Origin of the sequence: Herbaspirillum sp. alder98 (assembly GCF_020179755.1) — a bacterium.
GTDB lineage: Bacteria > Pseudomonadota > Gammaproteobacteria > Burkholderiales > Burkholderiaceae_D > Herbaspirillum.
Genome location: NZ_JAIUCY010000001.1, coordinates 460,167 through 572,947, shown reverse-complemented (window position 1 = coordinate 572,947; position 112,781 = coordinate 460,167). Strand labels below are relative to the sequence as shown.

106 protein-coding genes, 2 tRNA genes and 1 pseudogene (2 of these 109 cut by a window edge) are annotated in these 112,781 nt (G+C 62.9%); 60 read left to right on the top strand and 49 right to left on the bottom strand.

The genetic code is table 11. The features are described from left to right. Positions 1-539, bottom strand: partial view of a 1-aminocyclopropane-1-carboxylate deaminase gene (locus LBW87_RS02735; RefSeq protein WP_413927605.1) — the 5' portion only. Its footprint begins 529 nt before the window's first position; only the first 539 of its 1,068 coding nucleotides appear in the window; the start codon lies at positions 537-539; its stop codon lies off the left edge, out of view. A gap of 184 nt (positions 540-723) precedes the next feature. On the opposite strand from LBW87_RS02735, the gene LBW87_RS02730 reads away from it, so the two are divergent. After that, on the top strand, positions 724-1,185 hold the full coding sequence (locus LBW87_RS02730) for an Lrp/AsnC family transcriptional regulator (protein WP_225199886.1): 462 nt from the start codon (positions 724-726) through the stop codon (positions 1,183-1,185). Positions 1,186-1,242: 57 nt separating this feature from the next. Continuing rightward, a complete protein-coding gene (pip, locus tag LBW87_RS02725) occupies positions 1,243-2,202 on the top strand; it encodes a prolyl aminopeptidase (protein WP_225199885.1) in 960 nt (319 codons plus the stop codon). A 164-nt stretch (positions 2,203-2,366) separates the two neighbouring features. Here pip and LBW87_RS02720 read toward each other — a convergent pair whose 3' ends face one another. Further along, the gene (locus LBW87_RS02720) at positions 2,367-2,717 is read right to left on the bottom strand and encodes a MarR family winged helix-turn-helix transcriptional regulator (RefSeq protein WP_413927604.1); all 351 of its coding nucleotides are present in this window, start codon (positions 2,715-2,717) and stop codon (positions 2,367-2,369) included. A 232-nt stretch (positions 2,718-2,949) separates the two neighbouring features. Between LBW87_RS02720 and LBW87_RS02715 the strand changes: the two genes are divergently transcribed. Genes LBW87_RS02715 through LBW87_RS02705 form a run of 3 tightly spaced genes read left to right on the top strand, consistent with a single transcriptional unit; the run spans position 2,950 to position 7,162 of the window. Further along, positions 2,950-4,161: an HlyD family secretion protein gene (locus LBW87_RS02715; RefSeq protein WP_225199883.1), complete on the top strand. Its 1,212-nt coding sequence runs from the start codon at positions 2,950-2,952 to the stop codon at positions 4,159-4,161. Beyond that, the gene (locus LBW87_RS02710; RefSeq protein WP_225199882.1) at positions 4,158-5,711 is read left to right on the top strand and encodes an MDR family MFS transporter; all 1,554 of its coding nucleotides are present in this window, start codon (positions 4,158-4,160) and stop codon (positions 5,709-5,711) included. Before LBW87_RS02715 ends, LBW87_RS02710 begins: the two co-directional genes overlap by 4 nt. An 8-nt stretch (positions 5,712-5,719) precedes the next feature. Further along, positions 5,720-7,162 carry an efflux transporter outer membrane subunit gene (locus tag LBW87_RS02705; protein ID WP_225199881.1) on the top strand — a complete coding sequence of 481 codons (1,443 nt, stop codon included), beginning with the start codon at positions 5,720-5,722 and terminating at the stop codon, positions 7,160-7,162. 4 nt (positions 7,163-7,166) lie between these two features. Here the strand turns inward: LBW87_RS02705 and LBW87_RS02700 are convergent, their stop codons facing one another. Beyond that, positions 7,167-8,078, bottom strand: coding sequence for a LysR family transcriptional regulator (locus LBW87_RS02700; protein ID WP_225199880.1), 912 nt, complete (start codon positions 8,076-8,078; stop codon positions 7,167-7,169). Positions 8,079-8,406: 328 nt separating this feature from the next. Here LBW87_RS02700 and LBW87_RS02695 point away from each other — a divergent pair, with 328 nt between their 5' ends. The 9 genes from LBW87_RS02695 (at position 8,407) to LBW87_RS02655 (ending at position 18,232) form a co-directional block, all read left to right on the top strand. Continuing rightward, positions 8,407-9,945: an ABC transporter substrate-binding protein gene (locus tag LBW87_RS02695; RefSeq protein ID WP_225199879.1), complete on the top strand. Its 1,539-nt coding sequence runs from the start codon at positions 8,407-8,409 to the stop codon at positions 9,943-9,945. Positions 9,946-9,971: 26 nt separating this feature from the next. Further along, positions 9,972-10,889, top strand: coding sequence for an ABC transporter permease (locus tag LBW87_RS02690; protein WP_225199878.1), 918 nt, complete (start codon positions 9,972-9,974; stop codon positions 10,887-10,889). Between the two features lie 33 nt (positions 10,890-10,922). Then, positions 10,923-11,840 (top strand): ABC transporter permease, encoded by a 918-nt coding sequence (locus LBW87_RS02685; RefSeq protein WP_225199877.1) that lies wholly within the window; start codon positions 10,923-10,925, stop codon positions 11,838-11,840. A 16-nt stretch (positions 11,841-11,856) separates the two neighbouring features. Beyond that, positions 11,857-12,867 (top strand): ABC transporter ATP-binding protein, encoded by a 1,011-nt coding sequence (locus LBW87_RS02680; protein WP_225199876.1) that lies wholly within the window; start codon positions 11,857-11,859, stop codon positions 12,865-12,867. Further along, on the top strand, positions 12,864-13,727 hold the full coding sequence (locus LBW87_RS02675; protein WP_225199875.1) for an ATP-binding cassette domain-containing protein: 864 nt from the start codon (positions 12,864-12,866) through the stop codon (positions 13,725-13,727). The genes LBW87_RS02680 and LBW87_RS02675 overlap by 4 nt, the downstream gene beginning before the upstream one ends. A 41-nt stretch (positions 13,728-13,768) precedes the next feature. Next, the gene (locus tag LBW87_RS02670; protein ID WP_225199874.1) at positions 13,769-15,178 is read left to right on the top strand and encodes a M20 family metallopeptidase; all 1,410 of its coding nucleotides are present in this window, start codon (positions 13,769-13,771) and stop codon (positions 15,176-15,178) included. A 21-nt stretch (positions 15,179-15,199) separates the two neighbouring features. Continuing rightward, positions 15,200-16,390: a M20 aminoacylase family protein gene (locus tag LBW87_RS02665; protein ID WP_225199873.1), complete on the top strand. Its 1,191-nt coding sequence runs from the start codon at positions 15,200-15,202 to the stop codon at positions 16,388-16,390. A 369-nt stretch (positions 16,391-16,759) separates the two neighbouring features. Further along, positions 16,760-17,071, top strand: a complete 312-nt coding sequence (locus LBW87_RS02660; protein ID WP_225199872.1) for a hypothetical protein — start codon at positions 16,760-16,762, stop codon at positions 17,069-17,071. 495 nt (positions 17,072-17,566) lie between these two features. Beyond that, positions 17,567-18,232: a DUF2026 family protein gene (locus tag LBW87_RS02655; RefSeq protein WP_225199871.1), complete on the top strand. Its 666-nt coding sequence runs from the start codon at positions 17,567-17,569 to the stop codon at positions 18,230-18,232. 1,044 nt (positions 18,233-19,276) lie between these two features. Here LBW87_RS02655 and LBW87_RS02650 read toward each other — a convergent pair. The 4 genes from LBW87_RS02650 to LBW87_RS02635 are packed head-to-tail and all read right to left on the bottom strand — an operon-like array spanning position 19,277 to position 22,667. Continuing rightward, positions 19,277-20,041: a DUF3299 domain-containing protein gene (locus tag LBW87_RS02650; protein ID WP_225199870.1), complete on the bottom strand. Its 765-nt coding sequence runs from the start codon at positions 20,039-20,041 to the stop codon at positions 19,277-19,279. 7 nt (positions 20,042-20,048) lie between these two features. Then, positions 20,049-21,326 carry an ABC transporter permease gene (locus LBW87_RS02645; RefSeq protein WP_225199869.1) on the bottom strand — a complete coding sequence of 426 codons (1,278 nt, stop codon included), beginning with the start codon at positions 21,324-21,326 and terminating at the stop codon, positions 20,049-20,051. Further along, entirely contained in the window at positions 21,323-22,039 is a 717-nt protein-coding gene (locus LBW87_RS02640) for an ATP-binding cassette domain-containing protein (protein WP_225199868.1), read from the bottom strand. The genes LBW87_RS02645 and LBW87_RS02640 overlap by 4 nt, the downstream gene beginning before the upstream one ends. Before the next feature lie 10 nt (positions 22,040-22,049). Next, positions 22,050-22,667, bottom strand: a complete 618-nt coding sequence (locus tag LBW87_RS02635; protein WP_225199867.1) for a DUF2796 domain-containing protein — start codon at positions 22,665-22,667, stop codon at positions 22,050-22,052. Positions 22,668-22,861: 194 nt separating this feature from the next. Here LBW87_RS02635 and LBW87_RS23835 point away from each other — a divergent pair, with 194 nt between their 5' ends. The 5 genes from LBW87_RS23835 to LBW87_RS02615 all read left to right on the top strand — a co-directional run bounded on the left by LBW87_RS23835 (position 22,862) and on the right by LBW87_RS02615 (position 26,038). Further along, a complete protein-coding gene (locus tag LBW87_RS23835; RefSeq protein WP_265112836.1) occupies positions 22,862-22,996 on the top strand; it encodes a hypothetical protein in 135 nt (44 codons plus the stop codon). After that, the gene (locus LBW87_RS02630) at positions 22,993-23,802 is read left to right on the top strand and encodes a metal ABC transporter ATP-binding protein (protein ID WP_225199866.1); all 810 of its coding nucleotides are present in this window, start codon (positions 22,993-22,995) and stop codon (positions 23,800-23,802) included. Before LBW87_RS23835 ends, LBW87_RS02630 begins: the two co-directional genes overlap by 4 nt. Further along, positions 23,799-24,689 (top strand): metal ABC transporter permease, encoded by an 891-nt coding sequence (locus LBW87_RS02625; protein WP_225199865.1) that lies wholly within the window; start codon positions 23,799-23,801, stop codon positions 24,687-24,689. Before LBW87_RS02630 ends, LBW87_RS02625 begins: the two co-directional genes overlap by 4 nt. Positions 24,690-24,709: 20 nt before the next feature. Further along, a complete protein-coding gene (locus LBW87_RS02620) occupies positions 24,710-25,651 on the top strand; it encodes a metal ABC transporter substrate-binding protein (protein WP_225199864.1) in 942 nt (313 codons plus the stop codon). 69 nt (positions 25,652-25,720) lie between these two features. Next, positions 25,721-26,038: a putative quinol monooxygenase gene (locus tag LBW87_RS02615; protein WP_225199863.1), complete on the top strand. Its 318-nt coding sequence runs from the start codon at positions 25,721-25,723 to the stop codon at positions 26,036-26,038. 37 nt (positions 26,039-26,075) lie between these two features. On the opposite strand, the gene LBW87_RS02610 is transcribed toward LBW87_RS02615, so the two are convergent. After that, positions 26,076-27,014 carry a LysR substrate-binding domain-containing protein gene (locus LBW87_RS02610; protein WP_225199862.1) on the bottom strand — a complete coding sequence of 313 codons (939 nt, stop codon included), beginning with the start codon at positions 27,012-27,014 and terminating at the stop codon, positions 26,076-26,078. Between the two features lie 103 nt (positions 27,015-27,117). Here LBW87_RS02610 and LBW87_RS02605 point away from each other — a divergent pair, with 103 nt between their 5' ends. Next, the gene (locus LBW87_RS02605) at positions 27,118-27,369 is read left to right on the top strand and encodes a hypothetical protein (protein WP_225199861.1); all 252 of its coding nucleotides are present in this window, start codon (positions 27,118-27,120) and stop codon (positions 27,367-27,369) included. A 227-nt stretch (positions 27,370-27,596) separates the two neighbouring features. On the opposite strand, the gene LBW87_RS02600 is transcribed toward LBW87_RS02605, so the two are convergent. After that, the gene (locus tag LBW87_RS02600) at positions 27,597-28,391 is read right to left on the bottom strand and encodes a uracil-DNA glycosylase (RefSeq protein ID WP_225199860.1); all 795 of its coding nucleotides are present in this window, start codon (positions 28,389-28,391) and stop codon (positions 27,597-27,599) included. 96 nt (positions 28,392-28,487) lie between these two features. Further along, the gene (uvrB, locus tag LBW87_RS02595; protein WP_225199859.1) at positions 28,488-30,569 is read right to left on the bottom strand and encodes an excinuclease ABC subunit UvrB; all 2,082 of its coding nucleotides are present in this window, start codon (positions 30,567-30,569) and stop codon (positions 28,488-28,490) included. Between the two features lie 339 nt (positions 30,570-30,908). On the opposite strand from uvrB, the gene LBW87_RS02590 reads away from it, so the two are divergent. The 5 genes from LBW87_RS02590 (at position 30,909) to LBW87_RS02570 (ending at position 33,360) form a co-directional block, all read left to right on the top strand. Next, complete coding sequence (locus tag LBW87_RS02590; RefSeq protein WP_225199858.1) at positions 30,909-32,126, top strand: aromatic amino acid transaminase; 1,218 nt, start codon at positions 30,909-30,911, stop codon at positions 32,124-32,126. Positions 32,127-32,214: 88 nt separating this feature from the next. Then, a tRNA-Asn gene (locus LBW87_RS02585) sits at positions 32,215-32,290 on the top strand. 212 nt (positions 32,291-32,502) lie between these two features. Then, positions 32,503-32,578: transfer RNA gene (locus LBW87_RS02580), tRNA-Asn, on the top strand. Between the two features lie 189 nt (positions 32,579-32,767). Then, a complete protein-coding gene (locus LBW87_RS02575) occupies positions 32,768-33,046 on the top strand; it encodes a type II toxin-antitoxin system ParD family antitoxin (protein ID WP_225199857.1) in 279 nt (92 codons plus the stop codon). Next, entirely contained in the window at positions 33,043-33,360 is a 318-nt protein-coding gene (locus LBW87_RS02570) for a type II toxin-antitoxin system RelE/ParE family toxin (protein ID WP_225199856.1), read from the top strand. Before LBW87_RS02575 ends, LBW87_RS02570 begins: the two co-directional genes overlap by 4 nt. Positions 33,361-33,364: 4 nt before the next feature. On the opposite strand, the gene LBW87_RS02565 is transcribed toward LBW87_RS02570, so the two are convergent. Further along, positions 33,365-33,931, bottom strand: coding sequence for a hypothetical protein (locus LBW87_RS02565; RefSeq protein WP_225199855.1), 567 nt, complete (start codon positions 33,929-33,931; stop codon positions 33,365-33,367). A gap of 456 nt (positions 33,932-34,387) precedes the next feature. Between LBW87_RS02565 and LBW87_RS02560 the strand changes: the two genes are divergently transcribed. The 4 genes from LBW87_RS02560 (at position 34,388) to LBW87_RS02545 (ending at position 40,654) form a co-directional block, all read left to right on the top strand. Further along, positions 34,388-35,728 carry an MFS transporter gene (locus tag LBW87_RS02560; RefSeq protein WP_413927603.1) on the top strand — a complete coding sequence of 447 codons (1,341 nt, stop codon included), beginning with the start codon at positions 34,388-34,390 and terminating at the stop codon, positions 35,726-35,728. A gap of 75 nt (positions 35,729-35,803) precedes the next feature. Then, the gene (garD, locus tag LBW87_RS02555; RefSeq protein WP_225199854.1) at positions 35,804-37,384 is read left to right on the top strand and encodes a galactarate dehydratase; all 1,581 of its coding nucleotides are present in this window, start codon (positions 35,804-35,806) and stop codon (positions 37,382-37,384) included. Between the two features lie 103 nt (positions 37,385-37,487). Next, a complete protein-coding gene (locus LBW87_RS02550) occupies positions 37,488-38,585 on the top strand; it encodes a lactonase family protein (protein ID WP_225199853.1) in 1,098 nt (365 codons plus the stop codon). Between the two features lie 293 nt (positions 38,586-38,878). Beyond that, positions 38,879-40,654 carry a methyl-accepting chemotaxis protein gene (locus LBW87_RS02545; protein ID WP_225199852.1) on the top strand — a complete coding sequence of 592 codons (1,776 nt, stop codon included), beginning with the start codon at positions 38,879-38,881 and terminating at the stop codon, positions 40,652-40,654. 105 nt (positions 40,655-40,759) lie between these two features. Here the strand turns inward: LBW87_RS02545 and LBW87_RS02540 are convergent, their stop codons facing one another. From LBW87_RS02540 to LBW87_RS02530, 3 genes are all read right to left on the bottom strand, one after another. Then, the gene (locus LBW87_RS02540) at positions 40,760-42,196 is read right to left on the bottom strand and encodes an aldehyde dehydrogenase family protein (RefSeq protein WP_225199851.1); all 1,437 of its coding nucleotides are present in this window, start codon (positions 42,194-42,196) and stop codon (positions 40,760-40,762) included. Positions 42,197-42,357: 161 nt separating this feature from the next. Then, on the bottom strand, positions 42,358-43,272 hold the full coding sequence (kdgD, locus tag LBW87_RS02535; RefSeq protein ID WP_225199850.1) for a 5-dehydro-4-deoxyglucarate dehydratase: 915 nt from the start codon (positions 43,270-43,272) through the stop codon (positions 42,358-42,360). 203 nt (positions 43,273-43,475) lie between these two features. Next, entirely contained in the window at positions 43,476-44,246 is a 771-nt protein-coding gene (locus LBW87_RS02530; protein ID WP_225199849.1) for a FadR/GntR family transcriptional regulator, read from the bottom strand. Positions 44,247-44,528: 282 nt separating this feature from the next. Between LBW87_RS02530 and iscR the strand changes: the two genes are divergently transcribed. The 9 genes from iscR to iscX all read left to right on the top strand — a co-directional run bounded on the left by iscR (position 44,529) and on the right by iscX (position 51,056). Then, positions 44,529-45,023, top strand: a complete 495-nt coding sequence (gene iscR, locus LBW87_RS02525; RefSeq protein WP_225199848.1) for a Fe-S cluster assembly transcriptional regulator IscR — start codon at positions 44,529-44,531, stop codon at positions 45,021-45,023. A gap of 16 nt (positions 45,024-45,039) precedes the next feature. Then, on the top strand, positions 45,040-46,293 hold the full coding sequence (locus LBW87_RS02520) for an IscS subfamily cysteine desulfurase (protein ID WP_225199847.1): 1,254 nt from the start codon (positions 45,040-45,042) through the stop codon (positions 46,291-46,293). An 81-nt stretch (positions 46,294-46,374) separates the two neighbouring features. After that, on the top strand, positions 46,375-46,776 hold the full coding sequence (iscU, locus tag LBW87_RS02515; RefSeq protein ID WP_225199846.1) for a Fe-S cluster assembly scaffold IscU: 402 nt from the start codon (positions 46,375-46,377) through the stop codon (positions 46,774-46,776). Between the two features lie 100 nt (positions 46,777-46,876). Further along, on the top strand, positions 46,877-47,200 hold the full coding sequence (gene iscA, locus LBW87_RS02510; RefSeq protein WP_225199845.1) for an iron-sulfur cluster assembly protein IscA: 324 nt from the start codon (positions 46,877-46,879) through the stop codon (positions 47,198-47,200). Positions 47,201-47,377: 177 nt separating this feature from the next. Beyond that, complete coding sequence (gene hscB / locus LBW87_RS02505; protein WP_225199844.1) at positions 47,378-47,893, top strand: Fe-S protein assembly co-chaperone HscB; 516 nt, start codon at positions 47,378-47,380, stop codon at positions 47,891-47,893. An 8-nt stretch (positions 47,894-47,901) separates the two neighbouring features. After that, a complete protein-coding gene (locus tag LBW87_RS02500) occupies positions 47,902-48,525 on the top strand; it encodes a LysE family translocator (protein ID WP_225199843.1) in 624 nt (207 codons plus the stop codon). Between the two features lie 19 nt (positions 48,526-48,544). Beyond that, on the top strand, positions 48,545-50,407 hold the full coding sequence (hscA, locus tag LBW87_RS02495; RefSeq protein ID WP_225199842.1) for a Fe-S protein assembly chaperone HscA: 1,863 nt from the start codon (positions 48,545-48,547) through the stop codon (positions 50,405-50,407). Positions 50,408-50,488: 81 nt separating this feature from the next. Next, positions 50,489-50,827, top strand: coding sequence for an ISC system 2Fe-2S type ferredoxin (fdx, locus tag LBW87_RS02490; protein ID WP_225199841.1), 339 nt, complete (start codon positions 50,489-50,491; stop codon positions 50,825-50,827). A 34-nt stretch (positions 50,828-50,861) separates the two neighbouring features. Next, the gene (gene iscX, locus LBW87_RS02485; RefSeq protein WP_225199840.1) at positions 50,862-51,056 is read left to right on the top strand and encodes a Fe-S cluster assembly protein IscX; all 195 of its coding nucleotides are present in this window, start codon (positions 50,862-50,864) and stop codon (positions 51,054-51,056) included. 118 nt (positions 51,057-51,174) lie between these two features. Here iscX and LBW87_RS02480 read toward each other — a convergent pair whose 3' ends face one another. The 4 genes from LBW87_RS02480 to LBW87_RS02465 all read right to left on the bottom strand — a co-directional run bounded on the left by LBW87_RS02480 (position 51,175) and on the right by LBW87_RS02465 (position 56,119). Then, positions 51,175-51,795, bottom strand: a complete 621-nt coding sequence (locus LBW87_RS02480; RefSeq protein WP_225199839.1) for a hypothetical protein — start codon at positions 51,793-51,795, stop codon at positions 51,175-51,177. Next, positions 51,782-54,316, bottom strand: coding sequence for a fimbria/pilus outer membrane usher protein (locus LBW87_RS02475; protein ID WP_225199838.1), 2,535 nt, complete (start codon positions 54,314-54,316; stop codon positions 51,782-51,784). The genes LBW87_RS02480 and LBW87_RS02475 overlap by 14 nt, the downstream gene beginning before the upstream one ends. 169 nt (positions 54,317-54,485) lie before the next feature. Beyond that, the gene (locus LBW87_RS02470) at positions 54,486-55,262 is read right to left on the bottom strand and encodes a fimbria/pilus chaperone family protein (RefSeq protein ID WP_225199837.1); all 777 of its coding nucleotides are present in this window, start codon (positions 55,260-55,262) and stop codon (positions 54,486-54,488) included. A 170-nt stretch (positions 55,263-55,432) separates the two neighbouring features. After that, positions 55,433-56,119 carry a DUF1120 domain-containing protein gene (locus tag LBW87_RS02465; RefSeq protein WP_225199836.1) on the bottom strand — a complete coding sequence of 229 codons (687 nt, stop codon included), beginning with the start codon at positions 56,117-56,119 and terminating at the stop codon, positions 55,433-55,435. Positions 56,120-56,791: 672 nt separating this feature from the next. On the opposite strand from LBW87_RS02465, the gene LBW87_RS02460 reads away from it, so the two are divergent. Both LBW87_RS02460 and LBW87_RS02455 read left to right on the top strand, forming a co-directional pair. Beyond that, a complete protein-coding gene (locus LBW87_RS02460) occupies positions 56,792-57,484 on the top strand; it encodes a response regulator transcription factor (protein WP_225199835.1) in 693 nt (230 codons plus the stop codon). 66 nt (positions 57,485-57,550) lie between these two features. Continuing rightward, positions 57,551-58,228: a response regulator gene (locus LBW87_RS02455; RefSeq protein WP_225199834.1), complete on the top strand. Its 678-nt coding sequence runs from the start codon at positions 57,551-57,553 to the stop codon at positions 58,226-58,228. A gap of 43 nt (positions 58,229-58,271) precedes the next feature. Here the strand turns inward: LBW87_RS02455 and LBW87_RS02450 are convergent, their stop codons facing one another. Next, positions 58,272-58,733 (bottom strand): rhodanese-like domain-containing protein, encoded by a 462-nt coding sequence (locus LBW87_RS02450; RefSeq protein ID WP_225199833.1) that lies wholly within the window; start codon positions 58,731-58,733, stop codon positions 58,272-58,274. Positions 58,734-59,092: 359 nt separating this feature from the next. Here LBW87_RS02450 and glnA point away from each other — a divergent pair, with 359 nt between their 5' ends. The 3 genes from glnA to ntrC all read left to right on the top strand — a co-directional run bounded on the left by glnA (position 59,093) and on the right by ntrC (position 63,370). After that, positions 59,093-60,508 (top strand): type I glutamate--ammonia ligase, encoded by a 1,416-nt coding sequence (glnA, locus tag LBW87_RS02445; RefSeq protein WP_225199832.1) that lies wholly within the window; start codon positions 59,093-59,095, stop codon positions 60,506-60,508. A gap of 174 nt (positions 60,509-60,682) precedes the next feature. Then, positions 60,683-61,756, top strand: a complete 1,074-nt coding sequence (gene glnL / locus LBW87_RS02440) for a nitrogen regulation protein NR(II) (RefSeq protein WP_225199831.1) — start codon at positions 60,683-60,685, stop codon at positions 61,754-61,756. A 129-nt stretch (positions 61,757-61,885) separates the two neighbouring features. Next, positions 61,886-63,370 carry a nitrogen regulation protein NR(I) gene (ntrC, locus tag LBW87_RS02435; RefSeq protein WP_225199830.1) on the top strand — a complete coding sequence of 495 codons (1,485 nt, stop codon included), beginning with the start codon at positions 61,886-61,888 and terminating at the stop codon, positions 63,368-63,370. A gap of 105 nt (positions 63,371-63,475) precedes the next feature. Here ntrC and LBW87_RS02430 read toward each other — a convergent pair whose 3' ends face one another. Both LBW87_RS02430 and prpR read right to left on the bottom strand, forming a co-directional pair. Continuing rightward, on the bottom strand, positions 63,476-64,756 hold the full coding sequence (locus tag LBW87_RS02430; RefSeq protein WP_225199829.1) for an MFS transporter: 1,281 nt from the start codon (positions 64,754-64,756) through the stop codon (positions 63,476-63,478). A 217-nt stretch (positions 64,757-64,973) separates the two neighbouring features. After that, complete coding sequence (prpR, locus tag LBW87_RS02425; RefSeq protein WP_225200330.1) at positions 64,974-66,602, bottom strand: propionate catabolism operon regulatory protein PrpR; 1,629 nt, start codon at positions 66,600-66,602, stop codon at positions 64,974-64,976. A 239-nt stretch (positions 66,603-66,841) separates the two neighbouring features. On the opposite strand from prpR, the gene prpB reads away from it, so the two are divergent. From prpB to LBW87_RS02395, 6 genes are all read left to right on the top strand, one after another. Then, on the top strand, positions 66,842-67,732 hold the full coding sequence (prpB, locus tag LBW87_RS02420; protein WP_225199828.1) for a methylisocitrate lyase: 891 nt from the start codon (positions 66,842-66,844) through the stop codon (positions 67,730-67,732). A 38-nt stretch (positions 67,733-67,770) separates the two neighbouring features. Then, positions 67,771-68,925, top strand: coding sequence for a 2-methylcitrate synthase (gene prpC, locus LBW87_RS02415; RefSeq protein ID WP_225199827.1), 1,155 nt, complete (start codon positions 67,771-67,773; stop codon positions 68,923-68,925). Between the two features lie 136 nt (positions 68,926-69,061). Then, on the top strand, positions 69,062-69,490 hold the full coding sequence (locus LBW87_RS02410) for a hypothetical protein (RefSeq protein WP_225199826.1): 429 nt from the start codon (positions 69,062-69,064) through the stop codon (positions 69,488-69,490). Between the two features lie 186 nt (positions 69,491-69,676). After that, positions 69,677-71,563, top strand: coding sequence for a propionate--CoA ligase (locus LBW87_RS02405; RefSeq protein ID WP_225199825.1), 1,887 nt, complete (start codon positions 69,677-69,679; stop codon positions 71,561-71,563). A gap of 64 nt (positions 71,564-71,627) precedes the next feature. Next, positions 71,628-72,134 (top strand): arsinothricin resistance N-acetyltransferase ArsN1 family B, encoded by a 507-nt coding sequence (locus tag LBW87_RS02400; RefSeq protein ID WP_225199824.1) that lies wholly within the window; start codon positions 71,628-71,630, stop codon positions 72,132-72,134. Continuing rightward, the gene (locus tag LBW87_RS02395; RefSeq protein WP_225199823.1) at positions 72,131-72,403 is read left to right on the top strand and encodes a hypothetical protein; all 273 of its coding nucleotides are present in this window, start codon (positions 72,131-72,133) and stop codon (positions 72,401-72,403) included. The genes LBW87_RS02400 and LBW87_RS02395 overlap by 4 nt, the downstream gene beginning before the upstream one ends. Before the next feature lies 1 nt (position 72,404). Here LBW87_RS02395 and xth read toward each other — a convergent pair whose 3' ends face one another. Then, complete coding sequence (xth, locus tag LBW87_RS02390; RefSeq protein WP_225199822.1) at positions 72,405-73,172, bottom strand: exodeoxyribonuclease III; 768 nt, start codon at positions 73,170-73,172, stop codon at positions 72,405-72,407. Here xth and LBW87_RS02385 point away from each other — a divergent pair. Beyond that, positions 73,171-73,347, top strand: coding sequence for a hypothetical protein (locus LBW87_RS02385; protein ID WP_225199821.1), 177 nt, complete (start codon positions 73,171-73,173; stop codon positions 73,345-73,347). The genes xth and LBW87_RS02385 overlap by 2 nt on opposite strands. Here LBW87_RS02385 and LBW87_RS02380 read toward each other — a convergent pair. The 4 genes from LBW87_RS02380 to LBW87_RS02365 form a co-directional block, all read right to left on the bottom strand. Continuing rightward, positions 73,340-74,101 (bottom strand): MipA/OmpV family protein, encoded by a 762-nt coding sequence (locus tag LBW87_RS02380; RefSeq protein WP_225199820.1) that lies wholly within the window; start codon positions 74,099-74,101, stop codon positions 73,340-73,342. The genes LBW87_RS02385 and LBW87_RS02380 overlap by 8 nt on opposite strands. Before the next feature lie 185 nt (positions 74,102-74,286). Beyond that, positions 74,287-74,850: an FxDxF family PEP-CTERM protein gene (locus LBW87_RS02375; RefSeq protein ID WP_225199819.1), complete on the bottom strand. Its 564-nt coding sequence runs from the start codon at positions 74,848-74,850 to the stop codon at positions 74,287-74,289. A gap of 448 nt (positions 74,851-75,298) precedes the next feature. Beyond that, positions 75,299-76,399, bottom strand: coding sequence for an alkene reductase (locus LBW87_RS02370; protein WP_225199818.1), 1,101 nt, complete (start codon positions 76,397-76,399; stop codon positions 75,299-75,301). A 261-nt stretch (positions 76,400-76,660) separates the two neighbouring features. Beyond that, complete coding sequence (locus LBW87_RS02365) at positions 76,661-78,178, bottom strand: leucyl aminopeptidase (RefSeq protein ID WP_225199817.1); 1,518 nt, start codon at positions 78,176-78,178, stop codon at positions 76,661-76,663. 139 nt (positions 78,179-78,317) lie between these two features. On the opposite strand from LBW87_RS02365, the gene lptF reads away from it, so the two are divergent. From lptF to LBW87_RS02345, 4 genes are all read left to right on the top strand, one after another. Next, positions 78,318-79,448 carry an LPS export ABC transporter permease LptF gene (gene lptF, locus LBW87_RS02360; RefSeq protein ID WP_225199816.1) on the top strand — a complete coding sequence of 377 codons (1,131 nt, stop codon included), beginning with the start codon at positions 78,318-78,320 and terminating at the stop codon, positions 79,446-79,448. A gap of 1 nt (position 79,449) precedes the next feature. Then, positions 79,450-80,583 carry an LPS export ABC transporter permease LptG gene (gene lptG, locus LBW87_RS02355; protein ID WP_225199815.1) on the top strand — a complete coding sequence of 378 codons (1,134 nt, stop codon included), beginning with the start codon at positions 79,450-79,452 and terminating at the stop codon, positions 80,581-80,583. After that, positions 80,583-80,966: a sirohydrochlorin chelatase gene (locus LBW87_RS02350; RefSeq protein ID WP_225199814.1), complete on the top strand. Its 384-nt coding sequence runs from the start codon at positions 80,583-80,585 to the stop codon at positions 80,964-80,966. Before lptG ends, LBW87_RS02350 begins: the two co-directional genes overlap by 1 nt. 84 nt (positions 80,967-81,050) lie before the next feature. Continuing rightward, positions 81,051-81,611: a TVP38/TMEM64 family protein gene (locus tag LBW87_RS02345; RefSeq protein WP_225199813.1), complete on the top strand. Its 561-nt coding sequence runs from the start codon at positions 81,051-81,053 to the stop codon at positions 81,609-81,611. Here LBW87_RS02345 and LBW87_RS02340 read toward each other — a convergent pair. The 7 genes from LBW87_RS02340 to LBW87_RS02310 are packed head-to-tail and all read right to left on the bottom strand — an operon-like array spanning position 81,608 to position 88,058. Continuing rightward, positions 81,608-81,979, bottom strand: a complete 372-nt coding sequence (locus LBW87_RS02340) for a tRNA-binding protein (RefSeq protein ID WP_225199812.1) — start codon at positions 81,977-81,979, stop codon at positions 81,608-81,610. The two genes, LBW87_RS02345 and LBW87_RS02340, sit on opposite strands and share 4 nt — an antisense overlap. Before the next feature lie 39 nt (positions 81,980-82,018). Next, complete coding sequence (gene cobA / locus LBW87_RS02335; RefSeq protein WP_225199811.1) at positions 82,019-82,780, bottom strand: uroporphyrinogen-III C-methyltransferase; 762 nt, start codon at positions 82,778-82,780, stop codon at positions 82,019-82,021. Positions 82,781-82,803: 23 nt separating this feature from the next. Beyond that, entirely contained in the window at positions 82,804-84,135 is a 1,332-nt protein-coding gene (locus tag LBW87_RS02330; protein WP_225199810.1) for a sulfate adenylyltransferase subunit 1, read from the bottom strand. Continuing rightward, entirely contained in the window at positions 84,135-85,070 is a 936-nt protein-coding gene (cysD, locus tag LBW87_RS02325; protein WP_225199809.1) for a sulfate adenylyltransferase subunit CysD, read from the bottom strand. The genes LBW87_RS02330 and cysD overlap by 1 nt, the downstream gene beginning before the upstream one ends. Positions 85,071-85,090: 20 nt before the next feature. Continuing rightward, positions 85,091-85,825: a phosphoadenylyl-sulfate reductase gene (locus tag LBW87_RS02320; RefSeq protein WP_225199808.1), complete on the bottom strand. Its 735-nt coding sequence runs from the start codon at positions 85,823-85,825 to the stop codon at positions 85,091-85,093. Between the two features lie 15 nt (positions 85,826-85,840). Beyond that, the gene (locus tag LBW87_RS02315) at positions 85,841-86,368 is read right to left on the bottom strand and encodes a DUF934 domain-containing protein (protein ID WP_225199807.1); all 528 of its coding nucleotides are present in this window, start codon (positions 86,366-86,368) and stop codon (positions 85,841-85,843) included. Beyond that, positions 86,361-88,058 carry a nitrite/sulfite reductase gene (locus LBW87_RS02310; protein ID WP_225199806.1) on the bottom strand — a complete coding sequence of 566 codons (1,698 nt, stop codon included), beginning with the start codon at positions 88,056-88,058 and terminating at the stop codon, positions 86,361-86,363. Before LBW87_RS02310 ends, LBW87_RS02315 begins: the two co-directional genes overlap by 8 nt. A gap of 440 nt (positions 88,059-88,498) precedes the next feature. On the opposite strand from LBW87_RS02310, the gene LBW87_RS02305 reads away from it, so the two are divergent. Continuing rightward, on the top strand, positions 88,499-89,440 hold the full coding sequence (locus LBW87_RS02305; RefSeq protein WP_225199805.1) for a CysB family HTH-type transcriptional regulator: 942 nt from the start codon (positions 88,499-88,501) through the stop codon (positions 89,438-89,440). Further along, the gene (locus LBW87_RS02300; protein ID WP_225199804.1) at positions 89,437-90,801 is read left to right on the top strand and encodes a chloride channel protein; all 1,365 of its coding nucleotides are present in this window, start codon (positions 89,437-89,439) and stop codon (positions 90,799-90,801) included. Before LBW87_RS02305 ends, LBW87_RS02300 begins: the two co-directional genes overlap by 4 nt. A gap of 75 nt (positions 90,802-90,876) precedes the next feature. Here LBW87_RS02300 and LBW87_RS02295 read toward each other — a convergent pair whose 3' ends face one another. After that, on the bottom strand, positions 90,877-92,754 hold the full coding sequence (locus tag LBW87_RS02295; protein WP_225199803.1) for a chemotaxis protein CheA: 1,878 nt from the start codon (positions 92,752-92,754) through the stop codon (positions 90,877-90,879). Then, positions 92,754-93,479, bottom strand: coding sequence for a protein phosphatase CheZ (locus LBW87_RS02290; RefSeq protein ID WP_225199802.1), 726 nt, complete (start codon positions 93,477-93,479; stop codon positions 92,754-92,756). Before LBW87_RS02290 ends, LBW87_RS02295 begins: the two co-directional genes overlap by 1 nt. Positions 93,480-94,065: 586 nt before the next feature. Here LBW87_RS02290 and LBW87_RS02285 point away from each other — a divergent pair. From LBW87_RS02285 to LBW87_RS02275, 3 genes are read left to right on the top strand one after another with little or no spacing between them, the layout of a single operon-like run. After that, on the top strand, positions 94,066-95,913 hold the full coding sequence (locus LBW87_RS02285; RefSeq protein ID WP_225199801.1) for a TonB-dependent receptor: 1,848 nt from the start codon (positions 94,066-94,068) through the stop codon (positions 95,911-95,913). Positions 95,914-95,918: 5 nt separating this feature from the next. Continuing rightward, positions 95,919-96,914 carry a FecCD family ABC transporter permease gene (locus LBW87_RS02280; protein WP_225199800.1) on the top strand — a complete coding sequence of 332 codons (996 nt, stop codon included), beginning with the start codon at positions 95,919-95,921 and terminating at the stop codon, positions 96,912-96,914. Beyond that, positions 96,911-97,711: an ABC transporter ATP-binding protein gene (locus LBW87_RS02275; RefSeq protein WP_225199799.1), complete on the top strand. Its 801-nt coding sequence runs from the start codon at positions 96,911-96,913 to the stop codon at positions 97,709-97,711. Before LBW87_RS02280 ends, LBW87_RS02275 begins: the two co-directional genes overlap by 4 nt. Here LBW87_RS02275 and LBW87_RS02270 read toward each other — a convergent pair. Genes LBW87_RS02270 through LBW87_RS02255 form a run of 4 tightly spaced genes read right to left on the bottom strand, consistent with a single transcriptional unit; the run spans position 97,708 to position 100,562 of the window. Then, positions 97,708-98,586 (bottom strand): cobalamin-binding protein, encoded by an 879-nt coding sequence (locus LBW87_RS02270; RefSeq protein ID WP_225199798.1) that lies wholly within the window; start codon positions 98,584-98,586, stop codon positions 97,708-97,710. The genes LBW87_RS02275 and LBW87_RS02270 overlap by 4 nt on opposite strands. Then, positions 98,587-99,426, bottom strand: coding sequence for a pantoate--beta-alanine ligase (gene panC / locus LBW87_RS02265; RefSeq protein WP_225199797.1), 840 nt, complete (start codon positions 99,424-99,426; stop codon positions 98,587-98,589). A gap of 45 nt (positions 99,427-99,471) precedes the next feature. After that, the gene (locus LBW87_RS02260) at positions 99,472-100,347 is read right to left on the bottom strand and encodes a segregation and condensation protein A (protein WP_225199796.1); all 876 of its coding nucleotides are present in this window, start codon (positions 100,345-100,347) and stop codon (positions 99,472-99,474) included. Positions 100,348-100,358: 11 nt separating this feature from the next. Next, positions 100,359-100,562: a DUF3460 family protein gene (locus LBW87_RS02255; protein WP_225199795.1), complete on the bottom strand. Its 204-nt coding sequence runs from the start codon at positions 100,560-100,562 to the stop codon at positions 100,359-100,361. Positions 100,563-100,633: 71 nt separating this feature from the next. On the opposite strand from LBW87_RS02255, the gene LBW87_RS02250 reads away from it, so the two are divergent. Next, positions 100,634-101,161, top strand: coding sequence for a hypothetical protein (locus tag LBW87_RS02250; RefSeq protein ID WP_225199794.1), 528 nt, complete (start codon positions 100,634-100,636; stop codon positions 101,159-101,161). A gap of 33 nt (positions 101,162-101,194) precedes the next feature. On the opposite strand, the gene LBW87_RS02245 is transcribed toward LBW87_RS02250, so the two are convergent. The 10 genes and pseudogenes from LBW87_RS02245 to metG all read right to left on the bottom strand — a co-directional run. Next, positions 101,195-102,904, bottom strand: a complete 1,710-nt coding sequence (locus LBW87_RS02245; RefSeq protein WP_225199793.1) for a Na/Pi cotransporter family protein — start codon at positions 102,902-102,904, stop codon at positions 101,195-101,197. 127 nt (positions 102,905-103,031) lie between these two features. Next, the gene (locus tag LBW87_RS02240) at positions 103,032-103,865 is read right to left on the bottom strand and encodes a carbohydrate ABC transporter permease (RefSeq protein WP_225199792.1); all 834 of its coding nucleotides are present in this window, start codon (positions 103,863-103,865) and stop codon (positions 103,032-103,034) included. Further along, positions 103,862-104,737, bottom strand: coding sequence for a carbohydrate ABC transporter permease (locus tag LBW87_RS02235; RefSeq protein ID WP_225199791.1), 876 nt, complete (start codon positions 104,735-104,737; stop codon positions 103,862-103,864). The genes LBW87_RS02240 and LBW87_RS02235 overlap by 4 nt, the downstream gene beginning before the upstream one ends. 102 nt (positions 104,738-104,839) lie before the next feature. Then, positions 104,840-106,123, bottom strand: a complete 1,284-nt coding sequence (locus LBW87_RS02230) for an ABC transporter substrate-binding protein (RefSeq protein ID WP_225199790.1) — start codon at positions 106,121-106,123, stop codon at positions 104,840-104,842. Between the two features lie 82 nt (positions 106,124-106,205). Beyond that, the gene (locus LBW87_RS24040) at positions 106,206-106,538 is read right to left on the bottom strand and encodes a TOBE domain-containing protein (protein WP_413927614.1); all 333 of its coding nucleotides are present in this window, start codon (positions 106,536-106,538) and stop codon (positions 106,206-106,208) included. A gap of 291 nt (positions 106,539-106,829) precedes the next feature. Next, a pseudogene (locus LBW87_RS24035) lies at positions 106,830-107,162 on the bottom strand (ATP-binding cassette domain-containing protein); the annotation flags it as partial. Positions 107,163-107,282: 120 nt separating this feature from the next. Further along, positions 107,283-108,821 carry a glycerol-3-phosphate dehydrogenase gene (gene glpD / locus LBW87_RS02220; protein ID WP_225199788.1) on the bottom strand — a complete coding sequence of 513 codons (1,539 nt, stop codon included), beginning with the start codon at positions 108,819-108,821 and terminating at the stop codon, positions 107,283-107,285. After that, complete coding sequence (locus LBW87_RS02215) at positions 108,818-109,798, bottom strand: sugar-binding transcriptional regulator (protein ID WP_225199787.1); 981 nt, start codon at positions 109,796-109,798, stop codon at positions 108,818-108,820. The genes glpD and LBW87_RS02215 overlap by 4 nt, the downstream gene beginning before the upstream one ends. A gap of 693 nt (positions 109,799-110,491) precedes the next feature. Further along, positions 110,492-110,971: a GNAT family N-acetyltransferase gene (locus LBW87_RS02210; protein ID WP_225199786.1), complete on the bottom strand. Its 480-nt coding sequence runs from the start codon at positions 110,969-110,971 to the stop codon at positions 110,492-110,494. Positions 110,972-111,007: 36 nt separating this feature from the next. Then, on the bottom strand, positions 111,008-112,781 hold the 3' portion of the coding sequence (gene metG / locus LBW87_RS02205) for a methionine--tRNA ligase (RefSeq protein ID WP_225199785.1). The gene runs 296 nt beyond the window's last position; 1,774 of the gene's 2,070 nt are visible here — the last part of the coding sequence; the start codon falls outside the window, past its right edge; it ends in the stop codon at positions 111,008-111,010.

The window sequence follows — 112,781 nt, the reverse complement described above, 5'->3', positions numbered from 1 at the left end:
GCCACTTCATCGGCGAAGTTGGCGTAGCCCAGGCCGCCGAGTGGATGGTCAGAGGCGCCGGCCGGAATCGGATAGGGCTTGCCGCCGTTCTTGCGCACTTCTTCCAGCGCCTTGGCCCAGGTGTCTTTTTCGGTGGTGGAGTAACCGTAGCCACCCATGATCGGATTGCCGCCCATGATGCGCGTCAGCAGGATGTTGCCGACCTTGTCGTAGACCGGGTCATCCCATTCCAGCCAGGTTTCCTGCACGGTATAGGACTTCATGCCTACCGCGGCTGCCGCGGCGCACACCTGACGGGTGTGGTTGGACTGGATGTTGCCGATCGATACCAGCGTGTCGCAACCCTTGGCCAGCGCGTCGGCCACCAGCCACTCGAGCTTGCGGATCTTGTTGCCGCCGTAGGCCAGGCCGGACGAGACGTCGTCGCGCTTGGCCCAGATTTCCACGTCCAGCATGGCGGACAGGCGTTCCAGTTTGTGAAGAGGGGAAGGGAAGAAGCCCAGCGTCTTGCGCGGGAACAGTTTGTCGAGTGCCAGCATGAAAGTGCTCCGGTTGAGTGTCGTGGAAATGGCGCGATTCAGTTCGAATCGACAGACTCAACTTTACGCAAGCTCTAAATAATGGTGCTTCCGAATTTGTGGCAATATTCGGATTGATAAGGCGTTAGATAAAATAATAGCGATAGATTGTTTCAATAAATTTTAAATAAATGGAATAAAATTTATGACCCTGGACCGACTCGACAAGCGCATCCTGAAGGCCCTGCAGAAGGATGGGCGCATCGCCAATGCGGACCTGGCCAAGAAGGTCGGCGCCAGCACCACCTCGTGCTGGAACCATACCAAGCGGCTGATGGACGAGGGCTATGTGAAAGAGGTGCGCGCCATCCTCGACCCCGAGAAACTGGGCTTGCCGGTGCTGGTGACGGTGGGCGTGGTGCTGGACCGTTCCACGCCAGAGAGCTTTGCCGAATTCGAAAAAGCCGTGCGCGAGATCGCCGCCGTGCAGGAGTGCCTGTTGCTGGCGGGCGAATTCGATTACTGGATCAAGTTGCGGGTCAAGGACCTGCAAGCCTTCAACCGCTTGCACGCCAACGTATTGCTGCGCTTGCCGGGGGTGCGCCAGTTACGCTCGTTCTTTGTGCTGAGCGAGGTCAAGAACAGCATCGAGCTGGTGGTCGAATAAACGTTTTTCGCGGAAGTTTTATACTGTGTCTTTCTTCAACCCTGACTGGATCGCCCGATGAGCTCTGCCGAACTGCGTACTTTCTATCCTCCCATCGAACCGACCGAGCACGGCCTGCTCGACGTGGGTGACGGGCACCAGGTGTATTGGGAGGTATGTGGCAATCCGCAGGGCAAGCCGGTGGTGTTTCTGCATGGCGGCCCCGGCGGCGGTTGCGGCCCGTCGCACCGACGTCTGTTCAATCCCGAGAAATACCGCATCGTGCTGTTCGACCAGCGCGGCTGTGGCCGTTCGCTGCCGCATGCGAACCTGGATGCCAACACCACCTGGGACCTGGTGGCCGACATCGAACGGCTGCGCGTGATGCTGGGCATCGAGCGCTGGCAGGTATTCGGTGGATCGTGGGGCAGCACGCTGGCGCTGGCCTATGCCGAGACGCATCCCGAGCGCGTCACCGAGCTGGTGTTGCGCGGCATCTTCCTGCTGCGCCAGGCCGAGCTTGACTGGTACTACCAGGAAGGTGCTTCGTGGCTGGCGCCTGACCGTTGGGACGAATTCATCGCGCCGATTCCAGAAGCCGAACGCGGTAACCTGATGGCCGCGTATCGCCAGCGCCTGACCGGCAGCGACGAAGAAGCCAAGCTGGAAGCGGCCCGCGCCTGGAGTCGCTGGGAGGGCAGCACCATTACCCTGGTCGCTGACGAGAGCACGATCAATGGTTTCGCCAATGCCCATTTTGCGCTGGCTTTCGCCCGCATCGAGAATCACTATTTCGTCAATCGCGGGTTCATGGAAGAAGGGCAGTTGCTGGCCAACGCCGCCCGCCTGAAGGGCATCCCGGGCGTGATCGTGCAAGGCCGCTACGACATCTGCACGCCGGCCAAGTCGGCGTGGGAGCTGCACAAGGCCTGGCCCGATGCGCAGCTGCACCTGGTCGACAGCGCCGGCCATGCCTATAACGAACCGGGTATTCTGGATCAGCTGATCCGGGCGACCGACGGTTTTGCTGATCGATGATCTTGTAAATTAACCGTCGTCCGGCACGACGGGTTACTTATATTCAATCGCCGTCGTCCCGGCGCAGGCCGGGACCCAGTGTCGTTGGTCATGCCGCATCGACGGTTGCAAGCAAGACGCTGGGTACCGGCTTTCGCCGGTACGACGGCGATCGCCGTCGTCCCTTACTTCTTCCCCCGCCCGCCGGCATCGGCCAATTCCTCTTCCAGCTCCCCCAGCCTGCTGTTGAGTTTGCGCAGCAGCGCCGCCAGTTCGCTGATCTCATCCTGCTCCAGCGCCTCGAACAGCCGATTGCCAAAACGCGTGCGTTCGGGCTCGGATGCTTTCAGCACTTCTTCCCCCAATGCAGTCAACGAAATCTGCTTGACCCGGCGATCGTTGAGATCGGGCTCGCGCAGCACCATGCCGTCGCGTTCCAGCGCATCGACCGCTTCAGTGATGGTGCGCGGCGCGAAGCCGAATGCCTCGGCCAGGTCGGTCGAGCGCACTTTTCCGCCGCGGTCGATGAAGCTCATGATCTTGGTCCGCGCAAAGGATGCCCCTTGCGCCGCCATCAGCTTGTCTAGCGTGCGGTGCGAACGCAGATAAAAATCGCGTAGCGCGTCGGCCGCTTCCGAGTAGTTATTTGTAAAGTCGCTGCACATAGTTTTTCGAGATGCCATATCATATGGTACCTCATTAATCCTTGTTAATCAGTTGTTGTGCTAGCAATGCCGGCCCTCGCCGGGAATTTTAGGATAAAAAAAGATGACAGACGCCAATCAAGACAATCAAGCCGCAACGCCCTCGCCACAACCTCCCGCCGCCAACGGTGACGCCAAGCCCAAGAAGCGCATGAGCCCACGGGCCCGCTTCGTGCTGCGCGCGCTGCTGGTGGTGGCGCTGGTGATCGTGCTGGCCTGGGTACTGTACTACCAGTTCCGCGGCAAATACCTCGAGAGCACCAACGATGCCTTCGTCTATGCCGACAGCGTGACGGTGTCGTCCAAGGTGGCGGGCTATGTCGAGCAGGTCTTGGTGGCCGACAACCAGGCCGTCAAGGTCGGGCAGGCGCTGGTGCGTATCGATGCCCGTGACTACTCGGCCCAGACCGCGCAGTCCAAGGCCCAGATCGATGCCGCATCGGCCAGCGAAGACGCCGCCCGTGCCCAGTTGGCCGAACAGAAGGCCGCCATCGACCAGGCGCGCGCCCAGTTGTCGCAGGCCGATGAAGACGCCCGCTTTGCCAATGCCGAAGTGGAGCGCTACACGCCGTTGGCGGCCAGCGGCGCCGAGACCCGCGAACGCCTGACCAGCCTGCGCAATCAGGCGGCGCAGGCACGCTCGACGGTGTTGGCGCGACGCGCAGCGCTGGATGCGGCGCAATTGCGCATCAACTCGCTGCAGGCCCAGGTGCGCCAGGCGCAGGCGCAAGGCGAGACCGCCCGTGCCCAGTTCGACGCCGCCAGCGTCAACCTCAACTCGACCGAGGTCAAGGCCAGCGTGGATGGCCGTATCGGCGACAAGCAGGTGCGGGTCGGCCAGTTCGTCTCGGCCGGCACCCGCATGATGACCGTGGTGCCGACCGAGTTCTACATCACCGCCAACTACAAGGAAACGCAGATCGGCCTGATGCGCGTCGGCCAGCCCGCCGTGATCAAGATGGATGCGCTGCCGGGCATGGAATTCCAGGGCCACGTCGAAAGCATCTCGCCCGGCACCGGCGCCCAGTTTTCGCTGCTGCCGCCGCAGAACGCCACCGGCAACTTCACCAAGATCGTCCAGCGCGTACCGGTGCGTATTGCCGTCGACGCGTCGGCGCAAGACCGCAAGCTGTTCGTGGCGGGCCTGTCGGTGACGGTGGAAGTCAACACCATCGCCGCCCGTGACGACTTGCGCGCCCAGCGCGAGCGCAACAGCGAAGCCAATGCCAGCGTCGACCAGAAACCGGCGACGCAGGGCGGCCAGGGGGCGCGTTGAGCACCCCGGCCGCAGTCGCGCCGAACGGCCAGAAGGCCGATGCCGCAGCCTGGCTGGCGGTGGCTGCCGGCACGCTGGGCGCCTTGATGGCGACGCTCGATATCTCGATCGTCAATTCGTCGCTGCCGACCATCCAGGGCGAGATCGGCGCATCCGGCACCGAAGGCACCTGGATTGCCACCGCCTATCTGGTGGCCGAGATCGTCATCATCCCGATGTCGGCTTGGCTGGAGCGCCTGCTTGGTTTGCGGGTGCTGCTGCTGGCAGCGGCCAGCCTGTTTACGCTGTTCTCGATCCTGTGCGGCCTGTCGACCACCTTGCCGATGATGATCGTGGGCCGGGTCGGGCAGGGCTTCACCGGTGGCGCCCTGATCCCGACGGCGATGACCATCATCGCCACCCGGCTGCCGCGCTCGCAGCAGCCGGTGGGCAATGCGATGTTCGGCGCCACCGCCATCCTGGGGCCGGTGCTGGGTCCGGTACTGGGCGGCTGGCTGACCGAAAACGTCAGCTGGCACTATGCCTTCTTCATCAACGTGCCGGTCGGCATTGCGCTGATCACGCTGCTGCTGGTGGCGATTCCGTACGAGCGTCCCAAGTTCGAGCAACTGGCCGAAGCCGACTGGATGGGTATCCTCGGCCTGGCCATGGGGCTCGGCGGCCTGACGGTGGTGCTGGAAGAGGGCGAGCGGGAACAGTGGTTTTCATCGCCCGACATCCGCTGGCTGGCGCTGACGTCGGTGATCGGGTTCATCTTCCTGGGGCTGGGGCAGATACGCGCGAAGCACCCCGTGATCCAGCTGCGGCTGTTGCGCGACCGCCAGTTCGGCTCGGTGGTGATGATGGCCATGATCGTGGGTGTGGCGCTGTACGGGACGGCCTATGTGATCCCGCAGTTCCTGTCGGGCATCGCCGGCTACAACTCGCTGCAGTCGGGCGTGATCGTGCTGCTCTCGGGGGTGCCGATGATCCTGATGATGCCCTTCGTGCCGCTGCTGATGCGCCGCATCGACATCCGCCTGGCGGTCGGCACCGGCTTTTTGATGCTGGCCTTTTCGGCCTTCCTCGAAACCGATCTCAGTCCGCTCTCGTACGGCGGCTCGTTCGTCGCCTCGCAGCTGCTGCGCGGGTTGGGCACGGTGCTGGCGATGATCTTCCTGAACCAGGCCGCGATCCGCTCGGTGCCGCCGTCGCAGGCCGGCGACGCTTCCGGTCTCTATAGCGCTGCCCGCAACCTGGGCGGGTCGCTGGCGCTGGCCGGTATCGCCGTGATCCAGGACCAGCGATTGTGGTTGCACAGCCGGCGGCTGGAAGAAAGCCTGTCGGCCAATTCCGAGCTGGTGCAATCGACCATCGCCGCCCAGGGCCACCTGCTGGGCGGACAAGACACCGCCATTCGCCTCCTGGGCAGCACCATCCAGGCCCAGGCGCTCACCATGACTTATGCCGACCTGTTCTGGCTGCTGGGGGTGGTCATCCTCTGCGTCACGCCGCTGGTGCTGTTCCTGCGCCCGCTGCCCAGCAATGCCGAACCGGTCACCGCACACTGACGACTATCATGCCAAATCAAGCCCAACTCATTTTCGTTCCGCGCCTGGTCGCACTGGCGTGCGCGGCGCTGCTGGCCGGCTGCACCCTCGGGCCGGATTACCAGGGACCCCCCGAGGTCATGCCGCAGGCCGCTCACGGCGGCTTCGTGCGCGCCGAGGCCAATGCCGTTGCCGCCGCTCCGGCGGCCCAATGGTGGACGGCGCTCAACGACCCGGTGCTCGATGGCCTGGTGCAACGCGCACTGCAGGCCAATCCCAACCTGGGCGCGGCACGCGCGCGCCTGCAGCAGTCGCGCGCCGCACTCGACCTGGAACAGGCCAATGCCCGCCCCAGCGGCGGCGCCTCGGCGCTGGCGGCGCATGCGCGCCTGCCGCCGCTCAACCTGGGTGGATCCTCATCCGGTTCGGCGACCCGCACCAATCTCTATAACCTGGGCGTCGACGCCACTTGGGAAATCGATCTCTTCGGCGCCCACCAGCGTTCGATACAAGCTGCCGGCGCCAGTGCCGAAGCGGCCCAGGCGACGCTGGCCGATGTCCAGGTCAGCCTGGCCGCCGAAGTGGCCAACGCCTACATCAACCTGCGTGAACGGCAACTGCGGCTGGCGCTGGGCGACGAATCGGTGCAGGCGCAGGAGCGGATGCTGCAGTTGACCGGCCAGCGGGTCGAGCGCGGCACCGCGTCTACCCTCGAACAGTTGCGCATCCAGAACCAGCTGGATGGCACCCGGGCCGACCTGGTGCCGTTGCAGGCAGAAAAGGAAGCCTTCCTGAATCAACTGGCGACTTTGGTCGGCCAGGCGCCGGGCGCGCTCGATGCCGAACTGGCGGGTCCGGCGCCGGTGCCGCTGCCGCCGCCCGAGGTGGCCGTGGGCGACCCGGCGTCGCTGCTGCGGCGACGTCCTGACATCCGCGCCGCCGAGCGCACGCTGGCGGCCGACACCTCCAAGATCGGCCAGGCCGAGGCGGCGAAGTATCCCAGCCTGAAATTGCTGGGCGTGATCGGCCTGGGCGGGACCCATCCCTCCGACCTGACCCGGCTGGACGACTTTGCCGCCATCGGTGCCCCCATGCTGAGCTGGAATTTTCTCGACTTCGGTCGCAACAGCGCCCGCGTGACCCAGGCCGAGCGGGTGCGCGACGAAGCCGAAATGAAATACCGGCAGGCGGTGCTGGAGGCCCTGCGCGATGCCGAGGATTCGCTGTCGCGCTTTCGTTATGGCCGCGTGACGGTGGCGACCCTGGCGCGCAGCAAGGCCTCGGCCGACCAGGCACTGGTGCTGGCGCGCCAGCGCTATGCGGCAGGCACCGGCACCCTGATCGAACTGCTCGACACCACGCGCCAGCAGATCAGCGCCCAGCAGAACCTGCTGCAGGGCGAGGCAGCGTTGACGCGCAGCTTCGTGGGCATCCAGAAGGCGCTGGGCCTGGGGTGGTCGGCAGGGGCGTGAGCGATCACAGGTCCTTGCTCAGTTCTCCCACCAGGTAATCCAGGAAAATCTCCACGCTGCGGGGCAAGGTGCGGCCCGCCAGGGTCTGCACCTCGATGAAACGACCATCCTGCGGGCAGTCGCGGATCGGCCGTATCACCAGCTCGCCGCTGGCGATGCGGTAGCGCACGGTGACCTCGCCGGTGATCGACAGCGCATCGTTGTCGATCAGGTAGTTGTGCAGCGTCTGGATGTAGTTGCTGGTCACCACCGGTTCGATCACCATCTGCTGCCGGCTGCAGGCGATATCGAATAACTGGCGCAGGGTGGTGGTCGGGTCCGGCAATGCCATCGGGTAAGGGCGAATCTGCGACAACGATATCTGCCGGAAGCGCGCCAGTGGATGCTCGGGGCGCATCACCAGCGAGATCGGCCCCGGCTGGCGGTGCACCACCTTGATCTCGGCTTCGGGCAGGCGCGTGAAGGTCAAGCCGATATCGGCGTTGCCTTCGCGCACCTGGCGCGATACCGCCGCCGGCGCGCCGACGAACACCTGGAACACGAAGCCCGGGTATTTCTTCTGGAACGTGTGGATCAGGCGCGGCAGGAAATCGATGGCGAACCCCTCCGAGGCCGACAGTCGCACCCGGCCGCTGCGCAATCCCTTCAAGGCCTGCAGGTCGGCCACCACGCGGTCGGCTTCCAGCGCCATCTTGCGCGCATGGGCGGCCAGCATCTCGCCCCCGGCCGACAGCACCATGCCGCGCGGGCGACGTTCAAACAATACCGTATCGAGTATCTGCTCCAGGCTGCTGATCTGGCGGCTGATGGCTGAGCTGGCCACGTTGAGGCGTTGCGATGCTTCACTGATGGAGCCGCAACGCACCACCTCCAGGAAGTAGCGCAGGGCGGTGTCTTGCAGTTGTTGCGATTTCATCATCGACCTCGATCTGGCGGAACTGAAAAAAGATTTGGCCGGTTTAATTGGTGCGCACCTCACGGCTTTGGTGCGCTTTTCAAAACCGGCGGCAGGTAAATTGCTGCAATCGCGCATCCACCCGCCATCCAGCTATAACGGGCTGTTCGACCCGATCAATTCATTGTGGTGCACAAGAGCAGGCATCTGATTTTGGCAATGCAGGCATAGAAATTTGATAATTGCGGCATCGCGAAAATGTGACCTAGTATGGCCTCGACGTCGTTGTTTTTTCAAACATTTCTTAATCATTCGAGATCAAGGTCACGAATTCAGAAAAGGGGTTGGAATGAGCGCAATGAAGAAGTCGGTATTGGCATGGTCACGCTGTGCCCTGTTGGTGGCAGGCGCGGCGGCATCGTTTTCTGCGATGGCCAACAAGGCCAATGACACCCTGGTGTATGCGTCCGACAGCGAAGTCGAGAACATCAGCCAGTACCACAACAACCTGCGCGAAGGCGTGATCCTGGCCCACCTGATCTGGGACACGCTGGTCTACCGCGATCCCAAGACCAACGAATACAAGCCGCAACTGGCCACCGCCTGGAAGTGGGAGTCGCCCACCGCGCTGGTGCTCGACCTGCGCCAGGGCGTGCTGTTCCAGAACGGCGACAAGTTCAGCGCCGACGACGTCGTGTTCACCTTCAACTACGTGGTGGCGCCTGACTCCAAGGCCGTCACCCGCCAGAACACCGACTGGATCAAGAGCGTCGACAAGCTGGGCGATTACAAGGTGCGCATCAACATGAAGGCGCCTTTCCCGGCCGCGCTCGAATACCTGGCCGGCCCGTTGCCGATCTATCCCGGCGCCTATTTCAAGAAGGTCGGACTGGAAGCCTTTTCCAAGGCGCCCATCGGCACCGGTCCCTACAAGGTCACCAGCGTGACCCCGGGGCAGGGCGTGACCCTGGTCAAGAACGCCGGCTATTTCAAGGAAAGCCCGCAAGGCCAGCCCAGCATCGGCAACATCAAGTTCATGGTGATCCCGGACCCTGAAACCCGCGCCGCGCAGCTCATGACCGGCGCCGTGGACTGGATCTGGCGCGTGCCGCCTGACCAGGCCGATTCGCTCAAGAGCAATCCCAAGCTGGCGGTGCAGAGCGGTGAAACCATGCGGGTCGGTTTCGTCACGCTCGACGCCACCGGTTCATCCTCGGCCAATTCGCCTTTCAAGGACCTGCGGGTGCGCCAGGCGGTCAACTACGCCATCAACCGCAAGGGCATCGCCGAGAACCTGATGCGCGGCGGCAGCCAGCCGGTCTACACCGCCTGTTTCCGCACCCAGTTCGGCTGTGACACCAACGCCGCCATCAAGTACGACTACAGCGTGGCCAAGGCCAAGGAACTGCTGGCCGCGGCCGGCTACGCCAATGGTTTCGACACCGACATCTACGCCTACCGCGAGCGTGAAGTGGCCGAAGCGATCATCGGTGACCTGCACAAGGTCGGCATCCGGGCCCGGCTGCACTACCTGAAGTTCGCCGCCCTGCAGAACGAATACCGCAGCGGCAAGACCCCGATGACCTTCCAGGCCTGGGGCTCGTTCTCGATGAACGATACCTCGGCCTTCGCCGGCGTGTTCTTCAAGGGCAGCGCCGATGACATCACCAAGGACCCGCAATTGCAGCAGCTGGTGCAGGCCGGCGACACCTCGACCGATCCGGCGGTGCGCAAGACCAGCTATAGCAAGGCACTGGAGATGATTTCCAAGCAGGCCTACATGGCGCCGATGTTTTCGTATTCGACGTATTACGCATTCAATGCGCAGTTGAAGTTCCAGGGTTATCCGGACGAACTGCCGCGCTTCTACGAAGCATCCTGGAAATAAGCGTTTCTTGAGAAGGGAAGCCCGTCATGTTCATCTACATACTGCGCCGTCTCGTCATCGCCCTGTGCGTGGCGTTGACGGTGTCCGTGGTCAGCTTTTCGCTGCTGCACATGTCGGGCGACCTGGCCACGGCCATCGCCGGGCCCGAGGCCAGCGCCGCCCAGGTCGAGACGATTCGCGTCCAGTTCGGACTCGACCGGCCGATGACGGTGCAATACGTCGACTGGCTCAGCCGCGCCGTGCAACTCGATTTCGGCAAGTCGTTCTACTTCCAGGGGCCGGTGATGGAGATGATCGCCGAGCGCCTGCCGATCACCTTCAAGCTGGGCGGCAGCGCCTTGCTGCTGGCGATCCTGGTGGCCATTCCGCTGGGGGTGCTGGCGGCCATCTATCGCGATACCTGGCTCGACCGCATCGCCCTGATGATCGCCGTGGTGGGACAGGCCATGCCGAGCTTCTGGTTCGGCCTGACGCTGATCCTGATCTTTGCGGTCACGTTGCACTGGTTGCCGGTGGCCGGCAACGAGAGCTGGCAACATTTCGTGCTGCCGGCCGTGGCGCTGGGGTATTACGCGATGCCGGCCATGATGCGGCTGACCCGCTCGGGCATGCTCGAGGTGCTGGGTTCGGACTACATCCGCACTGCGCGCGCCAAGGGCCTGTCGCGTTCGCGGGTGGTATTCAAGCATGCGCTGCGCAATGCGGTCATTCCGGTGGTGGCGCTGGCTGCCGTGGAACTGGGCTTCATGCTGGGCGGCTCGGTGGTGATCGAGTCGGTCTATTCGATGCAAGGCCTGGGGCAACTGGCCTGGGACGCGATCTCGCGTAACGATTATCCGGTGGTGCAGGCGGTCGTGCTGTTGATTGCCATGTTCTATATCGGCCTGACCTTCCTGGCCGATGTCATCAATGCGCTGCTCGATCCGCGCATCCGTACCCGCTAACCGCGTCCAGCCTTCTCGCTTCAAGGAGCCGCCATGACCACTACTTCTTCCACCCTGCCGGCGACCAGCCTGCTGCAGGGTGCGCTCAAACCGACGCCGGTGTGGCGTCGCAAGCTCAACCGGACCCTGGGCCATCGCGGCCTGGTGCTGGGCGCCGTCGTGCTGGCCTTGATGATCCTGGCCGCCATCCTGGCGCCCTGGCTGGCGCCGCACGACCCGTTCGACCAGAACGTGTCGGCGCGCCTGATCCCGCCGATCTGGCATGCGCAGGGGAGCTGGGAGCACATACTCGGCACCGACAAGCTGGGCCGCGACTATCTGTCGCGCCTGATCTACGGCGCCCGCGTGTCGCTGATGATCGGTTGCGCCGCAGCCCTGATCTCGGGCCTGATCGGCACTACCCTGGGGGTGCTGGCGGGTTACTTCGGCGGTCGCGTCGATGCCGTCATCAGCTACATCATCACGACCCGCCTGGCGATGCCGGTGGTGTTGGTGGCGCTGGCCATGGCGTCGCTGGTGGGCGGCTCGCTGAAGGTGGTGATCATCCTGCTGGGCCTGCTGCTGTGGGACCGCTTTGCGGTGGTCACCCGCTCGGCCACGCAACAGATCCGCGACGCCGAATTCATCGCCGCGGCCAAGGCCATCGGCGCCTCCACGCCTTACATCCTGCTGCGCGAGATCGTGCCCAACATCATGGGCGCGCTGATCGTGGTGGCGACGCTGGAGATGGCGCACGCGATCCTGCTCGAAGCGACCCTGTCGTTCCTGGGCCTGGGGGTGCAGCCGCCGACGCCGTCGTGGGGCCTGATGGTGTCCGAAGGCAAGTCCTACATGTTCTTCAAGCCCTGGGTGATCGTGATCCCGGGCCTGGCGCTGGCGACCCTGGTGCTGGCGATCAATCTGGTGGGCGACGGCATCCGTGATGTCAACGCGCCCGACGGCCGCAACTGACCCGCAGGAGAAGACCATGAGTGTATTGCTCGATGTGAAGAATCTGCGGGTCGACCTGCCGACCGAGAACGGCATGCTGCATGCGGTGCGCGGCATCGACTTCCAGGTGCGGCGGGGCGAGATGCTGTGCCTGGTGGGCGAATCGGGTTGCGGCAAGTCGATGACGTCGCTGGCGTTGATGGGCTTGCTGCCGCGTCGCGCCCAGTGCAGCGCCGACCATATCCGCTTCGACGGGGTCGACCTGATGGGGCTGCAGGAGCGCCAGTTGATGCAACTGCGCGGCAAGCGCATGTCGATGATCTTCCAGGAACCGATGACCTCGCTCAATCCGGCCTACACCCTGGGCAACCAGTTGTGCGAGGCCTTGCTGCAGCAGCCGGGCGTGAGCCGGGCCGAGGCGCGCGAACGCGCCATCTATCTGTTGCATCGCACCGGTATCGCCAATGCCGAAGACCGGCTGCGCCAGTACCCGCACCAACTGTCGGGTGGGCTGCGCCAGCGCGTCATGATCGCCATGTCGCTCATGTGCAGTCCCGACTTGATCATCGCCGACGAGCCGACCACGGCGCTCGACGTGACCATCCAGGCGCAGATCCTGCGCATGATCCGCGAGTTGCAGCGCGAATTCGGCACTGCCGTGATCTTCATCACCCACGACCTGGGCGTGGTCTCGCGCATCGCCGACCGGGTGGCGGTGATGTATGCCGGCCAGGTGGTCGAGACCACGGAGGTGGCGCAGCTGTTCGAGCAGCCGCGCCATCCCTATACGCGCGGCCTGCTCAACTGCATTCCGGTGCGCGGCAAGACGCTGCCCGGCAGTCGCCTGCAAGCCATTCCAGGGGTGGTGCCGAGCCTGGTGGGCACGGTCACCGGATGCACCTTCCGCAACCGCTGTACGCTGGCCGACGCCGGCTGCGAGATCGAGCCGCCCATGACCGAACGCGGCGAGCCGGCGCACCCGCACCTGGCGCGCTGCCACAAGCTCGATGCGGTCGGGCAAACCGAACACATGGAGGTGCTGGCATGAACATGGGCGACATGGGCAGCTTGCTGCCGGACGAGCCGGCGCCAAAGGGCGACATCGCGCTGGAGTTGTGCGCGCTGTCGAAGGTCTATAGCTTGAAGCGCGGCATGTTCAAGCCGCCCGGCGAAATTCGTGCCGTCAATGATGTCTCGCTGCGCCTGTACCGGGGTGAGACGCTGGGCCTGGTCGGCGAATCCGGCTGCGGCAAGAGCACCCTGGCCAAGATGCTGCTGGGCTTGCTGGAGCCGAGCGCGGGCAATGTGCTGATCAATGGCCAGGAAGTCGATCCTACCCAGCGCCGCGAGAACGCGCGGCATATCCAGCCGATCTTCCAGGACCCTTACTCGTCGCTCAACCCGCGCAAGACGGTGGCCCAGATCGTCGGCCTGCCGCTGAAGCTGCATCGCATCGGCAACGCCGCCGAGCAGCAGCGCAAGGTGCGCGAGATCCTCGACCTGGTGGGCATGCCCGAACGCACCTACGGCCAGTATCCGAACCAGCTGTCGGGCGGCCAGCGCCAGCGGGTGGCGATTGCGCGCGCGCTGATCCTGCGCCCCGACATCCTGATCTGCGACGAACCCACCTCGGCGCTGGACGTATCGGTGCAGGCCCAGATCCTGAACCTGCTGCTGGACCTGAAGGCCGAGTTCGGCCTGACCTACCTGTTCATCAGCCACGACCTCGGCGTGGTCGAGCACCTGGTGGACCGGGTAGCGGTGATGAACCGCGGCAGCATCGTCGAGTTGCAAACACGCGAGAAGATCTTCAGCGACGCCCAGCATCCCTACACCCGCATGCTGTTGGCTTCGGCGTTGACGCCGGACCCGGGGCGCGGTATTCCCGAGCTGCTGGTAGAACAGTGAATAGCCCCTTCGAATCGAAACAGACCCAGAGGAGTAGCAACATGAGCAGAGCACAAGCCATCGCCCAGGTAGCAGCATATTTCGACGATGGCCGTTTCATGCAGACCCTGAAGCGCCGCGTGGCGATCCGTTCCGAAAGCCAGGAGCCGGACAGCCGCCCGCATCTCTACACCTACCTGCAGCAAGAGATTACGCCCTATCTGCAAGGCCTGGGATTCAGCACCGAGGTGGTCGAGAATCCGCTGCCCGGCGGCACCCCGTTCCTGATCGCCGAACGCACCGAGCCGCAGGCCGCCTTCACGGTCCTGACCTATGGTCACGGCGACGTGGTGCGCGGGTATGACAAGCAGTGGCGCGAAGGCCTTTTTCCATGGGAAATCGTGGTCGAGGGCGACCGCTGGTACGGACGCGGCATTGCCGACAACAAGGCCCAGCACACCATCAATTTTGCCGCGCTCGAGGAAGTCATGAAGGTGCGCGGCGGGCGGCTCGGCTACAACGTCAAGCTGATCCTTGAAATGGGCGAGGAAACCGGCTCGCCCGGGCTGGACGCTGTCTGCCGCCAGCATGCCGAACGGCTCAAGGCGGACGTCTTCATCGCCTCCGACGGGCCACGCGTGAATGCGCCGACGCCCACCATGTTCCTGGGCTCGCGCGGCGGCTGCAATTTCGATCTCAAGGTCAATTCACGCGAGGGTGGGCATCACTCCGGCAACTGGGGCGGCTTGCTGCGCAACCCGGGCGTGCGCCTGGCCAATGCGATTGCCTGCCTGGTCGATGGCCGTGGCCGCATCCGGGTGCCCAGCCTGTTGCCGGACAGCTTGCCGCAAAGCGTGCGCGATGCATTGGCGGATGTGACCGTGGGCGGCGGCGCCACCGATCCCGAGGTCGACGCCGAGTGGGGCGAGCCGGGGCTGACGCCGGCCGAACGCGTGTTCGGCTGGAACACGCTGGAAGTGCTGGCCTTCAAGACCGGCAATCCCGAGGCGCCGGTCAATGCGATTCCCGGTCACGCCAGCGCGCATTGCCAGATCCGCTTCGTGGTGGGCAGCGACGACCGCAATTTCATCGCCAACATTCGCGCGCATCTGGATGCGCATGGCTATCACGATGTCGAGGTGACGCTGTCCGGCGTGCAGTTTTCGGCCACCCGGCTCGATCCGGATGACGAATGGGTGCGCTGGGGGCTGGCCTCGATGCAGGAGACCAGCGGCAAGAAGCCCACGCTGTTGCCCAACCTGGGCGGCTCGTTGCCCAACGACGTGTTCTCCGAGACGCTGGGCCTGCCCACCCTGTGGGTGCCGCACTCGTATCCGGCCTGCTCACAGCACGCGCCCAATGAGCATATACTGGCCAGCGTCTCGCGCGAGTCGCTGCAGGTGATGGCGGGCCTGTTCTGGGACCTGGCCGAGCAGGGCAGCCAGGTGCTGGCGCGTCGCGCGACCGCCTGAACCGAACCCGGGATCATCACAATGAATAACGCCAATCTGTGCCAGGTCGCCGACCTGGCCGACATCAAGGACGAGATCGTCGAGATCCGCCGCCACATCCACCAGCATCCCGAGTTGTCGTTCGAAGAAGTCGATACCGCCGCGCTGGTGGCGGCGCGCCTGGAACAATGGGGTTTCGCCGTGACGCGCCACATCGGCGGCAACGGCCTGGTGGGCACGCTGCGGGTGGGTAGCAGCGGACGCAGCATCGGCTTGCGGGCCGATATGGACGCCTTGCCGATTCTGGAAGAAACCGGCTTGCCCTACGCCAGCGGCAAGCACGGCACGATGCACGCCTGCGGCCATGACGGGCACACCGCGATGCTGCTGGGCGCGGCGCGCCAGCTGGCGCGCACGCGCAATTTCGACGGCACGCTCAACCTGATCTTCCAGCCGGCGGAAGAGGCCGGCTTCAACAGCGGCGCGCAGAAGATGCTCGAGGATGGCTTGTTCGAGCGTTTTCCCTGCGACGCCATCTTCGGCATCCACAATCACCCGGGGGTAGCGGCCGGCACCTTCATGTTCCGTAGCGGCCCCTTCATGGCCGCCTGCGACACCGTCAAGATTCGCATCGTGGGCCGGGGCAGCCATGCCGCTCGCCCCCATCTGTCGGTCGATCCGGTGGTGACCGCCGCCAGCCTGGTGATGGCGTTGCAGACGGTGGTGTCGCGCAACATCGATCCGATGGAGACCGCCGTCATCACGGTCGGCGCGCTGCATGCCGGCAATGCCTCCAATGTGATTCCCGAATACGCCACGCTCGACATCAGCGTGCGCTCGTTCAAGGAAGACGTCCGGGCTTTGCTGGAAGAACGGATCCGGGCGCTGGTGGCGTCGCACGTCGACAGCTACGGCGCGCGGGCCGAGATCGACTACCTGCGCGGTTATCCGGTGCTGGTCAACTCCAGCGCCGAAACCGAATTCGCCCGCAGTGTGGCCGAAGAACTGGTGGGTCCGGAACATGTGATCGCGCCGTTCGGCCCGATTGCCGGCAGCGAAGACTTCGCCTATTACCTGCAGCAGCGACCGGGATGCTTCCTGCGGGTAGGCAATGGCCAGGGCCAGCCGATGCTGCACAACGCCCACTACGACTTCAATGACGACAACATCCCGGTGGGCGCGGCCTACTGGACGCGACTGGTGGAGCGTTACCTGGCGGCCAGGCCGGGCTGATGGTTTATGCCCTGGGGGTATAAGGGAATGACGTTTGCTTCGTTGTCCGCCAGGGGGCTGTTGGTTATAGTGAATCGTCTCCTCATCACTCCTGGACATGGACGTTGAGTTTCAACCCGCCCGGCATTGCCCGGCGGGTTTTTCTTTTTCCGCGCGGTAAGCGTTTCCTCCCGTTTCTTCCTCTTTTTCTCGACTGTGGCGCGCACGCCATGGTTGTTGTTTCGGTTCAGGAATTCCCCGATGGTAGGGGGCGACTCGAATGCCTAACATGAGCATCAATGAAACGAGGTCTGTAACGCACCGCAGTGGCAGAAGGAGTGCCTGAAGCTGGTGGGACCATTTGGAATATCACACCAGCAGGAGCAAGTCATGAGCTTCATTACCGAATCCGTACCAGGCGAGATCACCCTGATGTTTATCAGCTATCTGCTGTTCTGCACCGTGTTGATGTACCTGTTCGTGAAGACCGATCGCGAGTGGGGTCGCCTTGAAGTGTCGCTCGACGATGTGCCCCTGAAGTCGGATGCGCCTGTCGCCGCCATGCTCTTCGCAGGCGCCGATAACGGGGCGGAACCGGTTTACAGCGATATCGCGTTGCGCCAGTCGCTGCGTCATTGCGCCGCGCACCATCAGTCGAGTTGCTCCTGCTTCCTGCATGGTCAGCGCGACTCGCAGGGCTAAAGGATTGAAAGACAGGACCGTGTCAACGCACCATCACGGTTCTGGAGTGGGAAGGGAAGGTTGTAGGGGGTAGTAGTGGGCCGGGAGCTGGGGAGTGACCGGGGAAGTAGGTAGTAAGCAGTTAGTAATAGGCAGTGAGTAATACGCAGCGAGCAGTACGAACATGACTTCGCGGGAGTAGTGGTGCCTCCGTAGGTGGTGTGGCAGTACCGGCAGTATGTAGTTGCAGTTGGCAGTAGACGTAAGTCAGATGTTTCACAGTTAAGGTAAAGCAGTTGCTGTATGTGTAATGAACTACCGGTAAATGAGATGACCGCAGTTTGTTGGTTAAGCAGGTGCAGTAAATGTAGTAGCTGTAGAAGTAGTTCTTGAGGGTGAAACGGCAAGTCGTGAAGCTGCAAGGTTGGTCCAATGCGCGTCACGTGGCGGGAGTGGGAAGTTGACTCCCGGGAGCAGCCAGCGGCTTGCCGGTTCTTTTCCATGCGAAAATATCGCATGCAAAATCCATCTTCCTCCGCGCACAACACGCGCCCGCTGATTCCACTGGCCGATTATCAGCGCATCTTCCGTGTCATCCATTCCGTCCTGAGCAGTGTCGAGGCCGATATTCCGGCGGCGTCATTCTTCTTTAGCGTTACTGCCGCCCAGATTCTCAAGAAGTTCTACAAACGCAATGCCTTCCCGGTCGCCGGCGCCGCGTTCTACCTGGTCGATCGCGAGCAGGGCGCAGCCTTGTCGTTCGGCGCCATTGCCGATGACGGCCAGCTCAGCAGCAACCATGACGCCTTCCACGCCTGGGTCCAGTGCGATGGTTACGCGATCGACTTCATGGCGCCGGTGTTCCAGGAACTGCTGGGCGATGCCGGCCATGCGATGCCGGTACCGCGTCGCATGTTCCAGAAGAACCTGGCGCGCATGAGCGCCTCGCACACCGACCTGGCGGCGCCGGGCGATTTCTTCCTGGCGGCCGATCTGGCGCTGACGCGCACGATGTTGCAGCAGTTCATGGCCAAGAAGGCGCTGACCAACCTGTCGGAAGTGTGCCTGGACTGGTACCGCAAGCCACCCAAGTCCATGCCCGACGACCTGGCGCTGCAAGGCGCAGAAGGCGAGATCAGCCGCATCCGCCTCAATGGCATGGCGGTGGATGGCGTCTGGTAAGTCGGTGTGAATGGCGGGACGGGCGGGGTGACGGGCGACTGCTGCTGCGATGCCCCCGTAAGGAGGGTGTGCTGGACGAGTGTCCAACACACCGTGCGATCATGCATATCGGTTGCATGTACCGCACCAGAAGCGTCACGATAACGCAGGCATATGACGCCGGCGTGACATCATCGGCCACCGCCAGCTGTCATTGACGCGTCATATGCCAGCGCTAAGATCGCTGCTGTCTCCTCTGTACCTGTTGCAGATATCTGGCCTGTGATGCTTGTCGTCACGGGCCTTTTTTTGTTCTGCGATCGGGCGCCTGCCCATTTGTCGCTCTCGATGATATTTCCCTTCTGGATCAATGACTTGCCCTGCTTGCCAGGGCATTATCCACAAGCTTGCGCACACAAAATGTGGATATCCTGCGCGGGCGGTCGCGCTGCGCTTTGCCGCTGTTTTCTGCCTCGAATTGACGCACATTGCGGCGTTGTCAAAAATGCCTTTCCAATCAAGGACTTGTCCGGGATGTCAGAACGTTCTCCACAGTCTTGCACACAAAATCTGTGCATATCTGTGCGCACGGCGTCATCGTCGCGCCGGTGGATATCCGGGCGACGTGGGCTGCCACCGCTTGCCTCGTATTGAAAATAAGCTTTTGGATCAATGACTTGAGTGACTTCTCAAGCGGTTCTGCACAGGCTTGCCACCAGAAAATGTGGATATCTTTGTGCCGGGAGACGAGCGCCGTGGCAGCGTGAAAGGGTGTTTTTTCGCCATTTGCACGGCTTTGTCGCGCAAATGGAAAAACCATATAAATCAATTGCTTGTGTCGGTTTTCAAAGGCTTTTCCACAGGCTTGCCACCAGAAAATGTGGATATCACCCCCGATCGCAGGCGCCGACGGTGCTGGTCACGGATGCGCCCGGATCGGGTCAAGCCTGCAGCGTTTCGAAAATTCCCTTTTGGCTCAATGACTTGAGTGGGTTACCCAGCGGCTATGCACAGGCTTGCCCCCGGAAATTGTGCATAAGCCGGGGCGCAGCGATGGCCGCCGCTTCAGCCGTTGTCCGGCGCGGTATAGGGTTGCACGCTGACGGCTGTCATGCTGTAGCCGGCGGCGCCCATCGAGGTGTCGGAATGGTCGATCTTGATCACGCCGCTGATCCATACCGCGTCCATGGTGCGCAGGTTCTTGACGGCCTTGCTGCTGCGCACGTGGATGATCTGGTTGGCCGGTGGTGGCGGGACGTGGATGCAGGCGCCGAAGTAGGGCACCAGCAGGAATTCCTTGAGCGCCTCGCCTTCGCGGTCGAGCGACACGATGAAGCCGGGGATGCGGATCGCATTGCCCTCGACGCTCTTGTCGACCGGCGCATCGCGCCAGTACTTCTTGGCCTTCCACAGGGCTGCCGCGGCGCGCGGGTCGTTGTCGTCGAGCTGGTCCAGCTGCAGGCCCTTGAAGGGCGCCATGGCGTCCCAGTCTTTCGGGATCAGGCTTTCCCACGCCACCTCGCGAAAACCGTCGACCATCTTGCCGGACGGCTTGTAGGGTTGGTCCATTACGCTCGGACTCTGCTTGAGATGGTCGCCCACCTGGTATTGCGCCACGCCGCCGACGGTGCTGCCGCTGTCGGCGCGGGCGGTGACGGCCGGCACCGAGCCGACCGGCGCATTGGCGCCCGCTGCCGTTGGTGGCAACGGGGCGGGAGCAGCGGTGGAGGTGGCCGCAGCCGGTTCGTCGGCATGGCCGATCATGCGCACCGCCGTGCCGACCAGCAAGCCGGCGGCGACGATGCCGCCGATCCAGTAGAGAGATTTCATGATGGGTTCAGATTCTTGGAGTAAGGCCGTCGGACAGGCTCAGGCGATAAGCGCGCAGCCCGGGCAGCAGGCTGGCCACGAAACCTGCCGCCACGGTCCCGGCGAGTAATTGTAGTTCGCCTGCGGCCGGCCATGCCGCCTGCAGCAGGATGCCAAAGCGCGCCGCCAGGCTCGGGCCCAGTACCAGCAGCAAGCCGCTCAGCAGCGCCAGTCCGGCCACCACGCCGGCCAGCATCACGCCCAGTCCTTCGATGCACAGCAGGATGAAGACATCCAGCGGGCGCGCGCCCACCGAACGCAGGATCGCCAGTTCGCGCCGGCGCTCGCCCAGGCTGGCCATGATGGCCGCCACCAGGCCGGCCAGGCCGACCACCACCACCATGGCCGAGACCAGCAGCAAGGCGTTCTCGCCGATGCCGACGATCTCCCACAACTGGTCCAGCGCCACGCCCGGCAGCACCGCCATGAGCGGCTCGTTGAAGCCGATGCCGTCGGCGATGTCGCGCTGCACGCGAAACACGGCGGCACGGCTTTTCAGGCCGACCAGCACGGCAGTGATGCTGGTCGGCGTGAGGTCGAACTTCTTGACCAGGCCGGGGGCGATATGCAGGCCCGGCAGCGGCGCCCCGCCTTCCCAGTCGAGATGGATGGCTTGCATGGCATCGAGGCCGATGTGCACCGTGCGGTCGACCGGGGTGCCGGTGCGCGCCAGGATGCCGGTCACCACAAAGGGTTTGTCGGCATGTTCGGCCAGATGGGGACCGCCCATCCCGCCCATGCCGTGCGACAGCACGATATGGTCGCCCAGCCGGTAGTGCAGGCGCTCGGCCACATCAGCGCCCAGCACCGTGTCGAAGACATCGGCGAAGGGGCGTCCTTGCGCCAGTTGCAGCGCGTGGCCGTCGCCGTAGTGGAAGTGGCGGAAGTAATCGCCATTGGTGGCTAGCACCGCAAAGCCGCGATGCGAGTCGCCCAGCGACAGCGGGATGGTCCAGGCCACGGCCGGGTTCTGCGCCAGCGCCCGGGCGCTGTCCCAGCCCATGTTGTTGGTGGCGCCGCCGATACGGAAGATCGAGTACAGCATCAGCTGGATCGGGCTGGTGCGCGCGCCCACCACCAGGTCGGTGCCCGACACCGATTGGGCGAAGCCGGCGCGCAGCTCGTGGCGCACCCGTTCGATGCCGAGCAACATGGTGGTGGACAGGGCGATGGCCAGCAGCATCAGGCCCAGCGTGAAGCGCCGGTTCCAGGCGCTGCGCGCGGCCAGGCGTAGCAGCAGCTTCATGCCAGGTCCTCCGCCGCGCTGGCGCGGTTGATCTGCTCAAGCGCGATGCGGGTGTCGAAGCGCTGCGCCAGCCGCAGGTCGTGGCTGACAAACACCAGCGCCGACGCGCTGTGCCGGCACTGCTGTTGCAGCAGGTCCAGGAAGCCTTGCTGGCGGTCGCTGTCGAGGGCCGAGGTCGGCTCGTCGGCGATGATGATGTCAGGCCGGCCGATCAGGGCGCGGGCGGCCGCCACCCGTTGCTGCTGGCCGATCGACAGTTGCGCGACGTCGCGCATCCAGAGCGCCGGCGCCAGGTCGAGGCTGGCCAGCAGCGCTCGCGCGGCCTGCGGCAGATCATCGGCGTGCTGCAACGCGCGCTCGCGGCGGATGGGCGAGAAGCGGCACGGCAACAGCACGTTGTCGATCACCGAGAGATAGGGCAGCAGGTTGAATTGCTGGAAGATGAAGCCCAGGTGGTCGACCCGGAAACGGTCGCGCCGGCTGGCCGCCAGCGATTGCAGCGGCTGGCCCAGGACGCTCACGCTGCCGCGCTGGGCAATGATGATGCCGCCGATGATGGCCAGCAAGGTGCTCTTGCCGCTGCCGCTGGGGCCGCTGACGAAGACCTGCTGGCCAGCCTCGACGCGTAAGTCATCGAGGACCAGGGCCGGGGCGGCCTGGCGCGGCCAGGTGAAGGACAGGTCGTTGAGCCAGATGGCCGGTGCAGCCGTCATGGAGTCACGCTTATTGGATCGGGATCACGCCGTTGCCCGGCGCCAGCTGAAACGCGCCTTGCTTCTTGGGCGTGGCCAGCTGGACATCGATGCGCTGCAAGCCCGGGAATGCGCCCAGCAACTGGCTGGCGTCGACCACCGTCAGGGCGCCGGGGCTGGCGCACACCAGCGTGAAGTCGCCGTCGAGATCGGCATGGCCGTCACGGGGGGGCGCTTCGCCGGTGGCAGGGGCGTTTTCACCCAGCAATGCGGGCGTGAGCACCGGCGAGGTCAACTGGATCTCGGCGATCTTGCAGCCGGCTGCCGCATCGGTGGCGAACATGCGGGTCACATCGCGCAGCGTGCGCGCCATCAACTCGACGGCCTGCTTGTCGGCCGCGCTGGAGGGAACGTGTTCGAAACCGACCAGATTGGCCAGCGGCGAATCGAGGTGAAAGGTGAGGGTATTGCCTTCGAGCGCCGCGTCGAGACGGGCCACGCCGTGCACATGCGCCGGATGATTGCCGGCACGGGCGTCTTGCGCCTGCGCCGGTGCCTGGTAGGCCGCGCCCAGGGCGGCAGCGAGCAACAGCCCGGTCATGGCCAGCGTGGATGGGCGGAGAGTGAACTTGCTGAGTTTGCGCAACATGGTCGACTTTCGATTGCGAATTGACGGACAAGGTCAGCATTGTGACCCTTTCCGTAGAAAAATTTCTATCCTGTTACATCCTGCAACAGCGTTGCATTATAATTCGGCTTCTCTTAACTTTTGCAACTCGGTTGCGACTATGCCCAGGCCCGGTCGCGCTGCAGATTGTCATCACTTTATCCGGGTTGCCTGTCGTGTCGTGGCTTAATTATCACTGGTTCAAACATGGCGTGCTCGCCAGTCCCTGGTGGCAGCGCGTGCTGCTGGTGTTGCCCGTATGCGCCCTGTTGTGGCTGGGCGTGGCCTGGGCGCTGGGAGGGCAGGCATGAGCGCCGCCATTACCCTCGAGAACCTGACCGTCAGTTATCGCCGCCATCCGGCGCTGCACCACGTCAATGGCGCCTTCGCGCGCGGTTCGCTGACGGCGGTGGTCGGCCCCAATGGCGCCGGCAAGAGCACCTTGCTCAAGAGCATGCTGGGGCTGATCCGCTGCAATGACGGGCGGGTGGTGACCCATGTCGACGAACGGCGCATCGCCTATCTGCCGCAGCAGGCAGAGATCGACCGCAGCTTTCCGCTGTCGGTGCTCGATTGCGTGCTGCTGGGTTATTGGGCGGCGCAAGGTAACTGGGGCCGCATCAGCGAACCGATGATCGAGCGCGCGCGTCGTTCGCTGCAGGCGGTGGGGCTGGACGGCTTTGCCGGGCGCACCGTGTCCAGCCTGTCGGTGGGACAGTTCCAGCGGGTGCTGTTTGCGCGCATCCTGCTGCAGGATGCCGAGGTGATCCTGCTGGACGAACCCTTCAATGCCATCGATGCCCGCACCACCAGCGACCTGCTGCGCATCATCGGCGCCTGGCATGCCGAAGAGCGTACCGTGATCGCGGTGCTGCACGACCACGAGCAAGTGCGCCGGGCGTTTCCGCAGACGCTGCTGCTGGCGCGCAATGTGGTGGCCTGGGGCGACACCGCCGAGGTCCTGTGCGACGACAACCTGCTGCGCGCACGCGCCATGGCCGAAGCCGTCGACGACGGCGCCGGGGTATGCCAGGTCGACGCCGAGCAGGTGCTGGCGCTGACCCGCCGACCAGGCGCGCACGCCCATGGCGATCACCGGCATGGTGGCCTGCAATGATGCTGTGGACCGCGTTTCACCAATTTGCCATCGCCCCGTTCCAGGAATTCTCGTTCATGCGCCGGGCGCTGGTGGCGGCCTTTGCGCTGGCGCTGGGCAGTGCGCCACTGGGCGTGCTGCTGACGCTGCGCCGCATGAGCCTGTTCGGCGAGGCCCTCAGCCACGCCGTGCTGCCCGGGGTGGCGGTGGGCTTCATCTTCTTCGGTTTGTCGTTGCCGGCCTTGAGCGTGGGTGGCTTTGCCGCCGGCGTGCTGGTGGTGGCGCTGGCCGGGTGGATCAGCCGCCATACCGAACTCAAGGAAGACGCCAGCATGGCCGCCATCTACGTGGTGGCGCTGGCGCTGGGCGTGATCCTGATTTCTCGCCACGGCACCCAGCTCGATCTGCTGCATATCCTGTTCGGCAACGTGCTGGGCGTCGATAGCGAAGGCTTGCTGCTGATCGCCGGCGTGGCCAGCGTGAGTGTGCTGGCCATTGCGGCCTTGTATCGCGGCCTGCTGCTGGAAAGCTTCGATCCGGCGTTCATGGCGGTGGGGCGCGGCGCGCGGCGCGGCGGCGCCTGGTACCAGCAGGCCTTCCTGATGCTGGTGGTGCTCAACCTGGTGGCTTCGTTCCAGACGCTGGGCACGTTGATGGCGGTCGGCCTGATGATGTTGCCGGCCGTATCGGCCCGCTTGTGGCACGACACCTTGCCGGCGCAACTGTGCAACAGCGTGCTGCAGGCCGCCGCCGCCGGTTATTTCGGCTTGTTGCTGTCGTATTACGCCTCGGTGCCGTCGGGCCCGGTGATCATCGTCTGTGCCGGCGTGTTCTACGCGCTGTCGCTGCTGTTTGCGCCGCGCGGCTGGTTGCCGCGCCTGCTGCGCCGCCCGCATCTGCAGGGCTGAATTTTCTTCCTGGAGTCCTTATGAACATTCTTCGTCGATTCACGACTGGCCTGCTGGTCAGCCTCCTGGCCGGCGCCGCGCTGCCGGCGCTGGCTGCCGAGCGCATCCCGGTGGTGGCCAGTTTCAGCATCCTGGGCGATATTGTGGCCCGGGTCGGTGGTGATCGCATCGCCGTCACCGCCCTGGTCGGCCCCGACCAGGACGCCCACGTGTTCCAGCCGGCCCCGGCCGATATCAAGGCCGTGGCACGCGCCCGCCTGGTGGTGATCAACGGCCTCGGTTTCGAAGGCTGGACCGAGCGCCTGACCCAATCGGCCGGTTATCGCGGCAGCATCGTGACGGCCTCGGCCGGCATCAAGCCCCGTGCCCGTGTCGAGGAGCATGACGAGCATGAAGAAGCCGGCCATGATCACGACCATCACCATCACGGCAGCAACGACCCGCACGCCTGGCAAGACCCCCGCAATGTGGTGGTCTATGTCAACAACATCGCCGCCGCCCTGGTCGCGCTCGATCCCAGCGGCGCGGACGCATATCGTCGCAATGCCCAGGCCTATATCGCCCAGATCGAAGAACTCGATCGCTGGGCGATCCAGCAGTTTGCGCAGATTCCCCAGGCCAAGCGCCGCGTCATCACCTCGCATGACGCCTTCGAGTATTTCGGCGCGCATTACAAGGTGCGCTTCCTGGCGGCCCAGGGCGTGTCTACCGACAGCGAGCCGAGCGCGCGTGAAGTGGCGGGCCTGATCCGCCAGATCCGCAGCGAAAAGATCCGCGCATTGTTCTTCGAGAACATGAGCAACCCGCGACTGCTGGAGCAGATCGCCCGCGAGGCAGGCGTCACGCCCGGCGGCAAGCTGTATGCCGACGCCTTGTCGGGCAGCACCGGGCCGGCGCCCGATTACCTCAGCCTGATGCGCTACAACATCAAGCAGTTGCTGGAAAAGATCCGCCTGAACTGAGTCACGTCAAATCGCGTATGCTTGGTGCCCGTTGAACCGGAACGCATTTCTAACAAGGAGAAGACAAGCATGAGCATCGTTACCGTCGTGGCCATCATCACCGCCAAGCCTGGCAAGCGCGAAGAACTGCTGGCGATCGCCCGCGCCAACCTGGCTGCGGTGCGCGCCGAAGAGGGATGCATCGAGTATGGCCTGACCGTCGACGTCGATGGTTTCGGCCCATCCCAGGCGCCGATGGGGCCGGACACCTTTGCCTTCGTCGAGAAGTGGGCCAGCGAAGACGCGTTGCGCCTGCATTTCACGTTGCCGCACATGACCGATTATCGCGAGAAGTCCAAGGACCTGATCGCCGAGCGCGCGGTGCATATCCTCAAGTCGGCCGATTGATTGTCGGCCCGCCGGGCCTGCCCGGGCCGGGACACGCTCAGTGTTCGCCCGGGAAGTCCGCCGCATGGGTGCGCTCGGCATCATAGGCGGAGGCCTGGCCCATCTGCGCGAGCCAGGTGATGAAGGTCTTGAGCGCCGGATTCGATTCGGCCGCGCTGCGATACATCATGTGGAATCCTTCCCCATGCAATACCACCTCCGGAAACAGTTGCACCAGGCGCCCATGCGCCAGGTCGTCGTCGACCAGCGCCAGCGTGCCCATGGCCACGCCCAGATCGGTGGCGGCCGCCTGCAAGCTGAGGAAGAAGTGTTCATAGACGGTGCCGGGCATCTTCTTGCGCACCGCCACGCCGGCCTTGCCCAGCCACTGCGACCAGGCTGCGGCCCGGCTCGACAGGTGGATCAGCGGCACTTCGACCAGGTCGCGCGGCACCTTGATCGGGTGTAGCTCGAGAAAGTGGGGCGAGGCCAGCGGCACCGACACGTCATCCAGGAAGCGTACGCATTCGTAGCCGCTGCGTACCAGCGGGCTGCGCCACAGGATGACGTCGAACGGGTCTTTGACGTCCTCGAAGTACTCGGACATGGTGGTGGTGACCCGCACCTCGATGCGCGGATTGTCGATCTGGAACTGGGACAGCCGCGGAATCAGCCAGCGCATGGCCACCGATGGCGCGGCGATGAGGCGCACCACGCGGCTTTGCCCGGCCATTGACAATTGCTCGGCCGCCAGCGCGATGCGGTCCAGGCTGGCCTTGACCTCGGCATAGAACAGCAGGGCCGCCTCTGTTGGTTCCACGCCACGGGACTGACGCGAAAACAACGGCTGGCCGAAGTATTCCTCCAGCAACTTGATCTGTTGGCTGACCGCACTGTGGGTGATGAACAATTCATGCGCCGCCTGGGTCAGGCTGCGGGTGCGCACGGCGGCTTCGAATACTCTCAGGGTCTTGAGCGGTGGCAGGGAAGACGACATGATGTAAGAAAAACTTATAGTGGTGTCGGAAAATGTTGCTTTGCAAAAGACAGGCTCGACCTTATTCTTCAATCACCGAAACGTTTAACAGTGAGAGAAGATCATGAACACCGTAAGTGTACTTGTCAAAGATGCCGGTTTTTCTAACAATTTGCGCAGCCTGGTCGAGCTGGTCCGTTTTGCCATCCAGAGCATCGTCAACGCCCATGCGCTGAAGCCGGTCGAGTTTGTTGCTGATCAGCAAGAAGCTGCCCTGTTTGCCGGCGTGACCAACCATGACGAACTGGAACAACGCCTGCTGCAACGCGAACGTGCTCACCTGTATGCATTGATGGTGCTGGGCGCGAAGGTCTGATGAAGTAAATTGTCGTTCCCGCGATGTCATCGGGAAGTTGTAGAAGTTGTCAGGAAAGAATCAGGCCACGCGTCATGTCGCCGGCTCCGGATTGCGGAGCCGCCAGGCCAGTCGGCAACGGTAGCATCCATCAAACAGTCGTACCCGTAACACCAGCCAATCCCCGCCCGTGCGGGGATTTGTCGTTTATGGGCACGACCGGTCGGACCAGTCCGACCGTCCCGGCCTCAGGCGGGGCGTTTTTCCAGCAGGCGCATGGCGCCGAACAGGTCCTGCATGCCCTGATGCTCGATGAAGCTGAGGTTGTACGGGTGTTCGGCCACGGCCCGTGGAAAACGCTGCACCAGCGGCAGGCTGTGCAATTGTTCGGCGATCTTGCCCCACAACACCAGCGTCGGCGCGGCCGTGCCCTGTCGGCTGGCATGCTCGGCGAGCGCCTGCAATACGGTCTCGAAGAATGGTTTCCAGGCGCGGGCGTCTTTCACCGGCGCCACATGGGGTCGAAACACCAGGCTGGCATTGAGCAACAGAAAGCCGTGCGCGGTCAGGTTGTGCTGCAACTCGGCCAGTGTCTGGATGGTGCCAGCGCCATCGACCGTGGCTTGCGCCGCCACGCCTGCCAGCGCATCGCCGGCGGTGTTGCCGGGCTGCAGCGAACCGTCGGCGACCAGCAGCATCTTCATGAAGTTGCGCAGCGAGGTGGCGCGATTGACCTGCTTGGACAAGCCCTTGTCGGACCATAGCGAACCCACCGCGCCATCCATGAAGCACACCCCGGTGGCGCTGGCCGCGCGCGGGTAGGGGCCTTCACCCACCAAGACATAACGTACCTGGTCGATCGGTTGCGCGAATGCAGCGAACAGGCGGCCTTCGGTGGGCAGGTAGTCGTCCTGCGCCAGCAGCGCAAGATAGGCGGGGTCGGCTGTTGCGATGGCGTCCAGGCCGTCACGCAAGGCGGCGTGCCAGGAAGGGTCGGCGCTCTGGATCAGCGCGAGGAGATTGGCGGGGAGGGTTGTCGTCATGGCTTGCCGTCTTTTGAGGTGGCGGCATTATAGCGAGGGTTGGGCCGGCTGCCGATAAAGCCACCGAGCCCATTGAGGCCCGGTGGGCGAAACCGGTCACGCCACTGCCGAATCGCTGCCCGAGGCGCCGAACAACTGCTGCTTGAGCAGTTGCAACTGGTCGCGCGCCGCCGCCGCCTTCTCGAATTCCAGGTTCTTGGCATGATCCTGCATCTGCTTTTCGAGGCGCTTGATCTCTTTACTGATCTGCTTCTCGCTCATGGCCTCATAGTTCTTCTGCTCTTGCGCCACCATCAGTTCGGCGCGTGCTTCGGAGGGATTGAAGACGCCATCGATCAGTTCGCGGATTTCCTTCTTGATGCCGGTCGGGGTGATGCCGTTGGCTTCGTTGAAGGCCACCTGTTTTGCGCGACGGCGCTCGGTCTCGTCGATCGCCTTGTGCATCGAATCGGTAACCCGGTCGCCATACAGGATCGCCATGCCGTTGAGGTTACGCGCGGCGCGACCGATGGTCTGGATCAGGCTGCGCTCGGAACGCAGGAAGCCTTCCTTGTCGGCATCCAGGATCGCCACCAGCGACACTTCGGGAATATCCAGGCCCTCGCGCAGCAGGTTGATGCCGACCACCACATCGAAGGTGCCCAGGCGCAGGTCGCGAATGATCTCGACCCGCTCGACGGTATCGATGTCGCTGTGCAGATAGCGCACCTTGATGCCGTTGTCCGACAGGAACTCGGTCAATTGCTCGGCCATGCGCTTGGTCAGCGTGGTCACCAGCACCCGCTCATCCTTGGCCACGCGGTCGGTGATCTCCTGCATCAGGTCGTCGACCTGGGTGGTGGCGGGGCGCACCGAGATGATCGGATCGACCAGTCCGGTGGGGCGCACCACTTGCTCCACCACCTGGTCGGCATGGGTGTTCTCGAAGTCGGCCGGGGTGGCTGAGACGAAGATGGTCTGGCGCATCTTGCCCTGGAATTCGTCGAACTTGAGCGGCCGGTTGTCGAGCGCCGATGGCAGGCGGAAGCCATAGTCGACCAGATTCACCTTGCGTGCCCGGTCGCCGTTGTACATGCCGTTCAACTGGCCGATCAGCACGTGCGACTCGTCGAGGAACATCAAGGCATCCGGCGGCAGGTAATCCACCAGCGTCGGCGGCGGATCGCCCGGTTTGCTGCCCGACAGGTGGCGCGAATAGTTCTCGATGCCCTTGGTGAAACCGATCTCGGTCATCATCTCGAGATCGAAGCGGGTGCGCTGCTCCAGCCGCTGCTCTTCGATCAGCTTGTTCTCTTTACGGAAGAACTCCAGCCGGTCGCGCAACTCCTCCTTGATGGTTTCGATGGCGCGCAACACGGTGGCGCGCGGCGTCACATAGTGCGAACCGGGGTAGATGGTGAAGCGCGGGATTTTCTGGCGCACGCGGCCGGTGAGCGGATCGAACAGTTGCAGGCTGTCGATTTCGTCGTCGAAGGTCTCGATGCGCACCGCCAGTTCGGCATGCTCGGCGGGGAACACGTCGATGGTGTCGCCCCGCACCCGGAAGGTGCCGCGCCCGAAGTCGGTTTCATTGCGCTTGTACTGCATCTGGATCAGGCGCGCGATGACGTCGCGCTGCGATACCTTGTCCTTGGCGCGCAGGGTCAGGATCATCTGGTGGTATTCGTTGGGGTTACCGATACCGTAGATGGCCGACACGGTCGCCACGATCACTACGTCGCGCCGCTCCATCAGCGACTTGGTGCACGACAGCCGCATCTGCTCGATGTGTTCGTTGATCGAGGAGTCCTTCTCGATGAACAGGTCGCGCTGCGGGACGTAGGCTTCCGGCTGGTAGTAGTCGTAGTAACTAACGAAGTATTCCACCGAGTTATGCGGGAAGAACTCACGGAATTCGCTGTAGAGCTGCGCCGCCAGCGTCTTGTTGGGCGCGAACACGATGGCCGGCCGTCCCAGGCGGGCGATGGTATTGGCCATGGTGTAGGTCTTGCCAGATCCGGTCACCCCCAGCAGGGTCTGGAAGAACAGGCCGTCCTTGACGCCCTCGACCAGCTTGTCGATCGCGGCCGGCTGGTCGCCGGCAGGCGGAAACACCTGGTACAGCTTGAAGGGCGAGTCGGGAAAGGTGATGAACTTGCTATCGTCGAGCTCGGGGGTAATTGGGGTCAGTTCGGCCATGATGATCGGTAACCTGCGTGGATTGGGGGATTGCCTGAATTCGGTGCGCAGCACGCCCGCCAACGGGCATTGCAAGATGGAAACGCGGGTTGTTCTTGATGTTCTACGATTCTAAATATTACCGACTATTGTTTCTTCAAGCGCGACAGGCCGTTGATACATGCCGTTTTTGCAGGTGTAGATGCAGATTCGGCATGCGCCATCGGCTGTTTGTATCTGTAATTGGCGTGCGACATTTGTTAGAATGCGATGTTGCAAAACGGTGCAGGGTCGGCAACCTTCCTGCATTCTCCCCTTTACTGCAGCGCCTCGTTGCAGCTAACTTTTCATGTTATCACGATGACCGCACCCGCCTCTGCCTCCCTGTTCTCTGCCATTGAAATGGCGCCGCGCGACCCGATCCTGGGCGTGACCGATGCCTATAACGCCGACCAGAATCCGGCCAAGACCAACCTCGGCGTGGGCGTCTACTATGACGACAATGGCAAGGTGCCGCTGCTGCAATGCGTGCGTCGTGCCGAGGCAGAGCTGGCCGCCAAGCTGGCGCCCCGTACCTACCTGCCGATCGACGGCCTGGCCACTTACGACCGCGCGGTGCAAGATCTGGTGTTTGGCGCCAGCAGCGCCGTGGTCACCGAAAAACGCGCGATCACCGTGCAGGCGCTGGGCGGTACCGGCGCACTGAAGCTGGGCGCCGACTTCCTCAAGCATTTCTCGCCGGCTGGCACCGAAGTCTGGATCAGCGACCCAAGCTGGGAAAACCACCGCGCCCTGTTCGAGATGGCCGGCTTCAAGGTCAGCGCCTATCCTTACTATGATGCAGCCACGCGCGGCGTGAACTTTGCCGGCATGCTGGACGCGCTCAAGACCATGAAGGCCGGTTCGGTGGTGCTGCTGCACGCCTGCTGCCACAACCCGACCGGCGCCGACCTGAGCGCCGACCAATGGACCGAGGTCATCGAAGTGGTGACTTCGCGCGGCCTGGTGCCTTTCCTCGACATGGCTTACCAGGGTTTCGGTGATGGCATCGAAGAAGACGGCAAGGTCGTGCGTCGCTTCGCCGAGGCCGGTGGCCCGCTGTTCGTCTCGAACTCGTTCTCGAAGTCGTTCTCGCTCTATGGCGAGCGCGTCGGCGCCTTGTCCATCGTCGGCGCCAGCGCCGAAGAAGCCGCGCGCGTGCTGTCGCAGTTGAAGCGCGTGGTGCGCACCAACTATTCCAATCCGCCGATCCATGGTGGCCAGGTAGTGGCGACCGCACTGGCATCGCCAGAGCTGCGCAAGCTGTGGGAGGACGAACTGGCCGAGATGCGCGTACGTATCCGCGAAATGCGCCAGTTGCTGGTGGCCAAGCTGAAGGAACAAGCCCCGGCGCACGACTTCGACTTCGTGATCAAGCAACGCGGCATGTTCTCGTATTCGGGCCTGACCAAGCCGCAGGTCGACCGTCTGCGCAACGAGTTCTCGATCTACGCCGTCGATACCGGCCGCATCTGCGTGGCGGCATTGAACACCAAGAACATCGACAACGTCGTCGCTGCCATCGCCAAGGTGCTGTAAGGTGGAATGTCCCTCGAAAGAGGGGCATTTTTGATAAAAAGTTTTTGACAAGAAGCAAAAATCCCGTCATAATCTTTTTCTCAGCTGTTCCCTGATAGCTCAGTCGGTAGAGCGACGGACTGTTAATCCGCAGGTCCCTGGTTCGAGTCCAGGTCGGGGAGCCAAAAAATTTGAAAGCCTCGCATCCGTGCGAGGCTTTTTCAATTAGTCGAAGGGCGTTGTCGGCATGATCGATAACGACTGATCGATTTAGTTTTTGTTGTGAAATTTGCGCCAGAGGGCAGGGCGCAAACGTGATTGGAAACGGGTGTAAAAATTTCTTGCCTGCACTCTGGCGCAGAGAGAAAAATTCGTTCATAATCGCGCCCTCATCTGTTCCCTGATAGCTCAGTCGGTAGAGCGACGGACTGTTAATCCGCAGGTCCCTGGTTCGAGTCCAGGTCGGGGAGCCACAGAACATGTAGTAGAAAAAAGCACTCACGAGCGATCGGGGTGCTTTTTTTTCGTCTTTTCAGTGCGGGGGAATCGACCTGCGGCAGGGTGTGATTGTTATTGTCAATTCGAGTGTTTCCTTTCTCTGGGGACATTGACGCAGGAGTCTTGGCGAAGTAGGATTTAATCCTACTCTACAAGGGGGTATCATGCGATCGACCCAGCAATTCAGTATTACACTGCCGAACGAAATGGCGGACATCGTAAAAGGCAAAGTTGCCGCCGGCGAATATGCGACCGAGAGTGAAGTCATCAGGGATGGCTTGAGGGTATTGATGGCACGTGACAGGGCGATGGAAAGTTGGTTGCAGCAGTCGGTTGGGCCAGCCTATGACGCGTTGAAGGCCAACCCTGAGCGCGCAGTCACCCTTGATGAGATGCGCGCGACGCTCGCTTCCGAGCACCAGAAATCCAAAGCAAAAGCGTGAATCGGCGCGCAGTTATTTTTACGCCAGAAGCGCAACAGCAGCTTACCGAGTTGTATCGCTATATCGCAAATGCAGCTTCACCAGATACTGCCGAGCGCTATACCACTTCTATCGTGACCTGTTGCGAAAGCCTGCAGGATTGGCCGCATCGAGGCACGTGTCGAGACGACGTGCGCCCAGGGCTCAGGACGACACATTATAAAAAGCGTACGGTGATTGCCTTTGATATCGGGCCTGACCTGGTATCGATCATCGGCATTTTTTATGGCGGGCAAGACATCAAGGCATCATCGTTCTCCGAATTGGTTGATTGACGCCTCAGCGCAACCCATCCCCCTCAACCGGAATAAAACTCAAGCGCGGAATCCATAATAGGAATCCTACCGAGAGCACTGCCACTGCGCCGGCGATCCACAATGCCGACGGATTCTCGGCGAACTGCACCGGATAGATCTTCACGGCCGCCAGCAAGCCCACGGTGTTGCCGGCGGCGGCCAGCAGCGCGGCGGCGTAATCCTGCATCTGCCGGGCCCGGTTGGCGTTGATCGACCATGACGGATTGGCGTTGTAGCTGGGCAGGGCGCCATTCTCGTTGCCCAGGCGCTCCAGCGCACACAGAAAACGGCGCAGGTTGGTAATGGCCATTTCGGCCTTGTAGCTCATCAGTGCCAGGAAGGTGGAGGCCACCGGAAACCCCAGCGCCAGCCACTGGATCGGCAAGGTGCTGCTGGCCGTGCCCGGCTTGAGCGCCACCAGCGCCGCCAGCAGGCCCAATACCATCGACACATAGATCGTCAGCGCCTGCTGGCGTTGCGCAATGCGGGTATTGACCTCCTGGTAAGCGCCGACGAAACGATAGTTGGCCGTGACCTGGGCTTCCGACATGACGACTCTCCTCCGGTAATTATTCGATTTGCGTGGGACGCAATTTATCACGGGACCCATCGGGAGCTGTCCACATGGCGGGCATTATCAGCCTGTGGCACTGTCATGTCATACAACTCGCGCGAATGTGGATGCCCATGCCCTCGATCCGATCGCGGTCGCAGCACCGTGGCGGGGTCTGGCGCGAGGGGCGAGACGGGCTTGGCGAAACAGGCGTAAGTCCCCGGCTGGAGTGGCTTGTAGCGCGACCGGATTTTTGTCATCGAACTGCAATGTGGGCTCTTGCCAAAGTATGGACACCTGATATACTCGCCTCATCGTTGTACGATGTCTTATAACAAATACTATTCCTTCAATAAAAACAAAACGTTAAAGGAGACACTCCGCGGCGCACCGTGGCACGGTGCCGGGCGTGGGCGTATCGACTGAAGGCGAGACGAGATCTGGAGAAAACAAGTGACACAAAGCAATACTACGGCGTCGATCATCGCCGGCAAGCCAAGCCATGTGCGGTACCTCATCCTGTTCATGCTGTTCATCGTGACCACGGTCAATTACGCCGACCGCGCCACGTTGTCCATCGCCGGCTCGGCGATGAAGGGCGAGCTTAACCTCGATCCGCTCACCATGGGTTACATCTTCTCCGCCTTCAGCTGGGCCTACGTGCTGGCACAGCTGCCAGGCGGCTGGCTGCTGGATCGCTTCGGTTCCAAGAAGATCTACATGTGGAGTATCGCCTTGTGGTCGATCTTCACCATGCTGCAGGCCGGCGTGACCTGGATGAGTACCGGTGCGGCCGTGGTGTCGCTGTTCATCCTGCGCTTCATCGTGGGTCTGGCCGAGTCGCCATCGTTTCCGGCCAATGGCCGTATCGTCGCGGCCTGGTTCCCCACCAACGAGCGCGGCACGGCGTCTGCCATCTTCAATTCGGCCCAGTATTTCGCGGCCGTGCTGTTCACCCCATTGATGGCGTGGATCGTGCATGCCTACAGCTGGCACCATGTCTTTACCGTCATGGGCGCGTTCGGCCTGGTGCTGGCAGCGGTCTGGGCCAAGGTCATCTACAGCCCCAAGGATCATCCGATGATCAACAAGGCCGAGCTCGATCATATCGAGCAGGGTGGTGGCCTGGTCGACATGGATAACAAGAAGGTGGCCGCACCCTCGACCAAGGGCAAGGGCTACATCAAGCAATTGCTGACCAATCGCATGCTGCTGGGCGTCTATATCGGCCAGTACTGCATCAACGTCATTACTTATTTCTTCCTGACCTGGTTCCCGGTGTATCTGGTGCAGGAGCGCGGCATGTCGATCCTCAAGGCCGGCTTCGTGGCGTCGATCCCGGCGGTGTGCGGCTTCATCGGTGGCGTCATGGGCGGCTTCATCTCGGACCGCCTGATCAAGCGCGGCTTCTCGGTGACCTGGGCGCGCAAGATTCCTATCGTCGGCGGCATGCTGCTGTCGATGACCATGATCCTGTGCAACTACGTCGAAGCGCAGTGGATGGTGGTGGCGATCATGGCACTGGCCTTCTTCGGCAAGGGCGTGGGCGCACTGGGCTGGGCCGTGGTGGCCGATACCGCGCCGAAGCAGATCGTCGGCTTGTCGGGTGGCCTGTTCAATACCTTCGGCAATATCGCCGGCATCACCACCCCGATCGTGATCGGCTACATCGTCAAGGAAACCGGTTCGTTCTCCGGCGCCCTGGTGTTCGTGGGCATCAATGCACTGATTACCGTGATCAGTTATCTTGTCGTGGTCAAGGAAATCAAGCGCGTCGAACTCAAGGACGCCTGATCCGGCAGCAGGCGGCCCGTCCACGCGGGCCGCTGTCTCATCTTTCAAGTTTCGATCCAGTTGCAGGGAATTAGCATGACTACCGATATCATCGCCAGCGCCGCCTCAGCTTCCGCCGCCAGCCCGCGTTACATCATGATGAATGACACCGACAATGTCGCCATTGTCGTCAACGACGGGGGGCTGCCGGCAGGCACCGTCTTTGCCGACGGCCTGACCCTGATCGACAAGGTGCCGCAGGGCCACAAGATCGCCCTGCGCGACCTGGCCAAGGGCGACGCCATCATGCGTTATGACGTGGCCATCGGTTATGCCGCCCGTGATATTGCCAAGGGCAGCTGGATCGAGGAGTCGCTGGTCGTCATGCCGCCGGCGCGCGAGCTCGACAACCTGCCGATCGCTACCAAGAAGCCGACGCCCCAGCCGCCGCTGGAAGGTTATACCTTCGAGGGCTATCGCAATGCCGATGGTTCGGTCGGCACCCGCAACCTGCTGGCCATCACCACCACCGTGCAGTGCGTCGCCGGCGTGGTCGAGCATGCGGTCAAGCGCATTCGCGCCGAGCTGCTGCCCAAGTATCCCAATGTCGAAGACGTGGTGGCGCTGGAACATACTTATGGATGCGGCGTCGCCATCGATGCGCCCAATGCCGGCATTCCCATTCGTACCTTGCGCAACATCAGCTTGAATCCCAACTTCGGTGGCCAGGCGATGGTCGTCAGCCTGGGGTGCGAGAAGTTGCAACCCAACCGCTTGCTGCCGGAAAACATGATTCCGATCCACAAGGCCGGCGAACCCTACGTGGTCTGCCTGCAGGATGCGGAACACGTCGGTTTCAATTCGATGATCGACTCGATCCTGAAGATGGCCGAAGCGCGCCTGGTCGAACTCGACAAGCGCCGCCGCGAAACCTGTCCCGCCGCCGATCTGGTGGTGGGCGTGCAGTGCGGTGGCAGCGATGCCTTCTCGGGCGTGACGGCCAATCCCGCGGTGGGTTTTGCGACCGACCTGCTGGTGCGCGCCGGTGCGTCGGTGATGTTCTCGGAGGTGACCGAAGTGCGTGACGGCATCGACCAACTGACCTCGCGCGCCATTAACGAAGAAGTGGCACAGGCCATGATTCGCGAGATGGACTGGTACGACAAATATCTGCAGCAGGGTGGGGTCGATCGCAGCGCCAATACGACCCCCGGCAACAAGAAGGGCGGTCTGGCCAACATCGTTGAAAAAGCCATGGGCTCGATCGTCAAGTCGGGCAGCAGCCCGATCTCGGGCGTGCTGGCGCCGGGCGACAAGCTGCAGCAGAAGGGCTTGATCTACGCCGCCACGCCGGCCTCCGATTTCATCTGCGGCACGCTGCAACTGGCTGCCGGCATGAACCTGCATATCTTCACCACTGGTCGCGGCACGCCGTATGGGCTGGCGGCGGTGCCGGTGATCAAGGTCGCTACCCGTAACGACCTGGCGCGGCGCTGGCATGACCTGATGGATGTCAACGCCGGGCGCATCGCCAGCGGCGAAGCCACCATCGAAGACGTCGGCTGGGAACTGTTCCAGCTGATGCTGGATGTCGCCAGCGGCAAGAAGCGCACCTGGGCCGAGCAGTGGAAGCTGCATAACGCGCTGACGCTGTTCAATCCGGCGCCGGTGACCTGATGTTGTTCAAGAAGGATCCGCTCGCGGGTCCTTTTTTCTGGCAGTACCCCGCTGTAACCATCTGCTTCACCCACAATAAACATCATCCAATACTGGAGACGCCATGCCAATCAACTCATCCACCGTGGCGCGCAGCGCCGCCGCACTGGCCATTTCGGCCCTGACCCTGGGTGCCGTCAGCGCGAGTGCGGCCACCATCGCCTACGTGTCCAACGCCGACAGCCAGGATATCTACGTGCTGGCCCTCAACGGCGACGGCAGCGTGAACCTGATCGACAAGGTCGCCACCGGCAGCACCGTGATGCCGCTGGCGATCAGCCCGGACCATCGCTATCTCTACGCCTCGTTGCGCGGCCAGCCCTATTCGGTGGTCAGTTACGCCATCGATCAGGCCAGCGGCAAGCTCAAGGCATTGTCGACCGTGCCGCTGGCCGACAACATGGCCAACGTCGCCACCGACCGCACGGGCAAGTACCTGCTGGCAGCGTCCTACACCGGCAACAAGATCTCGATCAACGCGATCGGTGCTGACGGCACGGTGCAGGTGCCGGCGCTGTCGGTGATCGCGACCGGCAAGAATGCCCATTCGACCCAGGTCGATCCGGATAACCGTTTTCTGTTCGCGTCCAACCTGGGCAGCGACGTGATTCTGCAGTTCCGGTTTGATGCCGCCCGCGGCCGCGCGGTGCCCAATGACCCGCCGTCGGTGGCGACCAAGGCCGGCGCCGGTCCGCGTCACTTCGTGTTTGCGCGCGACAAGCGCTTCGTGTATTCGACTAACGAACTGGACGGCACCGTCAATACCTATGGCTACGATGCCAGCACCGGCCGCCTGAGCCTGCAGGGCACCGATTCGGCGTTGCCGGACGGCTTCAAGACCACCGAACAATTGGCCACGGCCGACTTGCACCTGACGCCGGATGGTCGCTTCCTGTATGCCAGCGAGCGCACGTCCAGCAGCTTGACCAGCTACGCCGTGGATACGGCCAGCGGCAAGCTGACCCGGCTGGGTAATATTCCCACCGAAACCCAGCCTCGCGGTTTCAATATCGATCCGCAAGGGCGGTTCCTGCTGGCGGTCGGCCAGAAAGCCGGCCTGACCAGCTATGCCATCGATCGCGACAGCGGCGCCTTGAAGCCCCTGTTCCGCTACACCCTCGGGCGCAATCCCAACTGGGTCGAGATCATCGACCTGCCTTGAACCAATGGACTAACGACTAACAACTAACAGCACATCGCCGTGGCGGGTGTTGTTAGTTTCTCGTTGGCAATCATTTAGTCAATTCGCACACGACTTGATCCAGGACAGGCTCCTGGTCTTGTCATGCGTGCAAAATCGCGCCAACTGAAAACTCACTTAACACGGGAATTGGTGGGTTTTCGCCAGCGTGTTGAGATTTTGGCCGGGACCGGCGCTGATGTATCTTTTGCGGCGGGGTCAGAGAGCTGGCTTCCTTTATTGCAAAAAAACCAAGCAGAGAGTGGGAGAGTGGTATGCGTAATCTAACGGTTCGCTTCAGTCTGATGAGCGCGCTGGCGCTGTTTTCGTGCATGATCGTCGTCGGTGCGGCAGTGGGTATCTTTGCCCTGGGCCGCGCCAATCAGTCGACCGAGTTCGTCCATCAGGTCACCGAGCGCAACATGCTCATCAATGACGTCTACAAGGACACCACGCGCACGCGTTCGGCCTTGTCCCGCGCCTACAGCAACCTGAAGGAAAAGAACGAGGCGGCCATCAAGGAGTCGTCGTTCAAGAGTGCCCAGAATACTTATGAACGCGGCCTGAAGTCTCTCGACAGCTTTGCTGCCCTGGGCGACCTGCCGGGCCAGGACCCGGCCCACAAGACCGAGCTGATCGAATCGGCGCGCGCCTTGTCGGCATTGCTCAAGCAGGCCAACGATCAGCTCAAGGCCGAGGACGCAGCGGCCTATTCGGAGCTCAACGACAAGCAGATCAACCCCGGCGGCGGCCGCTTCTCGGCTGCGCTCGAGAAGTACCAGAAGCGCGCCATGGAGCTCAATGACAGCGCCGCCGACGAACGCGCCAAGGAATACAACATGGTGGTGTGGCTGGTCGGCGCGGGCCTGATCGGTGCGCTGATCCTGGTGCTGGGCGTGCATTTCCTGTTGCGCAACATCGTCTTGACCCCGCTCAATCGCGCCGTGGCGCTGCTGGACCAGGTGGCCAGCGGCGACCTGACCGCACGGGTCGAGGTCGACAGCACCAATGAGATCGGCCGCCTGTTCGGCGCCATCCGCGCCATGCAGCAAAGCCTGTTGACCACCGTGTCGCGGGTGCGCACCAGTTCCGAGAGCATCGATACCAGCGCGCGTGAAATCGCCGCCGGCAACATGGACCTGTCGTCGCGCACCGAGCAGCAGGCCAGTTCGCTGGAAGAAACCGCCGCCTCGATGGAGCAACTGACCGGTACCGTCAAGCAGAACGCCGAGAACGCGATGCAAGCCAACCAGTTGGCGCATTCGGCCTCGGGTACTGCCAGCAAGGGGGGCGAGGTGGTGGCGCAGGTGGTCGATACGATGCAGGCGATCAACGAGTCGTCGCGCAAGATCGTCGACATCATCAGCGTGATCGACGGGATTGCGTTCCAGACCAATATCCTGGCGCTGAATGCGGCCGTGGAAGCGGCGCGCGCCGGCGAGCAGGGCCGTGGCTTTGCGGTGGTGGCGTCGGAAGTGCGCTCGCTGGCCCAGCGTTCGGCGGCCGCCGCCAAGGAAATCAAGTCGCTCATCGACGCCTCGGTGGAGAAGGTGACCGTGGGCAGCCAACTGGTCGAGCAGGCCGGCATGACCATGAGCGATGTGGTCGACAGCGTGCAGCGGGTCACCGATATCGTCGGCGAGATCGCCGAAGCCAGCCGCGAGCAAAGCACCGGCATCGAACAGGTCAACCAGGCCATCACGCAGATGGACGAGGTGACCCAGCAGAACGCGGCGCTGGTCGAGCAGGCCGCGGCGGCAGCGCAATCGCTGCAGTCACAGGCGACCAACCTGGTGGGCGCCGTCAGCATCTTCAAGATCGACGCCCACGCAGTCACTGTGGCAGCGCCACGGACGGTGACACCCAGGCCTACGCCGGTGCCCCCCGCAGTAGCGACGGCGCCAGCGCCGGCCGCGGCGCCCAGGGTGGCCGTTGCACCCAAGGCGGCCGCGCCCAAGAGCGCGCCCAAGCTGCCTGTGCCATCGGCAGCCAAGCCAGCCTCGGCCAGTACCCGGGCCAAGGATGACGGCCAGGACTGGGAAGAGTTCTGATGGCTTGATTTGCTGTGCCGTCAATGAAAAAACCCTTCGTCGAATGTATCGACGAAGGGTTTTTTTTGCGACTTGCAGCGACTGCCGCGCCGCATCAAGCCTGGTTCAGGCTTGTGTATAGGACGTCTTCACCGTCGTATAGAACTCGGCCGCATAAGCGCCTTGCTCGCGCGAACCGTAGCTGGAACCCTTGCGGCCGCCGAACGGCACGTGGTAGTCGACACCGGCGGTGGCGGTGTTGACCATCACCATGCCGGCTTGGGCGTGGCGCTTGAAGTGGGTGGCGTACTTCAGCGATGTGGTGCAGATGCCGGACGACAGGCCGAACTCGGTGTCGTTGGCCAGTGCCAGCGCGTGTTCGTAGTTGTCGGCCGGGATCACGGCGGCCACCGGGCCGAACACTTCTTCGCGCGAGATGCGCATGTTGTTGTCGGCGTCGGCAAACAGGGCCGGTGCCATGAAGAAGCCTTCGGTGTCGCGCGAGATGCGTTCGCCGCCGCTGACCAGGCGTGCGCCTTCGTCCTTGGCGATGGCGACATAGGACAAATCCTGGTCCAGTTGCGACTGGTCCACCACCGGGCCGATGTGGGTTTCCTTCTGCAAGGCGTGACCGACGCGGACCTTGGAAAGCTGTTCGCGCGCCGCTTCGATGAAGCGCGGATAGATGCCCTTTTCAACGATCAGGCGGCTCGAGGCGGTGCAGCGCTGGCCGGTCGAGAAGAATGCGCCTTGCACGGCGGCGGTCACGGCGACATCGAGATCGGCGTCGTTGAGCACCACCATCGGGTTCTTGCCGCCCATCTCGAGCTGGAACTTGGCCATGCGGGCAATGGCGCCTTGCGCCACGCGATTGCCGGTGGCGACCGAACCGGTGAACGAGATGCCGGCCACGCGACGGTCGTCGATGAAGCGTTGGCCCACCACCGAACCGCGACCCATGACCAGGTTGAACACGCCCGCCGGGATGCCCGAGCGGCTGATGATTTCGGCGATGGCCCAGCCCGAACCCGGCACCAGTTCGGCCGGCTTGAACACCACCGTGTTGCCGTAGGCCAGCGCCGGGGCAATCTTCCAGGCCGGGATCGCCAGCGGGAAATTCCACGGTGCGATGATGCCGATCACGCCCAGTGGCTCGCGGGTGATCTCGACATCCATGCCGGGCCGCACCGATGCCAGCTTCTCGCCCCGAATGCGCAGCACTTCGGCGGCGAAGAACTTGAAGATGTTGCCGGCACGGGTGGCTTCGCCGATGCCTTCGGGCACGGTCTTGCCTTCTTCGCGCGACAGCAGGGTGCCCAGCTCTTCACGACGAGCCAGGATTTCGGTGCCGATCTTGTCCAGCGCATCTGAACGCGCCTGGATATTGCCCACGCTCCAGGCCGGGAAGGCGGCATGCGCGGCGGCGATGGCGATTTCGGTCTGGGCCGCATCGGCCTGGGCGTAGTCGCCGATGATGTCCGACAGGTCCGATGGATTGATGTTCTGGTTGACGCCGGCGCCTTGCAGCCATTCGCCGTTGATCAGGTTTGCAAACTGGGACATTTGGATTCTCCTTGCATGAATTGTTATAGGCGCCGGCAGGGCCGGGCCACGGGCGGCACAAAAGCGAAGGGGCCCCAGTTTCCTGCGGCCCCTCCGATCCCGTCAAGCGCGGCATTGCCCGGGTTGATTCAGGCAACGCGGCGGCATTGACGACACTGCCTTTACTGCGGGCCCAGACGCTTGATCAGCGCGGCCAGTTCTTCGTGCTCCTGCGGGGTGCAATCGACCAGCGGCGTGCGCACCGGACCGGCATCGTGACCGACGATCTTGGCGCCGGCCTTGACGATCGACACGGCGTAGCCGGCCTTGCGGTTGCGGATTTCCAGGTAAGGCAGGAAGAAATCGTCGATCAGGCGGCCGACGGTGTCGTGGTCGTCCTTGGCAATGGCCTGGTAGAACTCGACTGCGGTCTTGGGGATGAAGTTGAACACCGCCGACGAGTACACCGGCACGCCCAGCGCCTTGTAGGCTGCGGCGTAGACTTCTGCGGTCGGCAGGCCGCCCAGGTAGGTGAAGCGGTCGCCCAGCTTGCGACGGATCGACACCATCGGTTCGATCTCGCCTACGCCATCCTTGAAGCCGATCAGGTTGGGGCAACGCTCGGCCAGGCCAGCCAGGGTCTCGGCGTTGAGCTTGCACACTGCGCGGTTATAGATGATGACGCCGAACTTGACCGATTTGCACACTGCCTCGACGTGGGCGGCGATGCCGTCCTGGCTGGCTTCGGTCAGGTAGTGCGGCATCAGCAGGATGCCGTGCGCGCCCAGGCGCTCGGCTTCTTGTGCGTAGGCGATGGCAGTGCGGGTCGGGCCGCCGGCGCCGGCGATGATAGGCACCTTGCCGCGGCAGGTCTCGACGGCGGTGCGGATGACGTCCGAATACTCACTCGGGACCAGCGAAAAGAATTCACCGGTGCCGCCGGCGGCGAACAGGGCGCTGGCGCCGTACGGTGCCAGCCATTCCAGGCGTTCGATGTAAGTCTTGGGGCGGAAGTCGCCTTGCTCATCGAAGTCGGTCAGCGGAAAGGACAGCAGGCCGGAGGAAAGGATCTTTTTGAGGTCTTCTGGTGTGTACATGGTTTGTCTGTCGCCATTAAGAATTGGATGGAAAACTGCTTGTTCTTGTTTTGATCCTATATCTCGATAGGATATCAGTCATCGTACAACATGAAATCACAGAAAGCCAGCACTTTTTGGCGCCATCCGGTCCGTGGTCGATTGCTGTGGGATTTTGGTTGCCGGGCGCGCTGGCGCCCGGCAGGGGAGGTGGGAGGGTGCGCTCAGGCGGCGGCGCCGGAATGGCCCGATTCGGCTTCCTGTTGCGCCCGACGCAGCCGTTCGCGGCTGTTGGTGAGGTGATTGCGCATGGCCGCACGGGCGGCTTCGGTATCGCTGCGGGCGATGGCATCGTAGATGTCTTCGTGTTCGCGCTGGACCCGATCCAGGTAGCTGGCCTGCGGGTCGTGCGCCAGCTCGGCCGTATTGATGCGCTTGCGCGGGATCACGCCCATGCCGAGGTGGCTGATGATCTCGATGAAATAACGGTTGCCGGTGGCATTGGCAATGGCGAAGTGAAAGCGGAAGTCGGGGCCGACGGTGTCGCCGCCCGATAACTGGTTTTCACGGAAGGCTTCCAGCGCCCGGCGAATCTCGACCAGTTGCTCTTCGCTGCGGCGGGCCGCGGCCAGGCCGGCGGTTTCGGTTTCCAGGCTGATTCGCAATTCCAGCAGCGCCAGCAGGTCGCGCATGGTGGTGATGGTGGCCGGATCGATATTGATATTGGACGACTTCTTCTGTTCCAGCACGAAAGTGCCGATGCCGTGCCGGGTCTCGACCAGGCCGCCGGCCTGCAGTCGCGAAATCGCTTCACGCACCACCGTGCGGCTGACGCCCTGGGCCTGCATGATCTCGGATTCGGTCGGGAGCTTGTCGCCGACCTGCAGACCGCCATTGGCGATCATCTCGGACAGCGCGGCGACAACTTCCTGCGACAGACTCTGGGTCTTGCGGCGAGGGCGCATCAGGGGGCTGGGAGTATCGCTTGCATCCATGTCGTTTTAATTGGAATGGCGGGAGCGCGTCTCGGCTGGTGCCCCCGTCCAGATGAAAAAGAGTTGCGACATCTTACCAGATCGATAATGGCGGTTTGCAACCAAATGCCGGCGTGAACAATGAAATTGACAGAATTTTCACTCGGGGAGAAGTTTTGTGCACTTGTGCCCCGGTAAATGACCATATTTAGTACCTGACGGAATTAGTCAAGTTTGATATACTTGAGTCAAATATTCGGGAATTCAGGGATCTGGTTCACTTGTATCGGGAGCAGGGATTTCATGCGTCTTACCACCAAAGGCCGTTTTGCCGTGACAGCAATGATTGATTTGGCGTTGCGCCAAGGCAATGGCCCCGTCACGCTTTCCGCAATCAGCGAGCGTCAGGAAATTTCCTTATCATATCTCGAACAATTGTTCGGCAAATTGCGACGTCATCAGATCGTGGAGTCGGTGCGCGGTCCTGGCGGTGGCTACAACCTGGCCCGCAAGGCCGCCGATGTGTCGGTGGCTGACATCATCATCGCAGTCGACGAGCCGCTCGATGCAACCCAGTGCGGCGGCAAGGAAAATTGCCATAGCACCACCCATCCGGGCGGGCCGCGCTGTATGACGCACGATCTGTGGTCGACCCTCAATGAAAAGATGGTCGAGTATCTCGATTCTGTCTCGTTGCAGGATCTGGTCGACCAGCAGAAAGAACACAAGACGGCGGAGCTTCGTGCCGCCGACAAGCAAAGCGTGGTGGTGATTCATCGCCCGCAAGCAGTAGCCTGATTTGGAGTCTTAACTTATGAACGCACCTCTGGAAAAAAGCCTGCTGGAGACCATCAAGGCTCCGCACTTCCCGATCTACATGGACTATTCGGCGACGACGCCGGTCGATCCACGTGTAGCCGACAAGATGATTCCGTACCTGCGCGAGCAGTTCGGCAATCCGGCCTCGCGCAGCCATATGTATGGCTGGTCGGCCGAGAAGGCGGTGGAAGAGGCGCGTGAAGAAGTGGCCAAGCTGGTCAACGCCGATTCGCGCGAGATCATCTGGACTTCGGGCGCAACCGAAAGCAACAACCTGGCGATCAAGGGCGCGGCCCAGTTCTACAAGACCAAGGGACGCCACCTGATCACCATCAAGACCGAGCACAAGGCCGTGCTGGACACGTTCCGCGAACTGGAACGCCAGGGCTTCGAGGCGACTTACCTGCAGCCGCAGGACAACGGCCTGGTGACGGTCGAGCAGCTTGCTGCAGCGGTGCGTCCCGACACAATCCTGATCTCGGTGATGCTGGTCAATAACGAAATCGGCGTGATTCAGCCGGTGGCCGAGATCGGCGAATTCTGCCGCTCCAAGGGCATCATCTTCCATTGCGACGCCGCCCAGGCAACCGGCAAGGTCAAGATCGACCTCGAGCAGTGGAAGGTCGACCTGATGAGCTTCTCGGCGCACAAGACCTATGGCCCCAAGGGCATCGGCGCGCTGTATGTTCGCCGCAAGCCGCGGGTGCGCATCGAAGCGCAGATTCACGGTGGCGGTCATGAACGCGGTCTGCGCTCGGGCACGCTGGCGACGCACCAGATCGTCGGCATGGGCGAAGCCTTCCGCCTGGCGCGCGAAGAGATGGACAGCGAGCTGCAACACGTGCGCACGCTGCGCGATCGTCTGGCGCGCGGCCTGCAGGAGATCGAAGAAACCTATATCAACGGTGACATGGATCATCGCGTGCCGCACAACCTGAACGTCAGTTTCAACTACGTCGAGGGCGAGTCGCTGATCATGGCCATCAAGGACATCGCCGTGTCGTCCGGTTCGGCCTGCACCTCGGCCAGCCTGGAGCCGTCGTACGTGCTGCGGGCACTGGGCCGCAGCGACGAGCTGGCGCATAGCTCGATCCGTTTTACCATCGGTCGTTTCACCACCGAGGAAGACATCGATTTCACCATCAACCTGATCAAGAGCAAGGTCGGCAAGCTGCGCGAACTGTCGCCGTTGTGGGATATGTATCAGGACGGCGTCGACATCTCGACGATTCAGTGGGCAGCCCACTAACTTGCACAACGCCAGCCGCCGCTAGCACGCAACGAATTGCAGCACTGGTGGCGGTGGATTCCACCTTCAAGGAGCAACAACATGTCTTATTCGGAAAAAGTACTCGACCACTACGAAAACCCGCGTAACGTCGGCGCCTTCGAGAAGGGCGACGAGACCGTCGGCACCGGTATGGTGGGCGCGCCCGCCTGCGGCGACGTCATGAAGCTGCAGATCAAGGTGGGCGCCGATGGCGTGATCCAGGACGCCAAGTTCAAGACCTATGGCTGCGGTTCTGCCATTGCCTCGTCGTCGCTGGTGACCGAGTGGGTCAAGGGCAAGACGCTGGATCAGGCCCTGTCGATCAAGAACACGCAGATCGCCGAAGAACTGGCGCTGCCCCCGGTGAAGATCCACTGCTCCATCCTGGCGGAAGACGCCATCAAGGCTGCTGTGCAGGACTACAAGGCCAAGCACGGCGCCGAGCAAAAAGAAGCGGCCTGAGCAGGGCATCTGCAAGGCAGGGCAGTAGCGGCAGTACCGAGCGCGTAACACGACTGGCCACGGCGGGTGCCGTGGTCATGGATCAGCAAGGCAGGCAATCATGGCAATCACATTGACAGAGAAGGCAGCGAAACACATCAGTCGCTACATGGAGCGCCGCGGCAAGGGCATCGGCCTGCGGCTGGGCGTGCGTACGACCGGCTGTTCGGGCTTGGCCTACAAGCTCGAATATGTGGATGAGCAGATCGACGAGGACGAGGTCTTCGAGTCGCATGGCATTCGCGTCTTCGTGGATCCCAAGAGCCTGCCCTACATCGATGGCACCCAGCTCGACTTCGCCCGTGAAGGTCTCAACGAAGGCTTCAAGTTCCAGAATCCGAACGTCAAGGATGAGTGCGGCTGCGGCGAAAGCTTCCGTATCTGACACGTTTTGCCTTTCCGTCGCCGTGCAGCGCTGACGGTGGCCAGCGCTTAGCCGAAGCATGTGACAGCCTGCGATCTTCCCGTCATCCCGTCACGCCGTATCGACGCGGTTATTGATCTGCCAAGCCTGTTGAAGTCTGACAGGCTTTTTATTTTTCGAGTCCCAAACGTCCACGCCATGCAAGACCACTTTGCATTGTTCCAGTTGCCACCGCGCTTCGCCGTCGACATCAAGGCGCTGGAGCAGGCCTACCATCGCGTCCAGAGTCAGGCGCATCCCGACAAGTTCGTCGATGCCAGCGCTGCCGAAAAGCGGGTGGCGATGCAATGGGCAACGCGTGCCAACGAGGCCTACCAGACCCTGAAGAACCCGCTCAAGCGCGCACGCTACCTGTGTGAACTGCACGGCGTCGACTTGCAGACCGAATCGAATACGTCGATGGCGCCGGCGTTCCTGATGCAGCAGATGGAGTGGCGCGAGACGCTCGACGACGCCCGCAGCGAGCGCGATCTCGATGCGCTGGAGCGCCTCAACACCGAACTGCTGGCCGCACGTCGCGCCGAGGTGGCGCGCATCGAGGTGCTGCTGGACGCCTCCGACTATGCCCAGGCGGCGCAATTAGTGCGGCAATTGATGTTCCTCGAGAAGTTCGCCAGCGAGATCGGCGACGCCTTCGCCCTGATCGAAGGATGAACGCGGCCATGCCAGACGTTTTCCTGTTCCTGCTGGCGGCCATGACGTTGACCCTGGCGCCCGGACCCGACAACATCTACGTGCTCACGCGCGGTATTGCACAGGGCCCGCGCGCGGGCCTGGTGGCAGCGGCCGGCTTCTCGTCCGGGCTGATCTTCCATACCTTGCTGGCGGTGCTGGGTTTCGCCGCCGTCATCAAGGCCTATCCCGATGCCTATCACGCGCTGCAGTATGCGGGCGCGGCCTATCTGGTCTATCTCGGTTATCGCACATTGCGCTCGGCCGCTACCGGCATCGTGGCCGGCGGTGACGCCGCACAGGCCAATGTGCCGTTGCGTCGCATCTATTGGCAAAGCGTGCTGGCCAACATGCTGAACCCCAAGGTGACCCTGTTCTTCATCGCCTTCCTGCCGCAGTTCGTGCATCACGACGCCGGCCATGTGCCGCTGCAGATGCTGGTGCTGGCAATGGTGTTCATTGCGCAGGCGTTCGTCATCTTCAGCAGCATTGCTCTTTTTTCCGGTAGCGTCGGCGCGTATTTCCGCCGTCGCGCATCCGCCTCGGTCCACTTGAATCGCCTGGCAGGCTGTGCCTTCATCGGCCTGGGCATCAGGATGGCCTTACCCGAATAACGCAAACGCCCGAAAACTCATGGCTCTTCTTCAAATCTCAGAACCGGGCATGTCCACCGCGCCGCATCAGCGGCGCCTGGCGATCGGCATCGATCTTGGCACCACCAATTCGCTGGTAGCCACCGTGCGCAACAGCATCCCCGAGGTGCTGGCCGATGACGACGGCCGCAGCTTGCTGCCGTCGGTAGTGCGCTACCTGCCCAACGGCCACGCCAACATCGGCTACAAGGCGCAAGCCGCGCAGACCACCGACCCGCGCAACACCATCGTGTCGGTCAAGCGCTTCATGGGGCGTGGCCTCAAGGATATCGCCCACGCCGAGAACATGCCCTATGACTTCCAGGACACCCCGGGCATGGTGCAGATCAAGACCGTGGCCGGCGTCAAGAGCCCGGTCGAGATCTCGGCGCAGATCCTGGCCACCTTGCGCCAGACCGCCGAGGACGCCCTGGGTGACGACCTGGTCGGCGCCGTAATCACGGTGCCAGCCTATTTCGACGACGCCCAGCGCCAGGCCACCAAGGACGCGGCGCAACTGGCCGGCCTGAATGTGCTGCGCCTGCTCAACGAACCTACCGCTGCGGCGATTGCCTATGGCCTGGATAACGGCTCCGAAGGCATCTTCGCGGTCTACGACCTGGGCGGCGGCACCTTCGATATCTCCATTCTCAAGCTGGCGCGCGGCGTGTTCGAGGTGCTGGCCACCGGCGGCGACTCGGCCCTGGGCGGTGATGATTTCGACCACCGACTGTTCTGCTGGATCAGCCAGGAAGCGCAGCTGCAACCTTTGTCCGACGAAGATACCCGGTTGTTGATGGTCAAGGCGCGGGAAGCCAAGGAACTGCTGTCGTCGAAGTCGCAGGTCGACATCGATGCGGTGCTGAAGTCGGGCGAAGAGGTGCACCTGACCTTGTCGGCCGAACAGTTTTCCAGCATGACCCAGCACCTGGTGGGCAAGACCATCACCCCCGTGCGTCGTGCGCTGCGCGACGCCGCGTTGACGGTCGACGATATCGACGGCGTGGTGATGGTCGGTGGCGCCACCCGCATGCCGCATGTGCGCCGCGCAGTGGGCGAGTTCTTCCAGACCAACCCGCTGGCCAACATCGATCCCGACAAGGTGGTGGCGCTGGGCGCGGCCGTGCAGGCCAATCTGCTGGCCGGCAACCGGGCGCCGGGCGATGACTGGCTGCTGCTGGACGTGATCCCGCTGTCGCTGGGCATCGAGACCATGGGCGGGTTGGCCGAGAAGGTGATTCCGCGCAACTCGACCATTCCCTGTGCGCGCGCGCAGGAGTTCACCACCTTCAAGGATGGCCAGACGGCGATGGCCGTGCACGTGGTGCAGGGCGAGCGCGAGCTGGTCGCCGACTGTCGTTCGCTGGCGCGTTTCGAGTTGCGCGGCATTCCGCCGATGGCTGCCGGCGCGGCCCGTATCCGGGTCACTTACCAGGTCGATGCCGATGGCTTGCTGGCGGTCTCGGCGCGCGAAATGACGTCGGGCGTCGAGGCGTCGATCAGCGTCAAACCGTCGTATGGACTGGCCGACGACGAGATCGCCCGCATGCTGCAGGATTCCTTCAGCTCGGCCGACGAAGACATGCTGCGTCGCGCATTGCGCGAAGAGCAGGTCGAGGCCGAGCGCATCGTGCTGGCCACGCAGTCGGCACTGGCCGTCGATAGCGCCTTGCTGAACGAAAGCGAACGCCGCGACATCGAGCAGCAGATGCTGGCCGTGACCGCTGCCGCACAAGGCAGCGAGCACCTGGCCATCAAGGCCGCGGTCGAAGCCCTGGCGCACGCCACCGAAGAGTTTGCCGCACGGCGCATGGACCGCAGCGTGCACGCAGCGCTGGCCGGCAGGAAGCTCGACGAAGTATAAGTATCGTAGAACGCGGCGCAGCTGCTGTTGATTTGCCGCATGCGCCGCGTTGTCATTATTGAACATTGCTGAAAGCCATTTATGCCCCAGATCGTCATCCTCCCGCATCCGGTACTGTGCCCCGAAGGCTCGGTGATCGACGCGCCCTCCGGCCAGACCCTGTGCGACGCGCTGCTGGGCAGCGACATCGATATCGAGCACGCCTGCGAAAAGTCGTGCGCCTGTACTACTTGCCACGTGGTGATCCGCGAAGGATTCGAGACCCTGGGCGAGCCGACCGACAAGGAAGAAGACTTGCTCGACATGGCCTGGGGACTGGAAGCGACTTCGCGCCTGTCTTGCCAGGTTGTGCTGGGCGAGGATGACCTGACGGTCGAAATCCCCAAGTACACGATCAACCACGCTTCCGAAAATCATTGAACGGCCGATTGCCTCACGTCACCCGGAGCAGAACATGAAATGGACCGATTCCCAGCGCATTGCCGAAGATCTCAACGACAAGTTTCCCGAGATCGATCCCAAGACCATTCGCTTCACCGACCTGCACCGCTGGGTGATGGAGCTCGATGGTTTCGACGATGACCCGAATCGCTCCGGCGAGCGTATCCTCGAAGCGATTCAGGCCGCCTGGATCGAAGAGGCTGAGTAAGCCAGAGGCCGGCTTGATGGTCGCCTGACATCCACGTCGTTATCATTGCCGAAAAAACGCCCGCGACAGTTCGTCCGCGGGCGTTTCTACGTGGGGCAGGGCGGTGACGGGGCGGCGCTCAATGCTCGAGCAACTCGAAATTGCCATTGCCGCGAAATACCGTGCGATCCGCGACCCGGCTGCTGGTGGTGTGCATGCTGGCATCGATCTCGACCTGCAATGACAGCAAGCTGCCCTTGACCGGCACGTCGTCTACAATCGGGACCGCGCCGATACCGGGCGCCAACAGAATGCTGTCGGTCCGGGTCTCGGGGACCTGACCGACAACACTCACGGACCCTACGCCCACCGTGCGGCCGTCCAGCCGCGCGCTCAGGACGCGCAGGCTGAACGAACCACCATCGCCCAGCCGGTAGCTGCCGGCATCGGCGGCATTGCCACGGTAGAACACCGTCATCAGCCGCGCCTGCTTGCAATTGGCCGTCAGGGTCACGGTCTGCTTGCCCAGCGCCATTTTCAAGGGCGAGACCTGGCGCAGCAGCAGTTCGGCCCGCGTGACGGAACCGTAGTCGACCGTGCTGCTGCTGATCTGCAGCAGGCACCGATCGCCCTCTGCGGCGCTGGCCGGCAACGATATCAGCAGGGCCGTCGCCAGCCACGCCAGTGTCGGCCATACACCAACCGGTCGTGTCGGGGGCTGCGGTCCGGGTTTGCGAGGCAAGTATTCAACTGTGCGCATGGGGAATTCCTTTTATCTTGACGTGCATTTCAGGGCTGCAAACTGCATCGATTGCCTCGTAGAAGACTTCGCTGTCGACCGTCTCGGGCAACTGGTAATGCAATTGGCAAGTCTTCTCGTCGGGCATGATCACCTGCAGGACCCCTTGCGTCGTGCCATTGAGCAGGAAGATCTGGCCGTCGTCGACCACCGTGGTGACGAACTGCTGGTCGGCATCGAGCACGAATCCGCCTTTGGGCAGCGGTCGTTGCTGAGGATCTCGTGCGTTGAGCAGGATGCGCCTGACCCGCAATACCTCGAAATCGACATGGCTGACCGAGCCACGGCCCGGGTCGAGCTGCTTGAGGCCGTTGCGCAGGTCGACATTGCGCGGCAGGCTGCGGGTGGCAATCTCGAGCCGGGTGGAGGCATAGGGCGACATCTGGGCCACCACTGCCTGGCCCTTCCAGTCGGTCCATACCGGCCCGTGTGGCGTGTTGACCTTGACGCCGGCGATATCGCCCACCTGCAGGATGCCGAACGTGTCCTGGACGGCGTAGGGCGAGAGCGTGAAGCCTCCCTTGTGCAGCACCATCCCGCCGCGCAGGCCGCCATTGAACGACGTGCTGCCGTTGCCCGAGCGCGAGTAACCCAGGTTGACCTGGGTATAGCGCGGCAGCATCGAAGCCTGGGCCGAGAGGTCGGTCTCGCTCGATTGCGAACTGCGCTCGGCCGACACTGAGTAATTGAGACTGTCACCCGCCTGGTTGCTGAAGGAACTGCCCATGCGCTGATAACCGCCGCTGTTGTTCAGGTAGCTGCGCACGCTGCGCTTGCCCAATGGGATGCTGAGGGTGAGGTAGAACACGGTGGGATTGCGGCCCGCCTCACCACCGCGGCCGGATGTGCTGGTGTCGCCCGACTGTCGCCCCAGTTGGCGTTCGAGGTTGAGATTGACGGTGCCGAAGTCGAAGGTCCGGCCCCACGATGCCATGATGCGCTGCGTCGAATTGCCGTTGAACTGGGTCGAGCGCGAATAGGAAAAGCTGAAGCCGCCCAGCGCCCTCTGGTTCCATCCCAGCGAAGCCGAGTATTGGCCGCGATAGCGGGCGTAGTCAGGATTGGGGGCGGCGGGCGTCGCAGGATTGAGGGCCTGCGATTGGCTGGTCTGGGCCTGGCGACTGACGGCGGTGTCGCCCAGGTCGCGATAGCCGAGCGTCTGTTGCGTGCTCGACAGGCTCAGTGAAAAACTTTCGGCCAGGATACGGCTGGCGCCCAGGCTGAACTGGGTGCCGCGCTGGCCTTCTTCGCTGGCGCGCGCGAGGCGCTGCTGAAAGCTCAGGTTGTTGGCACCGAAGCGGCCATCCATCCCCCAACTGACGCCCTGGTAGCCGGTCGCACCCATGAGGCCGGCGCTGAGGCTGCTGTTCTTGCTCAGCGCCCAGCCGCCGCTGGCGGTCAGCAACCAGGGTTGGCGTCCGGTCGAATTGCCCAGCGAACGCATCTTTCCGAATGCCAGTGACAGGCCGCGTTGCAGGCCGAAGTTGCCGCCCTGCAGGGTAGCAGCGGGAACCGTGAAGCGGCGTTGCGCGCCGTTGGTTTCGATCACGGTCACATCGAGGTCGCCGGTGCCATTGAGCAGCGGCAGGTCGGCCAGCGCAAAAGGACCGCCAGGGACGATGGTGGAGTAGATCAAGGCGCTGTTCTGGCGCACTTCGATGCGCGCCTGGCTCTGTGCAATACCCTCGACCATCACCGTGTTGAGCGAGTTGGTGGCCAGCGCCGCTTCGGGGACCAGTTGCACGCCGGTGATCGGACCGGCGGAAAATGCCGTATTGAGGATGTTGATCTGGCCCGCCTGGAAAATCGACCGGTAGTCGATCAACGTATGCTGCGCGTAGGCATAGAGATGCTGGCGTTGCGACGATTTTTCCTGGCGCGAGACCATCTCGCGGGTGCGCATAATCCAGTCGCCCATGTTGAGGCCGAGTTCCAGGTTGGCCGACATGAAACTGCTGCCTGTCTGGCCGAACTGGCTGCGCGAAGCGATGATGTCATAGTTGGTCATGGCGGCCACGCCGCCCGCGCTGTATCCCGAAAAATCGGCTTCGGCGGGACGTATTGAATCGGTCGGCACCACCAGGGCGACTTCTTCCTTGCCGGGGCGCAGTTCGACCTCGGTCTGCGGGTAGACCTCAAGAAAGCCATGGCAGGTGTTAGTGGCATCGACCGGGGCGGTGTCGCGCTTTTCAGGAGCAGCAGTGGGTTCAGGTATTTTCAGATTGCCCTTGTCCAGCAGGCGTTCATCGAAACAGAGATCGCCGTTGTCATCGAAGCGCGCCTCCAGCCGTCCACGCAATTGTCCGTTGACGAACAGCGTCACGACATTGATGCCAGGACGAAATCGCGCCGCATCCTTGAAGTATTCGGCGATCTGCGGATCGATGCCGCGCTCGCGCAGCATGTCGAGATCGAAACCGGCAGGCGCCTGGGCCCAGGCGGGAGAAGTGGGGGCCAGCAGGCCCGCCAGCGTCAGCAGCATGGCACACGATGTGCCCTGGATTCGCGGAGCCGCCGCCACCCGTTTGTGCGACACCCGTCTGGCTGCATGCCGTGCGCCATGTCGCAGGCGTCGTGTGTGGCCAGCGGCCGTCTCTCGTGATTGCAGCTGCAACCACGGCATGCGCGTCGTCTTCATCGTCGGGATTCGCTCAGGACTTGTCGAGCGGGGCGTCGAAATTGTCTACCGAAAAACCGTAGACGGTGGCCGGTGACATGCGCACCGTGGTGGCGTCAGCAGCGCCATCGCTGATCTGCCCACGCAGTTTTTCGCCGGGCAGGATGTAGGTGCGCCCCATGTCGACATCGACCTTGGATGGCAGCAGCGACACCGCCTGGGCAAAGCGCACCACGTAGGCACTGTCGTTGTGCATGACCAACTGGTCGCCCTGGACCGCCCATTTCAGCAACTTCCATGGTTCGCGATTGGCGGCCAGACTCTTGGGGTGAATGATCAGGGGCAGGTTCTGCCGCACGTTCATGGTGACCTTCACGCCACCGTCAGCGTTGCGCTGGGGAATACCTTCGAACACCACGCGCTTGAGGCGCTGCGTCTTGAGTGGTTCCTTCAACTGCAGGATGAAGCGCACCAGCTGGGTCTGATCCGGCTCGACGCGTGCCACCGGCGGCGAGACAACGACCAGCGGTTCCTTGTCTTCGGGGAGGTGCTGGATCGACGTGTGGAGCAGGGTGGCAGCCGGATCGGTGTTCTTGACGTTCATCGTGCTTTCGCCGTCGGCTTCATTGATGATGACCACCGAGGTCTCCGGCAGCATGCCGCTGGCCCACGCTGTCGGTGCACACGAAAAAATCAGGAGCAGACCCAGCGGTTTGTATGAGGCCCGGCCCAAAGTCCTAAGCTTGCGGGCGTATATCGACAAACAGGTAGAAGAGCGGATCGCTCGATGCGACGGTGCGTGAGATGTCATGGTTTCCCCGTATAAAATCTGCACGCATGTTCGCCTACTATGAGCGACTAGAGTCACCGTAGTGCAAACAATAAGATCTTCCTAAAAATAATTTGATCTGCTTGTTTGTTTTTCCGGCTTGCGCGGCCATGACGCCGCGTCCTGCCTTGGCACGTATGTGTGGACCGGAATCAAAGGTAGTTCAATTCCAGTGTGGTCGAGCCGTTCAGTTCGATCTCGTTGTTCAACTTCAGGTGTTCCGGCTTGTTGATGAAAGGCCGCACCGTCAGCATGCCTTCGACGGCCCGGTAGGCGGAGATGTTGCCGGCCCCCGTCGCTCCCCACGACAGCAGCTGTTGCTTGGAGCCCAGCCCGCTGGCATGGTGATGCCAGGTGACGCCATCGGCGGATGCCATCAGTTGCACGGCGCGATAGTCGCCCGTATAGCTGGTGGGGTCGAAGCTGATGGCGTAGCCGCCGATGTTGGCGCCGGAGGCCATGCCGAGGCCGAAGTTGACATCGTCGGTGAGCGCCGAATTGCCCGAGCCCGACGCCACGATGCCCGGCACCAGCGAGCCGCTGCGATTGTCCGTCAGCCTGATGGCGAACAGCGCGGCAACATCGCAGTTGATGGTCAGCCTCAGCGACAGTGGCGGCAATGCCGTGATCTGGCCCGGACGCAGGATGCTGCTGTCGCGCACGCCATAGTTGGCTTCGCCGCCGTGCGAGAGGGCCGGCGTACATGCCGCAGGCGTGACCGTGGTCACGACTTCCATGGCAACCGTGCCGGTCGCCTGTGCCGCCGATGAGAGCAGCGCCAACAGCGTGATCACGGCGGGCCGGCGCAGGCTGGCGAGGGTAAGCAATTTTCTGTGCATGGCGGTCGATGATCGATCCTGGCCGCGGCGCGACCAAACAAGGATGATTTTCGGCAACGATAAAGCGAATCCCTAATTAATGCCAGCAGGTCTGCCGTCTCGTTTTTTGCACTGAAATGCAACAACGCCGCCTGGCTGTACTGCACGCCTGGCTTGCTTTCTCGGGAGTGTTAGATCGAAAAAAATGGATTTTTCGTTCGCATTTTCAGTCCGTTTGAAAAATTACTAACTGTTATGTCTTCTATGTGATGTGGATTCGAGAAAATTCCCATTTGTGAGAGAGCGCCGAGCCGGGAAAATCGCTGCATTACTTCTTCCACAGTACCTGTTGCCGTACCCACATATTTCAGGAACGAAATCGAACGGTCGCAAGACACGTTCGACACGTCGTTTGCGACATAAGGAAAACCGATGTACTGTACCGCCGGCTGCATGCATGGACTTTGTGTCTGAACCGGTAGCGCAATGTTGCGCGGTGGAGACGTTCCATCAAGATTGGCTTCCCACTGGCGGCAATCATCCTTCTATTCATCCGTTTGAGCGAGCGTGCTGTTGCTACACTTTCGACAGTACACGTCGCGGCATCCGAGCTGGCAGCGTCGTCGCCATCGGCGCTAGCCATATCGCACGCCCTGGACCATCGGGCAATCAGCCAAAAAAAAGGATTCCAGGATGACATGGGCATCAGCACCGATTGTTCGCATCGCCTTGCTCGACGACCATGCAGTGGTTCGTTACGGGCTCGCCGGCCGGCTGGCAGAAGAGCCGGATTTCCAGGTCGTCGGCATGTTCTCCAGCAGCAAGGAAATGATGGCAGGCTTGCGCATGACGCCTGCCGATATTCTGCTCATCGATTATTCGCTGGGCTCCAACGACATCGATGGCCTCAACCTGATTCGCGCGTTGCGGGTGCATTTTCCAGAGGGCAGGATCCTGGTCTCTTCATCGCACTACAATCCCGCCACCATTGCCATGGCGATGCGGGCCGGCGCGCGCGGATTCGTCGGCAAGTCGCAGGAACTGTCCGAACTGATACTGGCGATACGTACGGTGTTCGTGGGGCGCATTTACATCAACGACGCCATGGACGCCGAACTGTCGTCGATGAACGGCCGGGATCAGCTTCAGTACCAGGGGGGCGATGAACCGGTCAGCGATTCACTGATCGGCAATTCCGAATTGTCACCACGCGAGCGGGAAGTTCTGCGCTGCTGCCTGGAGGGGATGTCGGTGACGCAGATCGCAGAAAAATTTGCGCGCAGCGTCAAGACCATCAGCGGCCAGAAACAGTCGGCGTTTCGCAAGCTCGGAGTACGCAGCGACAACGAATTGTTCAAGATCCAGCATCAGCTGGCAGACCTGTAGCAACGTGTCGATGCCGATGTCGATCGCATGCGCTGTATCGAGCGCCAATTCCAACGGGAGATGAACATGAATCAACACGGACCCAGGGTATTGGTTGTCGACGATTCTGCCACCAGTCGTACCATGCTCGAAAAACAGTTGCAGCGTTGCGGTTGCGGCGTCGAGTGCGCCGAAAACGGTAGCAGTGCATTGGCGGCGATGGCGCTTGGCAGGTATGACCTGGTCCTGCTCGACTGCTACATGCCGGACATGAACGGCTATGAAGTCGCGCGCAGGGTACGCCAGCGCGAAGAGAACAGCGGCGTCTATACGCCACTCATCGGTATTTCGGCCGAAGCCGATGCGACCCACACACAGCTGTGCCTGGACAGTGGCATGGACGGGGTGCTTGGCAAGCCGCTGCCGCTGGAACAGTTCAAGCAATTGCTGGCGTTATGGTGTGACTTCGACCCGGCGTCGACGACGACAGTGTCGATCAACGAGCCGGTCCCGCCAGACCTGGAACTGCTGTTCCATCAAACCTCGCTGCAAGACCTCGATGCCATGACCCTGGCACACCTGCAATCCGACCGGGCACGTGTGATGCGCCTGGCGCATCGCATGAAAGGAGCCGCACTCACCATGCGACGTCCGGTCATGGTGAGCATCCTGGAAGGTATCGAGTTGCGCGCCCCGGGGCAGGATGCGGACAGCCGGGCTGCCGTGAGCGCCTTGCTCGAGGCCCTGCGCGAAGCGCTCGGCTAAGTGTCGGGCGCTGGCGCCGGGGCACCGCTTCAGATCATGCCGCTCAGGCACCCAGCCACGGCAGCCCGGCCTGGCACCATCCCTCGACGGTCTTGCGGTGACCGCCAGCATCCTTGTTGCCTTCGAAACCCTCCAGAATGTCGAAGCAGTTGCCGTAGCCGTGCTCACTCGCCAATGTCGCGGCATGCTTTGAGCGGACTCCGGAGCGGCACAGGAAAAGCAGCGTGTCTTCCGGGCTTGCCACGGCTTGCAGCTGCGCGATGAATTGCGGGTTGGGTTTGCCCTCCGGGTACAGATTCCACTGTACGAACAAATGCTGGGGCGGCGGCACGTCGACCATGCCGACCCAATCGCGCTCGGCCTTGGTGCGGACATCGACCAGCTTGATGGAAGGATTGCCCTGAAGTAATGAATACGCTTCCGCGGGCGTGACTGCACCGCGATAAGGCGTCTGCGTACTTTGTCCGCGTTGCTGGGCGATATCGAGAATTTGCTGCTGGGTCATGAAAACCTCTATTTAAAAAATGCCAAGGATGTAACGATTTTTCTAAATGTTTTATTTCACTAATTTGGTGCTTAAATCAATGATGTGCTCAGAATCGCATCAAATTGGTTCAAAAATATGAAAATGCAATAATTTGGTGCGCTCGGTAGGAGGGCGTGCACTGAAGGGAGCACCGCCAACACCCCCGGCTCCCTAAAATATTCCATTATTGCCGGGGCTGAAAGGCCGGTGGCATGGAATCTGCTATCATCCTCGCCTGAGTTCCGGCGCAAGACCGTTGTATTAAATGCAAAGATCCAGTCGCAGAAAAACGGCTCAACATCCAAATTTATACTACTTCCTCGTTTTAGGAGATTCGCATGGCAAGGACGGCCGCAGAGGTTTTGAAGATGGTCAAGGACAACGAAGTCAAGTTTGTTGACTTTCGTTTCGCTGACACCCGGGGCAAAGAGCAGCACGTAACTGTTCCCGTGTCCCATTTCGATATCGACAAGTTCGAGTCCGGTCACGCCTTCGACGGTTCGTCGATCGCCGGCTGGAAGGGTATCGAAGCCTCCGACATGCTGTTGATCCCTGATCCGAACACGGCCAACATCGACCCGTTCATGGAAGAAACCACACTGTTCCTGCAGTGTGACGTGATCGAGCCGTCCGATGGCAAGGGTTACGACCGTGATCCACGCTCCATCGCCAAGCGCGCTGAAGCCTACCTGAAGTCCTCCGGCCTGGGCGACACCGCCTACTTTGGTCCGGAACCAGAATTCTTCATCTTCGACGGCGTGCGCTGGGGTGCCGACATGTCCGGTTCGTTCGTCAAGATCGATTCCGAAGAAGCATCGTGGAGCACCGGCGCCAAGATCGAAGGCGGCAATTCGGGTCACCGTCCGACCGTCAAGGGCGGCTACTTTCCGGTTCCTCCAGTCGACAGCTTCCAGGACATGCGTTCGGAAATGTCGCTGATCCTCGAATCGCTGGGCATTCCGGTCGAAGTGCACCACCACGAAGTGGCTGGCGCTGGCCAGAACGAACTGGGCACCCGTTTCTCGACCCTGGTCGAGCGCGCTGACTGGACCCAGACCCTGAAGTACGTGATCTGGAACGTCGCTCACACCTACGGCAAGACCGCAACCTTCATGCCGAAGCCACTGGTCGGCGACAACGGTTCGGGCATGCACGTGCACCAATCGGTCTGGAAGGATGGCAAGAACCTGTTCGCAGGCGACGGCTATGCTGGCCTGTCCGAATTCGCGCTGTACTACATCGGCGGCATCATCAAGCACGCCAAGGCGCTCAACGCGATCACCAACCCCGGCACCAACTCGTACAAGCGTCTGGTTCCAGGCTTCGAAGCACCGGTCAAGCTGGCCTACTCGGCACGCAACCGTTCGGCATCGATCCGTATCCCGCACGTTGCCAATCCTAAGGGTCGTCGTATCGAAACCCGTTTCCCGGATCCACTGGCCAACCCATACCTGTGCTTCTCGGCCCTGCTGATGGCAGGTCTGGACGGCGTGCAGAACAAGATCCACCCGGGCGAAGCTGCCACCAAGGATCTGTACCACCTGCCACCAGAAGAAGACAAGCTGATCCCGACCGTCTGTGCCTCGCTGGAAGAAGCGCTGGAACACCTGGACAAGGACCGCGAGTTCCTGACCCGCGGCGGCGTCTTCACTGACAGCATGATCGATGCTTATCTGGATCTGAAGATGCAGGAAGTGACCCGCTACCGCATGACGACTCATCCGATCGAGTTCGACATGTACTACTCGCTGTAAATCGAGTCGGTGTCTGCCAAAAAAGGGGAAGCTTGCTTCCCCTTTTTTCATGCGGCAACGCCTTGCTGTCGCTGCTTGTCCGGCACTTGCTTCACCCTTGCTTTGCTCTTGCTCGATTCTTGCTAGATCACCTTTCATCAACAAGTCTCCTGCGATGTCGCATCAATGAATTCGATGAAACCCTATCTTCCCTCCCTCGACGGCCTCGATCTGCTGGCGTCGGCCGTGATCATCCTCGATGCCGAAGGCGGCATCGTCTATGCCAACGCCGCTGCCGAGAACCTGCTCGAGAGTTCGTTCAAGGTGCTGTCGCAGCAGAAGCTGTCCGAGCTCTTCCTCAATGGCCGCGAACTGTCGGCGCTGTTCTACCAGGCCATCGAACACCAGTTCGCCGACAAGCGGCTCGACCTGGTGCTGGAGCGCGCCAACCGCGAACCGTTGCAGGTGCACACCATCGTCACCCCGCTCGACAGCCCCGACATGCCGGTGCTGCTGGAGCTGCGTGAAAACGTGCAGCAGCTCAAGCTCGATCGCGAAGAGCGCATGTTCGACCAGAGCCAGGCCAACAAGGAGCTGATCCGCAACCTGGCGCATGAAATCAAGAATCCGCTGGGCGGTATTCGCGGTGCGGCGCAATTGCTCGAACTCGAACTGCCCGAACGTCACTTGAAAGAGTTGCGCGAATACACCCAGGTCATCATCAAGGAAGCCGACCGGCTGCAGACGCTGGTCGACCGGCTGCTGGCGCCGCATCGGCATCCGCACATCGTGGGCGACGTCAACATCCACGAAGTGTGCGAGCGGGTGCGCAGCCTGATCGTGGCCGAGTTTCCGCAGGGGCTGTCGATCAAGCGCGACTACGACCTCTCGATTCCCGAATTCCGGGGTGACAAGGAGCAACTGATCCAGGCCCTGCTCAACATCGTGCACAACGCCGCGCAAGCCTTATCAGACCGGATTCGCGCCGGCGATGGCGAGCTGACATTGCGTACCCGGGTATTGCGTCAGGTGACGCTATCCAAGGTGCGATACCGGCTGGCACTAGACTTGCATATCATCGATAACGGACCGGGCATCCCCCCCGACATCCGGGAGCGCATCTTCTATCCGCTGGTCTCAGGCCGCGAAGGAGGCAGCGGTCTCGGGTTGACGCTGGCACAGACTTTCGTGCAACAGCACATGGGCGTGATCGAATGCGAAAGCCGCCCGGGATGTACCGATTTCAGAATACTAATACCGCTGCCGTGAGCAGATGCTTGCCGCAGGCAGCGCGCCAAAACCAGTGTGACGCAAGATCGTCACCGGGGGCTGTCGCTGCGATGAGCGGGTTCATTGCAGCGCCGGAAGCATTATGACCAACGCAGGAAAAAGTTATTTATGAAACCAATCTGGATTGTTGACGACGACGAATCGATACGCTGGGTGCTCGAGAAGGCCCTGGCCCGAGAAAATCTCGCCACGCAGAGTTTTTCCAGCGCACGCGATGCCATGCAGGCCCTGCAGACCGGCACGCCGCAGGTCCTGGTTTCGGATATCCGCATGCCGGGTGCCTCCGGCCTGGAGTTGCTGCAGACCATCAAGGCCAAGCACCCCGGCATTCCGGTCATCATCATCACCGCATTTTCGGACCTCGATTCGGCGGTCTCGGCATTCCAGGGCGGCGCCTTCGAATACCTGGCCAAGCCGTTCGATCTCGACAAGGCCGTCGAGCTGATCCGGCGTGCGCTCGAGGAGAGCCTGCGCGAAACCGACGTCGAGCAGTCGGCGGCACAGACGCCCGAGATACTGGGGCAGGCGCCGGCGATGCAGGATGTGTTCCGCGCCATCGGTCGCCTGTCGCAGTCGAACGTGACGGTGCTGATCACCGGTGAATCCGGCTCCGGCAAGGAACTGGTCGCGCGCGCATTGCACAAGCACAGCCCGCGCGCCAGCCAGCCGTTCGTGGCGCTCAATACTGCCGCCATCCCCAAGGATCTGCTGGAGTCCGAACTGTTCGGCCATGAGCGGGGCGCCTTCACTGGCGCCCAGGCAATGCGCCGTGGCCGCTTCGAGCAGGCTGAAGGCGGCACGCTGTTTCTCGATGAAATCGGCGATATGCCGCTGGATCTGCAGACACGCCTGTTGCGGGTGCTGTCGGACGGTCACTTCTATCGGGTCGGCGGCCACCAGTCGCTCAAGGCCAATGTGCGGGTGATTGCCGCGACCCACCAGAACCTCGAGCACCGGGTGCGCGAAGGCCTGTTCCGGGAAGACTTGTACCACCGCCTCAATGTGATCCGCCTGCGCCTGCCCAGCCTGCGCGAGCGCAGTGAAGATATTCCGATCCTGGCGCGTCATTTCCTGAACCAGAGTGCGCGTCAGTTGGGTGTCGAAGCCAAGCGCCTGTCGCCGCAGGCGATGCAGTTCCTGTCGCAACTGGAGTTTGCCGGCAACGTGCGGCAACTGGAAAACCTGTGCAACTGGATCACCGTGATGGCGCCAGGCCAGACCGTCGAGGTCAAGGACCTGCCGCAGGACCTGGTCGAGGAACGGGTGCACGCGCCAATGCCGGCGCAGACGGTGTCGGCCCCGGCGTCGGCGGCGCAAGTGGCGCATGCGCTCCCTGCGGTCGGCGATGGCGCCGAAGTCAGTCACGCCAGCTGGATCTCGTTGCTGGAAGTCGAAGCGGCGCAGATGCTGTCGCAGGAGCAGCCGGAGGTGATGGATATCCTGGGACGCCAGTTCGAGGCCGCCCTGATCAAGATCGCCCTGAAGCATACGCATGGCCGCAAGAACGATGCGGCGGTGCGCCTGGGGATCGGTCGCAACACCATCACGCGCAAGATCCAGGAACTTGGCATCGGTGGCGCCGAAGACGACTGAGTCGATCGGAAACACTAAAAGAAATGGCCCGGCGCTTTTGGCGCCGGGCCATTTTTACTTGGCGCCCCGGTAGCGGGGCGGGTAGTGACTTGCTGACTTGGCGACTTAGCGCAGGCGCAGTACCACGCGCGCCGACACGCTGGCCAGCAGGCTCAGTGTGGCGCCAAAGATGACGAAGTAACTCACCGACAGCTTGTCGCCGGTGAAGTCGATCAGCCAGGTGATGATCAGGCCGGCGAAGCCGCCGAAGATCGTCACGGCGATGTTATAGGCCAGCGACATGCCGGTGCCACGCGTCTTGACCGGAAAGATATCGGCCAGCAGCGCCGGCATCGAAGCGAAGTAGAACGTCATCAGCACGCCGATGACGGCCTGCAGCATCAGCAGGTGCAGGAAGTCCGGCGAGGCGTTCAGGAACAGGAACATCGGATAGGTCAGCACGATGAACAGCGCGCTGCTGGCGATCATGAAAGGCGTGCGACCGTACTTGTCCGACCAGTGGCCGACCAGGGGCGAACCCAGCGCCATGATGATGCCGGCCACCGACATGGCGGCGAACGACGACCAGGCCGGCAGGCCCAATTGCTTGATGGCATAGGTCGGGATGTACAGCGACAGGTAGACCGACACGGTCGCCATGATCACGCTGCCCGAACCGATCAGCAGGCGCAGCTTCTGGCTGGTGAAGGTGTCGCGCAGCGGCGCATCGGTCTTCTCGCTGGCGTCCTTGAACTCGGGCGACTCATCCAGGTGACGGCGGATATAGATGCCGGCCGGGGCGATCAGCAGGCCGAACACGAACGGCACGCGCCAGCCCCACGAGGCCAGTTGATCGGCCGTCAGCAGGTTGTTGAGCGCGGCGCCGAAGATGGCGGCCAGCAGCAGGCTGATGCCCTGGCTGGCAACCTGCCAGCTCGAGAAGAAGCCGCGACGATGCGGCGCATGCTCGACCAGGAACGCGGTCGAGCTGCCGAATTCGCCACCGGCCGAGAAGCCCTGGATCATCTTGCCCAATGCCATGCCGGCCGGTGCCCACAAACCGATGGTGGCGTAGTTGGGCATGAAGGCGATCAATGCGGTGCCGATGGTCATCAGGATGATCGACATGCTCAGCGCTGCCTTGCGGCCGACGCGGTCGGAATAGGCGCCCAGCACCACCGCGCCCAGCGGACGCATGAAGAACGACACGCCGAAGGTGCCGAAGGTCAGCAGCAGCGACACGGTCTCGTTACCGGTCGGGAAGAACTGTTTGGCGATCACGACGGCGAAGGCGCCATAGATCAGGATGTCGAACCATTCGAGCGCATTGCCGATCGACGATGAAACGATCGCGCGTCTGGCCTGCGGATGGGTTTGTCCGGCCGTGGATGGGGCGGTGGTGGTCATGCTTTCTCCGTTGTTGAATCGCCTGTGGATGATGGGCGCACGCGCTGGTGGGCGTGTTGTTTGATCGTATTGCGCGCCTCGCTGCGACCTCGGCGGTCGAGCGGGCCGCGTCACAGCGGGCGAGGATAGGCGCGGGGTGCATGGCTGTCAAGAATGATAGTCAGCAGATTATCGGAGGGCGAGAACGCTCGCACAATTTCATTTGAACTAAATAATTTCACGATGTCCGCAACCATCGCCAAAGCGTGGTCCGGCTCACGCCAAGATGACGCGCCGCAGCAGCACGGTTGCCACGAAAGCGCTGCAGTACCGCGGCCACTTCGGCCTGGTCCGGCGCCTGCAGCACCACGGGCTCGGACTGCGCCGCATCGCTGGCATCATTAGTTAGTAATTCGGGCGCCAGTTGCACCAGCAAGGCCGGCGTAAGCGCCTGCAGCGGCTCGGCTGCCAGCCACAATGCAACGCGTTCCATCACGTTGCGCAGTTCGCGCACATTGCCCGGCCAGGCATAGCTGCCCAGCAGCGGCGCGCAGCGCGCCAGCTCCGCATGCAGGTTGGCGTGCGCCCGTACGTCCAGCGCCGCCAGCGCCTGCTTGAGACACCATTGCGCCAGCAACGGCAGATCCTGCGTGCGTTCGCGCAGCGGCGGCAGGCGCAGCCGCAGCACCGCCAGCCGGTAATACAGGTCGGCCCGGAAACGTCCTTCGCGCACGCGCGCTTCCAGCTCGCAATGGGTGGCGCTGATGATGCGCACATCGATGGCAATGGCGCGGGTGCCGCCGACCCGCATCACCTGGCGTTCTTCGAGCACCCGCAACAGGCGGGTCTGCAGCGGCAACGGCATCTCGCCGATTTCGTCCAGCAGCAGGGTGCCGCCATTGGCCGCCTCGAACAGGCCGGGACGTCCACCACGGCGGGCGCCGGTGAAGGCGCCTTCTTCATGGCCGAACAATTCGGACTCCAGCAGCGACTCGGCCAGCGCACCGCAGTTGACCGCCACGAAGGGCCGCTGTGGGCGGCCCTGGGTGAGCGGGTGGGCGCGATGTATGGCCTGGGCAGCCAGTTCCTTGCCGCTGCCGGTTTCGCCCTGGATCAATACGCTGGCCGGCGAACGGGCGAACAGCGTGATCGATTGACGCACCGCTTCCATCGCCGCCGAATCGCCCCGCAGGTCGCTCAGATGATGGCGCGCCCGCAGCGATTCGGACACCGGCGCCAGCCGCAGGCGACCCGCTTCCAGCTGCGTCAGTCGCGCCAGTTCCAGCGCGTCTTCGAACGCCTGGCGCACCGTTGCCGACGAGTAGATGAAGACCCCGTGCAGGCCGGCCTCGATCGCCAGGTCGGTGATCAGCCCGGCGCCCACGATCACCTCGATGCCATCATTCTTGAGGTCATTGACCTGCGCCCGCGCATCTTCTTCGGTGGCATAGGTGCGCTGCACGATATCGAGCCCGAACGCCTGCTGGAATTCGGCCAGTGCCGGCATGCCGTCCTGATAAGTCACCAGGGCGATGCGCGACGACAGCTTGCGCGCACGCGCCAGTGCCTGCATGGCATCGAAGCCGCTGGCGCGCACCACGATCACCGGCACCGGCAGGCGACTCTTGAGATAGGCGCCATTGGAGCCGGCCGAAATGATCACATCGCAACGTTCGCTGGCCAGCCGTTCGCGCAGTTGGCGTACCGCATCGTCGAAGCCCAGGTGAATCGGCTCAATGTCGGCGACCTCGTCGAACTCCAGCGTGATGTCTCGCACCAGTTCAGACAGGCGCGAGATCGATACGGTCCAGATCACCGGCTTGTCGCCGGTGGCCGGATTGCGTGGCGAAGAAGAGGGCGGTTTCATCCGGGACATGTTTCGCGTAACGTTTCGAGAAACATAAATGTAACACTTATGAAACACCCTGCGCGCTGATTTTGGTGTGCTAACGCGTGGCGCGAGAGCTTGTCTTGCTATGCCAAGTCATTGATTCATAAAAAGAAAGGGTCATTGATGGGCTCTGGGTCAGGCGCTCCCGCTGTTGATGGCACGACCGTTGCAATACCACCCGCAACATTCACCATTCACTCATCACAAGGCACACCATGGCTATTCATTCACCGGGCGCTGCGTTGCGCCAGGCCGTCAAGGAAGAGTCGCCGCTGCAGATCATCGGCGCCATCAATGCCAACCATGCGCTGCTGGCCAAGCGCGCCGGTTTTCGCGCGATCTACCTGTCCGGCGGCGGTGTCGCCGCCGGCTCGCTGGGCTTGCCCGATCTCGGCATCTCGAACCTGGACGACGTGCTCACCGACGTGCGCCGCATCACCGATGTCTGCGACCTGCCGTTGCTGGTAGATGTCGACACCGGTTTTGGCGCCTCGGCCTTCAACGTAGCGCGCACGGTCAAGTCGATGATCAAGTTCGGCGCCGCCGGCATGCATATCGAAGACCAGGTCGGCGCCAAGCGCTGCGGTCACCGTCCCGGCAAGGAAATCGTCGGCAAGCAAGAGATGGTCGATCGCATCAAGGCCGCCGTCGATGCCCGCACCGACGACAATTTCGTGATCATGGCGCGCACCGATGCGCTCGCCGTCGAAGGCCTGGAGGCCGCCATCGAGCGCGCTGTCGCCTGTGTCGAGGCGGGCGCCGACATGATCTTTCCGGAAGCCATCACCGACCTCAAGATGTACAAGCAGTTTGCCAATGCAGTGAAGGTGCCGATCCTGGCCAACATCACAGAATTCGGATCGACGCCGTTGTTTACCGTGGACGAATTGAAGGGCGCCGATGTCGGGCTGGTGCTGTATCCGTTGTCGGCGTTTCGCGCCATGAACCGTGCTGCCGAGAATGTCTATAACGCGATCCGTCGCGACGGCACGCAGAAGAATGTGGTCGACACCATGCAGACCCGCATGGAGCTCTACGATCGCATCGATTACCACTCGTTCGAGCAAAAGCTCGATGCGCTGTTTGCGCAGCAAAAGAATAAATGAATAATAAATAAGCAGACCAAACCAATCAGGAGAACCGCATGAGCGAATCAGCACCAGGCACTTTCAAGCCCAAGAAATCGGTCGCCCTGTCGGGCGTGACGGCCGGCAACACGGCCCTCTGTACCGTCGGCAAGACCGGCAATGACCTGCACTATCGCGGCTACGACATCCTGGATGTCGCCGACACCTGCGAATTCGAAGAGATTGCGCACCTGCTGGTGCATGGCAAGTTGCCCACTGCGCCCGAGCTGAGCGCCTACAAGGCCAAGCTGAAGTCGCTGCGCGGCTTGCCGGCCAACGTCAAGGCCGCGCTCGAATGGTTGCCGGCCGCGTCGCATCCGATGGATGTGATGCGTACCGGCGTCTCGGCGCTGGGCTGCGTGCTGCCCGAGAAGGACGACCACAACACCCCGGGCGCACGCGACATCGCCGATCGCCTGATGGCGTCGCTGGGATCGATGTTGCTGTATTGGTATCACTACAGCACCAATGGCCGGCGCATCGAAGTCGAAACCGATGATGAATCGATTGGCGCGCACTTCCTGCATCTGCTGCATGGGCAAGCGCCCAGCGAGCAATGGGAAAAGGCCATGCACACTTCGCTGATCCTGTACGCCGAGCACGAATTCAACGCCTCCACCTTCACCGGCCGGGTCATCGCCGGTACGGGTTCCGACATGTATTCGGCCATCACCGGTGCCATCGGCGCCCTGCGTGGCCCCAAGCATGGCGGTGCCAATGAGGTAGCGTTCGAGATCCAGAAGCGCTACGACAACCCGGATGAGGCCGAAGCCGATATCCGTCGTCGGGTCGAGAACAAGGAAGTGGTGATCGGTTTCGGTCACCCGGTCTATACCATCTCGGACCCGCGCAACAAGGTGATCAAGGAAGTCGCCCGCAAGCTGTCCAAAGAGGCCGGATCGACCCGCATGTTCGACATCGCCGAACGCCTCGAGACGGTGATGTGGGATGCCAAGAAGATGTTCCCCAACCTCGACTGGTTCTCGGCCGTGTCGTATCACATGATGGGGGTGCCGACCGCGATGTTTACGCCGCTGTTCGTCATTGCCCGCACCTCGGGCTGGGCCGCGCATATCATCGAGCAGCGCATCGACAACAAGATCATCCGGCCGTCGGCCAACTATGTCGGCCCGGAAGACCTGAAGTTCGTGCCGATCGGTAAGCGCAAGTAACGCCGACGGGGCGGGGCAGGGAGCATTCGTTTTTTGTAACAAGCGGTAGCGGCTATCTCGCAGATTGCAATAAATTGTTAATATGCGGTCCAGCAGTTTTTGGCCATCAGGCCTCGCAAGATTACTGGACTTTACGATGACCGCAATGAATGCCCTTTGCATCCGCCCCCGTTCCTTCTTCGGCTGTGCTGGCTTGGCCTTGCTGCTGGCCGGTTGCGCCGGACAGGAAAAAATCCCGGTCACCGAGACCAAGCCCGTGCTGCCGCAGATCATCCAGGCGCCAGCTGCCACCCAGCCGACCTGGGCGACCCAGCTCAAGACCGGCAGCTTCTCCTGCGAAGCCGGCAACAAGGTCGAGCTGAAGATGGAAGGGCGGGTGACCGACGGCGTCACGCTGGTCTGGAAAGGCCGTTCCTACACGATGACCCCGGTCAGCACTTCGACCGGTGCAGTACGCCTGGAAAATAGCGGCGAAGGCTTGACCTGGATCCAGATCCCGTCCAAGTCGATGCTGCTCAATTCGAAGATCGGCCAGCAACTGGCCAACGACTGCAAGACCCGCTAGGCCCGTCCTGCCTCCCATGCCCGCGTGCCCGCATGCCTGGATGGCATGCGGCGCTGCTCGCGTCTGCTGATCTGCGTGTCTACCGGTTGCTGGCGGGTTCCGATTCAGCTGCACGTAAGCTGGCAGTGCCACATTGCATCACAAGGCGCACAGACGCCGTGGCGATTCGCGACATGAGGAGACAGCATGCAATACGAACAATACTATCGGCGCTCGATCGAGCAGCCCGAGCAGTTCTGGGCCGAACAGGCGCGGCGCATCCATTGGGATAAACCCTTCGAACGTACCCTCGACGACAGCAACCCGCCGTTTGCGCGCTGGTTCCTCGGCGGCACCACCAACCTTTGCCATAACGCGGTCGACCGCCATCTGCCACAACGGGCGGAGCAAGCGGCGCTGATCGCCATCTCGACCGAGACCGGTCACGAACGCGTCTACACCTTCGCCGAACTGCACCAGGAAGTCATGACCATGGCGGCCAGCATGCAGGCGCTGGGCGTGGTGCGCGGTGACCGGGTGTTGATCTACATGCCGATGATTGCAGAGGCGGTGTTTGCCATGCTCGCCTGTGCCCGGCTGGGCGCGGTGCATTCGGTGGTGTTTGGCGGGTTTGCGTCGACCAGCCTGGCCTCGCGTATCGATGACGCCCAGCCGCGCCTGATCGTGTCGGCCGATGCCGGTTCGCGCGGTGGCAAGGTGGTGCCGTACAAGGGCTTGCTGGACCAGGCGATCGGCTTGGCGCAGCACAAGCCGCAGCATGTATTGCTGGTCGATCGCGGCCTGGCGCCGATGGCCCGCGAGCCGGGGCGCGATGTCGACTATGCAATGCTGCGCACGCAATATCGCGACGCCTCGGTGCCGGTGGCCTGGCTCGAATCCAACGACACCAGCTATATCCTCTATACCTCCGGCACCACCGGCAAGCCCAAGGGCGTGCAGCGTGACGTCGGCGGTTATGCGGTGGCGCTGGCGGCATCGATGGAGACCATCTTCTGCGGCCATCCCGGCGAGACTTATTTCTGCACCTCCGATATCGGCTGGGTGGTCGGTCATTCCTATATCGTCTACGGGCCATTGATCCAGGGCATGGCCACCGTGTTATACGAGGGCTTGCCGATCCGGCCCGATGCCGGCATCTGGTGGAGCATCGTCGAGAAGTATCGCGTCACACGCATGTTCTCGGCGCCCACCGCCATCCGCGTGCTCAAGAAGCAGCCGCCGGAATGCATGCATCGGCATGACCTGTCATCGTTGAAGGCGCTCTACCTGGCGGGAGAGCCGCTGGACGAGACCACCTCTAACTGGATTGCCACCGAGCTGGGCGTGCCGGTGATCGACAACTACTGGCAAACCGAGAGCGGCTGGCCCATCATCTCCATCGCCCGCGGCGTGGACGACAAGCCGACGCGGCTGGGCAGTCCCGGCGTGCCGATGCCCGGCTACCGCGTGGCGATTCTCGACGAACACAGCGGCGAGCCGCTGGGCGCCAACCAGAAAGGCGTGGTCGCCATCGAAGGGCCGTTGCCGCCGGGTTGCATGCAGACCGTCTACCGCGACGACCAGCGCTTCGTCGATACATATTGGGCCAGCCTGCCGCGCCAGGTGTATTCCACCTTCGACTGGGGCATTCGGGATGAAGACGGTTATTACTTCATCCTCGGACGCACCGACGACGTCATCAACGTGGCCGGCCATCGGCTCGGCACGCGTGAAATCGAAGAGAGCATCTCGAGTCACCCCAATGTGTCGGAGGTCGCGGTAGTTGGCGTAGAGGACAAGATCAAGGGCCAGGTGGCGTTTGCCTTCGTCATCGCCAAGGACCCGCAGTCCACCGCCACGCCACCATCCCGGCAAGCGCTGGAGGCCGAGATAGCGGCTACCGTAGATCGCCAGATCGGTGCGCTGGGGCGGCCGGCACGCGTGCTGTTTGTCAACGCGCTGCCCAAGACGCGCTCGGGCAAGCTGCTGCGACGCGCGATCCAGGCCCTGTGCGAGGGGCGCGACAGCGGCGACCTGCCGACCATCGAAGATCCGGCGGCGCTGGAACAGGTGCGGGAGGCATTGAGCCGGTGAGACGGCGACGGCGCGATTTGGTTACACTGCTGTCTTCGTCACAGCACGTTCAATCAAAACCGCCATGTCCGAATCAATCCGTGCGGCGCAGGCCGCCGACGCCGCCGCCATTTGTGCCATCTATAACCATTACGTCGAAACCACCGCCATCAGTTTCGAGACCGAGACGGTCGCCGTCGACACCATGAATGCGCGCATTGCCGAAGTGCAATCGCAATTTCCGTGGTTGGTCTATGAAGAAGAGGGCGTGGTGCTGGGCTATGCCTACGCCAGCAAATGGAAGCCGCGCGCGGCGTATGCGAGTTCGGTGGAAAGCTCGGTCTATCTGCACCGCGATGCCGGCGGACGCGGCATCGGCAAGAAGCTCTACCAGCGCCTGTTCGCGCAACTCAAGGCGCAGGGCGTGCACCTGGTGATTGGCGGTATCGCCTTGCCCAATGCGGCCAGCGTCGGGCTGCATGAAAGCGTAGGCTTCATCAAGTGCGCCCATTTCAGTGAAGTCGGCCGCAAGTTCGACCGCTGGGTCGACGTCGGCTATTGGCAGCTCAACCTGGAGCAGGTGACCTCATGAGATCGACCCGTGCCGCCACTGCGGTGGAGCGCCTCAACCGGCGCGCCGAGACCCAGCAATACTCGATGTTGAAACTGTCCGATGAGCGTCTGCAGCTGATCCAGCGGGTCGCCGGCAAACCGATGGAAAAGATCGGCCAGGCGTTGGAGCTGGACGAATTTGTCGCCTTCGTCAATGCCTACGGCCCCCAGACGCCCCGTCGCGTCAGCAAGCTCGATGTGCAGTTCGAGAAGAACATGCGCAACAAGAAAACCGACGCCGCAGAATAAGTTAGTCGGCCAGCGTCGCGATCACCGGCGCGTGGTCGGACGGCTGTTCCCACTTGCGGGGCACCTTGTCGATCACGCAGGCCGTGCAACGCGGCGTCAGTTCGGGCGACAGCAGGATATGGTCGATGCGCAGGCCGCGATTGAGGCGAAAGCCCATCTGGCGATAATCCCACCAGCTGTACAGTTTTTCAGGTTGCTCGAACAGTCGGAACGAATCGGTCAAGCCCATCGCCTGCAGGTTGCGAAACGCCTGGCGTTCCGGTTCCGACACCAGCACGCCACCGGCCCAGGCGGCCGGATCGTGTACATCGCGGTCTTCCGGCGCGATGTTGTAGTCGCCCAGCAAGGCCAGGCGCGGATGCGCTGCCATCTCCTGTTGCAGCCATTGCTGCAGCGCCGCCAGCCAGCTCAGCTTGTAGGGATATTTCTCGGACTCCAGCGACTGCCCGTTGGGAATGTAGGCGCAGATATAACGCACGCCCTCGATGGTGGCGGCGATGATGCGCTGCTGCTCATCCGGAAACAGCGGGTTGTTCTTGACCACGTCGGTCATCGGATGGCGCGACAGGATCGCCACGCCGTTATAGGTCTTCTGGCCACTGAATTCGACCAGGTAACCGGCAGCGGCGATCTCGGCGGCCGGAAACTTGTCGTCGGTCAACTTGGTTTCCTGCAGACACAGCACGTCGACCGGATTTTCTTCCAGCCATTTCAATACCTGCGGCAGGCGGACTTTAAGGGAGTTGACGTTCCAGGTGACGATTTTCATGAGCGAAGAGGCCGGTAATGCGCGCAAGCGCGAAAGGCCGCCATCTTACCGTATTGTTTGCGCAATCTTCGCGCCGGACGATGGCCTGGCCGAGGTGGCCATCGACGCCCATGCGACAGCATTGGGGCTGTCGACGGCGTTCGTAGTGAGGGCGGATAAGGTGCGGCTTACTTGAAGTGGTAGCTGACCGCCACCAGTCCCATGTCTTCGATCTTGTGGTTGACCAGCGGGCTGTCCGAGGCTGCGCTGCCCAGCCACTTGCGACGCCAGGTCAGGTTGAGGCGCCAGTTGTCGGCCAGTGCCACGTCGGCCGAGAGACCCAGGATCGGGTTGGTCGAAGCGCCGGCGCGATACTGGCGAAAGCCGCTGGCAGCCGATTCGTTGGTGCTGACGCCCAGAAAATAGTTGTTGTAGCGGGCGCTGCGACGCTCCACGCCAAGCTGCGGATACACGTTGAACGGGCCGGACTCGAATTGGGCGGCATAGATCGCTTCGAACAGCGAGCCGTGCGAGGCATTGACGTCATAGAAGGCGTTCAGGAAAAAAGCCCCGTAGCGGGTTTCCTGATAGGTGCCGATGCCCAGCGGGACCGGGTTGGAGCGGCGTTGCAGGCCGCGCTCGGCATCGAAGCCGTCGAAGCTGGCGCGCGCGGCGAATTCGAGATAGCCGGCGCCGATGCGCGCGGCCTTGACGCCAAAGGTATCGAGTCGCGCGAAGAAACGTCCATAGTCGAAATAGGCGTAGGGCAAGACCTTGTTCTGGTCGCTCTTGCCCAGCACGTTGCGTTCGAGGTGAAACACGCCCGCCCCCAGATCGCCGACGATCCGGTCCTGCAAGGCAAGGCTGTCGGTGGTGGCCGGAGCGGCTTGCTGGGCCATGGCCGAGGTGGCGCACAGCAGGGAAAGGGCGAGGGTGATGGCGGTTTTCATGATCGGGTGGTGTGGGTCGTCGACGGCAGCCACAGGGTGTGCCTGCCACAGCGCGTTATTGTAGCCAGATGGAACGAATGTTTCAGGGTTTGTTGCGCAAGCGCTTCGCCAACGCATTGCGGGGACCTCGATCTGATCGAGGTCCCCGCAAGCTGGCACTAGCTAAGACTCGGTGACGTCTTCGCTCAAGCAGCCATCATCGATGGCGATTGCATGGCTGCCTTGCCGCCATCGCGACGACGACGCAGCGCGCCGAAGCCGACCAGCGCCAGGCCGCCCAGCATCATTGCGGTGGTCGAAGCCTCAGGCACGGCTGCAATGCTGATGTTGCCACCGAAGCTGCCGCCGGCCGAGCCGGTGACCGAGCCGTTGACCGCCAGCGTGTACAGGCCCGATGCCAGGTTCGACGCGTTCAGGGTAAAGAACTGCACCGAATCAACCACGGTCTTGGTACCGGCATAGCTTTGGCCGTTACCGGACAGCGTGAAGCTGTCGATGTTCAACGCCGACAGGTTGTTGAGCGCGATCGAAATCACGGCCGACGATACCGAGAACGGGTTGGAGTAGTTGAAGGTGAAGCTTTCGGTGAAGGTCTGGCCGGTGGTGCCCGCGCCAAATGCTGCGCCGAAGTCGGACGTGGAGCCATTGAAGGTCAACGCGCTGGTCTCGTTGATTTGCGCAGCGTGGGCAGACGCGCCAACACCGACCAGGGAAGCCGCCAGGAACAGGCCGCCAACTAATTTTTTCATCACACACCTCTTTCTTTGTATTGATTAATGAGATTGCATACGGGGGCAGGGGTCCGGGGATTGAATTGTTATGGCCGGAATTTCGCACCCAGGTTTTATTTGTCTTGTCGACTTTGTTATATCGGGGACGGACAGAGATTAGCTGCGCTGCAACCAAATCTCAATACGATTTTGCAAAATCAGTGTTTGTCCTGTGGCCGTGTAAGAAAAGAGGAAGCGGCCACTGGCGTGCATTTCCAGTCGATGAGAGGGGGTATTTCCAGGGCGCAATGCGTCGAGGTTGATCTAATGCTGCACGGCATTAAATGGTGTCTCGGAATACTATAAGAGTTAGTTTTTCTTGGTTGGATAATTCGCGAGTCAAATACTCGCAAAACCTGATTTTCATGAAAAATGGCCCGCCGGGTGGCGGGCCATTCATGTTGTCGCCGGGCCTTTTCAGGTCGGCTTAGCCGGCATGCAATGCGGGGTAATCGGTATAGCCCTGGGCGCCGCCGCCGTAGAGCGTATCGGGGTTGAAATTGGCGAGTTCGGCGCCTTGCTGCAGCCGCTCCACCAGGTCCGGATTGGCAATCCATGGCCGGCCGAAGGCGACGATGTCGGCCAGGTTGCCGCTGCGCGCCTTGGCCGCCAGTTCCAGGTCGTAGCCGTTGTTGGCGATGTAGATACCCTTGAACAGGTTGCGCAGCACTTGCAGGTCGAAGCCGCCGGCCACATTGCGCGGACCACCGGTGGCGCCTTCCACCACGTGCAGGTAGACCAGCTTGTAGCGGTTCAGTTGTTCGACCACATACGAGAACAGCGCTTCAGGGTTGCTGTCGGCGATATCGTTGGCCGGGCTGGTGGGCGAGAGGCGAATGCCCACGCGTTCGCTGGGGATCACCGACGTGACGGCCTGCACCACTTCCAGCAGCAGGCGTGCCCGGTTCTCGATGCTGCCGCCGTAGGCGTCGGTGCGCTGGTTGGTCTTGTCGCGCAGGAACTGGTCGAGCAGGTAGCCGTTGGCGGCGTGGATCTCGACGCCATCGAAACCTGCCTTGATTGCCAGTTGCGCGGCCGTCTTGTATTGCTCGACGATGCCGGGCAACTCCGACAGTTCGAGGGCGCGCGGCGTCACGAAGGGCTTGAAGCCGGTTTCGGTGAATGCGTTGCCTTCGGGCTTGACGGCCGACGGGGCGACCGGCAAGGCGCCCTCGGGTTGCAGCTCTGGGTGCGAGATGCGGCCGACGTGCCACAACTGCAGGAAAATGCGGCTGCCCTTGGCGTGCACCGCATCGGTCACTTTCTTCCATCCGGCGACCTGGGCATCGTTATAGATGCCGGGGGTGAAGGCATAGCCCTTGCCCTGTGGCGAAATCTGCGTGGCCTCGGCCACGATCAGGCCCGCGCCGGAGCGCTGGGCGTAATACTCGGCGGCAAGCTCGCTGGGCACGTCGCCGGCTTGCGCGCGGCTGCGGGTGAGGGGCGCCATGGCAATGCGGTTCTTGAGCTGGATGGCACCGATCTGTACGGGCTTGAAGAGGTCGCTGGTCTGGCTGGCGTTGGTCATGTAGATCCTTTCTTGGGGTAGAAGTGGAAATAGCGGGCCGCTGCGGCATCATTCCCGTGGCGCCGGGCGGGACCATTCTTGTTAGCGTTAGAAAATAAGGTGTAGATAAAACCCGACTAGCTTAGTCGAGAATTATTTTTCGCGCTGGAGCCCGGTTCGGACCGGCAGCGGCAAGTGAAGTTTCCCGTTGCTTGCCACAACGAAAAAAGGCCACCGCATGGCGGTGGCCCTTCGACAGCAAAACTGCAGCAATGCAATGAATCAGGCCTTGGCCTTCGCGCTTGCCTGGCCCAGCAGCCAATTGGTCAGCAGTGGCACCGGACGCCCGGTGGCGCCCTTGGCCGCGCCGCTCTTCCAGGCCGTGCCGGCGATATCCAGGTGGGCCCAGGTGTACTTGCGCGTGAAACGCTCCAGGAAACAGGCGGCGGTGACGCTGCCGGCTGGCTGGCCGCCGATATTGGCGATATCGGCGAAGTTGGACTTGAGCTGTTCCTGATAGATGTCCTGGATCGGCATGCGCCATGCCGTGTCGCCGGTGCTGCGGCCAGCGGCCAGCAGTTCGTTGGCGAGCTGGTCGTGGGCGGCATCTTCGCGGGTGAACAGGCCCGTGTTGTGGTGGCCCAGTGCGACGATGCAGGCGCCGGTCAGGGTGGCGATATCCACCACTGCGGCCGGCTTGAAGCGCTCGACGTAGGTCAGGGCGTCGCACAGGATCAGGCGGCCTTCGGCGTCGGTGTTGAGCACCTCGATGGTCTGGCCGGACATCGACGTGACGACGTCGCCGGGCTTGGTGGCGCTGCCCGATGGCATGTTCTCGCAAGTCGGGATGACGCCGATGACGTTCAGTTTCAGGCCCAGTTCGGCGATGGTGCGGAAAGTGCCTAGCACCGAAGCCGCGCCGCACATGTCGTACTTCATCTCGTCCATGTTCAGGCCCGGCTTGAGCGAGATACCGCCGGTGTCGAACGTGATGCCCTTGCCGACCAGCACCACCGGCGCGTCCTTGCTGCGACCGCCCAGATGCTTGAGCACGATGAACTTGGGCGGCTCGTCGCTGCCGTTGGTGACCGACAGGAAGCTGCCCATCTTGAGCGCTTCGAGTTGCTTGCGCTCCAGCACCTCGATGCCCAGCTTGAAGTCCTTGGCCAGCTTCTTGGCGGTATTGGCCAGGTAGGTCGGGGTGCAGAAGTTGCCGGGCAGGTTGCCCAGGTCCTTGGTCAGCGCCATGCCGTTGGCCAGCGCCACCGCTTCGGTCAGCGCAGTCTTGGCGGCCGTGGCTTCGGCGGCCGATGTCAGGAAGGTAATTTTCTTGACGCCGGTGGGCGCCGGGTCTTTCTTGCTCTTGAGCACATCGGCGCGATACACCGAGTCACGCCCGGCCAGCACCACATTGCGGATCGCCCAGGCCAGGTCGCGGCCCTTGACCTGGTCCAGCGGCAGCAGCAGGGCGGCGTCGTCGCAGCCCAGCGTGGCCAGCGCGCGCACCAGGCCCTGGGCGGCGGCGGCGAAACTCTTGTCGGACAGCTCGTCCTGCGGGCCCAGACCCAGCAGCACGACGCGTTCGGCGGCGACGCCGGTGAGCCCGCGCAGCAGCAGGGTGCTGCCGGCCTTGCCGGAGATATCGCCCGACTTCAGGGCGGCGCTGATGGCGCCCAGCTTGTCGAGCGCGCTGGCGGCGGCCCCCAGTTTGCGGTTTTCGTGGATGCCGACGACCAGTGCGCCAGTCTTGACGGCGGTTACAGCGGTTTTTGCGTCTAATGTTTTTGTGCTAAAGTCCATCGCTCGTCCTTAGTTTGAATTACCCGACGATTATAGAACTCATTTCATCAATCAGCGTGACATGCGTTCTGCTCACCCGAGCGCCGTCGGCGGCAGAGACTTCTAACAGACCCATGACCGGATTCGTTCCCAGCTTCACATGATTTTTCAGCGCGCACTACGACGCGAATTGACCAGCACCGCCGGCGCTGTCTTCACCACCCTGTTCACCATCACCTTGACCGTGATGCTGATCAAGATCCTCGGTCAGGCCGCAGGTGGCCAGGTGGCTTCGCAGGATGTGGTGGCCTTGATCGGCTTCCAGTCCCTCAATTACATGCCGGTGATCCTTATCCTCACCGGATTCATCTCGGTGCTGCTGGTGATGACCCGCAGCTACCAGGACTCCGAAATCGTGGTCTGGTTTTCGTCCGGCCTGTCGCTGACCCGCTGGATTCGTCCGGTGCTGCTGTTCGGCTGGCCGATCGTGGTGCTGGTGTCGGTACTCAGTTTCGTGGTGACGCCCTGGGCCAACCAGGAAAGCGGCGAATACCGCAAACGCTTCGAACAGCGCGAAGACATCGCGCGCGTGTCGCCCGGCAAGTTCCAGGAGTCGGCCAGCGCCAACCGCATCTTCTTCGTTGAGGGCATTTCGGGTGATGCTTCCAAGGTCAAGAATATCTTCGTCAATACCGTCGGCACCGATGGCAGGAACAGCGTGGTAGTGGCCAAGGAAGGCGAGACCGTGGTCGATGCCGACGGCGAGAAATTCGTCGTCATGAGCCAGGGGCGGCGCTACGATGGTACGCCCAGCCTGCCGGAATTCCAGCTCGTCGACTTCGAACGCTATGGCCTGCTGATCGGCAGCCAGTCGCAGGCCGCCGCCGGCGACCGTTCGGCGCGCGCCATGCGCATGGACGAATTGCTGGCCAAGGATGACGGTTTTGCGCGTGGCGAACTGTTATGGCGCATCGCCTTGCCGCTGATGTCGTTGTCGCTGATGTTGCTGGCGATCCCGCTGTCGTTCGTCAATCCGCGCGCCGGTCGTTCGCTGGGGCTGCTGGTGGCCTTGCTGCTGTTCGTGGTCTACAGCAATACGGTGAGCGTGTTCCAGGCGTCGGTGGCGCAGGGACGGTCCAGTTTCATGATGGCCTGGTGGCCAGTGCACGTGGCGGTGGTGGCGCTGATCGTCGGCATGTTCCTGTTGCGGCTCAAGGTCAACAGTCGTTATCACCCATCCATACTGTGGTCGGCGTTGCGCCGCGCACTGGTTTTCAAGCGCGAGGCCTGACATGAAGGTGATTCAACGTTATTTCACCAGCGAGATCACGCGCTCGGTGATGTTCGCGCTGGCGGCGTTCCTGGCGCTGTTTGCGTTCTTCGAGATGATGGGCCAGCTGGAACAGGTCGGCCGCAATGGCTACAAGTTGCAGCAGGCGGTGCTGTATGTGCTGATGGGCTTGCCCGGCAACGTCTATGAGTTGATGCCGACGGCGGTGCTGATCGGCACCATCTATACGCTGTCGCAGTTTGCGGCGCGTTCCGAATTCACCATCATGCGCGCCTCCAGCATGTCGACCGCGATGGCGGCCAAGGTGCTCATGCGCATCGGTCTCGGCTTTGCCGTGATGACCATCCTGTTCGGCGAACTGATTTCACCCAAGGCCACCGAATGGGCCGAAAAGCTCAAGCTGCAGGCGCAGGGCGCGTCGCTGTCGTCGCAATTCAAGTCGGGCATGTGGGCCAAGGACGTGATCAAGGATCAAGGCCTGGAAGGCAACGTCACCGGCAGCCGTTTCATCAACATCCAGTCGATCCAGCCGGATGGCCGCATCAGCGGCGTCAAGCTGTACGAGCTGGATCGCGAGTTCCACATGGCGCGCATGGTGACGGCAGCCACCGGCGAATACCAGGGCAACCACCAGTGGCAGCTCAGCAATGTGCTGCAGTCCGACTTTGCCACCGGCAGCAAGGACCGCGGCATCACCGAACCGGTCAAGACCCAGAAGCTGCCCAGCCTGACGCTGGTGTCGGAGGTGACCCCCGAGATTCTCTCGGTGCTGTTTGCCGATCCCGACCGCATGTCGGCCTACGACTTGCGCGCCTATACCAAACACCTGGAAGCCAACAACCAGCGCACCGAGCGCTATGAGATCGCGTTCTGGAAAAAGATCGTCTACCCGCTGTCGATCTTCGTGATGCTGGCGCTGGCGCTGCCGTTCGCCTACCTGCATTTCCGCGCCGGCGGCGTGAGCCTGAAGATCTTCACCGGCATCATGATCGGGGTGTGCTTCCAGCTCATCAATAGCCTCTTCTCGCACCTGGGCCTGCTCAACACCTGGCCGGCCTTGATCACGGCGGCATTGCCCAGCTTGTTGTTCATGGGCTTGGCCGTGGGCGCATTGTGGTGGGTGGAGCGACACTGATGGCGACACTATCGATGCGATCGCTGGTCCTGTTCGCGCACGGCGCCCGGGATCCGGCCTGGGCCCAGCCGTTCGAGCGCCTGCGCGCGCTGGTGCAGGCCGCGCGCCCGGAGCTGAGCGTGCAACTGGCTTTTCTGGAACTGATGCAGCCCGACCTGCCATCGCTGGCCGCCGCCGAGATCGGGCGCGGCGTCTCCGCCATCACGGTGGTGCCGGTCTTTCTTGGTCAGGGCGGGCATGTCCGGCGCGATTTGCCGCAACTGATCGGGTCGTTGCGCCAATCCCACCCCGGGGTCGTTATCGACGTCGTCGACGCGGTGGGCGAAGACGATGCCGTGCTGCAGGCCATCGCGGCCTACTGTCTGCGCGTGGCGCATGGCTGAGCTGGCGCAGTTGCGCTGAACCCCTTCCCGGGTCTGCCTGTCTCATCCTCAATCGCGCGCCGCGCATTTCGAGGATGAATTCCCATGAAGCGCTATTGGCGCATAGCTGTATTGATGCTGGTGCTGGTTGCAGCCGCTGTGGCGGTCCATGTCAGCGGCCTTGGCCACCTGCTGGGTCCGGCTTATCTGCAGCAACTCATCCAGAGCCATCCGGTCAGCGGATTGGCGCTCTATATCGGTTTGTTCTGCCTGGGTAACCTGCTGCACCTGCCGGGCTGGATCTTCCTGGCCGGGGCGGTGCTGGCGCTGGGCAAGCTATGGGGAGGGATGGCCACTTATGCAGCGGCCGTGCTGTCCTGCTCGGTGACTTATTTTCTGATTCGCGCCATCGGTGGCGACGCCTTGCGCGTGATCCACCATCGCTATGTGGTGTCGATCCTGCGTCGGCTCGACAGTCATCCGGTGGCCAGCATTTCGCTGCTGCGAGTGCTGTGCCAGACCATGCCCACGGTCAATTACGTGCTGGCGCTGTCGGGCGTTTCCTTTCGCCACTACCTGCTGGGCACGCTGATCGGCTTGCCGCTGCCGATCCTGCTCTATTGCCTGTTATTCGATTACCTGGGCGGGATGCTCGGCTGGAATTAGAACAGTCGCGCGCCGTTGGGCAGCGCCTGGTCGGGCGAGAACAGCACCACCTCGCCGGCCGCATCGGGAAAGCCCAGCGTCAACACCTCTGACATGAACTTGCCGATCTGGCGCGGCGGAAAATTGACCACCGCCGCCACCTGGCGGCCGACCAATGCTGCGGGCTGGTAATGCGTGGTGATCTGGGCGCTGCTCTGGCGTACGCCGATGCCGGGGCCGAAATCGATCTTCAGCTTGTAGGCGGGCTTGCGTGCCTCGGGAAAAGGATCGGCGGCAATGATGGTGCCGAGCCGGATATCGACCTTCAGAAAGGCATCGAAATCGATCGCTTCGGCGGCCGGGGCGTTGGGGTCGTGCAGCAGGTGCATGGCGTCATTCCATTCAGGTTGCGCCCGGGCGGCGCTGATTCAGTCGCGACCCGCCAGGGCCGGGCCGATCATCACCAGCACCGGGCCGCTGCAGGCTTGCAGGCCGGGTTCGAGGGCCGACAGTTGCAGGTGGTAGATACGCTCGTCGGGACGGCTGCAGTTCTCGACCACCACCACCGGCGTGGTCGGCGCATGACCCAGTTCCAGCAGGCGTCGCGCGGTGGCGGTGGCTTCGCGCCCGCCCATGTACTGCACCAGCGTGTCGCCGTTGGGCATGATCACTTCGCCGGGCTGGTCGGGCGCGGTGCTGGAGGTAAATAACGAGACGCTGCGTGCAATGCCGCGTCGCGTCAGTGGCCGTTTGGCAGAGGCCGCTGCCGCCAGTGCGGCAGTAATGCCGGGAACGATGTCGTAGGGGATGCCATGCGCTTCGAGTGCGCGCATTTCTTCGTCGGCGCGGCCGAACAGCATCGGGTCGCCGCCTTTCAGGCGCACCACCCGGCGATATTGCTGTGCGGCCTGCACCAGCCTGGCATTGATTTCGACCTGGGCGGTCGAACGCTGGCCGCTGCGCTTGCCGACCGGGATCAGCACCGCCTGCGGGCACAGCGCCAGGATCTCGTCGGTCACCAGGGCGTCGTGCAGGACCGCCTCGGCTTGCGCCAGCAGGCGCACACCGCGCACCGTGAGCAAGTCGGCCGCGCCGGGGCCGGAGCCGATCAGCCACACCCGGCCCGGATGTTGCGGGCTGGGGGCAGGGGAGTCGGAGGTGAGCGCAGATGCTGCCGGATCGGTGGCCATGGCCGGTAACGCTTTGAAGAGTTTTAATCGATCCGAATCATACCAGCGGCCACCGTCTGGTGCGTCACTTCATCGATCAGGATGAAGGCGCCCGTGGCGCGGATGGCGTCGTAGCTGTCGGCGGCGATCGGCTGCTGCACATTGACGCTGATGCGGGCGATGTCGTTGAGCTTGAGGGTGTCGGCCGGGCGCCGCTCCTGGGTATTGATGTCGAGCAGCGTGTCGACCTTCGCCACGCGTGCGGCCACCTGCTTGGTGGTGTGCTTGAGCCAGTACTTGCGACGCAGGTCCAGCGGTTCCTCGGACAGCCAGCAGACATCGGCCTGCACCGTCTTGAGCGCAGCCGGCGGCTGGTCGGCTGCGGCCAGCATGTCGCCGCGCGAAATATCCAGGTACTGGTCCAGCAGCAGCGTCACCGATTGACCGGCGCTGGCGCTGTCCAGCGAGCCGTCCAGGGTCTGGATGTCCTTGACGGTGGCGCTCTGGTTGCCGGGCAATACCAGCAGTTGATCGCCGCGTTTCACCTGGCCCGCTTCGATGCGTCCCATGTAGCCGCGGAAGTCGTTGGCTTCGTGGCCGTTGTGGCGCGCCACCAGTTGCACCGGAAAACGGAACGGTTCCGCATGCGCTTCTTCGTAGACCGACAGCGACTCCAGCAATTCGATCAGCGTCGGGCCTTGGTGCCAGGCCAGGTTGTCCCCCTTGGCCACCACGTTGTCGCCGGCCAGCGCCGACAGCGGGATCGGATGCACATCCTTGAGCCCCAGCTGTTGCGCAAACGCCTGGTAGGCGCCGACGATGCGCTCATACACCGTGCGGTCGTAGTTCACCAGGTCCATCTTGTTGATGGCCACGATCACGTGCTCGATCTGCAGCAGGTGGGCGATGGTCGAATGGCGCTTGGTCTGGGTCAGCAATTCGACGCTGCCATCGTCGCCCAGCTTGACCTTGGACACGTCCACCAGGATGATCACGGCATCCGCGGTCGACGCGCCGGTGACCATGTTGCGGGTGTACTGCTCGTGGCCCGGGGTGTCGGCGATGATGAACTTGCGCTTGGGCGTGGCAAAGTAACGATACGCGACGTCGATGGTGATGCCTTGTTCGCGCTCGGCTTCGAGGCCGTCGGTCAGCAACGACAGGTCGACCGTGTCACCCACGGTGCGCTTGTGCTTGGCGCGCGAGATGGCGTCGAGCTGGTCGGCGAAGATGCCCTTGCTGTCGAACAGCAGGCGGCCGATCAGGGTGCTCTTGCCATCGTCGACCGAACCGGCGGTGATGAAGCGCAGCAGGCCGCGCTCGTGCGACTGGGCGCCGGCGGCGTGCGATTGTTCTTGTGCGACTGCGGCGTTCATCAGAAATATCCTTCTTTCTTGCGTTTTTCCATCGAGGCTTCGGAGGTCTGGTCGTCCATCCGGGTGGCGCCCCGTTCGGTGATCTGGGTCACTGCGGTTTCGGCGATGATGGCCGCCACCGTGTCGGCGTCGGACGCCACCGGGCAGGTGCACGAGATGTCGCCCACGGTACGGAAGCGCACCACGCGGTTTTCTACGGTCTCGCCCTCACGCGCCGGGGTCAGGTCGGTCAGCGGCACCAGCAGGCCGTTGCGCGGGATGACCTGGCGTTCGTGGGCAAAATAGATCGGGGGCAGGGCCAGCTTTTCGCGGGCGATGTACTGCCATACGTCTAACTCGGTCCAGTTCGAGATCGGGAACACGCGCATGTTCTCGCCCGGATGCACGCGGGTGTTATACAGGTCCCACAGTTCGGGGCGCTGGGCCTTCGGGTTCCACTGGCCGAATTCGTCGCGGAACGAAAAGATGCGTTCCTTGGCGCGCGCTTTCTCTTCGTCGCGGCGGGCGCCGCCGATACAGGCGTCGAACTTGAACTCGTCGATGGTCTCCAGCAGCGTCACCGCTTGCGCCGCATTGCGCGAATCGGTCTGCGGGTTACGCAGGCGTACCGTGCCGCGCTTGATCGAGTCTTCCACCGAACGCACCACCAGGCGCTCGCCCAGTTCGGCGGCGCGGCGGTCGCGAAACTCGATCACTTCGGCGAAGTTGTGGCCAGTGTCGATGTGCACCAGCGGAAACGGGAACTTGCCCGGACGGAAGGCCTTTTCGGCGATGCGCAGCAGCACCACCGAGTCCTTGCCGCCGGAGAACAGCAGCGCCGGGTTGCTGCACTCGGCCGCGACCTCGCGCATGATGTGGATGGCTTCCGATTCCAGCCAGTCCAGATGACGGTTGCTGGCGTTGTCCAGAAAAAGTTTGTCTACCGCTGTGTTCATGCCGGGCCTTCCGATGCTGATTAATTTGTTGCTGCGTGAGACTTGATGCGAATGAGCTTGCCATCCACCACGTGCAGGCCGCACTCCTTGGAGTCCGGATTTTCCCACCACCAGCGTCCGGCGCGCACATCCTCGCCGGGTTCGATGGCGCGGGTACAGGGCTGGCAGCCGATCGATGGAAATCCCTGGTCGTGCAGCCGATTGTAGGGCACGTCATTGGCGCGGATGTAGTCCCAGACGTCCTGCTCGGACCAGTCGGCCAGGGGGTTGAATTTTTCCATTCCGTGGGCGTCGTCGCGCTCCTGCACATCGAGTGCGGCGCGGGTGACCGACTGCGCCCGACGCTGCCCGGTGACCCAGGCGCGCTTGCCGGCCAGGGCCCGGTTGAGCGGTTCCATCTTGCGGATGCGGCAGCATTCCTTGCGCAATTCGACGCTGTCGTAGAAGGCGTTGAGGCCGTGCTGCCGCACGTAGTGTTCGACCGCTTCCGGCTGCGGGCGATAGGCCTCGACCTGGTAGCCATAGGTGGCGTTGATACGGTCGAACATCTCCAGCGTCTCGGCGTGCAGCCGGCCGGTTTCCAGCGAGAAGATGCCGATCCGGTCCTGCAAGCCTGCGCGCAGGATCAGGTCGGTCAACACCATGTCTTCCGCCGCCAGGCTGGACGCGAACACGGCCGGCGAAAACTGGCTGGCGATCAGTTCCAGCGTGGCGCGGGTGCGTGCGATGAGGTCCTGCAAAGCGTGTTCCGACATGATGTTGCTCCTGCCTTAGTCCGCGCTGTGCGTGTTCTCGCGCCGCACGCGACGAAACAGCGGGTTCTTTTCGTCCCACGAGGTCTGGTACTTCTCGGAGAAGTCGGTCAGCCCCTTGATGGCGTCGTGGATGTCCTTGTCGGCGCGCACGGCGAAGGCGTCGAAGCCGACCCGCTGCATGTAGAACAACTGGTCGCGCAGCACATCGCCGATGGCGCGCAATTGGCCGGTGTAACCCAGCCGCGCACGCAGGTTGTAGGCGATCGAATAGCCCCGGCCATCGGCGAACTTGGGGAAGTCCACGGCGACCACCTGGAAGTGTTCCAGTTCGCCCTTGAGTTCTTCCGCACGCTCATCGCTGGCCAGCCAGACGCCCAGATCAGGGCGTTGCTCAAGCGCCGCGCGCTGGGCTTTCCAGACCGTCAGCGGCACCACGGTTTTGCCTTCCGGGACAGTGACCGTCTCGGCGCTTTCGCCTTCGGCCAGGCGCAGGATGGTCCAGTCGTCGGCGACGATGGTCTTGTTCTTGATGATGTCAGGCATGTGCGTCTTCTCCGGCGACATAGGCACCCGATGCAATCGGCGTGGCGTAAACAAATTCCTTGAAGGGCGCGACGCCGATGCGGCGCACCGTGTCGATGAAGCGTTCGTCTTCATTGCGCTGGGCCACATAGACCTGCAGCAGGCGATCGATGACGGTCGGCATCTGCGGCGCCGAGAACGACGGTCCGATGATCTTGCCCACCGACGATTGATTGCCCTGGGCGCCGCCGAGCGACACCTGGTACCACTCGGAGCCGTCCTTGTCGACGCCCAGCACGCCGATGTTGCCGACGTGGTGGTGGCCGCAGGCGTTGATGCAACCCGAGATGTTGAGTTCGATCTCGCCGATGTCGTGCTGGTAGTCGATGTCTTCGAACTTCTCGGCGATGGCTTGCGCGATCGGGATCGACTTGGCATTGGCCAGCGAGCAGAAGTCGCCGCCCGGGCAGCAGATGATGTCGGTCAGCAGCCCGATGTTGGGCGTGGCCAGGCCGTGCGTCTTGGCCAGTTGCCACACCGCGTACAGTTCGCCCTGTTCGACATCGGCCAGCACCAGGTTCTGCTCGTGGGTCACGCGCAGTTCGCCGAAGCTGTACTGGTCGGCCAGGTCGGCCACGAAATTCATTTGGTCGGCGGTGATGTCGCCCGGCGGCACGCCGGGTTTCTTCAGCGACAGCACCACGGCCGCGTAGCCGGGCACCTTGTGCGGCTTGACGTTGCGCTGCAGCCAGTTGGCAAAGCCGCGCTCTTCCGACTTCCTGCGCTCGAATTCGGCATCGACGGCCGGCAGGGTCTTGTAGGCCGGGGCCACGAAGAATTGCGCCACGCGTTGCAGTTCTTCTTCGGTCAGGGTCGATGGGCCATCCTTGATCTGCGCCCATTCTTCTTCGACCTGGCGCGCAAAGTCCTCGGGGCCGATGGCCTTGACCAGGATCTTGATGCGCGCCTTGTACATGTTGTCGCGACGGCCGTACTGGTTGTAGACCCGCAGGATCGCTTCCAGGTACGACATCGCATGCTGCCAGGGCAGGAAGTCACGAATCACGCTGCCCAGGATCGGCGTGCGGCCCATGCCGCCGCCGACCAGCACGCGGAAGCCCACTTCGCCGGCATCGTTCTTGATCACATGCAGGCCGATGTCGTGCACGGCGGTGGCCGCGCGGTCTTCCAGCGCGCCGCTGATGGCGATCTTGAACTTTCGCGGCAGGTAGGCGAATTCGGGGTGGAAGGTGCTCCATTCGCGAATCAGCTCGGCGTAGGGGCGGGGGTCGACGATTTCGTCGGCGGCCACGCCTGCCAGTTCGTCCGAGGTGGTGTTGCGGATGCAGTTGCCCGAGGTCTGGATGGCGTGCATCTCGACGCTGGCCAGTTCGGCCAGGATATCGGGGGACTCTTCCAGCTTGATCCAGTTGAACTGGATATTCTGGCGGGTGGTGAAGTGACCGTAGCCGCGGTCGTTCTTGACGGCGATCTCGGCAAACTTGCGCAACTGGTTCGACGCCAGCATGCCGTAGGGGATGGCGATGCGCAGCATGTAGGCATGGCGCTGCAGGTACAGTCCATTCTGCAGGCGCAGGATGCGGAACTCGTCTTCGGCCAATTCATCCGACAGGCGCCGACGCACCTGGTCACGGTATTGTGCGACGCGCTCTTTGACGATCTGGTGATCGTATTGGTCATAGCGGTACATCTTTTAGTCCCCGTTAACGTCTTATGGAGCCGCGCACGCATGCGGACATGCTCCGTATTGAAAAACCAGCCTGCACGATCAGCTTCAAATCAGCTTTTGGGGCGACGCTCGTCAGCGTAATCGCCAGCAGGCCACACAAGGTTGCAGCGACCATGGTCGCCCGTGCAGTTTACTCCCGAACAGCAACGCATTGCGGCTCGCGCTGGCGACGCGTCTGGCGGCTTCATAAGAAACAGTCATAACACCTCGCCCATTAGTCGACAAATCGTAATAAACTTATGTATCAAACCAAACTACATAGTATTTATTTGCTTATATACGTCTTTGGCATATAGAAGTGCGAATACCGAATTTGCTGGTCGGCGTCCGCCGGCTGGCCCCCGGTAGTGAGGGCAGGCTAACAACAGCAGCGGTCGCGCGGCCGTTTGCGAGGACTTTCCATGAATCTTCATCAATTCCGTTTCGTGCGCGAAGCGGTGCGTCAGAATTTCAACCTTACCGAGGCGGCCAAGGCGCTCTACACGTCGCAGCCGGGCGTATCCAAGGCCATCATCGAGCTCGAGGAAGAGCTGGGGGTCGATATCTTCACGCGCCACGGCAAGCGCATTCGCGGCTTGACCGAACCCGGTCGCGCGGTGCTGAAATCGGTGGAGCTGATCATGCAGGAAGTCGATGGCCTCAAGCGCATCGGCAAGGAATTCGCCGCCCACGACAGCGGCAGCTTCACCATCGCCACCACCCACACCCAGGCCCGCTATGCGCTGCCGAAGGTGGTGCAGGCATTTACCCAGAAATATCCCAAGGTGCATCTTTCGTTGCTGCAGGGCAATCCGCGCCAGATCACCGAGATGGTGCGCAACGACCAGGCCGACATCGCCATCGCCACCGAGGCGCTGACCGCCATCGACGGCCTGGTGTCGCTGCCGTGCTACCAGTGGGAACACGTGGTGGTGGTGCCGCCCGATCATCCCTTGCTGCAATCGAAGAACCTGACGCTGGAAGAAATCGCCAGCAATCCGCTGATCACCTATGACGCCGCCTTCACCGGCCGCAGCAAGATCGATCATGCATTCGGCCTGCGCAACCTGAAGCCTGACATCGTGCTGGAGGCGATCGACGCCGATGTCATCAAGACCTATGTCGAGCTGGGCATGGGCGTGGGCATCATCGCCGGCATCGCCTTCGACGCCGAACGCGACCGCGGCCTGCGCGCCTTGCCGGCCGGCCACCTGTTCGGCACCAACGTCTCGCGCGTGGCGCTCAAGCAGGGCGCTTACCTGCGCGGCTATGTCTATACCTTCATCGAATTGCTGGCGCCGACCCTCAACCGCAAGCTGATCTCGCAGGTCATGGAAGGCGAGAAGGACATGTACGAGCTGTGAGCACGCTGACTATCCAGACCCGGCGTCGCCTGCGTCGCCTGTGGCTTCAATACGGCATTCTCTGGAGTGGTGCGGTGGTCACCGGCCTGGTGGCGGTGATGTATGCCTGGCTGATCGATTATGGATTCTCGCTGTTTCATGGCGTGCAGCAGCAGCACCCCTGGTTACCGCTGCTGCTCACGCCGGCTACCGGCGCGGCGTCGGTCTGGCTGACCCGGCGCTTCTTCGTCGGCGCCGAGGGCAGCGGCATTCCGCAAGTCATCGCCGTGCTCGGCGACGATACCCCGCATGATTCGCCACTGGCCCGGCGTCTGCTGACGTTGCGCATCGTCGCCGGCAAGATCGGCGTCTCGTTCATGGGCATCCTGGGCGGCTTTGCCATCGGTCGCGAAGGCCCCACGGTGCAGATCGGGGCGGCGCTGATGTTCAACCTGCGTCGGCTCTATCCACGCCATGCCAGCGCGGCCATCGAAAAACGACTGATCCTGGCCGGCGCCGCCGCCGGCCTGGCGGCGGCTTTCAATACGCCGCTGGCCGGTATCGTATTCGCCATCGAAGAGCTCTCGCGCAGTTTCGAGCAGCGCGCCAGTGGCGTGATCATCACCACCATCATCTTTGCCGGCATCGTGGCGCTTGGCCTGAACGGCAATACCGTGTATTTCGGCTCGATCACGGCGGTCGTCGACAGCGCCCGCGAGATGGTGCTGGCGGTGTTGGTGAGCGGCGTGTCGATGGGCGTGGCAGGGGGCGTCTTCTGCTGGCTGCTGCTCAATACGCAGCGCTGGATACCGGCGCCCTTGCGCCAATTGCGCAGCCAGCGTCCGGTGTTGTTCGGGGCCTTGTGCGGCCTGGTGGTGGCGCTGATCGGCGTGCTCGCCGGGGGCGCGACCTTCGGTAGCGGTTACCTCGAGGCACGCGGTTTGCTGAGCGGCGAGCAGCAGTTGTCGGCGTTCTATCCGCTGGCCAAGATGGCGGCCCTGGTCGGGTCCTACCTGCCGGGCATTCCGGGCGGGATCTTCGCGCCTTCGCTGTCCATCGGCGCCGGGTTTGGCAATCTGCTGCACATGGCGTTTGGCGATATCTCGCTGCCGACCCTGATCGCGCTGGCCATGGTGGGTTACCTGGCGGCGGTGACGCAGTCGCCGATCACGGCGTTCGTGATCGTCATGGAAATGATCAACGGCCATGCGCTGGTGATTTCACTGATGGCCACGGCGCTACTGGCCACGCAGGTCTCGCGCCTGTTTGCGCCGTCGCTGTACGAGGCCTTGTCGGAACGCTATCGGCGTCATCGGCAAGCCGACGGCAACGTCCCCCCGAAACCGCACGATGCACGCCAGATGGACTTGTTCGACAAGTGACGTGAGGGTCATCAGAGGGCAATAAAAAATGGCATCCCGCGGGATGCCATTTTCATGGAGCTGGTGCGATCTGGCTTAGCCCTGCGCCAACGCCCGTTCGGTATCGCGGCAGCCGTCCAGCAGGAACGACAGGCCTACCACCAGCACCAGTTCGCCCTCGGCCGAACGGGCCGTGCCGGTGATGCCGCTGGTGTGGATGGCGGTCAATGGCTTGATGACCAGGTCGGCCGTGCCTTCGACTGCTTCCACGCTGAGGATGTAGGGATGCGGTACCGCCATCACCACGCCCACCCGCTCGACACCCGGTTCATAGCCCAGCACGGCGGCCAGCGAATGGACCGGCAACGGACGACCCTGGTCGCGCATGACCGGGGCGCCGCCCACGCCATCGAAATTCTCGGGCAGCTCGACCACCCGTTCGACCACTGCCATCGGCAGCGCCAGCGGGGCGCCGGCGCAACGCACCAGCATGGTCGGGATGATCGACAGTTCGATCGGCAGGCGGATCGAGAATTTGGTGCCCTTGCCGATGGTCGAATCGATACGGATGGTGCCCCGGTGCTTTTCGACGGCGGTCTTGACCACGTCCATGCCGACCCCGCGGCCGGACACGCTGGAAGCCACTTCCTTGGTCGAGAAGCCCGGCAGGAACACCAGTTGCAGCGCCTCGTCGGTAGTCAGCGCCTGGTGTTCGGTGATCAGGCCCTTGGCCAGCGCCTTGCTGCGCAGCATCTCGGGGTCCATGCCCTTGCCATCGTCGAACACCTCGATCATCACGCTGCTACCGGCCTGCCAGGCATGCAGCGAGATGGTGGACTTGTTCGACTTGCCGGCGGCGGCGCGATCGACTTCGATGCCGTGGTCCAGCGAGTTGCGCAGCATGTGCACCAGCGGATCGTAGAGGCTGTCGACCACCACGCGGTCGACTTCGGTGTCGGCGCCCGAGATGGCCAGGTCAACGTCCTTGCCGAGATCCTTGGCCAGTTCGCGCACCAGTCGCGGGAATTTCTGGAACAGGCGGCCGACCGGTTGCATCCGCGTCGACAACGTGGCGCGCTGCAATTCGCTGGAATAGCGCGAGGCGCGGCCCAGCGTTTCGGCCAGGGTCGACATCAGGGCGCCGGCGGTGCCTTCAAACTTGAACTGCTGCAGTTTCTCGAGCAGGACGGCGGCCTGGTTGGCGGCCTGTACCGATTCGCCGGCGACTTCGAGCAGGGCATCGAGCTTGCCGGCATCGATACGGATGCTTTCTTCCTTGGCGCTACCGGTGTCGGAGGCGCGGCGGTTTTGCTGTGCCGGAGCAGCCTTGGCGACTTCGGCGGGGGCTGCGGCTTCGGCCGCTGCCACTGGTGCGGCCGGCGCGGCGGCTGCCACGGCAGCAGCAGGCGCTTCGGCGCCAGGGGCATTGGGCGCTACGGCGCGGTACAGCGCATCCCAGTCGAGCTGGCCGTCGGTCATCACGCCGGCGCCGTTGGCCGCCGGTGTTGCCGTGGCGGCAATCGCCGGGGCTGCCACCGGGGCGGCGACGGCGGCAGGGGCTGCGGCAGCGGCGGCGGGCGCAGCAGCCTTGCCTTCGATGGCCTGGTTCAGGATGCCCTCGAGGTCGGCCGGCATCGATGCCAGGCTGTCAGGCGCGGCGCCGTTGGACAGTTCGGTCAACTGGTCCGCCACGAAACCGCTCGCCTGCAACGCGGCCTCGATGGCCAGCGGCGTGACGGGCGCCTTGCCGGTGCGCAGCGCATCGAACAGGTTTTCGGTCAGGTGACAGGCCGACACCATCGCCGGCAGGTTGACGAAACCGGCGCCGCCCTTGATGGTGTGGAAGGCGCGGAATACCGCATTGAGGATTTCCAGGTCGTCAGGATGTCGTTCGAGCGTCAGCAGATGCTCTTCCACGTTGGTAGCAAGCTCCAACGCTTCAACGACAAAATCCTTGAGCATTTCGTCATCCATTAGAACCCCAGGCTATCGAGTAAGTCATCGACGTCAGGCTGGCCCATGGCGGTACCGGGCACGGCCGGACCATTCATCAGCGAGACCGGTTTTTCTGCTTCGATCTGGGCCTTGACCTCGGGCGGCGCATTGTCGCGCAGCAACTGCGCCAGTTCGCGTTCTGCCACGGTGGTGATGCCCACGATCTTCTTGATCAATTGCCCGGTGATGTCCTGGAAGTCCTGGGCCATCATGATTTCCAGCATGCGCGCCTTCTCGGCCTCGGTCGATTCGAGCACCGAGTTGGAGAATTTTTGCGAATCGCCCGCCAGCAGCTTGAATTCGTCGATGCTCATCTGGCCGGCGTACAGCTTGGCCCAGCGATCGTTGATGTCCTTGGCTTCGTTCTGCAGGCGGTCCTGCGCCGGCATGCCCGAGTCGAGCGCGTTGAGCACCTTGTTGGCTGCCTGTTCGGTCAGGGTGGCGACGTGCTCGAGGCGGCTCTGGGCGTCGCCGATCTGGGTCGCGACATCGGTCAGCGACCGGTCATAGCCAAGTTCGCGCATCGAATCGTGCAGCAGCCGGACGATCCCGCCCAGGCGTTCGTACATGGGCTTGTCGGCCTGCTCCTCGGCGTCGGCGGCTGCGCCCGGGGGCGCGGCTTCGGCCGTCCCGCTAGCAGGGGCCGGCAGGCTCTGCGCAGAAATTTCGTCAAACAGTGCTTCCAAATCAACGTCGTCGCTCATGTTTTTGATTCTCCCAACAAAACTGGTTCTTTCGATTAGCCGGCCCGGGATCGGCACGCACGTCACGCCCTGGATGGGGGGCGCAGCGTGTCACGCGGTGTTATCCGGTTGAAGTGCATAACGGCGCGTTGACGATGGTCTGAAGGGTGCCTTGATTCATGCGAGGCGCAATCACAGGCAGCACCAGCCTACCATCCCCTCATGCTGAGTATAGGACTGCGGTTGTGCGTCTCATCGCGCAAACAGCGAGTGAATTCCCCCATTTGTTCCAATTTGGCGTCGCTCCGCCTCCCAGCGGTGATCGCGCTTGTTCGATTTGTGCGACGCGCTCACGATTCTAGCGAGCTTTTTCCTGAAAGCAATGCCTTTGCCCTGGTCAGCCCTTATTTTTCTGGCGGGCAACCTTATCGATTGTTGCTGTATCTTGTCAGCAATACAATTGCGGCCTGTCGAGGCCCGCTTTGCCCTGCTGTTTTCCTGTCTTCTAATAATGATATCTGTTCGTTGTGCGCACCGTCTTGGCGTGGTTTTATTTAGTGTTTTCTCGACCACAGCGGTTGCCGACGAGCAGTCTTCGCTGCGACCGGTGACGGTGTCAGCCTCGCGCTTCGGTGACGACGCCGCGTTCGTGCCGGTGGCGGCCACCCTCATCAGCGCCGCACAGATCCGCGATGCCGGCATCGACAATGCCAATGAGGCGATCCGGCGCCTGGGCGGCGTCGTCGGTCGCCAGAGCCTGGCCGGGCCCAGCGACTTCGCGCTCGACCTGCGCGGCTTCGGCGGCGGCGGCGACCGTAACATGGTGGTGCTGCTCGATGGCGTGCGCATCTCTGAAAACGAATTGTCGTCGCCGCTGTTGTCGTCGATTCCGATCGAGGCCATCGAACGCATCGAAATCGTGCGCGGCGGCAGCAGCGTGCTCTATGGCGGCGGCGCCACCGGCGGCACCATCCAGATCATCACGCGCCGGGCGCAGGCCAATGCGATGCGTGCCTCGGTGTCGGCGGAGCTCGGCAGCGATGGCCGGCGTGCCGGACGCGCTTTCGTCGCACGCGGCTGGGACAAGCTGGCCATCGATGCCCACTATGCCCGCATGCAGGATGCCGGCTACCGCCATGACAGCCAGTCCAGCCAGCAGAACTTCAGCAGCGCCCTCCAGTGGTTCGGACCCGATTGGCGCTTCGGCCTGCGCCTGAACCTGGCGCGCGCCGACTATGCGTTGCCCGGTGCACTGACGCTGGCGCAGTTCAATGCCAATCCGCGCCAGTCGAGCCAGCCCGGGAGCCATGGCAGTATCAACAACGATACGGTGACGGCCTTCATGGAGCGTCGTTTTGGCGATATCGAAGTGGCCGGCGAGCTGTCGCACCGCGAAAAGATCGCGCGTGGCGTCTATCGCGGCAGCTTCGGCGTCTCTTCCCTGGAAAGCCACGTCCGCCAACTCCAGTTCTCACCGCGCCTGCGTCACCTGGCGCAGATCGGCGCCATCAGGAACCAGCTGGTGGCCGGCATCGACCTCGCCGAGTGGAGCAACGCGGTCACGGCCAGCTATGGCGACAGCGATGCGGCGCAGCGATCCAGGGCCGCTTACCTGCGTAACGAAATGGAATGGGCCGGCAATACCCGCATCGCCGCAGGCGTTCGTCGCGAGATCTTCAGCCAGCGCAGCGCGGCCGGCGGCTTCGATCGCAGCGGCGCGGTCAATGCCTGGGACTTGCAAGCCAGTCATGCGCCCTGGTCGCCGGTGCGGGTGTTCGTCAAGCTCGGCCAGAGTTACCGGCTGGCCACGCCCGACGAGACCGGTGCGACCAGCCTGCCTGCAGGGCAGGTGCTGAAACCACAGCGTTCGCACGACCTGGAGCTGGGCGCGACCATCGGCAGCGGCGAGCGCACGCTGACGGCGCGCTGGTTCCGCCACCGGGTACACGATGAAATCGTCTATGACCCGACACGCAATGCCGGCTTTGGCGCCAACAGCAACCTGGACGCCACCCGCCATCAGGGGATCGAACTGGAAGGGCGCTGGCGCGCCAGCGGCAGCACCACGTTCAGCGCTACCTATCAGCATGTCGACGCACGCCTGACCGGCGGCGCCAACAGCGGGCGCGAGCTGGCGCTGGTGCCCGCCAACGCATTATCGGCCCGGGTCCGGTGGCGGGCCGGCCGGCATGGCGTGGATGGCGGATTGCGCTGGGTGGATCGCCAGCGACCGGGCAACGATTTCATTAACACCTGCCGCAAGATGCCCTCCATCACGACGCTCGACGCCCGCTATGCGCTGCGCCTGCAATCATGGGAGCTGGCCCTGGCCGGCACCAACCTGGGCGCGCGCCATTATTATTCGCAAGCCTATGCCTGCGACGGCGGCCAGGTGTCGGGACTCTATCCTGAAAACGGGCGGGCGGTAAAATTCACGATTCGTCACGACTTTTGAGCCCCATGTCCCTGTTACCGATGTCCCGTCTGGCGCTGTTTGCCTGGTTGCTGCTGCTGGCAGTGCTGGCGCTGGCGGCGGCCACGCTGTGCGGCAGCACCGGTTGCCTGCGTGCTTCGATGGCACCGGACACGGTGGCCTTGCTGCTGTCGTTGCGGGTGCCGCGTGCGCTCACCGCCTTTGTCGTCGGCGCGTTGCTGGCGCTGGCCGGGGCGCTGATGCAGGTGTTGCTGCGCAACCCGCTGGCCGATCCTTATGTGCTGGGCCTGTCGGGCGGTTCCGCCGCAGGCGCCTTGCTGGCGATGCTGGCCGCCTTGCATCTGGGCTGGCCGCCGCAGATGGTGACCGCGCCCGGGGCCTTGCTCGGCGCCGCGCTGGCGATCCTGCTGCTGTTTGGCCTGGTGCGCCAATCGTTGCGCCATCTGGCGATTTCGCCGCTGCTGTCGAGCCAGCGCTTGCTGTTGACCGGGGTCATGCTGGCCGCCGGTTTCGGCGCCATCATTTCGCTGGCCCTATCGATCGCGCCGGACAGCCAGTTGCGCGGCATGGTGTTCTGGCTGATCGGCGACCTTGACGATGCGCGCTTGCTGCCGCTGGCCGGCGTGGTGCTGTTGCTGGGCCTGATCTGGGCGCTGCGACAGGCCCCGGCGCTGAATCTGCTGGCGCGTGGCGACAGCTTTGCGCAATTGCTCGGGGTGCCGGTGTTGCGCCTGCGCGTGATGGCCTTGTGCGCCGCCTCGATCGCCACCGCCGCCGCCGTTGCCATGGCCGGCACCATCGGGTTCGTCGGGCTGGTGGTGCCGCACGCGGTGCGCCTGCTGGTCGGCAACGACCAGCGCCGGCTGCTGCCGGCGGCCACCTTGCTGGGCGGAGCGGCGCTGACGCTGGCCGACCTGGCGGCGCGCACGGTGGTGGCGCCAACCCAATTGCCGGTGGGCGTCATCACGGCGCTGGTCGGGGTGCCGGTGTTCTTGTGGTTGCTGGCCAGGAGCCGGGTGTGAGCGCCGCATCGACCGTGTTGCTGGAGACCTCGCAACTGGCGCTGCAGGTGCAGGGCCGCACGCTGCTGTCGGGCCTCGACTGGCAGGTATGTGCAGGCCAGTTCTGGTGCGTGCTCGGGCCCAACGGTGCGGGCAAGAGCAGCCTGCTGCATGCGGTGGCGGGCCTGGCGCGGTTGGCGCCAGGCACGATCCGGTTGACCGGTGCGCCGTTGGCATCGATCTCGCCGACACGGTTGGCGCGGTTGCGAGGCCTGCTGCTGCAACATCAGTACGATGCGTTTTCATTGCCGGTGATCGACGCGGTCATGGCGGGCCGTTTTGCGCGCGGCAGTCAATCGGGCCACGCCGACGAAGATCGCCGCCATGCGCTGCAGGCGCTGGAGCAGGTCGGACTGGCGCATATGGCCGCGGCTGACCTGTTGACGCTGTCGGGCGGCGAACGCCAGCGCGTGGCCTTGGCCACCTTGCTCACGCAGGCGCCGGACCTGTTCCTGCTGGACGAACCCACGTCTCACCAGGACATCTCGGCACAATTGGCGATCATGCAGTTGCTTGGCGAGTTGGCGTCGGTGGAGCAGGGCCGGGCGGTGGTGGCCAGTTGCCATGATCTCAATCTGGCGCAGCGCTTTGCCACGCATATCCTGTTATTGGGGCCGCAAGTGCATGCGGGTACGGTATTGGAAGTCATGCGAACGGATTGGCTGGAGCAGGCGTTCGCCTGTCGCTTTCAGGTGCTGGAAGACCAGGGCGCGCGCATCTTCGTGCCGGCGCCGATGACAGGCGCCAGGATGGCTTAGTGCCCGCGCGCCAGATCCAGTTTTGCGCACACCTCTTCGGCCGCCAGCAGCACCCGCGGCCCGGCCCGATTGAGCCAGTCGGCGTTCACCGTATAGAGCTGGCCGGTACTGACGGCCCGCATCCGCGCGTACTGGCGCCAGCGTTCCAGCGGCTGGTCGCGGGCGTCGCTAGGGGTGAGGATGACTTGCGGATCGGCGGCAATGACCGACTCCACGCTGACCGTCGGCGCCAGTTGCGGCAATTGACCGAAGATGTTGTTGCCGCCGCACAGGCGCAGCACCGCCGACACCATGTGCTGGCCGTTGAGGGTCATTAGCGGCTGGCTCCAGATCTGGTAGAACACGCTGACCTGGCGGCGTCCCTGATAGCGTTGCTGCAAGGCCTGCCAGCGGGCGCGAAAGTCGTTGGCGGCACGCCGGCCGCTGTCGTCGGTGCCAGCCAGTTGCGACAGCCGTTCCAGCGAGTCGGCGATCATGCCGAAATCGGCCGGTTGGCTTTCGAAGACCGGGATGCCGGCGCTGCGCAGGCGCGCCAGCTGGGTCGCCTTGTTGCCGCTATGCCAGGCCACGATCAGGTCGGGTTTGAGCGCCAGCACGCGCTCCAGGTCGAGTGCGGCATAGCTGCCCACGGAAGGCACCTGGCTGGCTGCGGCGGGATAGTCGCTGAAGTGGCTGGCGCCGACCAGGCGCTCGCCGGCGCCGGCGGCAAACAGCAGCTCGGTGACATGCGGGGCCAGGCTGACGATGCGACGCGCTGGCTGCTGCAACGTCAGCACCTGGCCCATGTCATCGGTCACCGTGATGGCCGCCATGGCAGGCCCGGCCGTCATGCACAGCGCGGCCAGGGCCAGCGTCAGCGCTGCCGCCATCGGCATTTAGATTTCGAGGTTGTCGATGAGGCGGGTCGAGCCCAGCTTGGCGGCCGCCACCACCACCAGCGGCGCGCCTTGCGCCATGTCGCCGGCCGATGGCGGTTGCAGGTCGATGCGCTTGCGCACGGCCACGTAGTCAGGCTTCCAGCCGCGTGCGGCCAGTGCTGCCATGGCTTTCTTCTCGACTTCCAGCGTGTTGAGCTGGCCGTCGCGGATCTCTTGCGCGAGGTCGTTGAGCACGCGGTACAGCAGCGGCGCTTCGGCCCGTTCAGTGGCCGACAGGTAACCGTTGCGCGACGACAGCGCCAGGCCATCCTCGGCGCGGTAGGTCTCGGCGCCGACGATCTCGACCGGCATCGCGAACTGGCGCGCCATGTTGCGCACGATCATCAACTGCTGGTAATCCTTCTTGCCGAACACCGCCACGCGCGGCTGGACGCAGGAAAACAGCTTGGTCACCACGGTCGCCACGCCGGTAAAGAAACCGGGGCGGAATTCGCCCTCGAGGATGTTGCCCAGGTCGTCCGGTGGCTGCACGCGGTATTGCTGCGGTTCCGGATAGAGGTCGCGCTCGGTCGGCGCGAACAGCACGTAGACGCCTTCCTTTTCGAGCTTCTCGACGTCAGCCTGGAAGGTGCGGGGATATTTGTCGAAGTCTTCGTTGGGGCCGAATTGCAGGCGATTGACGAAGATCGACGCCACCACCGGATCGCCGTGGGTGCGCGCCAGGCGCATCAACGACATGTGACCTTCGTGCAGGTTGCCCATGGTGGCCACGAAAGCGGTGCGCAACTGGCCGCGCATGTGGTCGCGCAATTCTTCGATCGAGGAAATGATTTTCATGCAGGTTCTCTGGTTGGGGCGGCGCCATCAAGCGCCAGGGGCGCTTCAGCTCGGCGAGTACGAAAGTCTGACATAGATCGGCGCGAAGGCTTCGGCCTGGGTGATCTCGATCAGGGTTTCCTTGGCCAGTTCAAGCAGCGCGATGAAATTGACCACCAGCACCGGCACGCCGCGCGACGGCTCGAACAGGTCCGAGAATTCGACGAAGCGGGCCGACTGCAGGCGTCGCAGGATGCCCGTCATGTGCTCGCGCACCGACAGTTCTTCACGGCTGATATGGTGGTGGGCGGTCAGTTTGGCGCGCTTGAGCACGTCGGCCCAGGCCGCCTTGAGATCGTCCATGTCGACATCCGGCCAGCGGGTGACTACGGTCTGCTCGATATAGACCTGGGTGCGCACGTAGTCGCGCCCGACCTGGGGCAGGGCGTCGAGCTCCATGGCGGCCAGTTTGATCTGTTCGTATTCCAGCAGGCGCCGCACCAGTTCGGCCCGGGGATCTTCGGCCTCTTCGCCGGGGTCGGCCTTCTTGGCCGGCAGCAGCATGCGCGACTTGATTTCGATCAGCATGGCCGCCATCAGCAGGTATTCGGCGGCCAGTTCCAGGTTCTGCTTGCGGATCTGCTCCACGTATTCGAGATATTGCAGCGTCACCTGGGCCATCGGGATGTCCAGGATATTGAAGTTCTGCTTGCGAATCAGGTACAACAGCAGGTCGAGTGGCCCCTGGAAGGCTTCCAGGAAGACTTCCAGCGCATCCGGCGGGATGTACAGGTCGTTGGGCAGCTGGAACAGCGGTTCGCCATACAGGCGTGCGCGCGCCACGCCGTCGATCACATCGGGCGTGGTGTCTTGCTGGCCTGCAGGGCTGATGTCTAGGGCGTCGACGGCACTGCTGCCATCGCTGCCGGTGTTATCGGTCATGCGTCAGAATCTTAGTGCGACTGGTAGACGTAAGGCTGTTGCTCCACGCGCGAGGCCTTGTCGCGGGCCGATTTGTCGAGATCGATCGGTTCCTTGTCCCACAGCAGGGCGCGGCCGGCGCGTTGTTGCTCTTCCAGCGACGGGTTCTTGCTCTTGAGTTCCTCGATGAACTGGGTGATTTCCGACACGTAGGTAGTCTTTTTGGAGAAGAGCATGGTATTTTCGGCCAGGGTTGATGCGAAGGCGCACATTTTACCTCTACTTCACGGGGCACAATCAAACTGTCATGGATAAGCGTTTCTTTTATCTGATACGCCGGGGCGCTGGCGTCGTGGGAAGCCTGGTGGCGGCACTGGCCATGTTCGGCTGCGACAGCAACGGCAATCCCATTGAGGAGTTCGGCTTGGACAAATTGCAGAAGGGCATCTCGACCGAGGCCGAGGTGCGCACCGTCATGGGCGCGCCCGATACCGTGTGGAATGACGGCGACGGTGCGCGCACCCTCGAATACCCCAAGGGGCCGGAGGGCGTGCGCACCTGGATGTTTGCCATCAACGGCATGGGCACCCTGATCGATTATCGCCAGGTGTTGACGGAAGACAACTTTTCGCGCGTGGTGCCGCATCTGTCGAGTAACGAGGTGCGCCGCATGCTGGGCCGCCCGCGCAGCGTGGTGCAGTTCCGTCTCAAGAATGAAGAAGTGTGGGACTGGAAATATCACCACATCCACGAGGACCGGCTGTTCAACGTGCATTTCGATATCGACAGCATGCAGGTGGTGCGTACTTCGGTGTCGGACATCAGCAGCCACTGATCGCATCACGGACGCACCAGCAAAACCAGCGTCTCAGGGCGGATGCGAGAAATCCGAATAGCGATCCGGGCGGGCTTCCGATGCCTGGCGCGCGCGGTCCTCGCTGACCGAGCCCATGCGGCTCTTGCGCAGCAGGCCGGCTTCGTCCAGCACCGAATAGGCGGTCGAGCAGAACAGCGAGTGCATGCGCTTCATGTCGCTGATCAGGTCCAGGTGCAGCGAGCTGGTCTCGATGCTCTGCTGGGTCTGGCCGGCCAGCCGGATCAGGTGGGTCTTGGCATAGGCCCGTTCGAGGTCGCGAAACGATTCCTTCTCTGCCAGCAGCTTCTGGGCGCTGCGCAGGTCGCCTTCGAGGAACACCGACAATCCCAGCTGCAGGCTGGCCATCAGGCGGGTATGCATTTCGCAGACTTCCTGCATGCCGGCCGCCGAGAAGGTGCGCTGTGGCGCGATCTTCTTGCTCTCCAGTCCCTTGACGATGCGCACGATGATGTCGCCCGCCTGTTCCAGGTTGATGGTGAGCGTGATGATGTCGGTCCAGCGCCGCACTTCCTTGGCATTGAGTTCTTCGCGCGAGACCCGCGCCAGGTACATCTTGACCTCGGTATAGAGCTTGTCGACGTCGTCGTCCAGGCGCCGGATCTGGGCGGCGCGGATGGTATCGTTTTCACGAATGACCGGCAAAAGACTGTGCAGCATCTTCTCGATCATGTCGCCGATGCGCAGCACTTCGCGCGAGGCGTTGGCCAGCGCCAGGGTCGGGGTTTCCATCGCGGCCGGATCGAGATGGCGGGCGCGCATCACGTCGTCGTCCAGCGCATTGTCGGGCAGCAAGCGCACGCACAGGCGCGACATGGGCGCCACCAGCGGCAGCAGCAAGCCGCAGCGCACGCTGTTATACAGGACATGAAAAGCCACCACGCCCATGCGCAGATCGTTAGTCATTTGCGCAATGATGATCTCGACGTGATTGATGAAGGGCAGCACCACGATGGCGCCGGACAGGCGAAACAGCATGCTGCCCAGCGCCACCCGGCGCCCGGCCACGTTCTGGCTGGCCGCCGACAGCAGGGCGGTGATGCCGCTGCCCAGGTTGGCCCCGATCACCAGGCACAGGGCCACCTTGAGCGAGATCACGCCGGAGGTGGTCAGGGTCGCGGCCAGCAATACGGCCGCCAGGCTGGAATAGGTCACCATGGCAAACACGGCGCCGATCAGGGTATCGAGCAGCACGTCGCCGGTGAGCGAAGAAAACAGGACCTTGATGCCGGCCGCGTGCATCATCGGCTGGGTGGCGGCGGTGATCAGTTCGAGCGCCAGCAGGATCAGCCCGAGGCCGATCACGGCGCGTCCCAGGCGGCCTGCTGCGGTGTGGCGGCGCGACAGGTAAGTGACTACGCCGCCGAAGATCAGCAGCGGCGACAGCCACGACAGGTCGAAGCTGAGCACGCCGGTCATCAGCGCCGTGCCGACATCGGCGCCCAGCATGATGGACAGGGCGGGTGTCAGGCCCACCAGCCCCTGGGCCACGAACGAGCAGACGATGACGGCGGTGGCATTGCTGCTCTGGACCAGGCTGGTCACGCCGACCCCGGCGGCAAAGGCCATGCTGCGACGGGTGATGCTGGTGGAAAGAATACGGCGCAGCTGCGCGCCATAGACTCGCAGTACGTCCGTGCGCACGATGTGCGTACCCCAGACCAGCAGGGCTAGCGCTGACATCAGGTGCAGGAGAGTGATCATTAGTATTTCGGTCCTTTTTTTCTGCCGATGATACCGCCAACCGGCTAATAGCGTGCGATTCGCACAGCCAGCGTCGAGTTCCCGTTTTTTTGGACCGGCTTGCGCCTCACTTGCTCCTGACCTGCTCCTAACGAATGCCGGCGCGCATGAACGACTGCACGAACTGGCGCTGGAACAGCAGGAAAGCCAGCAGCAGCGGCGCCGATGTCATCAGGGTGGCGGCGGTGATGATCGACCAATCGACGCCCTGATCGGTCGATGAAAACACCTGCAGCCCCACCGTCAGCGGACGCGATTCGACCGAATTGGTCACGATCAGCGGCCACAGAAAGTTATTCCAGTGGGTGCTGACCGACACCAGCCCGAACGCAATATAGATCGGCCGCGCCAGCGGCACGTAGACCTGCATCAGCGTCTGCAGCGCCGAGGCGCCCTCGACGGTGGCGGCTTCATCGAGCTCGCGCGGCACCGTCTTGAAGGTCTGGCGCAGCAGGAAGATGCCGAAGGCCGAGGCAAAGTAGGGCAGGCCGATCGAGACGATGGTGTCGCGCAGGCCCAGCAGGTTCATGGTGTTGTAGTTCTCCACGATCAGGATGTCGGGCATCACCATCAGTTGCAGCAGCACCAGCATGAACATCAGGTTGCTGCCGCGGAAGGTGAAGCGCGCAAAGGCGTAGGCGGCCAGCGTGGCCAGCACCATCTGCGCCACCAGGATCATGGTCACCAGCAGGAAGGTATTGAGGAAGTAGCGCGGGAAGGGCGCAGCTTGCCAGGCATTGGCAAAGTTCTGCAGCGTCAGCGGCGCGTCGAGGCTGAAGCGGGTGGCAAACTGGGCCGGATGAAACGCGGTCCACACGGCATACAGCAGCGGCAGCAGCCACAACAGGCCGAGCACCCAGGCGGCAATGGTCTCGAGGGCGCGACTGGATTGCCCGAAGGGATTGGTGGTGGTGGCGATCATTGGTAATGGGTCCTGCGGTCGAGGATGCGGAACTTGATGAAGGCGATCACGCCCAGTATCGCTAGCAGCACCACCGTGAGCGCGGCGGCATAGGACGAATCCCAGAACGCGAAGCCGACTTCGTAGATGTAGTACAGCAGCAGCGAACTGGCGTTGTCGGGGCCGCCACGGGTCATCACCACGATATGGTCGACCAGGCGGAACGAGTTGATCAGGGCATTGATCAGCACGAACAGCGTGGTCGGCATCAGCAGCGGAAACTGCACCTGCCAGAAATACTGCCAGCGGCTGGCGCCTTCCAGCCCGGCCGCCTCGGCCAGCACCGGCGGGATCTGCTGCAGCGCGGCCAGGTAGAAGATCATGAAGAAACCGGCTTCCTTCCACACCGCCACCAGCATCATGGCGCCCAGTACCGTATCGGGATTGCCCAGCCAGTTGTGCGAAGGCAGGCCGAGCGCGCCGGTGATCTGCTCCAGCAAGCCGTACTGCGGGGTGTAGAAGAACAGCCAGATGTTGGCCACCGCGATCATCGGCAGCACGGTCGGCGTGAAGTAGGCCAGGCGCAGCAGGCCGCGCCCCCACAGCCGGTCGCTGACCCACAAGGCCATGGCGATGGCCAGCGCGATCGACACCGGAATGGTGCCCAGCGCAAACCATAGATTGTTGGTGAAGGCGCGCCAGAACACCGGGTCGTCGACCATCAATGCATAATTTTCCCAACCGACGAACTGCGACGGATTGGCGCCCTTGGGCGTGGAAAAGAAACTGTGCCAGAGGGTCGCCACGGCAGGATAGTGCGTGAAGGCGAGCAGCAACACCATGGCCGGCATCAGCAGCAGCCAGGGAGTAAGGCGGGATTGGGTGCGGTGCATGTGAAACCTCGGGCCGCCACGGCGGCGAACGCAAAACGCAACAGAGCAGATGGAACAAGCAAGGCCGGGAGCGGCAACGCTCCCGGCCCACTGCCGCCAGGATCAGCGGCCGTAAGAACGCAGGATGCGATCCGACTCGCGTTGCGCTTCCTTCAGCGCCGCTTCCGGCGTCTTGGTGCCCGACAGCGCGGCCTGGATGTTGTCGTTCAAGGCCTTGGTGACGCGCTGGTTGTCGTGGGTCGACAGTTCAGCCACGCCATATTTCATCTGCTCGCGGGCGACATCGGCGGCCGGCACCTCGGCCAGGTACTTCTTCATCTCCGGCGTGTCCCAGGCATCCTGGCGCGGCGCCACGTAGCCGGTGGCGATCGACCATTGCGCCGCGCGCGCCGGTTCGGTTGCGAAGCGGATGAACTTCATGGCCGCCTTCTGCTGCTGCGGCGTGGTCTTGTTGAAGACATAGAAGTTGCCGCCGCCGGTCGGGCTGCCCGGATGCTTGTTACCCGGCAGCATGGCCACTCCGAACGGGAAGCTGGCATTGCTGCGGATGTTGGTCAGGTTGCCGGTGGTGGTCCACACCATGGCCGCCTTCTGCTCGAGGAAATCCTTGGGCGTGGTGCCCCATTCGATCGAGCCGGCCGGCATCACGCGGTGCTTGGTGGTCAGGTCGACCCAGTGCTGCAGCGACTCCACCGCCCCCGGCTTGTCGAAGTAAGTCTTGGTGCCGGCGCTGTTCATCAGGATGGTGTCGTTGGAGGCCGTCATGGCCTGGAACATCCAGTAGCCGAAACCGGTCGACGGAATCTTCACGCCCCATTGGGTGACATTGCCGGCCGCATCGACCTTGGTCAGCTTCTTGGCATACTCGACCATCTCGGTCCAGTTGGCGGGCGCGCGATCGGGGTTCAGGCCGGCCTGCTTGAACAGGTCGCGGTTGTAGTACATCACGATGGTCGAGCGCTGGAACGGGATGCCCCAGGTCTTGCCGCCGGTCTGGCTGTTTTCCATGAAGCCCTTGTAGAAGCCGTCGATCCATTGCTTGTCGTCGGCCAGGCCATCGATGGGCACGATGGCGTTTTCATCGATCAGGGTGAACAGGTCGGTCGAGAGCAGCACCGCCAGCGTCGGCGGCGTGCCGCCCTTGAATGCCGTCAGCGCCTTGATGATGCTTTCCTGGTAGGTGCCGGCATAGATCGCCTTGACCTTGACGTCGGGGTTGGCTTTCTCGAAGTCGGCCACCATGCTGTCGATGGTCTTGGTGACGGCGCCGCCGACGGCGACCGGATAGTAAAAACTGATCTCGACCGGATCGGCCGCCATGGCATGGCTGCCGAACGCTGCGGCCAGCGCCAGGGCGGCGGCGGATTTGAGGACTGTTCTACGCATCTTGGACTGCTCCCATGAGGTTGTGAAGTTGAATGCAACTTGGCGGTTGCTATTGTTGGCGTCTCACTCTGCCGATCAAAAATCAGTGACGTCGCATGCCGCTGCGCTGGTCGAAGAAGGTCTGGTCGCGGTCCTGCCAGGCCAGGCGCACCTGGTCGCCGACCCGCAGGGCCAGTTGGCCCGGCACCCGCACCAGCAGCGTGGCCAGTCCGACGCGGGCGCCGATGATGGTGTCGGCGCCGAAGTATTCGATGGTGTGCACGCTGGCGGCGACACCGCTGTCATCCAGGCGGATATGCTCGGGGCGCAGGCCCAGGTTCCATTGCTCATCGGCGCGGCCCGCCGTCACCACCGGCCCGGCGCTACCCTCGATCACCAGGCCGCCGGCGGTATGCGCCAGCGGCACGATGTTCATTGGCGGGGTGCCGATGAAGCGCGCCGCAAATTCGGTGGCCGGTTGCGCGTACAGCTGCGCCGGCGTGGCGTTCTGCTCGATTTTTCCGTCGCGCAGCAGGATCACCTGGTCGGCCATGCTCATGGCTTCGGTCTGGTCGTGCGTCACGTAGATCATGGTCATGCCCAGCTGTTGCTGCAGGGCGCGGATCTCGCGCCGCATTTCCTGTCGCAGCTGGGCGTCGAGATTGGACAGCGGTTCGTCCATCAGGCATACCGGAGCGTCGGCGATGATGGCGCGCCCCAGCGCTACCCGCTGCTGCTGCCCGCCCGACAATTGCGATGGACGCCGTTCCAGCAGGTGCGCCAGTCCCAGGATGTCGGCGACCCGCGCCAGGCGGGTCGCATACTGCTGTTTGGGTTCACGCCGCACGCGCACCCCGAACAGGATGTTGTCGCGTACCGTCAGGTGCGGGAACAGCGCATACGACTGGAACACCATCGATATCTTGCGCTGCGCCGGCGGCAGCAGGGTCACGTCACGCGCGCCGATATGGATGCTGCCGGCGCTGGGCGTGTCGAGTCCGGCGATCAAGCGCAGGGTGGTCGACTTGCCGCAGCCGGAAGGGCCGAGCAGGACCGTGAAGTCGCCCGACTTTACTTCGAAGTCGATGCCCTTGACCGCCTGGGCCTCACCCCAGTTCTTGGTAATGCCTTGCAATGAAATGGCGGCCATCCCGCGCTTCCCCTGGTGTTGGATTGAGTGTCACGACGACGACGTCGGCAGCGCCGCGAAGCGGGCGAACCAGTCGGCAAATTGCGCGCGCTGGGCGTGGCTCATGTGCAGCCCGCACTTGGTGCGCCGCCACAGTACGTCCTCGGCGCTCCTGGCCCATTCCTGCACCACCAGGTAGTCGACTTCGCGCTGGCATAGCCCGCCACCGAAGTCGCGACCCAGTGCATCCGGCAACTGCGCCTCGCGCAGGATGTTATAGCTGCGGGTGCCATGACGATCGAACAGTTGCGCCAGGAAGTCCGGGTCGAGCTGGTGGTATTTCTGCTGCAGGCGAAGCACCTCGGCAGGCCGTTCGGCGCGCGTGAAGCGGGCTCCGGGCAATGCTTCATCGGCCGTCCAGCGGCCGCGCCGGGCGCGCTTCTTCAGGTGCGGGGCCAGCTTGTCGAGGACCGATTCGGCCAGTCGCCGGTAGGTGGTGATCTTGCCGCCATAGACCGAGATACAAGGCAGGCCGGCGGTGTCGTCCAGCACCAGCTTGTAGTCGCGGGTGACGGCTGACGGATCGTCGGCGGCATCGTCGAACAAGGCCCGCACGCCGGCGTAGCGCCAGACGATGTCGGCGGCGGCGAGCGGGCGCGCAAGATAGCGATTGACCGCACGCAGCAGGTATTGCTGTTCGTCCTCGCTGACCTGCGCGCCTTCACGCATGTCGGCTTGCGGCACGTCGGTGGTTCCGATCAGCGTAAAGCGCTGCTGGTAGGGGATCATGAAGACGATGCGGCGGTCGTCGTTCTGCAGGATATAGGCGTGCTCACCCTCGAACAGGCGCGGCACCACGATGTGGCTGCCGCGCACCAGCTTGACCTCGGCCGGTGGCCGCTCGCTGGCCACCACCGGATTGAGCAGCCGGTCGATCTGCGCCACCCAGGGACCAGCGGCATTGACGATGGCGCGGACGCGCAGTATCCGTTGCTGGCCACTGTGAACGTTTTCAAGCGTGCAGTGCCAGTGACCATCGTCGCCACGGCGGGCCTCGACCAGGCGGGTGCGTGACAGGATCTCGGCGCCGTGCTGGTGTGCGCTCATCAGGTTGAAGATCACCAGCCGGGCGTCGTCGACCCAGGCATCGGAATAGGCGAAGCCGCGCGTGATATCAGCCTTCAGCCCGCTGGGAAGGGCGGCCCGATCAAAGTGGACGCTGGCAGATCGGGGCAGTGTCATGCCGTGGCCGATGTGGTCGTACAGCCAGAGGCCCAGGCGGATCATCCAGCGCGGGCGCAGGCCCGGCACGTGCGGCATGACAAAGCGCAGCGGCCAGGCGATGTGGGGCGCGATGTCCAGCAGGCGTTCGCGCTCCGACAGGGCCTCGGCCACCAGCCTGAACTTGCCGTATTCGAGATAGCGCAGTCCGCCGTGTATCAGCTTGGTGCTGGCCGACGAGGTGGCGCCGGCAAAGTCGCCCTGTTCGCACAGCACCACCGACAGTCCGCGTCCGGCGGCGTCGCGCGCCACGCCGGCGCCGTTGATGCCGCCGCCGATGACCAGCAGGTCGTGCAGGACATCGCTCATGGCCGGGTCTCGCCTTGCAGTTGCTCGACCAGCAGGCGCGCGCTGGGCTCGTCGATCACCAGTTCATTGATGAAGCCGCCTTCGAGCGCAGCGCGCAGGCCGGGGATCTTGCCTGCGCCCGATACCACGCAGATCGAGTGCGCCGCGCGTTGCAGGCAATCGAGGTCGGGGCCGCTGCTGCGGGCATTGAGGGCGACATCGCGCCAGCTGCCGTCGCGGCGGAAGAAGACGGTGGCGATATCGCCCACCAGGCCCTGCTCGCGAATCATGTTGCGCTCGTCCTCGCCCAGGTAGCCACCGGTATGGATATGGCTGCCGGTGGCTTCGGCGCCGATCGAGAAGAGCACGATGGATGCGCGGTCCTGCAGCGCGCGGATCGACTTGATGCTCTTCTCGCGCCATAGCGCCGTGCGGGTGTCGGCATAGTCGAAGAAGGCCGGTACCGGAAAGTGATGGGCGCGCGCGCCATAGTTCTGCGCGAAGCGCGAGACGATCGATTCGCCGAAGGTATTGACGAAGTTCAGGCCCGTGCCCGAGCCATTGAGCTGCACCACGTCGACATCGTGCACCCGGCGTGGCAGCAGCTTGTCGGCGATCTCGGCCACCGTGGTGCCCCAGGCCAGGCCGATGACGGTCGACGGCGCGACCAGCGAACTGACGTAGGCGGCGGCGTGGGCGGCGACCCGTTGCAGGGTCTCCTTGTCGCTGGCGTTGGTGGAGACCGGCACCACCTGGATCGAGCGCAGCCGGTAACGGTCGGCGATGGCGGTCTCGAGATTGCCCGAGATTTCCTGGGGATCGTTGACCCGGATTTCGACCAGTCCGCGGTCCAGCGCATAGGACAGCAGGCGCGACACGGTGGCGCGCGAGGTGCCGATCTCGTCGGCGATGGCGGCGGTGGTCATGTTCTGGAAGTAATACAGGCGCGCCACGCGCACTGCCATATAGGCGGTTTCCTGGCGTTCCCCATTAGCCATGTCGTTTTTCCTGGCGGATGATCATTTTTTATTGGACTTGAATGGTTGGGCGTGCAAAGGCAATTCCATGCGGCCTTTCAGCGCATCAGGAATGGTAGTGATCTTTTGTTACAGCTTGATGAACGGACGTTCGAGGAGGTGCGGGAACATTGGCGGGTATATGCCTGGTCGGACGAGGCAGGCAAAGAAGGTCGCTGATCTAGACAGCCCGACACCAGAATCCGCCTCCGCCAGACCGCCCGACACCAACATCCACCTCCGTCGTACCGGCGAAGGCCGGTACCCAGCGACTGTCGTTGTGTCTAAAGAAAATCATTCGGACTAAGTGGCCGCAGCGTGGTGTATCGAAGTCAGCGCGTGCTCAACACTCCCGGGCCGTTTGCTCTTGCTGCATGCGGATGAAGTGGTTCAAGTCTTGCCATTCTTCGGTCGACTGTGAGCGCCGGGAGTCCGCCCGGCAGCGGACCCTCTTTCTTGCACGCCAAGAAAGAGGGGCAAAGAAGGCGCCCCAGCAACCCAGCCCCTTCGGGGTTCCCGGTGTCACGAACCGAAAAGGGGGGACGGCCAGAGTCGCTTCGCTCCGACTGTCCTTCTGATCCCCCTTTTCAGTCCGCGCCACCGGCTGGTCTGAATGGGGAAAGCCGGACCGCCTCGCCTGCGGCATCGGGCTTGGACCCCTCGCTGTTTAAGCGATCAGTGCCGCATCACGCGCCGCATCACGATCGGCGGCGCTTCTTGCGGATTGGAGCGGGTGTAGTCGAGTTCAGGGGCGATCTCGAAACCGAAGGCGGCATACAGATCGACCAGTTGCGCCTGGTCGGTGCGCACCGCCAGCCGCAACTCGCGCACGTCGGCGGCCTGGGCGCGGTGGATCAGTGCTTCCATCAGGTGCTGCGACAGGCGCTCGCCGCGAAATGCCGGCGAGATGCCCATGCGGCGGATTTCCCACACATCCAGGTCGGTGTCGAGCGGCAGCCAGCGCACCGAGCCAGCCGGGATTTCTCCGCGCAGCAGGATGAAGGCGCCGCCATGTTGCAGGTCTTCGATCACATGGTCGGATGCCTCGCGGTGGCCCGACGAAGTCGACGCCACCTTGTTGGCCCAGCTATGCCGGGTCAGTTCAGCAATCAGGGTGGCATCCTCAGAGGTGGCTTCACGTATTACCAGTTCCATGGCAGCGTCGGTCTCCGTTCAGGCTGGCAGGTGCTGTCAGTGCACGCGCATGCCAGGTTCGGCACCCGGCCAGGGGTTGAGCACGTAGATGCCCGGCTTGGCCTTTTCATCCTTGGCCGACGCCGCCAGCACCATCCCTTCGGACACGCCGAACTTCATCTTGCGTGGCGCCAGGTTGGCCACCATCACGGTCAGCTTGCCCACCAGTTCCTCGGGCTTGTAGGCCGAGGCGATGCCCGAAAACACGTTGCGGGTGCGGCCTTCGCCGGCGTCCAGCGTCAGGCGCAGCAGCTTGGTGGAGCCTTCGACTGCTTCGCAGTTGACGATCTTGGCGATGCGCAGGTCGATCTTGGCAAAGTCGTCGATCGAGATTTCAGGCGCCAGTTCTTCGATGGCGCTTTCTTCTGCTGCAGCGACCGTGGCCGCCGCCGCCGGCACTGGGGCATCGAACAGCGCATCCAGCATCTTCGGGTCGACCCGTTGCATCAGGTGTGCATAGGCATTGATGACGTGGCCATCGGCCAGCGGCGTGCCGATGTCGCTCCACTGGAACGGCGCCACGTTGAGGAAACCCTCGACCTGGGCGGTCAGCGCCGGCAGCACCGGCTTGAGGTAGATGGTCAGGATGCGGAAGGCTTCCAGCAGGCGGCTGCAGACTTCGTGCAGTTGCGCGTCGCGGGCGCTGTCCTTGGCCAGTTCCCATGGCTTGTTGGCGTCGACGTAGGCGTTGATGGCGTCGGCCTGCTCCATCACCAGGCGCAGGGCCTTGCCGTATTCGCGTTGCTCGTAGAGCGCGTGGATGTCGTCGGCGGCGCCTCGCAGCCGGCCCAGGAAAGCATCTTCGGCGCTGGCCCAGGCAGTCGTCACGCGGCCATCGAAGCGCTTGGCGATGAAGCCGGCGGCGCGACTGGCGATGTTGACGTACTTGCCGATCAGGTCGGCATTGACGCGGGCGACGAAGTCATCCGGGTTGAAGTCGACATCCTCGACCTTGGCATTGAGCTTGGCGGCGATGTAATAACGCAGCCACTCCGGGTTCATGCCGATGTCGAGATAGCGCAGCGGCGAGATGCCGGTGCCGCGCGACTTCGACATCTTTTCGCCGCTGACCGTGATGAAGCCGTGCGCGAACACATTGGTGGGCACGCGGCGGCCGGCAAACTTGAGCATCGCCGGCCAGAACAGGGTGTGGAAGTACGTGATGTCCTTGCCGATGAAGTGGTACTGCTCGGTCTTGTCATCGTTCATGAAGGCATCGAAGTCGCGGCCGATCTTGCCGAAGTAATTCTTCAGCGAAGCCAGGTAGCCGATCGGCGCATCCAGCCAGACGTAGAAATACTTGCCCGGCGCATCGGGAATCTCGATGCCGAAGTAGGGCGCATCGCGGCTGATGTCCCAGTCGCCCAGGCCGCCTTCGCCGTCCAGCCATTCGCGGGCCTTGTTGGCCACTTCCGGCTGCAGGCGATTGCTGTCGAGCGCCCATTCGCGCAGGAAGGCCACGCACTTCGGGTCCGACAGCTTGAAGAAGAAATGCTCCGACGACTTCATCACCGGGGTCGCGCCCGACAGGGTCGAGTACGGGTTGATCAGGTCGGTCGGGGCATACACGGCGCTGCAGTTCTCGCAGGAGTCGCCGTACTGGTCCTTGGTGCCGCACTTGGGGCACTCGCCCTTGATGTAGCGGTCGGGCAGGAACATGTTCTTGACCGGGTCGAAGAACTGGTCGATGGTCTTGGTCGAGATCAGGCCGGCATCGTCGCGCAGGGCGCGATAGATGTCCTGCGACAGTTGGTGGTTCTCGGGGCTGTCG

Coding starts and splice junctions, on each gene's coding strand:
- LBW87_RS02730 (WP_225199886.1), top strand. CDS start 724: ATGACCCTGGACCGACTCGACAAGCGCATCCTGAAGGCCCTGCAGAAG.
- pip (WP_225199885.1), top strand. CDS start 1,243: ATGAGCTCTGCCGAACTGCGTACTTTCTATCCTCCCATCGAACCGACC.
- LBW87_RS02720 (WP_413927604.1), bottom strand. CDS start 2,717: ATGAGCTTCATCGACCGCGGCGGAAAAGTGCGCTCGACCGACCTGGCC.
- LBW87_RS02715 (WP_225199883.1), top strand. CDS start 2,950: ATGACAGACGCCAATCAAGACAATCAAGCCGCAACGCCCTCGCCACAA.
- LBW87_RS02705 (WP_225199881.1), top strand. CDS start 5,720: ATGCCAAATCAAGCCCAACTCATTTTCGTTCCGCGCCTGGTCGCACTG.
- LBW87_RS02700 (WP_225199880.1), bottom strand. CDS start 8,078: ATGAAATCGCAACAACTGCAAGACACCGCCCTGCGCTACTTCCTGGAG.
- LBW87_RS02695 (WP_225199879.1), top strand. CDS start 8,407: ATGAGCGCAATGAAGAAGTCGGTATTGGCATGGTCACGCTGTGCCCTG.
- LBW87_RS02690 (WP_225199878.1), top strand. CDS start 9,972: ATGTTCATCTACATACTGCGCCGTCTCGTCATCGCCCTGTGCGTGGCG.
- LBW87_RS02685 (WP_225199877.1), top strand. CDS start 10,923: ATGACCACTACTTCTTCCACCCTGCCGGCGACCAGCCTGCTGCAGGGT.
- LBW87_RS02680 (WP_225199876.1), top strand. CDS start 11,857: ATGAGTGTATTGCTCGATGTGAAGAATCTGCGGGTCGACCTGCCGACC.
- LBW87_RS02675 (WP_225199875.1), top strand. CDS start 12,864: ATGAACATGGGCGACATGGGCAGCTTGCTGCCGGACGAGCCGGCGCCA.
- LBW87_RS02670 (WP_225199874.1), top strand. CDS start 13,769: ATGAGCAGAGCACAAGCCATCGCCCAGGTAGCAGCATATTTCGACGAT.
- LBW87_RS02665 (WP_225199873.1), top strand. CDS start 15,200: ATGAATAACGCCAATCTGTGCCAGGTCGCCGACCTGGCCGACATCAAG.
- LBW87_RS02660 (WP_225199872.1), top strand. CDS start 16,760: ATGAGCTTCATTACCGAATCCGTACCAGGCGAGATCACCCTGATGTTT.
- LBW87_RS02655 (WP_225199871.1), top strand. CDS start 17,567: ATGCAAAATCCATCTTCCTCCGCGCACAACACGCGCCCGCTGATTCCA.
- LBW87_RS02650 (WP_225199870.1), bottom strand. CDS start 20,041: ATGAAATCTCTCTACTGGATCGGCGGCATCGTCGCCGCCGGCTTGCTG.
- LBW87_RS02645 (WP_225199869.1), bottom strand. CDS start 21,326: ATGAAGCTGCTGCTACGCCTGGCCGCGCGCAGCGCCTGGAACCGGCGC.
- LBW87_RS02640 (WP_225199868.1), bottom strand. CDS start 22,039: ATGACGGCTGCACCGGCCATCTGGCTCAACGACCTGTCCTTCACCTGG.
- LBW87_RS02635 (WP_225199867.1), bottom strand. CDS start 22,667: ATGTTGCGCAAACTCAGCAAGTTCACTCTCCGCCCATCCACGCTGGCC.
- LBW87_RS02630 (WP_225199866.1), top strand. CDS start 22,993: ATGAGCGCCGCCATTACCCTCGAGAACCTGACCGTCAGTTATCGCCGC.
- LBW87_RS02625 (WP_225199865.1), top strand. CDS start 23,799: ATGATGCTGTGGACCGCGTTTCACCAATTTGCCATCGCCCCGTTCCAG.
- LBW87_RS02620 (WP_225199864.1), top strand. CDS start 24,710: ATGAACATTCTTCGTCGATTCACGACTGGCCTGCTGGTCAGCCTCCTG.
- LBW87_RS02615 (WP_225199863.1), top strand. CDS start 25,721: ATGAGCATCGTTACCGTCGTGGCCATCATCACCGCCAAGCCTGGCAAG.
- LBW87_RS02610 (WP_225199862.1), bottom strand. CDS start 27,014: ATGTCGTCTTCCCTGCCACCGCTCAAGACCCTGAGAGTATTCGAAGCC.
- LBW87_RS02605 (WP_225199861.1), top strand. CDS start 27,118: ATGAACACCGTAAGTGTACTTGTCAAAGATGCCGGTTTTTCTAACAAT.
- LBW87_RS02600 (WP_225199860.1), bottom strand. CDS start 28,391: ATGACGACAACCCTCCCCGCCAATCTCCTCGCGCTGATCCAGAGCGCC.
- uvrB (WP_225199859.1), bottom strand. CDS start 30,569: ATGGCCGAACTGACCCCAATTACCCCCGAGCTCGACGATAGCAAGTTC.
- LBW87_RS02590 (WP_225199858.1), top strand. CDS start 30,909: ATGACCGCACCCGCCTCTGCCTCCCTGTTCTCTGCCATTGAAATGGCG.
- LBW87_RS02575 (WP_225199857.1), top strand. CDS start 32,768: ATGCGATCGACCCAGCAATTCAGTATTACACTGCCGAACGAAATGGCG.
- LBW87_RS02565 (WP_225199855.1), bottom strand. CDS start 33,931: ATGTCGGAAGCCCAGGTCACGGCCAACTATCGTTTCGTCGGCGCTTAC.
- garD (WP_225199854.1), top strand. CDS start 35,804: ATGACTACCGATATCATCGCCAGCGCCGCCTCAGCTTCCGCCGCCAGC.
- LBW87_RS02550 (WP_225199853.1), top strand. CDS start 37,488: ATGCCAATCAACTCATCCACCGTGGCGCGCAGCGCCGCCGCACTGGCC.
- LBW87_RS02545 (WP_225199852.1), top strand. CDS start 38,879: ATGCGTAATCTAACGGTTCGCTTCAGTCTGATGAGCGCGCTGGCGCTG.
- LBW87_RS02540 (WP_225199851.1), bottom strand. CDS start 42,196: ATGTCCCAGTTTGCAAACCTGATCAACGGCGAATGGCTGCAAGGCGCC.
- kdgD (WP_225199850.1), bottom strand. CDS start 43,272: ATGTACACACCAGAAGACCTCAAAAAGATCCTTTCCTCCGGCCTGCTG.
- LBW87_RS02530 (WP_225199849.1), bottom strand. CDS start 44,246: ATGGATGCAAGCGATACTCCCAGCCCCCTGATGCGCCCTCGCCGCAAG.
- iscR (WP_225199848.1), top strand. CDS start 44,529: ATGCGTCTTACCACCAAAGGCCGTTTTGCCGTGACAGCAATGATTGAT.
- LBW87_RS02520 (WP_225199847.1), top strand. CDS start 45,040: ATGAACGCACCTCTGGAAAAAAGCCTGCTGGAGACCATCAAGGCTCCG.
- iscU (WP_225199846.1), top strand. CDS start 46,375: ATGTCTTATTCGGAAAAAGTACTCGACCACTACGAAAACCCGCGTAAC.
- iscA (WP_225199845.1), top strand. CDS start 46,877: ATGGCAATCACATTGACAGAGAAGGCAGCGAAACACATCAGTCGCTAC.
- hscB (WP_225199844.1), top strand. CDS start 47,378: ATGCAAGACCACTTTGCATTGTTCCAGTTGCCACCGCGCTTCGCCGTC.
- LBW87_RS02500 (WP_225199843.1), top strand. CDS start 47,902: ATGCCAGACGTTTTCCTGTTCCTGCTGGCGGCCATGACGTTGACCCTG.
- hscA (WP_225199842.1), top strand. CDS start 48,545: ATGGCTCTTCTTCAAATCTCAGAACCGGGCATGTCCACCGCGCCGCAT.
- fdx (WP_225199841.1), top strand. CDS start 50,489: ATGCCCCAGATCGTCATCCTCCCGCATCCGGTACTGTGCCCCGAAGGC.
- iscX (WP_225199840.1), top strand. CDS start 50,862: ATGAAATGGACCGATTCCCAGCGCATTGCCGAAGATCTCAACGACAAG.
- LBW87_RS02480 (WP_225199839.1), bottom strand. CDS start 51,795: ATGCGCACAGTTGAATACTTGCCTCGCAAACCCGGACCGCAGCCCCCG.
- LBW87_RS02475 (WP_225199838.1), bottom strand. CDS start 54,316: ATGCTGCTGACGCTGGCGGGCCTGCTGGCCCCCACTTCTCCCGCCTGG.
- LBW87_RS02470 (WP_225199837.1), bottom strand. CDS start 55,262: ATGACATCTCACGCACCGTCGCATCGAGCGATCCGCTCTTCTACCTGT.
- LBW87_RS02465 (WP_225199836.1), bottom strand. CDS start 56,119: ATGCACAGAAAATTGCTTACCCTCGCCAGCCTGCGCCGGCCCGCCGTG.
- LBW87_RS02460 (WP_225199835.1), top strand. CDS start 56,792: ATGACATGGGCATCAGCACCGATTGTTCGCATCGCCTTGCTCGACGAC.
- LBW87_RS02455 (WP_225199834.1), top strand. CDS start 57,551: ATGAATCAACACGGACCCAGGGTATTGGTTGTCGACGATTCTGCCACC.
- LBW87_RS02450 (WP_225199833.1), bottom strand. CDS start 58,733: ATGACCCAGCAGCAAATTCTCGATATCGCCCAGCAACGCGGACAAAGT.
- glnA (WP_225199832.1), top strand. CDS start 59,093: ATGGCAAGGACGGCCGCAGAGGTTTTGAAGATGGTCAAGGACAACGAA.
- glnL (WP_225199831.1), top strand. CDS start 60,683: ATGAAACCCTATCTTCCCTCCCTCGACGGCCTCGATCTGCTGGCGTCG.
- ntrC (WP_225199830.1), top strand. CDS start 61,886: ATGAAACCAATCTGGATTGTTGACGACGACGAATCGATACGCTGGGTG.
- LBW87_RS02430 (WP_225199829.1), bottom strand. CDS start 64,756: ATGACCACCACCGCCCCATCCACGGCCGGACAAACCCATCCGCAGGCC.
- prpR (WP_225200330.1), bottom strand. CDS start 66,602: ATGAAACCGCCCTCTTCTTCGCCACGCAATCCGGCCACCGGCGACAAG.
- prpB (WP_225199828.1), top strand. CDS start 66,842: ATGGCTATTCATTCACCGGGCGCTGCGTTGCGCCAGGCCGTCAAGGAA.
- prpC (WP_225199827.1), top strand. CDS start 67,771: ATGAGCGAATCAGCACCAGGCACTTTCAAGCCCAAGAAATCGGTCGCC.
- LBW87_RS02410 (WP_225199826.1), top strand. CDS start 69,062: ATGACCGCAATGAATGCCCTTTGCATCCGCCCCCGTTCCTTCTTCGGC.
- LBW87_RS02405 (WP_225199825.1), top strand. CDS start 69,677: ATGCAATACGAACAATACTATCGGCGCTCGATCGAGCAGCCCGAGCAG.
- LBW87_RS02400 (WP_225199824.1), top strand. CDS start 71,628: ATGTCCGAATCAATCCGTGCGGCGCAGGCCGCCGACGCCGCCGCCATT.
- LBW87_RS02395 (WP_225199823.1), top strand. CDS start 72,131: ATGAGATCGACCCGTGCCGCCACTGCGGTGGAGCGCCTCAACCGGCGC.
- LBW87_RS02385 (WP_225199821.1), top strand. CDS start 73,171: ATGAGCGAAGAGGCCGGTAATGCGCGCAAGCGCGAAAGGCCGCCATCT.
- xth (WP_225199822.1), bottom strand. CDS start 73,172: ATGAAAATCGTCACCTGGAACGTCAACTCCCTTAAAGTCCGCCTGCCG.
- LBW87_RS02380 (WP_225199820.1), bottom strand. CDS start 74,101: ATGAAAACCGCCATCACCCTCGCCCTTTCCCTGCTGTGCGCCACCTCG.
- LBW87_RS02375 (WP_225199819.1), bottom strand. CDS start 74,850: ATGAAAAAATTAGTTGGCGGCCTGTTCCTGGCGGCTTCCCTGGTCGGT.
- LBW87_RS02370 (WP_225199818.1), bottom strand. CDS start 76,399: ATGACCAACGCCAGCCAGACCAGCGACCTCTTCAAGCCCGTACAGATC.
- LBW87_RS02365 (WP_225199817.1), bottom strand. CDS start 78,178: ATGGACTTTAGCACAAAAACATTAGACGCAAAAACCGCTGTAACCGCC.
- lptF (WP_225199816.1), top strand. CDS start 78,318: ATGATTTTTCAGCGCGCACTACGACGCGAATTGACCAGCACCGCCGGC.
- lptG (WP_225199815.1), top strand. CDS start 79,450: ATGAAGGTGATTCAACGTTATTTCACCAGCGAGATCACGCGCTCGGTG.
- LBW87_RS02350 (WP_225199814.1), top strand. CDS start 80,583: ATGGCGACACTATCGATGCGATCGCTGGTCCTGTTCGCGCACGGCGCC.
- LBW87_RS02345 (WP_225199813.1), top strand. CDS start 81,051: ATGAAGCGCTATTGGCGCATAGCTGTATTGATGCTGGTGCTGGTTGCA.
- LBW87_RS02340 (WP_225199812.1), bottom strand. CDS start 81,979: ATGCACCTGCTGCACGACCCCAACGCCCCGGCCGCCGAAGCGATCGAT.
- cobA (WP_225199811.1), bottom strand. CDS start 82,780: ATGGCCACCGATCCGGCAGCATCTGCGCTCACCTCCGACTCCCCTGCC.
- LBW87_RS02330 (WP_225199810.1), bottom strand. CDS start 84,135: ATGAACGCCGCAGTCGCACAAGAACAATCGCACGCCGCCGGCGCCCAG.
- cysD (WP_225199809.1), bottom strand. CDS start 85,070: ATGAACACAGCGGTAGACAAACTTTTTCTGGACAACGCCAGCAACCGT.
- LBW87_RS02320 (WP_225199808.1), bottom strand. CDS start 85,825: ATGTCGGAACACGCTTTGCAGGACCTCATCGCACGCACCCGCGCCACG.
- LBW87_RS02315 (WP_225199807.1), bottom strand. CDS start 86,368: ATGCCTGACATCATCAAGAACAAGACCATCGTCGCCGACGACTGGACC.
- LBW87_RS02310 (WP_225199806.1), bottom strand. CDS start 88,058: ATGTACCGCTATGACCAATACGATCACCAGATCGTCAAAGAGCGCGTC.
- LBW87_RS02305 (WP_225199805.1), top strand. CDS start 88,499: ATGAATCTTCATCAATTCCGTTTCGTGCGCGAAGCGGTGCGTCAGAAT.
- LBW87_RS02295 (WP_225199803.1), bottom strand. CDS start 92,754: ATGGATGACGAAATGCTCAAGGATTTTGTCGTTGAAGCGTTGGAGCTT.
- LBW87_RS02290 (WP_225199802.1), bottom strand. CDS start 93,479: ATGAGCGACGACGTTGATTTGGAAGCACTGTTTGACGAAATTTCTGCG.
- LBW87_RS02280 (WP_225199800.1), top strand. CDS start 95,919: ATGTCCCTGTTACCGATGTCCCGTCTGGCGCTGTTTGCCTGGTTGCTG.
- LBW87_RS02270 (WP_225199798.1), bottom strand. CDS start 98,586: ATGCCGATGGCGGCAGCGCTGACGCTGGCCCTGGCCGCGCTGTGCATG.
- panC (WP_225199797.1), bottom strand. CDS start 99,426: ATGAAAATCATTTCCTCGATCGAAGAATTGCGCGACCACATGCGCGGC.
- LBW87_RS02260 (WP_225199796.1), bottom strand. CDS start 100,347: ATGACCGATAACACCGGCAGCGATGGCAGCAGTGCCGTCGACGCCCTA.
- LBW87_RS02255 (WP_225199795.1), bottom strand. CDS start 100,562: ATGCTCTTCTCCAAAAAGACTACCTACGTGTCGGAAATCACCCAGTTC.
- LBW87_RS02250 (WP_225199794.1), top strand. CDS start 100,634: ATGGATAAGCGTTTCTTTTATCTGATACGCCGGGGCGCTGGCGTCGTG.
- LBW87_RS02245 (WP_225199793.1), bottom strand. CDS start 102,904: ATGATCACTCTCCTGCACCTGATGTCAGCGCTAGCCCTGCTGGTCTGG.
- LBW87_RS02240 (WP_225199792.1), bottom strand. CDS start 103,865: ATGATCGCCACCACCACCAATCCCTTCGGGCAATCCAGTCGCGCCCTC.
- LBW87_RS02235 (WP_225199791.1), bottom strand. CDS start 104,737: ATGCACCGCACCCAATCCCGCCTTACTCCCTGGCTGCTGCTGATGCCG.
- LBW87_RS02230 (WP_225199790.1), bottom strand. CDS start 106,123: ATGCGTAGAACAGTCCTCAAATCCGCCGCCGCCCTGGCGCTGGCCGCA.
- LBW87_RS24040 (WP_413927614.1), bottom strand. CDS start 106,538: ATGAACATCGTGCCGCTGGCGCATACCGCCGGCGGCCTGGTGATCGAG.
- glpD (WP_225199788.1), bottom strand. CDS start 108,821: ATGAGCGATGTCCTGCACGACCTGCTGGTCATCGGCGGCGGCATCAAC.
- LBW87_RS02215 (WP_225199787.1), bottom strand. CDS start 109,798: ATGGCTAATGGGGAACGCCAGGAAACCGCCTATATGGCAGTGCGCGTG.
- LBW87_RS02210 (WP_225199786.1), bottom strand. CDS start 110,971: ATGGAACTGGTAATACGTGAAGCCACCTCTGAGGATGCCACCCTGATT.